A 115,343-nucleotide genomic window follows, 5' to 3' on the forward strand; every position below is an offset into this window, starting at 1 on the left:
TTTCCGTGAAATTTATAAATCGTAATCATTACTATTTATAAAAGGAGTATGAAAATGAAAAAATTTATTGTCTTTATGTTAGCAGCTGTGATGATGCTATTAGCAGCCTGCTCTAATGATGAGCCAACGAAAGAAGCAAATAACCAAATTAAAATTTATACAACAGTATATCCACTCGAATATTTTGCCAAACAAATCGGCGGAGAATTTGTCGATGTTTCATCTATATATCCGCCCGGCGCAAATGAACATACTTTTGAACCTACTCAAAAGGATATGATTGCTTTAGCCGATGCAGATTTATTTTTCTATATCGGTTTAGGGCTCGAAGGATTTGTGGATAATGCAAAAAAATCCCTTGAAAATGAACATGTAAAATTTGTGGCAGTGGCAGAACAAGTCGATGAAGAAAAATTGCACACTTCCACTGGACATTCCCATGAAGAAGCAGGAGAAGAGCAGGAGCATGAACATCATCATGGAGATGTCGACCCTCATCTTTGGCTTTCTCCAATGATTTCAAAAGATTTAGCATTCACAATAAAAAACGAGCTTGTAAAATTGCTGCCTGAACAAGAAGAAACTTTCAATCAAAACTACGAAGAGATAACTAAGCGGCTTGATGAATTAGACCAACAGTTCCAAGAGCTTGCTAACAATGCTTCAAAGAAAACATTCTTTGTATCCCATGCTTCCTTTGGCTATATTGCCGGCCATTATGGACTTACTCAAGTGCCAATTGCCGGGTTGAATTCCCAAAGCGAACCATCTCAAAAAGAGCTTGCAGAAATCGTCGACCTAGCGAAAAAATTTGATATCAAATACATCCTATTTGAACAAAATGTCTCTTCGAAATTAACGAGCGTGATTCAAAAAGAAATCGGCGCTGAATCTTTAATGCTCCACAACTTGAGCGTATTGACAGAGGAAGACATCCAAAATAAAGAAGATTACTTTACTTTAATGGAAAAAAATATTCAAACATTAGAAAAAGCGTTGAATTCATGAAAATAGAAATAAACTGGGACAAAACTAAAGAGGCTGGGACATAAACAAAAAATGAAAGGGGCCGTTGAAAGAGTTTTGATAAAAAATTGAACTAACGAAAAATTGATTGAAGTGACGGGGCAAATTTCTGTCTCGCACGCTTAGTCGCAAAGCGGAGCAAGCTCAAGGAAGTAAATTCAAAGCTTCCCTGCGACGAGCCCTCTCGAGACCACGAGGAGCGAAGGAATGACTCAGAGGAGAGTCTAGCCGTGCCCGCGGAAAGCGTCCCCGGAACGGAAATCAATTTTAATAACGTATCAAAAAAACATCATTTTCTCCTTGGAGAAAATGATGTTTTTTTTAGATTTGTCCCAACCTCTTTCTTACGATAGTAATTCTTTCAGTTTTCTTCGCATTAATTTATTGGAAGCATTTCTCGGCAATGCATCAACGACGTACACATTTTTTGGCACTTTATATTTCGCCAAATGCCCTTTGCAATATTCGAGGATTTCCTCTATTGCCGCATCTTTTTTCAACACTACAAAGGCAACCGGCACTTGTCCCCATGTGTCATCCTCCATTCCGCAAACTCCAGCTTCTTTAATGGCAGGATGGCCCATCAGCACATTTTCCACCTCTGCAGGATAAATATTCTCTCCACCAGAAATAATTAAATCAGAGCGGCGATCCACTACATATAAATAGCCTTCATCATCTAAATAGCCGATATCTCCCGTGTGCAGCCAGCCATCTTCCGTCGAAGGGTTATTTTCAAAACGTCCGATATATCCCGGTGTTACATGTGGGCCGCGGATGCAAATTTCCCCTTCTTCAAAAGGCTCTTTTGCCCCCAAAATTTTAATCTGATTGAAAAATAATGGCTTTCCAGCTGAACCGATTTTGCGGAAGGCATCTTCTGCAGGCAAAGTGGCGGTTTGAGAGGAAGTTTCCGTCATCCCGTACGTTTGCAATACCTTCATTCCCCGTTCTCCTGCCCGCTTTAAATAATCGATTGGAAAAGAGCCCCCTCCTGCAAGCACAAGTTTAAATGCTGGGGATGCCTTCGCTTCCCGTTCTTCAAGCACATGCAAAATTCGTTCAAGCATCACCGCCACAAGGGAAATATGAGTCACTCTGCCGGAAATAATATCTTGTGCAATTAGTTCGCTGTCAAATTTGCGGTAAAGCTTTACTTCATTTCCGTACAACAGCGAACGGACTAAAATGGAAAAGCCGCTAATGTGGAAAAGGGGAACGGCGCAAAGCCAAACATCCTTTTCTGACAGTCCAATATTCAACACGGAAGATAGGGCGTTTGATTGATGGTTCTCCACCGTCTGCCGCACCCCTTTTGGAAATCCCGTTGTACCGCTTGTATACATAATGGAAATGGTCTGCTCTGCTTGCCATTCTTTGCGAATTTCAATGGAATGCCAATCGCTGTTTTCAATTTCTGAAAACAGCCGGAAGTCCACATTTTCAGGAAGTAAAGGCATATCTTGATCATGAACTAAAACCGTTGTTACTTGCGCATCTTCAATTTGATAAGCCAATTCGCTTTTCGTCAATTTCCGGTTTAAAATTACCATCTCACATTGCAAATGCATGCAAGCATACATCACAAAAATAGTATCGGCATCATTCTCCCCTAAAATCGCCACTCTGCTTCCTCTATCTATACCTAAAGCAGCCAGCTGTCCGGCACGCTGTACTGATATTTCTTTTATTTCTTCAAAGGTCCATTGTTTCCCTTCAAAAGTGAGTCCGACTCGATTGGGTGTCAAATACGCCCGTTGTAAAATCCAATTAGGGTACATGAATACGCCTCCATTTCTCCCCTTCATTTTACTAAAATAATGGATTTAATGCCTATAAAAAAAATGAAATAGGCTGCCTTGAAAGCAAAAACTTTCATGACAGCCTATCATAAATAATGCAAACCGTTCTGCATCAAGGGAATCTTGGGAATTGGCCAAAGTTTGGTTTGCGTTTTTCTTTAAACGCATCTCGGCCTTCTTTCGCTTCATCTGTTGTATAGTATAAAAGCGTTGCGTCCCCAGCAAATTGTTGAAGACCAGCAAGACCATCTGAATCTGCATTAAATGCTGCTTTTAAGAAACGTATAGCTGTTGGAGATTTTTCAAGGATTTCTTCACACCATTTTACCGTTTCATCTTCAAGCTGCTCTAAAGGCACCACTTTATTGACTAATCCCATTTCCAAAGCTTCCTGTGCGTTGTATTGGCGGCATAAGTACCAGATTTCACGCGCTTTTTTATGTCCAACGATGCGCGCTAAATAACCGGCGCCATATCCACCATCAAAGGAACCAACTTTTGGACCTGTTTGTCCAAAAATCGCATTGTCTGCAGCAATTGTCAAGTCGCATACTACTTGCAGTACGTTGCCGCCGCCGATGGAGTAACCAGCTACCATTGCAATGACTGGTTTTGGAATGACGCGAATTAAACGTTGCAAATCCAACACGTTTAAGCGAGGGATATTGTCTTCTCCTACATAACCGCCATGGCCGCGCACTTTTTGGTCGCCACCAGAACAGAAAGCTTTATCTCCTTCACCTGTTAAAATAATGACACCGATTTTGGAATCATCGCGGGCGCGGGAGAACGCATCAATCATTTCTTCAACTGTTTTGGGACGAAACGCATTGCGCACTTCTGGACGATTGATTGTAATTTTTGCAATTCCATTGTAATATTCGTACTTAATATCTTCGTAAGTATGTAGAGTTTTCCACTCACGAGCCATTTGAGTAACCTCCCCGATTATTATAAAACTCCCTTAATTATTGTAGCAAATTGTTCTGGATTTTCCACATGAATTGAATGGCCGACATTCGGAACCGTAATATGTTGGGCATTCGGCAATTGAAGCATCATCTCCTCAGCAATGCGAACGAATTTTTCGTCAAGTTCTCCCGTAATCAAAACAACAGGCATATTGAGGCGAATCAACTTGCGCCATAGGGAAGCTTGAGCTCCTGTACCCATTCCTCTCAAACTGTTGGCAAGCCCCATTTCAGTTTGGGAAAGCCTTTCTTCACGGACGGCTTGCTGCACTTCTTTTGGCAGCCTTTTCTGTGAAGCAAAAAGCGGTATATTTTCCCACTTTTCTACAAACCAATGAATGCCCTTTTCTTCAATTTCATCGGCCAACCGTTCATCCGACTGTCTTCTTAGAGCTTGCTCTTCCTCCGTTTGAAGACCTGGTGATGAACTTTCCAATATTAAACGTTTAATCCGTTTTGGAAAGCGGACGGCGTAAGATAATGCCACACGCCCTCCCATAGAATACCCTAATAATGTGAAATCGTGCAAATCCAACTGTTGAAAAATCTCTTCCAAGTCTTTCACTTGTTCAATCATGGAATAGCGGGATGGATCTTTAGGTGATTCGGTTTTCCCGTGTCCTAATAAATCAATGGCCACGATTTTTACTGTATCAGACAGAAGTTCAATAATTCTTTGCCATGTTTTCGTTGAAGCGGTAAAGCCATGCAATAAAACAAGGGTTTCTTGTTTTTGCTCATGCCAAATTTCTACATTTACTTGAACTCCTCGAATCGTTAATGTAGCCATTCTTTCAACTCCAAATGAATTTGCTGCCATAGTCTACGATGAGCTTGAACATTTTCATCCCGGTTCGTTGTGATTTCAATCAGTCTTAATGGTTGTTCACTATTTTCAAATAGCTTTTCTCTTTCATCAAAATGTTTAATGTTGATATAATCCATCTCATACATATTGGCTGCCTCTTGGAAGTGCAATGCCGTTGGTGTTCCGAAAAGATCTTCGTAATATTCTTTCACGGTTGCTTGGGACAAGTAAGAGAAAATGCCTCCGCCGTCATTATTTAATACAATCACTGTCAGTTTGCATGGCTGATAGCGGGTTAATAGAAAAGCATTCAAATCATGCAATGCCGCCAAATCTCCAATCAACAAGTAAGTTTCCCGATTTTCTCTTCCTTTTGAGAAACCAAAAGCTGTTGACATCACCCCATCAATGCCATTTGCCCCACGATTTGCAAAAATTTGAATATCCTTTTTCGTAGGCAATAAAAAAGTATCAATATCTCGGATTGGCATGCTATTGCTTACAAATAAATCGCTTTTTTCAGGCAAATGTTCTAATAAATACTGCACAAATGCCCCTTCATCCTGCTCGCTATAAGTTTGAATATGCTTCATTGCAATTTGTTCTGCCCTTTGCCAAAGGTTCAAGTAGCCTTCATCCATTGCAGAGTGAACTTCCAACTCCTCCAACCATGGTCCAATTGAAGCATGGATGGAATGAGTGGAAACCGATGATGAATCTCTGAACAGTGGATCTTCATCAATGACAACATAGTTTTGAGGCTGCGTTTCTGTCAAGAAAATGGTTAAAAACTTAGATATCGGCTGCGCTCCAAAACGAATAACCGTATCACATGCCGCATACTGTTTAAACACATCACATTTTAAAAGCGCATCATAAGTTGCAATCACATATTCCATGCAATCTTCCGGGATACTAGCCCGCATATTCGATAAACTTTCCACAAGAACAGGCCATTTCAGTTTTCGAATCAATGACCATAAATATTCGTGTTTTGTTCCAAGGGCAAGTTCTCCAATAACCATAAACCCTTTTTTTGTTTCCCGAATGATCGATGATAGCGCATTCATTGCTTCCTTGCTTGGTATGATGGAGCTTGGGAAGCTTGAGATAAACGAGCTTTTTGGCAATTCATCCATAAAATCAATAAGGAGCGGTTCACGGAATGGAACATTGATATGTACCGGGCCAAAAGGATGAGTATTTGCCATACTCACAGCCCGCGCCACGTGCCGTTCGATAAACGGCAATGTTTGATGATATTCATCAGGTATTGGAAATTCAGCAAACCATTTTACATGCTTGCCATATAAATCAAGCTGATTGATCGCTTGAGGGGCACCGACTTCCCGCAATTCATGAGGCCGATCTGCAGTGATGACCACAAGCGGAACGCGGGCATATTTTGCTTCCACAATAGCAGGAAAATAGTTTGCTGCAGCCGTCCCTGATGTGCAGAGCAAAACGGCAGGTTTCCCTTTGGCCTTCGCTAACCCTAACGCAAAAAAAGCCGCTGAGCGTTCATCTACCTGGCGATAAATATTCAATTCTTTCGTTGAGGCAAAAGCATAGGCTAACGGCGTTGACCGTGAACCTGGGCTTATTACGACATCTTCCACCCCATTTTGCACGAGGGAAGCAACGATTTTGTAAACATAGTCCGTTAATATTTTACATTCACTCATTGAATTGTCCTCCTAAAGCCCTTAACATTGGACGAAACTTCACCAATGTTTCTTCATATTCCGTCATCGGATTGGAATCAGCGACAATTCCTCCGCCAGCATAGAGATAGGCTTTATCATCAATCAACGCAGCAGAACGGATGGCCACGACAAATTCTCCATTTCCATCGGCATCCATCCATCCAATAGGCCCTGCATATAAACCACGGTTCATTTTTTCATACTTGCGAATCATTTCAAGTGCCTTATTTCTTGGCACTCCACCAAGTGCCGGCGTTGGATGCAAATATTTAACTAACTGCAATATCGTTGCATCATTGTATAATTTTCCTTCCACCGGCGTATATAAATGTTGGATATCACGTATTTTCAATAATTTTGGCCGTTTTGGAACGCGGTATTCTTCACAAAGTTTCTTAAAAGTTTTTTCAATCATTTCAACAACATATTGATGTTCCTTTAAATTTTTGGAATCATTCAACAATTGTTCCCCTAGTCGTTTATCCTCTTCCGCCGTTTTCCCTCTTTTAATGGATCCAGCTACACACGCAGAATACGCATATTGTTTTTTCACTTTGACTAAGCGCTCTGGGGTTGCGCCAAAAAACAACAAATGATCCCGTTCAAGACCAAATAAAAAACTTTCCGGCTGTTCATTCATAATCTGATAAATCACTTGAGGGGAAGATGGCTGATTTTTAAAAGCAAGTTCCAACGAACGAGCAATGACAACTTTATCCGCCTCTTTTTGGCGAATTAAATTAGTCACCTTCTCAACTGCTTGAAAATAGTTGTCCTTATTTCGTTCATGGATAGAACAAATTTCCGGTTTCTCATATGTCTTCAATTCTTTCACTTGGGCAGCATGAATCAATCGATCCCTTTCATCCCTCAATTCATCAAATAGGGCCGCTGAATTTTGCTGCTCAGTGATCAAATGAATGCTGACATAGGTTTTCTCATGTTTTTTAATTAACTGGAAAGTCGCGACTGTAAAATAACTTTGAGGAAACTCGTCCCATTCTCCCAGTTCCCTATTGTCCGGATCAAAGGTAAAACCCCCAAATAAAATAGGCTGAGATTCCTGTTCCTCCATGACAATATTTCTTGTCAATTCTTTCCACTTCTGTTCGATTTCATCAAATCTCTGATGATTTCCTCTATTTTCAAAAACAATTGCTTGTCCAAGTCCGACAATCGTCAATGTTTTTTCTCGATTTTGCCAAAAAAACCGTTTTCCTTTGTAATCCTTCTCTCCCGCCGCAAAAAAAGCCAACGGAGACAACTGATTCACTTCAATCGTTTCGATATAAAATGATAATTTATTGGATGCCACTTCAACTTCAGTGGTTTTTAACCACTTTTGCTGCATGAACAAAACCTCCGTAAAAAGCGATTTCTGTTTCCATAAAAATAGCAGAATCTTTCTTCCTGCTTCTCTATTCCTTCATATGATTGCCTTTCCGAACAACGCAATATCTATTTTATCATATCATTTTTTTAGTACTAATAATAATACTTTTATCTTTCCTCCGAGAGCTTCTTTCATTCCATGCAAACAAAAAAATGCCAAAGAGAAACTCTTGGCAATGAATGAAGCAACATCGCATAAAAGCTTTATGCAAATTGCTTAACGTAATTTACAAATCCAGCTTCTGAAAACAGTTTTACTTCTTCTTTTGTAAATTCTTTTCTTAAACGGTCAATGATATTTGGAAATTCCGAAGCATTCGATAAATGATGAACGGACAAGGGATCCATCCCATCAAAATCAGATCCAAACCCGACATTTTCTGCCCCTACTAAATGGGATAAATATTTGATATGCTCCACTAATTTTTCAATCGTTGTTGTTTCCTTTTCCTTCTCAATGAGCGGAGGATAGAACACAACATGAATGCGTCCGCCCTTCTCAACGAGCATTTTCACCTGCTCATCCGTTAAATTTCTCGGATGGTCACAGAGAGTTCGAGAATTGCAATGACTGGCAATCACTTTTTTAGCAAGAGGTATTAAATCATAAAATCCTCTTTCATTTAAATGGGCAACATCAATGATAATATCCCGCTCGTTTAATAACTCAATCACTTTTTTTCCAAAAGGTTTAATCCCTTTTGTTGAATCTTCTGATGCACCATAACCCACTTTATTTTCATAATTCCACGTTAATCCGACAATTTTTACGCCTGCATCTAAAATGACTTTTAACTTTTCAATATCATCATCGATGGCATCACATCCTTCTAAACTCAATACAGCACCAATTTGTCCATCTTCCAGTTCATCAATTTGATTCCAATCTTTAATATGAACCATACCCGGCTCGCTTAAAACAAATTTATGGAAAGCCTGAATTTGGCGCAGGACTTCCTTAAACTTTTGCTCTTTTGGAATGCTTGGATGAATAAAAATTGCAAATACCTGGACTTTTACATTCCCGCCTTTTAGCCTTTCATAATTCGAATAAATTCTGGAATCATTGCGGAAATTGGCATTCTCAAATCGAGCTAATTTTGTTAATGCATCACAATGCAAGTCTATTACTTTCATTCATTTCTTCTACTCCCTAAATAGATATTGTCACTATAGTATATATCATTTTAAAAAAAAAGGGTTCTTTGTCAAATGGTGTTGGTGAATAAATTTTAGTGATATTATTTGGTAATATGTATTCGGATAGCTTAGGGGAAATTCGAGGTTCCCCTAAGCTGTTTTTATTTTCGCTAAGTTTTGGGTAATGAATATTCGGTTTCTAAAGTGATAGAAGGATCGATAACCGAAAGAAATGCGTTTAATCACTTTGATTTTGTTATTAATCCCCTCTAAAATGCCGTTGTTATAATCGTATTTCAACGTATTCTCCACGTAATTGATGTATTTGTTGATTGTCTTGATGGCGGTTTTCATATAGCTGGAAACAATATTTTGTTTATTCTCTAATGTTTTCTTTAGGAGCTCAAAGTCTTTGATTTTGATGCAATGTTGCACGTATTGATATAACTCATAGGACGCCTTTAATTCAGAATCTAAATCAATGAGATAGTGGAGAATCTCCACCTCACACATATGCTTTTTAAAGCAACGATGATATGTATAGATCTTATAATCAAGTTTTGTTTGATCTTTCAGAAGGAGCTTCCAGTATTTTTTCAATTTATTGTAATTCTTTTTATCCCGATTCATGACGTTGATGCGCGTTTTGTTTAAAGCTCTGCTAAATAGTTGGAGGATATGGAATTTGTCGAGTATGATTTCCGCTTTAGGGAAAACTTCTTGGAAATATAAGGGCTGTACATATCGATGACAATCGTTTTTACCGCATCTCTCGCCTTCTTGGAATACCGTAAGAAATACTCTTTGAGGACATGTAATCTCCGGTCCTCCACGATATCCACAATCTCCCCCGTTTCAGAGTCGCAGAAAATAAAGGACATCGCTCCAGCTGCGGATTTCACTGATTTAAACTCGTCAAAACACAGGTGCTTAGGAAGATAGTGAACATTCGGCTGATAGTAACTATAAAAGCTGTCAATGACTCTACTGACAGTGGCATGAGAAACATTATGTTTCATCGCAATATCTTTTTCGGATATTTTATCTTTGGCGTTTAAAGCAATCGCTACTTTAGTATTGTTGGAAATACAACAGTTTTTAGCCACGACGCTCGTTTTTAAAGTAAACGTGGAATGACAATGTTTACAGAAATAACGCTGTTTACGCAATTTTAAGTAGGTATGAAAACCTGAAACACTAGGCATTTTAATGAGAGACGTTTTAAAACCGTGTTTAATGATTTGATCATCGAAGACATGGCCACAAGCATAGCACGCTTTTGGTTGATACGTTAACGTCCCATGAAAGACTTTCGCTTTTACTTTTTTGATCGTTTCGGTAGAACAAAAATTTTCATCAAATGTGATATTTTTGTCTTTTATATTGAGTAGGTTTCGTATAGAATGATGGTGAGACATGTGACGCAACTCCTTTGGAAAATGTGTTTTGGCGATTACATTTTACCAGAGTTTTGTCACTGTCTCCTTTTTTTGTTCAAAAAAATTGGTGCTGGTTTTTACTCACCAACACCAAATATTATAGAGCCAAATTTATTCACCAACACCATTTGACAGTAAGCCCGAATTCAAACGACGCATATCAATCGATCGTACCTCCCTGTAAGATAGAGTTATCGATTACAGAGGAGGTGTTTTTGTTTGGCAGTTGAAAAATTAAATATCGTCCCTGTCAATTTGGAATCCGATTCTGATTCAACTTCACCCTCAACGAGTCGTGGTCCTCTCAAACCTGTATGCGTTATTCAAGCAACAAATTTTAAAATCTCCTTTTACCCCGGTGTAAAACCTCACATCATTCAAACGGTCATCAAGGAGTTGAATAGCAGTGATTCATGATTTTACTAAGTGTAAAAATATCTATATCATTTGTGGTCGTACGGATATGAGAAAAGGAATTGATGGTCTTGCCACCTTAATTCAGGATTCTTTCGAACTGGATCCATATAGCAACGCCATTTTCTTATTTTGTGGACGGAAGAAAGACCGGTATAAATGTTTATATTTTGATGGGGATGGCTTCGCCATGTTATACAAACGAATCGATAATGGCAAACTCCAATGGCCCAGAAACGAAAATGAGGTTCGAAATCTGACTCAACAGGAGCTTAGATGGTTACTGGAAGGGCTCTCGATTCAACAACCTAAAGCCATCCAAAAATCGAAAAAAGGTGTCTTCTAAATACCGATTCATGATATAATCAACTCTATATAGAATCAGTACGGAAAAGTGGTGGATGTTGTGAACAATGATTCATACGAAAAGTTAATTCAGTCATTAGAAGAGCAACTAGCTCATGCCAATCAAAAAAATGATGAATTGTTGAAACAAATTGAATTATTGTCACAACAAGTTCGTTATTTAACTAAACGGCTTTATGGCTCAAAATCTGAAAAATCAAAGTATCAAGCTCCAGATGGACAGTGTTCTTTGTTTGATGACGACCCTTTTTTTAATGAACCTGAGCACACAGGAGAAAAAAGCACGGACACTGTGACATACACAGTTGTTCGTAAACGACATAACAAGAAAAAACGAAATGATTCTTTTATGGATGGTTTAGAAATTGAAGAAATTCATCATCATCCAGAAAACTTACAATGCGAGTGTTGTCAATCACTTATGACAGAGATTGGTAGCACTATTGTGCGGGAAGAAGCAAAATTCATACCAGCTACCATGAAGCGTGTTCAGCATATTGAACACGCTTATGAGTGCAGGTCTTGTAAAAAAGATTCGAATAAAGACTCACAAATCAAACGTGGAAAAGCACCGCAACCTGCCATTCTGCGAAGTATCGCAGGACCAACGGTCTTAGCAAAACTCATCTATGATAAATTTATTCTTTATTTACCCTTATATAGGCAGGTAAAGGAATGGCATCGTTATGGTTTACTAACCAATGATAAGAACCTATCCAACTGGGTGATTCGCACGGCAGAAGATTGGCTTCTTCCATTATATAATCGAATGAAAGAAACCCTCATGAAAAAATCAATTCTTCATGTCGATGAAACCTATGCCCAAGTATTGAACCGCTCAGATGGAAAGCCAGCTCAATCTAAAGCTTACAACTGGGTGTTCCGTAGCGTAGGATCTCAAGGTCCAGCAATTGTTCTGTTCCATAGTGCTTTATCCCGAAGTCGGGAAATTTTGACTGACTTTATGAAAGGCTTTAAAGGGACGATTATCTGCGATGGATATTCTGCATACCATGATGTGCCAAATATTCATTTTGCCAACTGCTGGGCTCATGTTCGTCGATACTGGTTAAAAGCCGAAAGTAAAAATGGACGGATTGGTGTCGATTATTGTGATCGACTTTACCGCCTAGAACGGAAATTTAAGAAACTTCGGCCGAGCGAACGGAGAAAAGCTAGACAAAAAGAGTCCAAACCTATCGTTGAGGCATTTTTCAAATGGATTGACGAATCTCCTTTCTATGGGAAGAATGCCCTTGCCAAAGCTGCGGAATATACATTGAAGCACGCCGAAGGTTTAAAAGCTTTTCTGTATGATGGACGCATTGAAATGGACAACAACCCAGCTGAAAATGCGATTCGGCCGAATGTCATTGGACGAAAAAACTGGCTGTTTTCCGTGAGTGAATCGGGAGCCGATGCAAATGCCATCTGTTTAAGCTTGGCTGAAACGGCAAAAGCGAATGGAATTGATTTTTATCAATACTTAGTGAAAGTATTGTCGGAACTCCCAAGTTTACCAATCCATCAACAGCCAGAAATATTAGATCGCTATTTGCCATGGTCGAAAACAATTCGTGAATCATGTGCAATGGCAAAATAGCCCTCAATCCGAAAAAACTTGGGATTGAAGGGCTATTCATCGTGCGTACCAGAGGGTGCGCATTTTTTTATTTATCTCACATATTTCGGGCTTACTATGACCCCTACGGGATTCGAACCCGTGTTACCGCCGTGAAAGGGCGGTGTCTTAACCACTTGACCAAGGGGCCATTATACATAATGGCGGAGAAGGAGGGATTTGAACCCTCGCGCCGGGTTACCCCGACCTACACCCTTAGCAGGGGCGCCTCTTCAGCCTCTTGAGTACTTCTCCGTATGGCTCCGAAGGTAGGATTCGAACCTACGACCAATCGGTTAACAGCCGATTGCTCTACCACTGAGCTACTTCGGAATTTTATGGTGGGCCTAAATGGACTTGAACCATCGACCTCACGCTTATCAGGCGTGCGCTCTAACCAGCTGAGCTATAGGCCCATTCTGGAGCGGGTGATGGGAATCGAACCCACGACATCAGCTTGGAAGGCTGAGGTTTTACCATTAAACTACACCCGCAATTAATGGTGGTTCAGGACGGAATCGAACCGCCGACACAAGGATTTTCAGTCCTTTGCTCTACCGACTGAGCTACTGAACCACTTTATGGCGGTTCCGACGGGACTCGAACCCGCGATCTCCTGCGTGACAGGCAGGCATGTTAACCACTACACTACGGAACCGTTTGGTTGCGGGGGCAGGATTTGAACCTGCGACCTCCGGGTTATGAGCCCGACGAGCTACCAGACTGCTCTACCCCGCGATGATTTTAAATGGTGGAGGAAGAGGGATTCGAACCCCCGCGCGGTTTGACCCGCCTCTCGGTTTTCAAGACCGACCCCTTCAGCCAGACTTGGGTATTCCTCCATATTTCTATTCTTTTAACCTTTGGTGGACCTTGCAGGACTCGAACCTGCGACCGGACGGTTATGAGCCGTCTGCTCTAACCAACTGAGCTAAAGGTCCTTGGGATGGCGGTGGAGGGGATCGAACCCCCGACCTCACGGGTATGAACCGTACGCTCTAGCCAGCTGAGCTACACCGCCAAATCATTTTAAGTTATGGTGGAGCATAGCGGGATCGAACCGCTGACCTCCTGCGTGCAAAGCAGGCGCTCTCCCAGCTGAGCTAATGCCCCGTGTCTCTGGTCGGGAAGACAGGATTCGAACCTGCGACCCCTTGGTCCCAAACCAAGTGCTCTACCAAGCTGAGCTACTTCCCGGTCCTTTTTTTATGGCGCGCCAGGCAGGAGTCGAACCCACAACCTTCTGATCCGTAGTCAGACGCTCTATCCAATTGAGCTACTGGCGCTTTTACATTGTTTGGTGCCGAGGACCGGAGTCGAACCGGTACGGTAGTCACCTACCGCAGGATTTTAAGTCCTGTGCGTCTGCCAATTCCGCCACCCCGGCAGTTGGAGCGGAAGACGGGGTTCGAACCCGCGACCCCCACCTTGGCAAGGTGGTGTTCTACCACTGAACTACTTCCGCATGCCAATTCCGCCACCCCGGCAGTTGGAGCGGAAGACGGGGTTCGAACCCGCGACCCCCACCTTGGCAAGGTGGTGTTCTACCACTGAACTACTTCCGCATGATTAAATATGGTGCGGGTGAAGGGAGTCGAACCCCCACGCCGTAAGGCGCTAGATCCTAAGTCTAGTGCGTCTGCCAGTTCCGCCACACCCGCAAAATAAATGGTGAGCCATGAAGGACTCGAACCTTCGACCCTCTGATTAAAAGTCAGATGCTCTACCACTGAGCTAATGGCTCGTAATGGTGCCGGCGAAAGGAATCGAACCCTCAACCTACTGATTACAAGTCAGTTGCTCTACCAATTGAGCTACGCCGGCATATTTTTTATTAATGGAGGATGACGGGATCGAACCGCCGACCCTCTGCTTGTAAGGCAGATGCTCTCCCAGCTGAGCTAATCCTCCGATTAAGTCTAGCAACGTCCTACTCTCGCAGGGAGAAGACCCCAACTACCATCGGCGCTAAAGAGCTTAACTTCCGTGTTCGGTATGGGAACGGGTGTATCCTCTTTGCCATCATCACTAGACATTTTTTCAAAGACAAGAATTATTCTATCATATAAACTATTTTTTTCAATATATTTTTTATTCAATTTTAATTTTTTTATGACCCCTACGGGATTCGAACCCGTGTTACCGCCGTGAAAGGGCGGTGTCTTAACCACTTGACCAAGGGGCCATTATACATAATGGCGGAGAAGGAGGTGGTCCCAGGAGCTGTTCGACCTTCCTTCACTTCTACTATAAAAAAATAGTAGCACAAACCTTGGCCTAGGTCTGTACTACTAATGTTAGTATGTTTCTAGCCTCTTTCAATCCAATCTTGAAGTTTTTCTTTCAAAGTTTGAAAACCGTTTGCATCATGTTCATTTACGCGTTCCTGCAAAGATATCTTTGGATTCTTTTCTAGTTTCTTTTGCGGTGGGTCTTGCAGCGCACGGGTCGATAAACTGATTTTTTCGTTACGTTCATCTATATCAAGGATCTTTACCTGAACTTCGTCCCCTATTTTAAAATAATCTTCAATATTCCGAACGTAACCATAGGTAATTTCAGAAATGTGTACAAGCCCTTGCGTTTCTTCATCCAATGCCACAAAAGCTCCGTATGGTTGAATCCCGGTCACCTTTCCTGTTACAACGTCACCTACTTTATATTGTTTTATCATGTTTGTTCCTACTTTCTTTCACTGCATATATATCTCATGTTAAATTATAACATAATCAATATAGCCACAACAAAGAATCGCCATAATTTGAAAAAAACTTCCAACCTGAATAAATAACTTGCATACCTGCTTAACGTCCTTCATCTACTCGATAATCCAAAAAAATAGCAAAAAAATAAAAGTGTCTCTTACAACAAAAGACACTTTTTTATATAATACTTTTAGCTTCAAATTTAATAGCAATCAATCGATATGCCATTTCAACACAGTTTTCAAAAGGAATCCAAATTTGAAAGGATTGCTCGTACACTTTTTGAATCACCCGAGCTAGTTCCGTCGGGTCATCGATTTTCTGTAATGCTAAAACGACATCATTGGATTCAAGTTCATAAGCTTCTTCTCCCAGTTGAAAAGGATCCCATTGCATTAAAGCAATTTTTGCTTTTTTGTTCATTAATCCGTTCTCCACGATTTCACCTTACATTATTCTATATTTTCCTTCTTATGATATCATATAATCATTATATTTAAAGATAAAAAATTAAATAGAAAAGAGTGATAATTGTGACAATTTCTTTTGATGAAATATACGAAAGACGAAATACGAACAGTTTAAAATGGGACAAATTTAAAGAACGCTATCGCGCAAAATACGCTGTGGAAGATATCGACAATGTGCTGCCAATGTGGGTGGCAGATATGGACTTTGCCGTTCCTCAAGTGGCAATTGACGCCATTAAAGAACGTTTAAATCATCCAATTTTTGGATACTCCTACATAAGCGATGCGTGCAAAGAAGCTATTCAGAAATGGTTTAAACGCCGCCATAATTGGCATATCAATAAAGAAGCTTTGATTTTCCACAGCGGGGTTGTTCCAGCAATTGCAACTATCCTTGAAACTTTTACTGAACCTGGAGATAAAGTATGTATCTCGACACCTGTATATCCTCCGTTCTTCACTATTCCAAAAGGGCTGAAACTGGAAGTCGTGGAATGCGATTTAGTGGAAAGCGAAGAGCATATTTACGAATATGACTTTGAAAAATTAGAAGAAGCCTTTAAATCAGGAGTAAAAGCGTATGTGCTATGCAGCCCTCATAATCCAGGAGGAGTCGTTTGGTCAAAAGATACACTGGAAAAACTTGTTCAATTGTGCGTTCAATACGATGTGCTGCTCATTTCCGATGAAATCCATGCCGATATTGTCTTTGACGAATACAAGCATATCCCAACAATGACAGTAGAAGGCGCTGACAAAGCAAAAATCATTGCCTGCATCGCCCCAACAAAAACATTCAACTTGGCAGGTCTTCATGCAGCCATGATTGTGGCGGAAAACGTAAAATTGCGCAATGCGTTGCTTCGAAACAAAGCAGCCCATGGTTTAGACGATTGGAATGCCCTTGCCGCTGCGGGAGTTCAAGCGGTGTATGAAAAAGGCGACGAATGGCTTGATGAAATGATTCAATACGTTGCCAAAAACATTCAATACTTAGAACAAGAATTGAATCAATTGGATGGCATCCGGGTTATCCGACCGCAAGCTTCTTACCTCGTTTGGGTTGACTATCGGGGAACAGGGCTTTCTGAAGAAGAAATGATGGACCGTCTCTTAAATAAAGGAAAACTAGCACTGGAGCCTGGAACAAAATATAGCGAAGCAGGACGCGGCTTCCTCCGCATCAACTTGGCCTGTCCATTTGAAACCGTCAAAGATGGCGTTGAACGATTCAAAAAAGCTTTATCTTAATAATGTGTTTAGTATTAAAAACATCATTTTCACATCGGGGTTGCATCCGGAAGCACTCTTGTCGCTCCCGTCTATCATCATCTGGGGTGGAAAGGGTTCATCTTAATAACCGTTGCTGTAACTATTTCCTATGTAATATTTTTAAATTTTTCATTAATAAAATACCACCAAAAAAAGAGTTTGGAAAATTAAGGAGATTTTCTTGTTGTTGCATACCATTGGAATATTTCCTGAATATAGCGCAATTTTAAAAGGCTGTCCGGAAAAACAATTCCGGACAGCCTTTCAAATTACTTCAGTTCTGTATGTTTTTCCTTCTCTTTTTCCCTTTCCATTAAAATCCGCTCTTCCAACTCTTTCGTTTTCATCTCTTGTCTTTTTGAAAGTCTTTTTACGGCAAAAAAGACCGCCAAACACAAGAGAACTAGAAAAATCATTTCCACAATTGCAGGGATATAAGCGGATTTATCCTCCGGGAAATATAAAAAATAGCCATAAAGCAAAAGGTGATTCACCTTTATCACTTCTTTCCATGATATTATTCAAGCACTGTAATTGATAAAATTTTTACGTCTTCCACTGGTTTGTCGCGAAAATCTGTTTCCACATTCGCAATTTTGTCTACAATATCCATGCCTTCTACCACATGGCCAAATACCGTATGCTTATAATCCAACCAAGGCGTGCCGCCAATGCGTGCATATTCTTCAATAATTTCTTTCGGAAAACCTGCCTGCTCCATTTGCGCAACCATTTCTTCTGGCACATATGGCATTTGAACGATGAAAAATTGAGAGCCGTTTGTATTAGGTCCCGCATTAGCCATAGAAAGGGCTCCGCGCAAATTGAACAACTCTGGATGGAATTCATCTTCAAACGGGTGGCCCCAAATGGACTCCCCTCCCATTCCTGTTCCAGTTGGATCGCCGCCTTGAATCATAAAGTCTTTAATCACGCGATGGAAAATAATCCCTTCATAATAACCTGACTTGGCATGGCCCAAAAAGTTTTCCACAGTTTTAGGCGCTTGTTCCGGGAACAATTTGATTTTAATTGAACCCATTGTTGTTTTCATTTCAACTAAAATTTCTCCAGGGTTTAATTCCTTCGTTAATTGTGGGTACATTTCTTTCTTCTCCTTTATAAATAAAATCAAAGCAATGACTCAATTTCGACTTATTCTCGTTTCAGTTTACCACAAAACAATTCTTTTTTCTGCTAATTTCCCTTTATTCCTATAAGAAAATCCATTGAAAAATAGAACATCCAGCAAAAATTATGGTATTCTTTCTTGTAGATAGCCGAGGAGGAATAAATGTGAAACAATTCATAGGCTATGTGATGATTATTTGTTTTTTCCCTCTGATATATCTACTGGCTGAAAAAATTTGGGAAGAAGCGGCACAAGCACAAGCCCATCAACAACAATTGGAAGAAGAAATTCAGCTTCCAGAAATAAAGTCACAGCTTCCTGTAAAAATGTTTGATCGAAACGGAAATCTTTTCGATGAAGACTATGTGGAATGGAGGGAACCCCTCTCCCTCGATGAGATTCCTGAAATCGTGAAGCAAATTTTTATTTTGAGCGAAGACCGGGATTTTTATCAGCATATTGGTTTTGATATGAGCGCCATCATGAGAGCAGTTGTGGCCAATGCCGCAGTAAATTCCATTCAACAAGGCGGCAGCACCATTACCCAGCAGCTTGTTCGGATACTTTATTTATCTGAAGAGAAAACCTATGAACGAAAGCTGATGGAAATTTTTTATGCCCATGAACTGGAAAAACTTTATGAGAAAGATGAAATTTTAGAAATGTATTTAAATGAAATGTATTTTGCCAATCAGGTGTACGGAATTGGAGGGGCAGCTACATATTATTTTAATAAACCTCTGCAGGAATTATCCGTAGCACAAATGGCATTTATTGCAGCCATTCCAAATAATCCATCCCTATACGACCCTTTGAAAAATTTCGAGAATACGAAAGCGCGCCAAGAACGTTTGCTAGATTTACTTGCCAATGAACAAATCATAACAGCCGAGGAAGCCAATACATATAAAAATGAACCAATCAAGTTGAATATTAAACAAAAAACACAAAAATTTCCTGATTACAGCACTTACGTCTTGCATGAACTAAAACAGCTCATTGCAGAAAATGAAGGCTATACTGAAAAGATGGAACAAGCAACGCCGGAAGCCAAAAAACTAGTTCAAAAAGAATTAAATGAAAAAGTGAAAGAATTGCTTCATTCCGGCATCATCATTCACACAGCTTTAGATTCTGAAAAACAGAATCAGATCGAGAATTCAATCGATTCGCTGTTAACGATTCCCAACTTGCAGGCAAGCGCTGTCGTCATTGACAATAGCGCTCGGGAAATTGTCAGCATCTACGGGGGGAAAAACTATAAGAAATATGATTTTCACCGGGCTTATCAAGCGTATAGACAGCCAGGCTCCTCCTTTAAACCGCTGATTGTGTATGCACCCCTTTTTGAAACGACTAACTATACTCCGGCATCTACCGTTAACGGCGGAAAGTTTTGCATCGGCAATTTCTGTCCGCAAAACTATGGAGGGGCTGTGTATGGCAACGTTTCAATCAAAACAGCATTCAAATATAGTTTAAACACTGCTGCTTTGAGGCTATTCACCCAAGTCGGGGTTGACACAGCTTTCGAATATTTAAATCAATTCCATTTTGAATCCATTGTGGAAGCGGATCAAAACGATTCAGCTGCACTAGGTGGGCTCACCTATGGGGTTACTGTTGTAGAAATGGCAGATGCGTATACAAGCTTCATTGACGGAAGCTATATAAGAGCCCATGCCATCCGCAAAGTGACAGACCTTGAGGGAAATGTATTGTATGAATGGCCGACAGAACGGAAACAAATATGGTCTGAACAAACAGTCCAATACATGCGTTCTTTATTAAGCGAAGTTGTAAGAAGCGGAACTGGAAGAGGCCTTTACGCTAATTCATCCTATATCGGCGCCAAAACAGGAACAACAAACGACTATAAAGATTTTTGGCTCGCCGGATTGTCAAACGAATATACCGCAAGCGTCTGGATTGGCTACGATCAGCCGAAATCCATGCAGTCTCTTGAAAGAGCAAAAATTCATTTCAACATTTTTAACCGGATTATAAATGATTAACTTTCTTTTTCAACTCCATTCTCCAAATTAAAAAGAGCTGCCTTTTGCTAAAACATCTAGTTAGCAAAAGGCAAGCTCGCCAAAATTCCATTATAAAGTTTTAAGCATGCAAAAAAGACCGCTGCGAGAAACATTGCCCAAAAAAGTATTTCAAACACAATGAGCCCGACCATGCCTGCTAAAGAAGTATATTGGCTCATCTTATAAACTGTATAAACAAAGGAACAAAAGAGCGACAAAGCAAAAATAATCATCAATAAAAGAAAAGACTGAACTGCCAAAGTGCTGACGAGGCCCCCAAAAAAGAAAATCACATATCCCAATCGAGCCCCTTTCACAGCTTGTCCTTCTGAATCATTGGAAAACAATAGCATCGCAATTTCGTGAACCGTTTCCCCTACTAATTTCAATGCGGAAAACAACATAAAGAAACAAAGAAATATAATGAACAACAGTAGCATTCGGATTTCCATATCAGAAAAGAATTCCAGCATCCCGGCATACAAGCCTATAGAGCGGAACAGTTCAATTAATTTTCCGACTGTAAAAATGCCGAATGATAAGCTGAAAAGAAGAATTGAAAATAATGGTAAATAACTATATAAATATGGATTCTTCATATCACTTGCCTCATTTTTTCTATTTTCCTAACCTATCATAGCAAAATTTCTTCATCTATCAAGATAGAAAAAAGGAGTGCAAATTGCGCACCCCTTAATAGTTTCGATAAGGATTATATGGATATACCGGATAGTATGGATATGGCGGATAATAAGGATATCTTGGTGGATAATAGCTTTGAGGATAAATCACATTCCCTAATAATCCCCCTAAAAATCCGCCAATAAACGGATAACCAAAGTTGAAAAATCCATCCCGATGAGGAGGGCCTGGACGGTGATGATGGTAATGATGTCTCATCATAGTAAACCTCCTTTTCTTTAGTAACATATGTAAGAAAAGGAGGAACTCCTATGAGAATGGCCTAATCGATTTTAAATGTAAAATCGTTAATAAAGGTCGCAAGGGTTCTAACCATTACACCTGTGCCGCCCTTTGGACCTAAATCATGCGGTTTTGATGCATCGGAAGTGCCGGCGATATCCAAATGAATCCAAGGAGTATTTTCAACAAATTCTCCAACGAATCCGCCAGCAAAAATCATATGGCCATCGCTTCCTGGAGAATTGTTTAAATCTGCCAATTGCGACTCTCGGATGCGCTTTTTATCCCTTTCTGTTAAAGGCATGCCCCAAACAAATTCTCCCGTTTTGATGCTCGCTTCCATAAACCGGTCGAAAAATCCTTCGTGGTTCGTTAATGCACCTGTTTTATCGTAGCCTAATGCGGTAATCACCCCGCCAGTCAACGTAGCCACATCAATTAAATAATTTGCCCCATGTTGTTTGGCATATGTCACTGCATCCGCCAATACAAGCCGGCCTTCCGCATCAGCATTTTTAATTTCCACCGTTTTTCCGCTATACATAGTAATCACATCATCTGGCTTAAAGGAATCTCCTGAAATCATGTTATCGGTTGCACCAATTACCGCCACCACATTCTTTTTCGGTTTCGTTTCGCCAATGATTTTCATGGCGCCAAGAACAGCCGCAGCACCGCCCATATCGCCTTTCATGCCAACCATGCCGGTTTTAGATTTAATGGAGTAACCGCCAGTATCGTATGTAACCCCTTTTCCGACTAAACCGATGACGTCTTTCCATTCATCCATTCCTTTATATTTCAACGTAATCATTCTTGGTTCGTTGATAGAGCCTCGGTTGACCGCTAAAACGCCGCCCATTCCTAATTCTTCCAGTTGGGCTTTATTCAAAATTTCCACTTCAAAGCCATATTGGTTGGCTAAATTCACTGCATAATCCGCCAAATCGACCGCTCTTAAAATATTCGGAGGTAAATTCACCAACGTTCTTGCTTCATTCACCGCTTCTGCATAGATGGAACCTAATTTGTAGCTCTCGGCAATGTCCTCCATATCTTCTTCCATCACAAAATGCACTTCTTCCAAATAAACATCCGGAACATTGCAAGTTGTTTTATAATGAGGCACTTGATAAAATCCCATGCCGCTTCCTTCTGCAAATAAAAAAGCAATATCCTTTTCACTGATAGGAGCTGCCGTAAAAGATTCCAACCAAATGGTAAATTTACTTGCTCTCATTTCCCGCAGTTTTTTTCCAACAAGTCCAAAAACATCCCGCAATTCATTTCGCGTCAACGTTTTTGGATCGCCTAATCCGACAAACAATACCCTTTGTAAATGTTCGTTTGTTCCCATATACGGAATTCTCGTCAATTTTTGCCGTTCCGTATCAATATCGCCGGTGCGAATCCATTTTTCAACCTGCTCTCCATAAAAGCCAACGAAATTTTTCCATCCTTTGATGTGGTCGCAGTTTTTTTGAATGCCGACAATTAATAATTCCGTTGAAATTTGTTCAAATGTTTTTTTCTCTTTATGAATAATCATATTCAGACCTCCTAGTTAAAACCCTTTGCAAAACCATCATCATAAGTATACCTCAATTATTGAGAAAAAAAGGGAAAATCTATATTTCCTATTGATTCCCTTTTTATTCCAAAAAATTGATAAGAACTATTTTTCACATAACGGGATATGCTATACTGTTGGAAAAAAAGGAAAGAAAGGGGTTGTACAGTTGGCAATCTTTCAAAATGTCCCATTGATTTTAGCACTATTCTCCATACTATTTGCCCAGTTCATTAAAGTGCCCATCCACTTTTTATTGGAAAAGCAAATCAATTGGTCTCTGCTCACTTCCACCGGAGGCATGCCAAGCTCTCATTCTGCCGCTGTGACAAGCCTTGCCACAGCCGTTGGATTTGAGACAGGTTTTGATTCCCCTATTTTTGCGGTAGCTGCAATGTTTGCGATCATCGTCATGTATGATGCGAGCGGCGTCCGCTATCAAGCAGGCCAACATGCAGCCATACTCAATAAAATCCGCCAAGAATTATCTGCATTCTTTCGTGACATCAAGCATTGGACGGAAAAAAATGAATATGAAAAACATGAAGAATTGAAAACTTTATTAGGGCATAAACCGAATGAAGTCTTATCAGGCGCTCTTACCGGCATCTTAATTTCCGTTATTTTTTATACGTTCATCCAATAAAAAACCCATCCAAAAGTAACAATGCTTTTGGATGGATTTTTTTTAAAACATTCGATATCCATTTTTCCTTAAAATAATCATGACAATGCCGGCGACAATCGTTCCAGCAAATCCGCCAGATAAAATGGCGATATCCACAATTTGAAGAGATAAGATTTTATCCCATAATGCAGGCCATGCATAACTAGGTTTGAAAATATAATCAAAGAAACTCACTTCATCAATGATAAAAATCACAACGATTGGATAAATAACGGTCATTAACCATGTCATGCGAAGCAGCATATTTAATAAGAAACCGATTCCAAAAAACATGACAAAAAATAAAACGATTGAAATGACTAATTGTACGATCGATACTGAGCCACCCATATATGTATACCTCCATTTTCCTTTCATTAGTTTAACCTAATTGGGTTGTCCTTTCAAATGGAAAAATGGAAGCAACCATGTGAAAAGGGGCTGTCCAGAAAGAGTCGACTTTCTGAACAGCCTTACTTCTTATAGGAATATTCTCTTAAAAACTTTCCCTGCGGTGGTCACAAAACGCGCCTCCTCGCCGCAATTTATCTGCGGCAAAAACTCTAGCTACAGCCGCAAGGGGGCGTCTTGATATGACTTTTCAGACGCCCCCTTTGTTTATTATGCCGCCCCTCTTACCGCTTTTCCCTTCACAAATCTCGGGCTGTTCCATAATTTTACCCATGATTTTAAGGCTGTAACGACAATAACGAGACCCAATATCAACATGATGATCGACAATACGCCGTTCAATACGGAATAACCGGAAGCTGCCGGATTCCAGTACACATTTTTGATCATCCATATACCGGCAACATTTACGGTAATATACAGATATACTAATGGGATGATGCACGTCAACACATAAATGCGTTTTGCTGCAATTTTTAAAATGACTGTTGCACCAATGACCAAACCAATGGAAGCCATCAGCTGATTAGATACCCCGAAGAGCGCCCATATTGGACCAATTTCTCCGGTGTACAGTAAATATCCCCACATAAAACATGCAAGGGCGCTGGCAATAATTGTACCCGGCATCCAATCTGTCCGTTTTAACGGCTTAATCACATCTCCCAAGAAATCCTGGATCAAGTAGCGTGCTACACGAGTCCCGGCATCAATGGCAGTCAAGATGAATACCGCCTCAAACATGATGACAAATTGATAGAAATAACTGCTCATTTGACTAAACCACGGAACACCCGTGAAGATTTGCGTCATCCCAACTGCCAGGGATACGGCACCACCCGTTCTTCCTTCCAGGTCAATGCCGATTGCTTGTGATAATTGAGGCAAATTGACCACTTCCATGCCCAATGTGGCAAACACTGCCGGGGCTGCATTGATGGCAAAATAATCGGCCGGATGCAGGGAAGTCGCCGCAATAAGCGCCATGACCCCCACCAAACTTTCCACAAGCATGGCGCCAAATCCTACGACGCGAATATCTTCCCATTTATCCAGCATCTTTGGCGTCGTACCGGAACCGATAAATGCATGGAAACCAGAAATGGCGCCGCAAGCGATGGTAATGGAAACAAACGGCCATACAGGACCGGCAATGATTGGTCCTCCGCCATGTACAAATTCCGTCACCGCAGGAAATTGAATTACAGGGTTAACAAAAAATACGCCGACAATCAGTGCAATAAATACACCGATTTTCATAAAGCTGGATAAATAATCTCTTGGAGCAAGCAGAAACCATACAGGCAATGCCGCCGCGAAGAATGCATAAATCGGCAAGATCAGCGCAAGCGTTTGGCGGTCCAGCGTCAGCCATTGTCCCAACACCGTATCCTGGATATAAGGACCTGCAAAGACACCAATCAACAGCAAAATAAATCCAACGGCGGACGTCACGAGTAAATTTCCTGTTTTCTTATATGCGACTCCGACAAGCATGGCAATCGGAATCGTAATGGCAACCGCAAATGTACCCCACGGGTTTCTTTCCAGAGCTCCGAGAACAACCATCGAAAGCCCGGCCATTGTAATGGTAATAATGAATAACATGGCAAGTCCCGTACAAAATGCGGCCACCGGACCGAGTTCTTCCTTCATCACTTCTGAAAGCGATTTCCCTTTTCGGCGCATGGATGCAAACAATACTACGGCATCATGCACCGCTCCCCCGATCACCGCGCCAATCAAGAGCCAAAGCAGCCCCGGCAAATAGCCGAATTGGGCCGCAAGTACAGGACCAACCAAAGGGCCAGCCGCTGCAATCGCGGCAAAATGATGGCCGAAAGCGACCCATTTATTTGTCGGCACATAGTCTTTTCCGTCATTCAGTTCGTGTGCGGGCGTCGGTCTTTTGTCGTTAATCAGCAATACTTTTTTCGTGAAAAAATAGCCGTAGAACCGATAGCCGATGACAAGTATACAAATGGCCCCGATTACAATCGAAAGTCCGTTCATACATTTCCCCCATCCACTTTTTTCATAATTTAGAAGATTGCTTCAAACAAGAATCAACGGCCACTTCCGTTATTGCAATTTTCTGAAATCTCAGTCCAGAAGCGGAAAATCCCCCTTTCCTTTTCTATAAAATTATTATTTTTAATGTATGTCTGAAACAAAAAAAATATATTTATTTGTTAAAAAACACGCGGTAGGACGTGTATTGGAACCAGTCTCCCGGATTAATCCCGTCGTTTTTAGAGAGCTGGTGGCGGATCAATGAATCGCTGGCCATCTCCTGCAGCATGACGGAAGCTTCTCCGCAAGTTAATAATTCATTTACCGAAAGCCATTTCGCATCGTACAATTCCTTCTCCTGAATCCGTATCGGCTGATTTTCATTGATTGGTCTGCAAGCAAAAATGGCCATATTATCGCTTACTTCTCCCCGGATGACCCCGGTTCTGAAACCGACCATTCCAGTGACGATACAGTGAATTCCAGTTTCCTCCCTTACTTCCCGGAGAGCCGCTTCATCCGCCGTTTCCCCATATTGTACAAATCCGGCGGGAATGGACCATACCCCTTTTAAGCCGCTATATTTCTTTTTTACCACAAGCCATTTTCCATCTGAGTTGACCACAACGGCCCCTGCTCCCAACCAGACTTTACCACGCTCATTCTTCACACATACTCCCCCTCAGTCCTTACTCATCACTATTTTACATTTTTTAAAAGTTTTTGAACATATGGAGAATCAAATACAATCTAATAAAACTGTCATAGCTACATAATCCCTAAATCCTACATAATCAGTCAAACATGGTTGTTTAAACAGGTCTTTGATTTCGTCATCGGTAAAACAGTTCGTGAGGTCTATATCCTGTTTTAATAATTTGACATTGGTTAATGGGTTATGAGGAATCAAATCCTCACGCTCTAAATGATTAAATATCGCTTTATACACACGTAAACGGATATTGATTGTTGTATCAGATAATCCTACCTCATCTTGTGTTGGTATATACTTATGTCCTTCATATTTGACAGCGTCATATTTACAGTAGTTGATATAATCCCTAAAAATTTGCGGCGTTAATTCATCAACTGTTTTTAAATCAGGATAGTTTTTATTGAGCCATTTGATAAAATAACTCCAATCTTTTTTGTAATCCCTCAATGTCCTATCTCGTATCCCCTCGGCCATTTTAGCCGATATAACAATATTTAATGCGTCATCAAAAGTAAGGGAAGGATAATTTTTTTCCTCTGATATTTTAGTGACTCGTTTTTTACGCTTTTTTAAGGACATACAAAAAGACCTCCCTTGATTAGTATTTTTTTACATCACCAATCAAGGCAGGTCTGTTATCTACAATCCATAAATGCTGTTTTTAGGGTTGTGTTTAAACTTTTTCAGGATTGTGTATATGCTTATTTTTTATTGGTATTTATAACCCCGTGCTTTTATTTTTTAATTAGCAAGATTCCGGATTTCCTTGTATTTTCGCCGTTCTAAACGATGAACCACAGCCGCAAGATGCAATGGCGTTCGGATTGTCGATCGTGAAGCCGCCGCCCATCATGGATTGTTTATAATCGATTTTTGTTCCCATCAAAATCGGCGCATCTTCTTTGGAAACCAGAATTTTAATGCCATGCTGCTCATCGGTATAATCGTCTTCATTGATATTCTGATCAAAATTCATGCCGTACGTAAGTCCGCTGCATCCACCGCCGTGAACAGCCACACGCAAGCAGGAGCCTTCCTCTTCGTTATGTTTTGCCATTTCCTTTATGCGATAAGCGGCAGCTTCTGTCAGCTCAATGACTCTCTTTTCTGTAGTCAACCGTATCACCTTCCTTAAACAATATAATAGCAGTGAAAACCTATTTTTGACAACGAAACTGCTCTTTCAACATCCGTCACGGTATTAATATATTTAAACAATACTTTTCGTATACTTGTTCATATGAATCACTAAGTGTATTCAAATGGTAAACTTAAGATTACCCTAAATTGTATGAAGTCATCGGAAATTGAGCAGAATGGAGTTAATAAATATGAACTGGGTCTGTCATAAGTCAAAACGGTGTACTCACCATTCTCATTTAGAGTACACCGTTTTCAATCAAACATGCCTTGTTAAATCAAAATACTTGCTCTACTTCGACAATGCCAGGCACTTCTTCCAACAATGCGCGCTCGATGCCTGCTTTAAGCGTAATCGTGGAGCTTGGGCATGAACCGCAAGCGCCCAATAAACGCAATTTTACTACGCCGTCTTCCACATCGATCAATTCGCAGTCTCCTCCATCGCGAAGTAAGAACGGACGCAATTTATCTAAAACTTCTTTTACTTGTTCAAATTGTTCGGCATTTGTCATATTCCTCGACTCCTTTCATTAAAATCATTATAATGTGAACAAGAGAAAAAATCCATTATAAATCGCTGGGAAAGGGGTTATAAAATGAATAAAGAAATGCCCATAATAGAAGTTTATGGTGCTGATCAAATTTGCGCCAGCTGCGTCAACGCCCCTTCTTCTAAAGATACCTATGAATGGCTGGACGCTGCGATTCGCCGCAAATTCCCAAATCAGCCCTTTCACATCCGCTACATTGATATCGATCAGCCGCTAACGGATCCTCGAGACCAAGAATACGCTGAGCGGATTCAGAACGATGAATTTTTTTATCCCCTTGTCCTCATTAATGATGAAGTCGTCGGGGAAGGATTCATCCAAATCCAGCCCGTTTTTAAAGCATTAGAAAAATTAGGGTTTGTTCCTGCCGAATAACCTGGCTAAAAATCGAGTAGGAGGGAGCGATTAACTCCCGTCCTCTCACACCACCGTACGTACGGTTCCGTATACGGCGGTTCAATTAAGATAATTGACGCAAGTTTTGCGTCACCACGGACACCCTTGCTCTTGGCTAACCTCTACTTCTGTCTTCGGGGTTCGGGACTTACACCCTATAGTTCATGTACATGCCGGGCGCACGATAAAAATTCGCAAGTACCGCCATGATACTTGCGAATTTTTGCAATTAATTTTCATTTTGTCGTTTATACATCCAAAGCAAGCCTGATTTCATAAGGCGGGCAATTCGGCCGGTTACCGTTTTATCAGCAATATAGACAAATCCTTGTTTTTTGCCAAGTGAGCCCATAAAGCCTTTTAATTTAATTTCCGGCATTTTTTCAGGCAGAGGTTGTCCTTTCCAGCGAAGTTTCAACACTTGCGCCACCCGGTCTGCTTGTTCTTCTGCAAGCTGTGCACTGGCAGGCAAATCTGATGATGCACAGTCTCCAATGACAAAGACATGCTCATCATCTACTAATTGGAAATATTGATTGACAAGCGGACGGCCTTTTTTGTCTTTTTCCGCATCCATTTCCCGGACAATTTTTACAGGGCGCACACCAGCTGTCCAAACAATTGCATCCACTTCGATTACTTCATCATGGTTATAAAGCTTCCCAGGTTCTACTTTTGTAATATTGGATTCTGAAATGATTTCAACATTATTGCTTTCAAACCATTCTTTTACATATTTGCTGAGCTTTTCAGGGAAGGCGCGCAAAATGCGTTTGGAACGGTCAAATAATTTAATTTGTAAATCAGCGCGGCTTTCCCTTAATTCGCTTGCAATTTCAATGCCACTTAAGCCGGCGCCTACAATGGCTACCGTTGAACCTGGAGGAAGCCCACACAATGTTTCAAAAGTTTTGCGAGAGTTTGCAATCGTTTGGATGCTTAATGTGTGTTCTTCTGCACCAGGAACACCGTGATAATCATCCTCGCATCCAAGTCCAATCACTAAATCATCATATGAAATCTCACGGCCATCATTAAAATAAATCTTTTTCTCTTTTCGATCGATTTTTGTAACCTCACCATACACTTTTTCCAAACGTTCATGCTCCGGGAAATTCACCCGTACTTTTTTATCTGTTGTTGTTCCTGCTGCCAATGCATAAAATTCCGTTTTCAAGCTATGGAACGGGTTTCGATCCACTAATGTTATAATAGTATCCTCTGGGAATTGATTAGGCAATAAACGCAACAACATACGCATATTCCCATAACCGCCGCCAAGTAATACAAGTCTCTTCATAGTAAACTCCCCTAATTTAGTTTATCCAAAAAGTTCACAATTTCTACACAATCATAAGTATATAATATTGTGAGGACTTTCACAATATTTTTTGTGAATAAATTCACAAAATCAGATTTTATTGACGAATAAGAAAATTCAGAGTAGGATTTCTTTTGAGTGAGGTGAATTGGAGTGAATCCGCTAGTTGAATTTTGCATTTCCAACTTAGCCATGGGAGCGCAAGAAACTTATGACATTCTAGAAAATGACCCAAATATTGATGTACTGGAATATGGATGTTTGAACTTTTGCACGCTATGTTCCGAGAAGTTGTATGCACTCGTAAACGGGGAGGTTGTTGAGGCTGATACACCTGAAGAATTAACGAAAAAAATCTATGCATATATAGAGGAAAATCCTCTTTTTTAATAAATAAGGGCTGCGAAAGGACAGCCCTTATTTTGTTAAATATGAAACTCGCTTAAATCTTCTACATAATAAGTCGGCTGAAGTTCTTTTTCCTTTACTGCCTCTGCTTTCACAACTCCTGTATTAACGTGGACGGTATCACATCCAAAGCGGATGCCGCATAAAATATCCGTATCGTAATTATCGCCAATCATAAGCATCTCTTCTTTTCCATACCCGTATTCTTGCTGAATCATCTCCAGCATCACCGGCGACGGTTTTCCCATAAAAATCGGCTCCACATTGCACACTTGGCTTACAAGCTTTACAAATGAACCGTTTCCTGGATGGAACCCTTCTTCCGTTGGGAATCGGATATCCTCATTCGTTCCAATTAATGCGGCTCCATTTTGAACTGCAAGACAAGCCTTCGTCAATTTTTCATAGGTAATCATCCGGTCAATGCCCATCACAACTACATCCGGCTTTTCTTCCACCATCCCAATATTTTGCTCTTGGAAGGCACGGCGGATGCCGTCTTGTCCAATGACGTAAACTTTCGCTTGTCCAAAACGTTCTTTTACATATTTGGCAGTGACTAAAGCGCTGGAATAAATTTGTTTTTCACTGGCGTCAATCCCAAACTGTTTTAGCGTCTCTCTTATTTGGGAAGGGGTTTTCGATGAATTATTCGTCACGAAAAAAACGTCTAATTTCTTTTCTTGCAATTGATGGATAAACTTAACCGCTGTTGGAATGGCCTCCTTGCCCCGATAGACGGTGCCATCTAAATCAAAACAAAATGCTCGATACTGTTTCATTCATGATCCTCCGGCAAAAATGCAGACACTGGCCCTAATTCATTTTCCAAATACTGTGTGACTTCTGCGGAAAATGTTTTTAAGAATGGCACAGTATTTTTTAACACGTCATATACTTTTTCAATATCCACTTGGATAAATTCACGAACGATATTTTTGCGCAAGCTGATCAATTCTTTAAAAGGCTTTTCTTTTTCGCCGGCGATTACTTTCTCATCGATTAAAATATCAATAATGTCATCATAGCTGCCTGGGTCTCTCATAATGAATCCGTCAATCATCAAGTTGCCGACATCAATGACTGATTCAATGGCATTATGGGCGATGCGTTCCAATGCGAGTTTTGTTATATCGTCTTTTAACCAATCTTCTTTTTGTTCAAAAATGGCTATCATTTCATCTAAATATTTTAATGTGTTTGTAATTTTATTTCGGTCTACGAAATACATGACTAATGCCCCCAATTCTAAAGTTGATTGTTGCCTCGCTTCTATAGTACCATATGATGTAGTATGGGAAGGAGAACAAAAAACAATGGAACGTTTTTTCTTATATGATGAAGTAGAAGATACAAAAACACGATTTGTCAGCTTTACTGGCAAAAGTTTGCGCTATGATTTAGCCATTGTTCAATCCAACAAATTTTATGGAAAAGTGCTCGTTTTGGATATGCAATCTAGCCGCTTTGCCATCATCGGGCCCGACGATTTGGAAGAGCCCGGCTATTTAGAATATGTTTTTAACAAAACAGAAGAAGAAGCGGCAGATTTAAGAGAATATTTAACGGAATTATTATCGTAAAATGAAGCCATCTCCTGCATGGGAGATGGCCTATTTTTATCCTTTATCGCTAGAATGTCCATTCGGAGCTGATACATATCTTTCCTGCGGCATGCGGCCAATTTTCTTTAAAATAAAGTAAGCACAGCCAAAATTGCAATATTCAAATAAATAGTCTTGAACAGTGCTGATTTTATTATCATAAGTAGATTTTTGATTGCGGTCATCGAAAAATCCCTTTAATCTTAATTGGCCATATCCCCAATCTCCGACGATATAATCGTATTTTGCAAGGACATCCGTATATCGGTTTACGAAGGCTTCCCCTTGAAAGCCATCGCGGTAATTCTCAACTAATTCATACATAATCCCATCCACTACGATCATTGAAACACCTCCAACATTACATTTCAGCTTGGAGTTGTCGAGCTTTTGTTGCTTCGTTCACTTGCTCATCTGCATGGTAGCTGCTTCGAACTAAAGGACCTGCTTCACAATGCTTGAAGCCTTTCTCCATGGCAATTTTGCGCAATTTTCCAAACTCTAAAGGAGAATAATATTTCTTTACAGGCAAATGTTTTTTTGTTGGCTGCAAATATTGGCCGATTGTCATAATATCCACATTGTTGGCCCGCAAATCGTCCATTACTTCCAAAATTTCTTCCCATGTTTCGCCAAGGCCAATCATTAAAGAAGATTTTGTAGGGATATCCGGCTGCATTTCTTTCGCTCTGCGCAAAAATTCCAACGAACGGTCATAAGTGGCGCGGGCGCGAACCCGTGGCGTAAGTCTCCTTACTGTTTCAATATTATGGTTTAAAATATCCGGTCTTGCATCCATAAGAATCCGTAAATTTTCCTCCACTCCACCTAAATCGGAGGGAAGCACTTCTATGGATGTTTGCGGAGATTTGCGGCGGATTGCACGGATTGTTTCAGCCATGATGCCCGCTCCGCCATCTTTTAAGTCATCCCGCGCAACCATTGTGATGACCACGTGTTTTAAATTCATGATTTTCACTGAATCTGCCACACGTTCCGGCTCTTCCAAATCCAGTTCTGTAGGAAGCCCCGTCTTCACCGCACAGAATCGGCAGGCACGCGTACAAACAGAGCCCAAAATCATCATCGTTGCCGTTCTTCTTTGGCCCCAGCATTCATGTATATTCGGGCATCGGGCTTCTTCGCAAACGGTATGCAAGTTTTTCTCCCGCATCAATTTTTTTAAATCTCTATATTCTTCATTCGTATTAAATTTTATCTTTAACCATTCGGGTTTTCTCAAAATTTCTTTCTCGCTCATTCGTATCAGCCCCTATCGATTCAGAAAAAAGTTACATCTACTTGTCAATATAACATGATAACGCTTTTGCAACAACTGACAATATCGCAAGTCCGAGAAAAAATTCTTATTATTCATATGGAACCGGCACTTCTACAGAAGGCTGTGCTCCATCTCCACCGTTTGTATAAATATTCGGCACTTGGCTTCTTGTCAGCCCAATAGCTACTGGGATGGTTTGCTCCACCGTTGTCGTTTTGCTGGCAAAAGGAACAATAATTTGAACATTCACTTTAAAATTAATGCTGATTTCTACAAGGGCATTATTAATTCCAAACTCTGTAATCTTAGTGGAAACATCGCTTGTCACATTTCCAATGATGTGGAAGCGAATCGGCACTTTTGGCCCTAAGTTTCCGAGCAAAGGAAGATTTAAGGCTTCAGCAAGGGGAACAAGAAAAACGATGCCATCCCCTTTTTGAATTTCCGACACATCATACTCTATATTATCTAAATCCGGAAGCTGAGATAAATCTCCCTTTTCAGCCATTTCCAGATGTTCCTTCACAAGGGCGGTTGTTTCTGCCCGAACTTGGTTAATAATTTCCGTATTAAATTTCGTCGTCAACATATAATCGGATTCTGTAGGCAAATCTTCAATGATTTCATTAATGTCTAAGACGCTGGAGGTTCTGGCATTCACCGCTTTGCTGACGACGCTCGACGCAATTTTACGGGTTTGCACTTCCGCATAATCTAAGTAAATAGGCATTAATCGAGAATTTAAAAAATATAAAAATAATACCACTGCCACCACGAAACTCATGAGAAATAAAGCAAATCGGTTCGCGCCTTTTCTTCTTTTTTTCGGCGCCCTGACCATCATTCTTTGAGGTTTTCGGTAAAACAAAAAATCTCCTCCTAGCAAATTTTATGACTAGGAGGAGATGACTATTCTAAGCATGAATTCTAGAAATGGCGTTTGCAATATTCAATGAACACATCCCTCAGAAAATATGGCAAATAATATTTCTTTTTGGCATATTTGAAGTTTGGAAAAAAATAGCCAAAGGTAAAGAGATCGAGGGTTACTAATTGATAAGTTTTATTTAAATCGCAGACTTCCCCCCGCACAACCAATTCGCGGTTTTTATTGACGGAAAAATCATAGGTTAAAATCTTTCCAAAAATTAATCCTCTAAATCCCAGCCCCTTCAATTCCAGCTGGGACCACTCTTCGTTTTTTGCTTGCAAATACACTTCTTTCAGCTGGCGACCTGTCAACTCCACTACACATAAATTGATAGGGTGGGGCAAAATCCGATGAATATCATATCGGGTGATATTCCCCTTTTTCAAACCGTCCAAAAAGATGCCAGCATTGAACATCGCACAATCAGCGCCGGTATGTTCCAATATGGCTTTTGCAAAGAGCCTTGAAATCTGGGAATGATGGAACCATTCTTTATTGTAGCTTTTTGTCGTTTGAAAGAGCGTTTCCCCCATTAGCTCTTTGCCTGTTTTGGACAGTTGTTCAAGAAATTCCACTTCCCCCTCGATTTCCGGCAGCAGTGCATTATCAATCACAAATTCTTCTTTGCAGACAATTTCCCGATTTTTATGATCAAACTGAATTTTCAAATGCCCTGTATAAGCTCCGAATTTGCCGCAGCCTGTAAGAAGCACCCCGTTCACCATTTTCCCTTCTTCTAAAAAATGATGGGTGTGGGCGCCAAAAATCACATCCAATTCCGGGCATTCCTGCGCCAATAATTCATCCTCTGTAATGCCCAAATGGGAAAGGCACAGCAAAATATCCACTTCTTTTCTCAATTTTTTCGCAAGGGATAAAATCTCTTTTCTCGGTTCGGTAATATCCCAATGAAGCTCTTTATAAAACAGTTCATAAAAGGCGGTTGCACCAATCACGCCAATTTTTGTGCCATGTTTTGTCCTTAAAATCGTATAAGGCTTTAGCCATTTCGGATTCTCGCCGCTCTCAGCCTTCAAATTGGCAACAACCACTTCAAAATTTGCTTCATCATATAAATGAAAAAGCTCTTCGAAGGCAAGGGTGATGCCTTCATTATTGCCGATGGTCACCACATCGTACCCCGCTTCATTCAACAGCCTCACATTTCCTAAACCGAGCGTTGCTTCCGTATAAATGTTAGAACGGTCCAAATGGTCGCCCAAATCGAATAAAAAACTAGGCTCCCCCTTTTTGGCAAAACTTAGCCGCTCATTTCGAATAAAATATTGCGAACGCAGCCAATATTCGAAATGGCTATGTATGTCATTGGTATGATAAAAATGAATTGTTTCAAGCAAACTGCTCACCATCTCTCAACATTAAACTAGCCCTTCTATTATAGAACGGATCCCGATCAACACCATAACGATTTGCAATACGAGAACAACCGTTTTGGATTTCATCCGTTTGTTTAAAGCCGCTCCCAATTTCGCTCCCATATAAGCCCCCACAATCACCGGAACGGTATAATGCCAAGGAACATTTCCTAAATAGATGTGGCTCATGGAATTAATGATGGATGTTAAAAACACCAAAAACATCGATGTGGCAACGGCAACATGGGGCGGAAAACGGAATAAAAGCACCATGGCCGGAACGATTAAAGAACCGCCTCCAATGCCAAACAACCCTGAAAGCATGCCGACAAAAAAAGTAAAGCATACCGCAAACCAGATTGGATAGCCATATTCAAAAGTCTGGCCTTGGCGGTCGGTAAAACTTCGCTTAATGCCATGTTCAAGGAACCAATGAATCGGCTTTAATCGATCCCGAACAAATAATAATGCGGACAAGACGATTAATAAAATACCGAAATATAAATTAAATGAATCGATATTTAGCCCTTTATTGAGCCAAGCCCCTAAAATTGCACCAGGCGCACTGCCGATAAAAAAAATCCAGCCGCTAAAAAAATCCACTTGCTTTGATTTCATATAGGAAATAGTGGATGAAAGGCCGGTAAAAATCATCATCACAACAGATAGACCGACCACTCGCTGAGGCGTGATGTCAGGGAATAAGCCTAACGTAACCCCAAAATACAGCGTTGCCGGAATTAATATTACTCCTCCCCCTAAACCAACGAGAGAGCCAAGGATTCCAGCACAAAGCGCAATGATTGCAAGAAGCACATTTTCCATTAAAATTCCCCTTCAAAAAGATTTAATTGCTTCGGTGCAAGCCCTTCATATTGAATATTTAATATTTCTTGAAGCATTTTTGCATTCTTGGCGGCATGATGTCCCGAATTATTGTTAAAAAGGACATACACTTCTTCCGCATCCGCTTCTAATTCTTTTAGGTGCCTTGCCAATTCTTCCAACTCTTTTCGATTGTAATCATATAAAAAGCGCACTTCCCGCCAATTAGGAGCCCCGTTATTTCGCCATCCATACACATTTCTCCCATGAAGGCGCACAAGCACTTTTTTATCCGTTGCTTTCGGAACAAAAGGCACCGAACCAACGCCAGCTTGCGGTTCATCACAAACGGTATGAATGAGGCCCTGATCTTTTAAAAATTGAATTGTCGCCTCATCTCTTCCTTGCTGATACCATGTTTGGTTGCGAAATTCCACGGCGATTGGCAACCCTTCCAATTGCTGCTTCACATACAAAATATATATGACGTTTTGAGAAGTACAATCAAACCATGGCGGAAATTGCACTAGCACCATAGCTAATTTATTGAATTTGTTAAAAGCATCGGCACACTTCCGAAAGGCATTAAACATCTCCTGTTTTGTTTCGTATGGAAGCTCATCCCTTTGATGGCCTGTGATTCCTTGGTAGGCTTTCACAATAAATTGAAAAGTGTCCGGTGTTTCTTCCGCCCATTTTTCAATATTCTTCAGCGTTGGAATGGCGTAAAAGGATGTATCTACTTCCACAATTGGAAAATGAGCGCTGTAATCAAAAAGTTTATCCTTCTTCGCAGCATTTTCCCTATATAGCGAAGGATGGTCCCCCCATCCAGTTAGGCCAATTTTGATCATGTTTTCCTCTCCATTTTATCGCATTTTTCTCTATAAAAGTATAAACGATTATACAAAAAAGTTCGATTCCGCAATAGGGGAATCGAACTTTTCGGGGGAAAATCTATATAAACAATAAGGGAAGCAATTTAGCATCATTTAGATGGAGAAATCTTCAGGAATAAACACTTTTAATTGCTTAGGACGCACATAAACAATGTCGTCTTTTTTGATATTTAAAGCTTTATATTGTTCTTTTGGCAATTCCGCCTCTAAATATTCGCCGGTATCTTCCCTTTGCAATTCAATTCTTGCAGTCGGGCCGACGATATGGACGAAGGTGATTTTTGCAGCCACCGTTTCATGATTCACTTGCTCCTTCTCAATTTGGATGTCATGTGGGCGGACGTATCCAACTGCTTCATCATGGGAATCTAAATAATGAGGGGCGTTAATTTCAAATTGCCCTTGCTGCAGCTTGCCATTATGCAAGCGACCTCTAAAGATGTTCACATTTCCCAAGAAATCATATACGAAAGGTGTTCTTGGATTTTCATACACTTCATCCGGCGTGCCGATTTGTTCAATTTTCCCGTTGTTCATTACAATGATGCGGTCTGCCACATCAAGGGCTTCCTCTTGGTCGTGGGTTACAAAAATGCTCGTCACATGAAACTCATTATGCAGCTGTCGAAGCCATCTTCTCAGCTCTTTCCGAACTTTCGCATCCAATGCGCCAAAAGGTTCATCTAAAAGAAGCACTTTTGGCTCCACCGCAAGGGCTCTAGCCAATGCAACACGCTGGCGCTGGCCCCCAGAAAGCTGGGATGGATAGCGGTCTTGGAAATTTTCCAGTTTCACCAGCTTCAATAAATCGTTTACTTTTTTCTCAATTTCTTGTTTCGATGGCCGTGTTTTTCTTGGACGAACTTTCAACCCATAGGCCACATTTTCAAATACCGTCATATGCCGGAATAAAGCATAATGTTGGAACACAAAACCGACTTTTCGCTCTTTTGGGCTGACATTGGTGATATTTTCACCGTCAAATAAAATCGCTCCTTCATCAAGCCCCTCAAGCCCTGCAAGAATGCGGAGAAGCGTCGTTTTGCCAGATCCGGAAGGACCTAAAAGTGCAATCAACTCGCCGGATTTTATATCAACGGAAATATCTTTCAATGCTTGAAATGAACCAAAGGACTTAGATACATTTTGAATTTGAATCCCCATAATAATCCCCCTAAACTTCTTTTGCTTTCCAAGTAATTATGTGTTTTACGATAATGGTAATAATGGCCAATATGGACATTAATGAGGCAACGGCAAAAGCCGCAGTAAATTGATATTCGTTATACAAAATTTCAATATGTAGCGGCATTGTGTTCGTCTGCCCGCGGATATGCCCCGAAACAACAGATACAGCGCCAAATTCGCCGATTGCACGGGTATTGCACAAAATCAAGCCGTACAATAATCCCCATTTAATATTTGGCAGCGTCACATAGAAAAAGGTTTTCCATCCGCCTGCACCCAATGAGATGGACGCTTCTTCTTCCGTAATCCCTTGGGTCTGCATTAAAGGAATTAATTCCCGTGCAACAAAAGGGAAAGTGACGAATAATGTGGCAAGGATAATTCCGGGCAAGGCAAAGACGATTTTTATATCATGTTCAAAGAGCCAATCGCCGAATAAACCTTGTGCGCCAAAAAGCAAAATAAAAATCAACCCTGCAATAACGGGGGAAACGGCAAAGGGCAAGTCGATCAAAGTAATGAAAAGATTTTTTCCCCTAAAGGAAAATTTCGTAATCGCCCAAGCTGCAGCAATCCCAAAAATCGCATTAAGCGGCACTACAATCAGTGCAACGGTAATGGTCAGTTTAATGGCGGCAAGGGCATGCGGGTCTACAATGGACGCCACATACGTATTCCACCCCTTTTCGAAGGCCGTCACAAAAATTGAAATCAGAGGAAGAATTAAAAAAAGGCTAATATAAAGCAATGCAACCGTAATAAGCGACCATTTCACAATCGCCGATTCCTTCAAAGGATAAGGATTCACCGCTTTCTTCACAACAGGCACTGCTCGCTCCACATCCAACGGTTTCGTCATTCAATGGCCCTCCTTCCTAATAATTAAATTTTCGATTTATTCTCCATTGAATAAAATTAATAATCAACAAGGCCACAAAGGAACCGACAAGCATGACAACAGCAATGGCTGTAGCCCCGACGTAATCGTATTGTTCAAGCTTTGTCATTATAATGAGCGGAGTAATTTCCGTTTTCATCGGCATATTCCCTGCAATAAACACAACCGAACCATATTCTCCGAGCGCCCGAGAAAAGGCTAATGAAAATCCGGTAATCATCGCCGGATACAACTCAGGCAAAATGACTTTTACTAAAGTTTGGAATCGATTCGCCCCAAGGCTTGCGGAAGCTTCCTCAACTTCCCTGCTCAAATTTTGCAAGATCGGCTGCACCGTCCGAACAACAAAGGGCAGCCCAATAAAAGTCAGGGCAATCACGATTCCAAGAGGTGTATAGGAAATTTTAAAATCAAAAAATTGCCCAATCCAGCCGTTTGGGGCATAAAGAGTGGTAAGGGCAATCCCTGCTACCGCGGTTGGCAATGCAAAGGGCAAATCCACAAGTCCATCGATTATTTTTTTTCCCGGAAAATCGTAGCGGATTAGCACCCACGCAATAATCGTTCCAAAAAGCACGTTAATAAGCCCTGCAATAAAGGCGCTACCGAAACTCAATTTATATGAAGCTACTGCACGAGGATGCGTAATGATTCCGATAAATTCACTCCAGCTAAGGGAGAGGGTATTCACAACAATCATCGCTAAAGGCAATAGTACAATGATGCTTAAATAAAGCATCGCATAGCCGAGGGTAAGGGAAAATCCAGGAATGATGGTATTCTTTTTCTTTCTTTTTAATGTGAATTCCACTAAAAATCACTCCATTTAATATGAAGATCCAGCATAAAGGAAATAAAATGTTCCTTTATGCTGATGGTCTCAAGCTTTCAATTATTGATAAATTTCATCAAATGTACCGCCATCTGCAAAATGCGTTTTTTGCGCTTCTTGCCAGCCGCCAAACTCTTCTACTGTCACTAACTCTAAATCTTTGAATTGGTCTTTATATTTTTCTAGCACTTTTTCATTGCGTGGACGGTAGAAGTTTTTCGCTGCAATTTCTTGCCCTTCATCGCTGTATAAATATTTCAAGTATGCTTCTGCCACTTCTCGAGTTCCTTTTTTATCAACGATTTTATCTACAATAGCCACTGGAGGCTCTGCTAGTATACTTAAAGAAGGCGTCACGATTTCAAATTCATCTTCGCCAAATTCTTTGAGGGATAGAAACGCTTCATTTTCCCAAGCAATCAACACATCGCCAATGCCACGTTCCACAAATGTTGTTGTAGAACCGCGGGCTCCTGAATCCAACACTTCTACATTGCTATATAAATCTTTCATAAATTGTTTAATTTTTGCTTCATCGCCGTTATATTTTCTGCTTGCGAACGCCCATGCCGCTAAGTAATTCCAACGGGCACCGCCACTTGTTTTTGGGTTTGGCGTAATCACTGAAATACCTTTTTTCGTTAAGTCATCCCAGTCTTTAATATTTTTAGGATTGCCTTTGCGCACTAAGAAAACAATTGTAGAAGTATATGGAGAAGAATTGTATTCAAATTCTTTTTGCCAATCTTCATTTAATAATTGGCGCGTTAATGCAATTTCATCGATGTCATAGGCTAAAGCAAGAGTTACAACGTCCGCCTCAATACCATCGATAACGGATCTCGCTTGTTTGCCAGATCCTCCATGGGATTGCTGGATTGTCACTTCTTGGCCAGTTTTTTCTTTCCAATGAGCTGCGAAAGCTTTGTTGAATTCTTCATATAATTCCCGTGTTGGGTCATAAGAAACATTTAATAATTCTACTGTTTTTTTTGCTTCTGAAGTTTCTGTCGTTTTGTTTTCACCCGCGTTGTTTGATGATTCATTGCTGCTTGACTCTTCTTTTCCGCAAGCTGTCAAAAGCAATAAAAGTGAAATAATTCCAAAAAATAATAGTAGTCTTTTTTTCTTTTTCATTCCCATCTCTCCTTTATTCTTTTAAATAAAATAGAAGGTTGCCCACCATTTCCCCATTCCAAGGGTCCATGCAGGCAACCTTCAGTTTGTCTGATTGGTTACACTTAAAAAGTGTTATTCTTTGTTTCATACAATAATCCAATTTTTCCGATAAGTCAACAAGGTTTTTAAAAAATTTATAAAATCGGATTTTAATATTGATTTATCCAATTAAAATAGTATACTTTAAATAAATAATAAATTAATACGCTGACTAGAAAACTAGAGGCGTTTTAATGTACTAACAATTTTTTATTACATTAAAACGTCCTCTTTTTTCATTTAAGGAGGAATCGCATGTTAACTTATCAAACATGGCAAGATTCATATATCGATTTTGAAGTGGATGAAACTTATAAAGGAGCATTGAATGTTCTAAAGTGGGCTTATAACCATTACGGAGATGAAGTCATTTATGCCTGCAGCTTCGGCATCGAAGGCATCGTGCTAATCGACTTGATTTCAAAAGTGAAGGCTGATGCCAATATCGTCTTTTTAGATACGGAGGTTCATTTTAAAGAAACCTATGAAACCATTGAAAAGGTGAAGAAAAGATATCCATCGTTAAACATCATACTAAAAAAACCAGACATTTCATTGGAAGAACAAGCAAAATTATATGGAGATGAACTCTGGAAAAAAGATCCAAATAAGTGTTGCGAAATCCGGAAAATCATCCCTCTCCGGGAAACTTTGACCGGTGCGAAAGCATGGATTTCCGGATTGCGCCGGGAACAATCGGAAACTAGAAAACATGTGAACTTCCTGAACAAAGATAATAAGTTCCAATCCGTTAAAATCTGTCCGTTGATTCATTGGACTTGGAAAGATGTGTGGCGTTATGTAAGCAAACATCAGTTGGATTACAATCCGCTCCATGACCAAGGCTACCCTAGCATCGGATGCGCCCACTGTACAAAACCGGCTTATACATTGGATGATTTGCGTTCCGGCAGATGGGCAGGTTTCAATAAAACAGAATGTGGATTACATGTTGATTAGGAGGAATGAAAAATGACAACCATTCAACCCCATGGCGGCGTATTGGTGAACGCCTACGACCCTAATGAACCATATGAACATTTGCAAAAAGAAATTCCCCTTGATGGAATTGCCATCAGCGATTTGGAATTAATCGGCGTAGGTGCTTATAGCCCAATAGAAGGCTTCTTATCCGAGGAAGATTATAAAAGCGTAGTAGAAAATATGCGCTTAGCAAACGGCATTGTTTGGAGCATTCCCATTACGCTTCCGGTAACAGAAGAACTGGCTGGCACATTAAAAATTGGCGAAAAAGCCAAGTTAGTTTTTGATGGAGAAGTATATGGAATGATTGAAATTCAAGATATTTATAAACCGGATAAAACCGTTGAAGCCAAAAATGTATATGGAACTGATGATTTAAACCATCCCGGCGTGAAAAAATTGTTTGACCGTCCGAATGTGTATGTCGGCGGGAAAATCACCCTTATAAAAAGAACGAAAAAACAATTTCCCGACCACACTTACGACCCAATTGAAACACGGAAATTATTTGAGAAAAAAGGTTGGAAAACAGTAGTTGGTTTCCAAACAAGAAATCCAGTACACCGCGCCCATGAATACATCCAAAAAGTAGCTCTGGAAATCGTCGACGGGCTTTTCCTCAATCCTTTAGTGGGAGAAACAAAATCCGATGATATTCCAGCCCATATCCGCATGGAAAGCTATGAAGTATTGCTCGATAATTACTATCCGAAAGATCGGGTGCATTTAGGCGTGTTCCTTGCAGCGATGCGCTACGCCGGACCGAGAGAAGCGATTTTCCACGCATTGGTGCGCAAAAACTACGGCTGCACGCACTTCATTGTTGGCCGTGACCATGCCGGTGTCGGAAACTATTACGGCACTTACGACGCCCAAAAGATTTTTGACCAATTCAAACCGGAAGAAATCGGCATCACGCCGCTTAAATTTGAACATAGCTTCTATTGCACAGCTTGCGACGGAATGGCCACAACAAAAACGTGCCCGCACGATGCATCCACTCGCATCATCTTATCCGGTACAAAAGTGCGGGAAATGTTGCACAACGGAGAAATCCCGCCAAGCACATTCAGCCGCAAAGAAGTGGTAGAAGTCTTAATCCGCGGACTTCGGGAAGAAGTTCATTCATAAGGAGTTGTTATAATGAGTTCAAACATCGTATGGCATGATACATCCATCACAAAAGCAGACTACAGAAAGAAAAATGGCCATCACAGTTTCATTCTATGGTTCACAGGACTTTCGGCATCTGGAAAATCTTCCATTGCCAATGCACTGGCAAAAGAACTATTTGAACGGGGCAATCAAGCCTTTGTGCTCGACGGTGACAATATCCGCCACGGTCTGAACAAAGATTTGGGCTTTGACGAACAATCTAGAAAGGAAAACATCCGCCGCATTGGCGAAGTATCCAAACTCTTTGTAGAAAGCGGCCAAATCGTATTGACGGCTTTCATCTCCCCGTATAAAGAAGACCGGGCATTAGTCCGATCCCTTGTGGAAGCAGATGAATTTATCGAAGTGTATGTACAATGTTCCATTGAAGAATGTGAACGCAGAGATCCGAAAGGGTTGTACAAAAAAGCCCGAAATAATGAAATTCCAAACTTTACGGGCATCAGCGCCCCTTATGAAGCGCCGGACAATCCGGAAATTGTCGTGGACAGCGAAAAATATTCCATTGAGGAATGCAAAAATCAATTGATTGAATTTTTACTTGAAAAAGGATATATCAAATAGCTTTCAATCCGCCATAAACCTTCATAGAAACTTCCTTATAATTCGAGTAGGAGGGAGTGATTAACTCCCGTCCTCTCACACCACCGTACGTACGGTTCCGTATACGGCGGTTCAATTAAGATCATTGACGCAAGTTTTTATAACTTCCGTGAATAGCTGTTCTCTTTATGCCAGTGGTCACTCCATCCCCCAAGAGGTCTTCCACGGAATCCACCGCTTCCTTCCTCAAGTGAGGTACTACGTTTTCTGTGTTCATCATGACCCACTGAATGCCAAGGGCGATTCTCTCTTAATTGTTCGGTCCTTCTTAGTTGTTCTAGACCAACTAATACGATGACCTCTGCTGACTTCTGACGGTTCAGCTACTTATCACTAAGTAGGTTATGAAGCGTACTTCACCTATCCGCCAGACCTCCCCGGGTAAGTACATGCACTTTCACACCATCTATCCGCCTCATTTACTCGATATGACCTTCGACAGAAAGAGCTTTGTTTTGTTTTGCAAACTCACTCAATCATACCTAGCCTTGTATGAAGTTCGTGTTCCTCAGACCGGTGTTTTGCCTCCAGCTTCCTTCAGATTCCGCGTCATCACGGACATCCTTACGTTGAGCTAACCTCTACTTCTGTCTTCGGGGTTCGGGACTTACACCCTATCGTTCATGTACATGCCGGGCGCACATATAGAAAGCAGGGCAACGTGCGCCCTGCTTCTTTTTTATTAGGAGAAGGTTTTGGGAATTACAAGCTTAATTGCAATCACAATTATTTTGCTTTCATCTTCCATTCTTCTTCTTGCAGTTGTCTCCATAAAATTTTTCCGCTTGCTGTTGTTGGCAATGTTTTTCTAAACTCTATAATTCTTGGGTACTTATAAGCGGCCATTTGCCCTTTTGACCATTCAATAATTTCCTCTTCCGTTACCTTTCCAACATAGTCATCATTTAAAATGACAAATGCCTTTACCGTTTCACCTCGTTTTGGGTATGGAACGCCGACAACACAAGCTTGCTGAATCGCTGGATGTTTATACAAAATGGACTCCACTTCCGTAGGCCACACTTTAAAGCCAGATGCATTAATCATCCGTTTGACACGGTCCACAATAAAGAAGTATCCTTCCTCATCCACCCGTCCAATATCGCCAGTGCGGAAAAATTTTTTCCCATCTAGTTCAACAAAAGCTTGTTCTGTTTCTTCAGGCTGATTATAGTATCCTTTAAATACTTGAGGACCGTTTACAACAATTTCTCCTACTTCACCTACTCCTAGTTCTTTCAAAGTCACAGGATCTATGATTCGCGCATCTACTTCAAAAGCAGGAACTCCTAAACATTGCAGTTTTGGTCGATCAGGCGGATTAAAGTGCGTATGGGAAATGGTTTCAGATAGCCCATAGCCTTCTACAAACTTTAAGCCAGTAGCCTCAAATAATTTTTCGCCCACCGCTTCCGGCAAAGGAGCGCCTCCCCCAGCAATAACTGAAAGGGAAGATAAATCGTATTCTCTTAATTTGGGATTCGCCAAGAAATCAATCACCATTGTGCTAATATTAATCCAGTGGGTGCATTTATAATCTTGAATAAATTGAACGGCGTGTTCTCGGTTCCATCTTGTTAAAATAACCATTGCAGACCCTGTAAAAATTGGCGCATGCATACTATGCACCATGCCTGTCACATGGAATAAAGGCAAAGTCGTTAAATGAACGGCATCAGATGTAGTATTTAGCCAATAGCTTGCACTTACAACATTGGCTTGAACTGTTTCATTTGTATGGATGCAACCTTTAGGCAAACCGGTAGTGCCTGAAGTGTATGGCAAAACTATTACATCATCGCTTTTCCCTTCATAAGGAAAAGGCGTTATTGTTTCTTCTAAGGGGCTGTCCGAAAAGTCGATTGAATCGACCTTCGGCTCAGCCCTTTTTTCTGTTTTTAGGGTACAAAAAAATCGTCCTTTTTTATAGAATGAAATTGACAATAAACTTAATAAACTAGTTTATTAGAAGTGTATTTGATAGTGAAAAAGTGTTCAATCCAAATGAGCGGAATCTGTTGATTTTATTTTATCGTTTACATCTCAACGAGTGCTTTTATTTTTTTGTGTGTATTTTGATTTACTCGTAATGTTGTAATTTCTCGGTTAGGTATTTTTTCTTGCTGATTAAAAAATTTTTTCCAATTTTTTCTTTCAGTATTCTCCTCAATAGTATTTTTATTAATAATTTTCACTGTACCAATATTCTTTTTATTATTTGAGCATTTTGCACATTTTTCAACCCAAGAGTCATAAGGTTTTCTAAAGCATAAAAAAGGACTTCACCCCTTATTTGTAGAATTTTTGAAGTGACGAAACAACAAAAAATTCAAAAGGAGGAAGTCACTTTGTATATTCTACAAGAAAGCCTATTTTCCTTTGAAGAACTGCAAAAATTCCCAAACCAATTTCAAAAATAAGGAAACAGAGCGAATGGAAAAACTCATTGTTTTCTCCATTCGCTCTGTTTTTATGGACTTTTTAGACAAGCCCCTTTGAGATTTTCTTTTCTAGGAGCAGTTAATTCGCTTGATAAATTGTCAATCTTCAATTCTTCCGGCAAATAATCAGAATAAGTTGCTACAATGATATGTTCCAACGAAGTGCTTCCTTGGAGCGGTTCAATTTGAGGGAACAGCTCTTGCCCAACAATTGCTGTTTTCACTTCGCAATCTTTAATATAATAAGAAAGTTCATTCGTCGTATTCATCGGGTTAATTGGTACAACGATCGCTCTTGCCCGCAATATCGCATAAAAAGCAATGAGATATTGTGGGGAATTTTGCATATATAAAATCACCCTGTCTCCAGGTTGAACGTCCAATTTTTGTTGAAGGTATCCGGCTAAATTATTCACTTGCTGCAAGATTTCTTGATAACTATACTGCGCCCCATAGTAGTAGACTGCTGTTTTATCGGGATATCTTCTTGCCGTCACCACGAGATTATCATATAGAGTTGTTTTAGGCGTCGTTAATGTTTTTGTGAGCCGTTTTGGCCAAAATTTGATATGCACTGTGTTCAAACGCAATACCTCCATTTCAAAATCTCGAATATTCAAAAAAATAATTTTTGTACTATAGCTTTATAGAATGTTCTGCAACAATTTTTTGCCCTTTTAAAATCGGAACAATGGGAATCGTCCCTTGCTGCGCTGCAAAGGCTAATTCATCAATGAACTGATTTTTTTCAAATAATTTCCCGACATAAGAAGAACGGAAAATTTCAAAGGCATCACCAGCATTTCCTTTATAAAATAGAAGGGCTGCCATTGCCGCATCGGTTAATTTCAACTGTCCATCATCATGCTCCAACAAACAGGAAAGAAAATGCCCTGCTCCATAAAAATCTTCTAAACTCAACTTTCCAGAAGTACCGGAACATATCACAAGAATCGTCTCTTCTAATCCCTGTTCCTTCACCTTTTCCGCCACAAAAGGATTATTCAATAAAGACGAAACATAAGTCCTTTTTGCACCAGAGGCTTTTCGAATCGCAACTGTACCATTCGTCGTAGATACAATTAAAGCTTTTCCCTTTACTTTTTCCCGAAGGATGGATGGACTTGGATAAACAAATCCTTCAATGGGTTTTGCTTTACTTTCACCGGAAAGGATATATTGCCCCTCTTCATATGCTTTTGCCGCTTCCAATGCTTCCAAAGAATTCATCACCGGGACAACTTCAGTGGCTCCATTATGCAAAGCGGAAGTGATGGTGGTCGTTGCTAGCAAGACATCCAAAACTACAACAATTTTATTTCCTTCTTTTATTTTTTCCTCATCAATTTCTTCCTTTGTTAAGAGAAGGTGAATTTTTCCCATTATGCCGCCCCTTTGTTTGACAATGTTTCCTATGAATTTAGCTTTTCATTGATATAAACGATAAGAGATTTTACTAATTGACCAAACTTGGCAAAACGTTCATCCCTCGTTTGCCCTTTCTTGTAGCGATAGTAAATTTGCTGGGCAATGACCGCTAATTTAAAATAAGCAAAGAGCATATAAAACTGCATATTGTCCACATCGCGTTTGCTTTTCTTTGCATAGGCTTCGATAAATTCATCCCTTGTCATAAACCCATCCATTACTGTAATAAGGGGTTCCCCAAACATTACTTTCAACAGTTTCGGGTCATCGCCTTGCACCCAATAACTCATGGCAACCCCAAGATCGGCAAGCGGATCGCCTACTGTCGTCATCTCCCAATCAAATAATCCAACCATTTTCGTTAATTCTTCATTAAACATGGCGTTGTTGAATTTATAATCATAATGAATAATCGTTGCTTCATCCCGTAACGGTATATGCTCTGCTAACCATTTCATTACCAATTCTGCTTCTTCAATTTCATCTGTTTTAGACTTCTGAAATCTAGAAATCCAGCCATGGACTTGCCGTTCCATAAAGCCTTCAGGTTTGCTCATCTTCACTAATTCCGTTTGTTTAAAATCGATGGAATGAAGATTGACAAGCTGGTCCACCATAATTTCCGACAACCGTCTGCCTAACTCTTTAGTTGGTTGAATATGGCTCGGAAAAGCTGTGTCTAGAAGGACTCCATGTTTTCTTTCCATTAAGAAGAAGGGGCTTCCAACAATCGACTCATCATTGGAAAACAATATTGGCTTTGGTGCAGCATCAAAAAATGGATGGATGGCAGAAATAATGTTGAATTCCCTTTCCATATCATGGGCCTTTGGTGCAACAGGTCCTAATGGCGGTCTTCTTAAAACAGCCTCCCAATCTCCTATTTTAATTTGATACGTTAAATTGGAATGCCCAGCTGAAAATTGCAGCAATTCTAAAGGGGCATCTGGGAGATGGTCAATATTTTTTCTCAAAAAGGATTCAAGAACTTCTAAATTTAATTCTTCTCCTTTTCGCACAGGAATCGTTTCATTATAAACCCCCGCCATCAAAATCACTCCTTCCGATTTTTTCATCCAGCCATCACATACTAACCGGTTGGTATGTGATGGCTAGTATATAAAAAACAGCAAGAACAAATTTTTTAACGTTCTTCTTTTTCTATACCATGTAAAATGATTTCCGTATAAATTTCTGATACTTCTTTATCTGAAAGCGGACCATCTGGTTTAAACCACTTATAGCTCCAATTCGTCATTCCTAAAATACCTAAGGTGATGATGGATGGATTTAAATCCGAACGAAACTCCCCACTACTTATGCCTTCTTGGACTACCTTTTCAATATTGAAACGAAACTTATCTCTCTTTGGAATGATTTCTGCTAAACTTGCTTCGCTTAAATTATTCATTTCCCTGAAGAAAATTAATGCACTTGATCCATGGGTTTTGATGCTTCGAAGCAACATATAAATAATTTCAAAAAGCTTTGTTCGATTATTTTTGCTTTCGTCGGAAATGATGTCCTCTTGAACCTTCAAAATATGGTCAATATAGTTTTGATGGATTTCCATCAACAATTCTTCTTTGCTAGAGAAATAATAATAAAATGTTCCTTTTGTTACTCCCAACTCATCTACAATATCTTGAATGGAAGTTTCACTATACCCCTTGTTCTCAAATAATCGGATGCTTGCTTCAATAATTTTTTCTTTCACTCTCTAATCCCCGCAATCTTCCAATATTGTTGTCGTAATTATATCATAAAATTTTCATGCAAAATGAGCATCCCAGAAGATTGGAGGACTAGATTCAGCGTCAATCCTTTATTATTTTGCATGCATTCCGCCATCCACGATGATGATTTCACCTGTAATATAATCAGAAGCCTTTGAAGCTAGAAACAGCGCGACACCCTTTAAATCATTTTCTGAGCCAAAGCGATTTAATGGAGTTGCTTCTAAAAAGGCATCTTTTCCTCTCTCAATGATGTCTTTTGACATTTTTGTAGGGAAAAATCCCGGAGCGATGGCGTTGACGTTGATGTTATATTGTCCCCATTTAACCGCCAAATCTTTTGTTAATGTATTGACTGCTCCTTTGCTGGCATTATAAGCAACTGTATCCATCAGCTTCGGATCTGTTCCAATAAACCCTGCAATGGAAGAAATGTTAATAATTTTTCCCGCTCTTTGTTTAATCATTTCCCTGCCTACCGCCTGGCTCATTAAAAAGGTTCCGGTAACATTTACATTCATCACTTTTTGCCATGCTTCCAAAGGCATATCAACGGCTGGCGCTCCCCATGTTGCTCCGCTATTGTTGACTAAAATATCAATCTTCTCAAAATGATTGAGCGTTTGCTCCACCACGTTCTGTACATCTTCTGAATTCGTTACGTCACATTGTAATGCCAACGTTTTCACACCAAGCTGCTCTAATTCATTGGCAACTTCTTGGCAAGCTTCCACTTTTCGCGAACATAAAACGACATTGGCACCCGCTTCAGCAAGGCCTGTTGCAATTTGTTCTCCAAGTCCTCGTCCTCCGCCAGTGACTATGGCTGTTTTTCCAGTGAGATCAAAAAGCTCTTTAACATGCATACTTTTCCCTTCTTTCTTTATTTTCTTTTGAAAAAATAAAACGCTTACATAAAACGATGTTCGATTCTGGAATTCTATTTCATTATTGATATTTTTTTAGTTCCAGTTTTGCAATTTGTCTTTTGTGCACTTCATCTGGCCCATCAGCGATTCTTAACGTGCGAGAATTTGCCCACATCGCAGCGAGCGGAAAATCATCAGAAACCCCTGCTGCCCCTAATGCTTGAATCGCCCGGTCGATGACATTCAATGCAATATTCGGCGCAACCACTTTAATCATGGCAATTTCCGTCTTTGCTTCTTTGTTTCCAACTGTATCCATCATATAGGCAGCTTTTAAAGTCAACAGTCTTGCTTGTTCAATTTCAATTCTTGATGTGGCAATCCAATCGCGAACGACTCCTTGTTCTGCCAATGTTCTTCCAAAAGCCACACGATTTAATACCCGCTTGCACATGATTTCAAGGGCGCGTTCAGCAGCACCAATCAGTCTCATGCAATGATGAATTCTTCCTGGCCCTAGCCTTCCTTGGGCGATGGCAAATCCTTTCCCTTCTCCCCAGATGATGTTCTCTGCTGGCACCCGAACATTTTCAAAGGTAATTTCCCCGTGGCCATGTGGAGCATGGTCATATCCAAACACCGGAAGCATTCGTTCAATTTTGACACCTGGTGTATAAAGGGGAACAAGAATCATGGATTGCTGCTCATAACGGTTGGCATTCGGGGTTGTTTTTCCCATCACTATGGCAATTTTGCATCGAGGATCCCCTGCGCCCGAAGACCACCATTTTCTTCCGTTAATTACATATTCATCTCCATCGCGCACAATGCTCGCTTCAATATTCGTCGCATCCGATGAAGCCACATCCGGTTCTGTCATTGCAAAACATGAGCGTATTTCTCCATTGAGCAATGGAATAAGCCACTCTTTCTTTTGTTGTTCAGAACCATATCTCACTAGCACTTCCATATTTCCCGTATCCGGCGCATTGCAGTTAAACACTTCCGGCGCTATTAGCGAACGGCCCATAATTTCACATAAAGGAGCATATTCTAAATTGGTTAGTCCTGCTCCATATTCGCTGTCTGGCAAAAACAGATTCCAAAGCCCTTGCTCTTTTGCCTTTTCCTTTAATTCTTCGATAATGGGCGGCACGGCACTCCACCTGTTTTCTTGTTGGATTAGCTGTTCTTCATATACTTTTTCGTTTGGATAAATGTACTCTTCCATAAAATGGTTTAATTTTTTGATTAATTCCTCCACTTTTGGAGAAAAGGAAAAATCCATTTTAATCAACTCCTTTCATACTGACCGGTTGGTATGTTACGTTTAATTTTAGTATACAAGTTTTTTAGAATTAATCAATCCGTTTTCTGAAAATTTTTACAGTTATTTTAGTATAGCATTTTGATTGAATTTGGGACAATTCAGTCATTCTCAGTGAAATATTAGCCAACTGAAAATCCTCAGCTATATTGCCTGTGGATATTCACCATGCTCATGAACATATTTGTGTTTATGTATATTAAAAAAATCGAGTGCAGCAAAATGCACTCGATTTTTACAGGTAAAGCGTACGTTTAATAGGTTTATCCAATCGAACCTTCCATTTCAAATTTAATTAAACGGTTCATTTCTACCGCGTATTCCATTGGTAGTTCGCGAGTAAATGGTTCAATGAAGCCCATAACGATCATTTCTGTCGCTTCCTGTTCAGAAATGCCGCGGCTCATCAAGTAGAATAATTGTTCTTCGGATACTTTGGATACTTTCGCTTCGTGCTCAAGGGACACGTTGTCATTCATAATTTCGTTGTATGGAATAGTATCGGAAGCAGATTCATTATCCAAAATCAATGTGTCACATTCAATATTCGCGCGGGCGCCGCTTGCTTTAGGACCGAAGCGGACAATACCGCGGTATGTTACTTTACCGCCTTGTTTTGAAATGGATTTTGACACGATTGTGGATGAAGTATTCGGCGCTAAGTGGATCATTTTCGCACCAGCGTCTTGGTGTTGTCCTTTACCTGCTAAGGCGATGGATAATGTCATGCCGCGAGCGCCTTCACCTTTCAAGATGCAGGCAGGATATTTCATTGTAAGTTTTGAACCGATATTACCGTCAATCCATTCCATTGTTCCGTTTTCTTCAACGATTGTACGTTTTGTTACCAAGTTGTACACGTTGTTGGACCAGTTTTGGATTGTTGTGTAGCGGCAGTAAGCATCTTTTTTCACAATGATTTCTACAACCGCTGAGTGCAGAGAGCTTGTTGAGTAAACTGGCGCCGTACATCCTTCTACATAATGCACGTGTGCCCCTTCATCCACAATAATCAATGTACGTTCGAATTGTCCCATATTTTCAGAGTTGATGCGGAAGTATGCTTGAAGCGGCGTATCCACTTTTACGCCAGGCGGCACATAGATAAATGAGCCCCCAGACCAAACAGCCGTATTCAATGCAGCAAATTTGTTATCAGATGCTGGCACCACTGTTCCCCAATACTTTTTGAACAATTCTTCGTTTTCTTTAAGAGCTGAGTCTGTATCTTTGAAGATAATCCCTTTTTCTTCCAGTTCTTTTTTCATGTTATGGTAAACTACTTCAGATTCGTATTGGGCGGAAACACCAGCTAAATATTTTTGTTCCGCTTCAGGAATACCTAAACGGTCGAACGTTCTTTTAATTTCTTCAGGCACTTCATCCCAAGAGCGTTGTGTTGTTTCAGTTGGTTTTACATAGTAAGTGATTTCATCGAAGTTTAATTCGGATAGGTCGCCACCCCATTGTGGCATTGGTTTTGAGTAGAATATTTCAAGGGCTTTTAATCGAGCCTCGAGCATCCATTCAGGTTCGTTTTTCATTGTTGAAATTTCACGGACGATTTCTTCGGTTAATCCACGTTTTGAACGGAATATCGAAACGTCCTTATCACGGAAACCGTATTTGTAATCACCAATATCAGGCACATTTTTTGCCATGTTTTCTCCTCCGTTCAAAGTTATTTTAACTCTTGTTGTTTAACTCCTTTTTCCATCGCTTTCCAAGCAAGAGTTGCACATTTAATGCGGGCAGGGAATTTAGACACACCTTGCAATGCAGCAAGATCCCCTAATTCATCCAATGTTTCTTCATCGATTTCTTCACCTAGCATCATTTTTGAAAAAATATCAGCTAGTTCAATGGCTTCTTCCACTTTTTTCCCTTTAATGATTTCTGTCATCATCGAAGCAGATGACATGGAAATGGAGCAACCTTCTCCATCAAATTTGGCATCTTCCACAATGCCATCATTGATTTTTAATGTCAGATGGATGCGGTCGCCGCATGTTGGGTTATTCATATCAATTGTCACATTATTTTCATCTAAATATCCTTTGTTGCGTGGCTTTTTATAATGCTCCATGATGACCCGACGATATAGTTGATCTAAATTATTCAATGACATTGTTAAAATACTCCTTCGCTGCGTGCAATCCTTCAATTAGCGCATCGATATCTTCTTTATTGTTATAAAGATAGAAACTTGCCCGTGCTGTTGCAGAAACTTTCAGCCATTTCATCAACGGTTGTGCACAGTGATGTCCTGCGCGAATGGCAATTCCTCTCATATCAAGCACAGTGGCAAGATCGTGAGGATGCACGCCATCTAAATTAAATGTAATTAGACCGCAACGTTTTTCTGGATCTTTTGGACCGTACATACGAAGTCCTTCAATTTTCTCCATTTCAGATAAAGCATATGCCACTAATTCATGTTCATGTTGTCGAATACGCTCCATGCCGATATTTGTCAAATAGTCGATGGCAGCTCCTAATCCAATGGCTCCCGCAATGTTTGGTGTACCACCTTCAAATTTCCAAGGAAGCTCTTTCCATGTGGAATCGTATAAATCAACGAAATCAATCATTTCGCCGCCAAATTCAATCGGTTCTGTTTTTTCTAACAGCTCTTGTTTTCCATAAAGCACACCGATTCCAGTAGGAGCGCACATTTTATGGCCGGAAAAAGCAAGGAAATCGCAATCAATATCTTGTACATCAATCGGCATATGCGGTGCTGCCTGAGCTGCATCCACCACCATCACCGCCCCATTTTCATGGGCGATAGTAGCAACTTCTTTCACTGGATTGATCGTACCTAAAACGTTTGAAGCCATTGTCATGGCCACAATTTTCGTTTTCGGTGTAATCGTTTTTCTCACCGTATCCAATGAAATCGTTCCGTCTTCTTCCAAATCGATATATTTTAATACTGCCTTTTTTTCTTTTGCGAGTTGCTGCCATGGAATCAAGTTTGAATGGTGTTCCATATAAGTGATGACGATTTCATCGCCTTCCTCTACATTTTGTCTTCCATAAGCACTCGCAACTGTATTCAAAGAAGTCGTTGTGCCTCTTGTATAAATGATTTCTTTTGTTGATCTGGCATTAATGAATTTGCGGATTTTTTCCCGGGCCCCTTCATAGGCATCCGTTGCACGATTTCCTAGCGTGTGGACTCCGCGATGCACATTGGAATTATCAAAATCATAATATTTTCGAACGACTTCCAATACTTGTTCAGGTTTTTGGGATGTTGCGGCGCTATCAAGGTAAACGAGCGGATGCCCGTTTACTTCTTGATTCAAAATAAGAAAATCTTTTCGAAATTCATTCATTTACGAACTTTCCCTTCAATTACCTTTGTTAATTGGTTTTTAACTCCTTCAATTGGCAATGAATTGACTACTGGCGCAAGGAAACCGTGGATGATTAAACGCTCTGCTTCTTCTTTCGAAATACCTCGGCTCATCATATAGTAAAGCTGCATTGGATCTACGCGTCCCACAGAAGCCGCGTGTCCTGCCATAACGTCATTTTCATCGATTAATAATATCGGGTTGGCATCTCCGCGAGCTTTGCTTGAAAGCATCAATACGCGGGATTCTTGTTGAGCATTGGATTTGGATGCACCATGTTCAATTTTGCCGATGCCGTTAAAAATGCTTTGAGCCGCATCTTTCATAACACCGTGAGTCAAAATAAAGCCTTCAGAGTTTTTGCCCCAGTGGCGAATTTCAGTTGTAAAGTTTTGCTTTTGATTTCCTGTTCCCACTACAACTGTTTTTGCATCCGCATTGGAGCCGTCGCCAACAAGGTGTGTAATGTTTTCAGAAATAGTATCTGAGTTGTTCATTAAACCTAAAGCCCAGTTGATTTTCGCATCTCGGTATAAATGGGCGCGGCGGTTTACATATGTTGTAAATCCTTTGGCAAGCACGTCTACTGCACCGAACGTTACTTGGGCATTGTCTAGTGCAACTACTTCTTCGATTAAGTTAGCTTGGCCTTTTGCCGCATCTACAGTGGATAAGTAGTTTTCCACATATGTTACAGATGAATTTTTGTCTGCCACAATCAATACATGATTAAATAAGGAAGCTTCTTCATCATCATTTAGGAATACTACTTGTATCGGCTTTTCGATGACAACATTTTGCGGAACATATAAAAATACACCGCCGTTTACTAACGCTGCATGATAAGCCGTTAATTTATGCTCATCCAATTTCACAGCTGTTGTCATAAAATATTGTTGCACTAAATCGCCATGTTCGCGCACAGCTGTTAAGAAGTCAGTGAAAATCACGCCTTGTGCTTTCAATTCATCGGAAAGCTTTAAAATAACAGGCGTATTGTTTCGTTGAATATAAAGATTTTCCTGTTGTTCAACATCAATTAATTCTTTTACTTGTTCAGGCAAATCTTCAATAGCGAAAAGTTCACTTTTCACTGTATGTTTAGGGAAATTAATGAAATCCCATTTGTCGATATTTGTTTTATCTGGTTTCGGCATTGGTAAATCACTAGCTTTTTCAAGGGCAGCCGCACGTAAATCAGCAAACCATTTCGGTTCGTTGTTTGATTCAGAGAACGAGCGGACTTCACTAGCTGATAACGCCAATTTTGTTTCAACCGTCATCTTAAATCGTCCTCCTACATTAAGCTTCTTTTTCAGTTACTGCGTCTGTATCTTCAATACCCAACTCTTTTTTAATCCATTCATAACCTTCTGCTTCTAGTTTTTTCGCTAGCTCAGGTCCGCCGGATTTCACAATGCGGCCTTGCATCATCACGTGAACATAGTCAGGAGTAATGTAGTTCAATAAGCGTTGATAGTGGGTAATCACTAAGCAGCCGAAATCTTCGCCGCGCATTTCATTAACGCCTTTTGATACAACTTTCAATGCGTCGATATCAAGACCTGAGTCAATTTCGTCCAAAATCGCAAATTTTGGTTTAAGCATCATCATTTGAAGGATTTCATTGCGTTTCTTTTCCCCGCCGGAGAAACCTTCATTTAAATAGCGTTGAGCCATTTCAGGGTCCATTTCAAGGAATTCCATTGTTTTATCCAATTCGCGGATAAACTTCATAATTGAAATTTCATTGCCTTCCCCGCGGCGGGCATTGATAGCCGAACGGATGAAGTCCGCATTTGTTACACCAGAAATTTCAGATGGATATTGCATCGCAAGGAAAAGTCCAGCTTTTGCGCGCTCATCCACTTCCATTTCCAAAACATTTTCTCCATCTATTTCAATTGTTCCTTGAGTTACTTCATATTTAGGATGACCCATAATCGCAGAAGCTAAAGTGGATTTCCCTGTTCCGTTTGGCCCCATGATTGCGTGTACTTCATTTGTATTAATTGTTAGGTTTACACCTTTTAATATTTCTTTTCCTTCAATTGCTACGTGAAGATCTTTAATCACTAAAGTTGACATCTATATACCTCCATCTTTGTTATGGTTGGCAATACCATTACTAATTTATTATCATTCTAATCTTAACCTAAATCAAGGTAGCATGCAAAAGTTTTAAACTTTATTTCCCACAAATCAGTAAAATCCTCACCAATATTAGGATTTTCAAGCCTCCATTTAGTTTTTCCATTTAACTTTTTTGTAAAAAGAAGGCATGTTCATTTTCAATAAACGCCATCTAATTGAGAAGTATTATTAATGAATGAATATTAAGAAAACCGTTGATTCATGCCTTTTATTACTCCCTCTTCTTTATTGGAAATGCTATGTTAATGAATATTGTTGATTCTATTAATAAATTAGGTGTAGCCATCTTTATTTTTTCGTTCAGTTACTTCTTGAAAGACAGGTTCACTTGCAGAAAATGACATAAGAGAATTGATAAAAAATTCTTTTAACCGATGTTGTTCTGCTGAATTCAATTTTTTAATCTCTGCTATTAACTCTCTTCATGTCATTTCAAACCCTCCAAACAAATGTTCTTACTACATTATAGAATATCTGTTTGTTTTTATCGAATATCAACAGAGTTATTTAACAAAGCCATTGGAAAAGATATTCTATTTTTAATAATTGTTATTTAAGAAAATCGTTTAAGTTATAAATCTGTCTTTATTACCTCAATCATTTGACAACTTTGAATTTTAAATATCATCGAAACTTTCAATCGTTTACAATTATATAAATTTCTTTTAATATAAAAATTACATATATATCATATACTGACTCATCGTTTTTTTAGATGATTGGAGGGAGTATTCTGGAATTACGTCAATTGCGCTATTTCGTTGAAGTAGCAGAACGGGAGCATATATCCGATGCAGCCGAACACCTTCATGTAGCCCAATCTGCGGTCAGCCGGCAAATAGCTAATTTAGAAGAAGAACTTGGTACCGCGCTTTTTGAACGAGTTGGACGAAATGTAAAATTAACGCCTATAGGCAAAATTTTTTTAGAGCATGCGATCACAGCGCTCAATGCCATCGACTATGCGGTAAAACAAGTGGAAGAATATTTAGATCCGCAAAGAGGGTCCATCAAAATTGGATTCCCTACAAGTTTAGCAAGCTATGTTCTTCCAACTGTCATTTCTGCCTTTAAGAAAGAATATCCTGATGTTTCTTTTCACTTACGCCAAGGTTCTTACCGATATTTAATCGAAGCAGTGAAAAATCGGGAATTAAACCTTGCCTTTTTAGGACCTGTGCCCCGAAAAGATGAAAGCATCAATTCCATGATTTTATTTAATGAAAATATTTGTGCCCTGCTTCCTGCGAACCATCGTCTGGCAAAACGAGATAAAATTCATTTAGATGAACTTCGGAATGACAACTTTGTCCTATTCCCAGAAGGTTACATACTACATAAAGTCGTTGTGGATGCTTGCAAATCAGCTGGCTTTCTTCCAAAAGTGACTTCAGAAGGGGAAGATATGGATGCTTTAAAAGGGATGGTGGCAGCAGGCATTGGTGTCACATTACTTCCAGAAAGTTCCTTCTATGATTCAACACCTCGATTAACGATCAAAATGAAAATTGATAATCCAAATATTACTCGGAATGTAGGAATCATTTATCCTTCCAACCGAGAATTAGCTCCTTCTGAACAAGTATTCATCAAATTCGTCAATTCATTCTTCTCTAGATTAAATCAATTTCAATAATAATGAAAAAACCTCCTAACCGACATTCAATTAGGAGGTTTTTTCATTATTATTCACTTACTGGAACTACAGAGCCACCCCATTCTTGAAGGATGAAATCTTGAATTTCTTTAGAGCGCAAGACTTCTACTAATTTTTTGATTTCTTCGCGGTTTTCATCGCCAGAACGTACAGCAATTATGTTTACATAAGGTGATTCTGAACCTTCAATAGCGATGGAATCTTCAATTGGGTTGATACCAGCATCAATGGCGAAGTTGGAGTTGATGACAACAGCATCTCCTTCTTCATTTTCATAGTAAGTCACCATCATTTCAGGAGCGTCAGTTGCTTCAATTTTTAAGTTTTTCGGATTTTCTACAATATCCTCTAAAGTAGCTTTTGTTTTATCAATGCCATCTTTTAATTTGATTAAACCTTGTGTTTCAAGCAAAGATAAAATGCGGCCATGGTCTGGAATGGAATTGGAAATTAAAATGGTTGCACCATCAGGTAGTTCATCTAAAGATTTATATTTTTTAGAGTAAATGCCGATTGGTTCGATGTGGATTCCACCAGCATTTACAATGTCATAGCCTTCTTCTTCCACTTTTTGTTCAAGGAATGGAATGTGCTGGAAGTAGTTAGCATCCAAATCCCCATTGTTTAAATCTTCGTTTGGTAATACATAGTCTTGATACTCTTCAATTTCTAAATCAATGCCTTCTTTAGCTAAAATTGGTTTTGCTTTTTCAAGGATGACTGCATGAGGTGTATGGGAAGCACCTACTTTTAATGTAACTTTTTCTTTTTGGTCTTCGTTAGTACCTTCATCAGTAGAAGAATTTGAATCTTCTTTTGAGCCGCATGCTGCTAGAGCAAGTACAAGCACTGATAGCAGTAAAAATGACAATAATTTCTTCATATCTATAACTCCTTCTCCTTCTTTATTTTTTATGTGAACGGCTTTCGCCTAATCACCCGACTAACGCTTGTCCGTTTTAGCGGTAATCATATCGCCTATCCACTGAATGATAAAGACAATGACTAAAATTAAAATCGTTGCCATCAGTGTGACATCTTCCCGGCTTCGTTGGAAACCTTCCAAAAAGGCCAAGTTTCCTAAACCGCCGGCGCCGATGATTCCGGCCATCGCCGTATAGCCAACAAGGGCAACAGCCGTAACCGTAATACCTGAAATGAGGGCAGGTTTAGATTCTGGAATTAATACTTTCCAAATGATTGTAAAGGTATTCGCTCCCATGGATCTTGCTGCTTCAATTACACCTTTATCCACTTCTCTAAATGCGATTAATACAAGGCGGGCATAGAATGGAGCCGAACCGATAATCAACGCCGGCAAAGCGGCATTCACCCCGCGAATGGTCCCAAGCAAAAATTTTGTAAACGGAATTAATAAAATAATTAATATGATAAACGGAATCGAACGGAAAATGTTGACAATAGAGCCCGTCAAGAAATGCACCACTTTATTTGCCCATAATTGATGCGGGCTTGTCAAAAACAGCAAAATTCCAATTAATAATCCAAGAACGAAGGTAATAGCTGTAGAGATGATTGTCATGTAAAGAGTGTCATAGGTTGCTTGCCACATAATATCCCATTTGACATTAGGAAAGAAAGTCTCAATCATTTGCAATCACCTCCGTTTGAATGTTCATCGTTTGCAATTTATCTAATGCCTTTTGCACTTTTTCCTGTTCTCCAACAAGCTGAACAATTAAAGTTCCATAAGGGCCGTTCGCTGTTTGGGAAATATTGCCATGGACGATATTCACTTCAATTTGAAATTCTTTTATTAAATAAGAAATAACTGGCTGTTCCGATGTATTTCCTACGAAAGTCAGTTTTACTATTTTTCCCGTTGGATAGTTTTTCAAAATGTGTTCAATCGCTTCTTTAGTTTCTTTAAAATCGGATACTTGCATCACAAAGTTTTTCGTAATTTCCGCTTGAGGATTTCGGAACACTTCAAGAACTGTTCCTTGTTCCACAATACGTCCCGCTTGCATTACTGCTACCCGATGGCAAATTTTTCGAATCACGTGCATTTCATGAGTAATTAACACAATGGTCAAACCAAGACGCTCATTTATGTCTTTTAACAGACTCAAAATGGAGTCCGTTGTTTCAGGGTCCAATGCACTTGTAGCTTCATCGCATAGCAATACTTCAGGATTATTGGCTAATGCTCTCGCAATCCCAACACGCTGTTTCTGGCCGCCGGAAAGCTGGGATGGATAAGCATCTCCACGTCCTTTCAATCCAACAAGCTCAATCAACTCTTGTACCCTTTTTTCTCTTTCAGCTTTTGGCACACCCGCAATCTCTAACGGGAAAGCAATATTTTCCGCAACTGTTCTCGACCACAACAAATTAAAGTGTTGGAAAATCATGCTAATCTTTTGCCGCGCTTTTCGCAATTCTTTTCCTTTAATTGAAGAAATTTCTTGACCATTGACAATAACTGAACCGCTCGATGGTTTTTCTAGTCCATTCAAAAGGCGAATGAGCGTACTTTTTCCGGCACCGCTATATCCGATGATTCCGAAAATTTCACCTTTTTGAACGGATAAACTGACATGATCAACTGCGGTTAATTGTCCACTTTTCGTTTTAAATATTTTTGTGACATCTTTTACTTCAATCATATAAGTACTCCTTTTTTGCAAACCGCAATGATGTAATCGTTCTACATTTGTGAATTTTACAATTTTTATGATTCATATAACATGAAATAAAAAAAACCTCCTACTTTGATAAGTAGAAGGGAAGTTGAACTACCCAAGAAGATACGTAAAACTTCCTCTTATCTTTCAAAGTAATCAATACTTTGCGTGATTTGGCACCTTATCATATTAACTATGATGGTTGCCGGGTTTCATAGGGCACTTCCCTCCACCACTCTTAATAAGAGTTGACTATTTAATTATGAAATCAATGTATCATGGAATCTATTAGATGTCAACTATAAAGTCAACTTTTCATATAAGTTTTGTACGGATTTAAAGGCATAGACTTTTTCGTAAACTTTTCCATTTTTTGTAATAATCAAACAAGGAACACTTTCAATTTGCTGCTCAAAAGCGAATTCTTCCAAATAATTAAGATTTGCTTTTCCCATTGGAATTTGAGGAAGCAATGCTTCAACCACTTCCATCATTTTAGAAGCAACCATACACGTCCCGCAAAATGGTGTATATAAATAAAAAGCTGTTAGTTCATGTGTTTCTGCTTTTTCTTTCCACGTTTCAATTGTCCATTCTTCCATTTCCATCATTTCCTATATTAAATATTCTTTATGAACTGAAAAATTAGCATCTCTCAGTAATTGGGCCAGCACTTTTCGGGGTGCATTCGCCACTTCCATATATGTCCTTGGAACATTTAAATGAATAGCTTCCGAGTAAATCCGTTTCATGAGTTTCCTCAGTTTTTCACCCGATTGATCGGCATCAAAAAAAGTATAAAGCTCACATTCTTCATATGGTTCAAGGAGCTCTAACAGGGCATCTTCGCTAATCGTTCCATTCGTGTAAACAATCTTTACCTCTTCCGCTAAGATGGGGACCAATTTCAGCATATCTGAACGACCTTCTACAATAATACATTTTTCATACGTCATATTGCTCACCCCATGCACGATAATAAAAAGGCTGTTTATTTATTATATTAAGTTTTTAAAAAAACGCCAGTTCTTGCACTGGCGTTTACTCTACCTTATTCGGAAATCAATTCCTCATATTTTTCAGCTGTCAACAATTGTTCAATTTGAGAAACATCTTCCGGCTCCACCACAATCATCCAAGCTTTTTCATATGGCGATTCATTGACAAGTTCAGGGCTGTCTTCCAACTCTGCATTCACTTCTACCACTTTCCCTGAAATCGGCGCATATAATTCCGAAACCGTTTTAACGGATTCCACGCTACCGAATGGCTCGCCCACTCGAATTTCATCGCCTACTTGAGGAAGTTCCACGAACACAATATCGCCAAGTTCAGATTGTGCATAATCTGTGATTCCTACACGTACTTTTCCATCTTCTACTTTTACCCATTCATGTTCTGAAGTATAACGCAAGTCCTTTGGTACTGACATACTTTAACCTCCATAAAATATGTAATCTTTTTAACAGTTTGACATATTTCTCTAGCGAAAACAAGTCACTTCCAAACCTTTTCAAACTCTTCCTCTTTAAATCCAAGAGTCACCTTTTCCCCATTTGTTATAATAGGCCGTTTAATCAACATTCCATCTGAAGCAAGCAATTCCAACTGCTCTTCCTCAGACATCGCATCTAGTTTATCCTTTAAGCCAAGGGATCTATACTTTTGACCGGATGTATTAAAAAATTTTTTCAGCGGAAGTCCGCTTTTCTCCCAATAAGATTTTAATTCTTCTTTTGTAGGAGTTTGTTCTACAATATGAATAGCTTCATATTTTATTCCGTTTTCATCCAACCATTTTTGCGCTTTTTTGCAAGTGGTGCATCGTGGATAATGTATAAATTTCAGCGTCATTTCTTTATCTCCTTATTTTTCATGATTTTTCTATCAACTCTTATTTTTATCATGCATGATTCGAATCATGTGTTCAAGCAGAGTTTTCATGAAATTTTAATACATTCTATTGTAACCATTCAACGATTGAAGGAAACAGTGGGATAATTAGCCGGGTTGTTTGCCGACCAATGGATAAAAAATGTCCGAAAGCTGTTGTGATCGGCTTTCGGACATTTTTTGGCTGATTATACGATATATTTTTCTGCTGCGATGAGGCGATCAGCAGCTTCGCGTTTTTTCAAGATTAGGTTGTATGGATTGTGGCGAGTTAATTTGCGCAATGCAGAAAGCGTGATGCGTGCATTGTCTCCTTCCACAGAAGCGATGATGATTTCTTTTGCTTCTTTTTCAATTTCTGCAAAAGCTTCTTGGCAGAAGATTTGCGTATACAATAATTTTTGTTGTGCTTTTTCAAGGCCATCTCTTTCAATAGCTTTTGCTGTACGCAATACTGTTGATTCCATTGCATATACATAGTTTGCGATGTTTGCAATGTTCACCAACACTTCTTGTTCTTGATCAAGTTTTGTACCGAAGCGTTGTGCAGCTACCCCTGCAGCAAGAATGCCGATTTTCTTCGCATTTTTCACAAGATATCTTTCTTGTGCTAGCGGTTCATCGCCCACTTCTTCAGGCATCAACATAAGCAGCTCTTCTTGTAAGTTTTGTGCAACTTGCAATAAAGGAAGTTCTCCTTTTAACGCTTTTTTCATGAATGTGCCTGGTACAATCAAGCGGTTGATTTCATTTGTACCTTCGAAAATACGGTTGATGCGAGAGTCGCGGTAAATGCGTTCCACTTCATATTCAGACATGAAACCATAACCGCCGTGAAGTTGAACTGCTTCATCCGCAATGTAATCCAAAGTTTCAGAACCAAACACTTTAGCGATGGAGCATTCAATTGCATATTCCGCAACAGCTTTTGCTACTGCTTTGCCATCTTTTGCTTCATCGGCAGATAATTTGCTGAAACGGTCTTCAAATAAGCCTACTGTACGGTAGTTAAGCGATTCAGAAGCATAAAGCTGAGATGCCATTGTAGCAAGTTTTTCTTTTGTTAAGTTGAAGCTTGAAATAGGCGTATTGAACTGCTTGCGCTGATTTGTATATTGGATGGCAAGCTCCAATGCTCGTTTTGAAGCGCCTACTGCACCAATGCCTAATTTATAGCGGCCGATATTTAAAATGTTAAATGCTACAACGTGACCTCTTCCAACTTCGCCTAATACGTTTTCCACTGGAACTGGCACATCTTCTAAAATCAATGTGCGAGTGGATGAAGATTTAATCCCCATTTTCTTTTCTTCCGGACCAACAGAAACGCCTGGGAAAGAGCGCTCAACAATGAATGCTGTAAAATGTTCGCCATCCACTTTCGCATAGACAATGAATACATTGGCAAAACCAGAGTTTGTAATCCATTGTTTTTCGCCGTTTAGAATATAGTGAGTTCCTGCTTCATTTAGTTTTGCAGTTGTTTTGGCACCTAATGCGTCAGATCCTGAACCTGGCTCTGTCAACGCATAAGCGGCAATCCATTCGCCCGTTGCAAGTTTTGGCAAATATTTTTGTTTTTGTTCTTCATTGCCGAAAAGAACGATTGGCAATGAACCGATTCCAACGTGGGCGCCGTGCGTTAAGCTGAAGCCGCCAGCACGGGACATTTTTTCTCCAATTAGAGCTGAAGTAATTTTATCAAGACCTAAGCCGCCGTATTCTTCAGGAATGTCAGCGGAAAGTAGCCCCAGTTCCCCTGCTTTTTTCATTAACTCTACAGAATGTTCAAATTCATGGTTTTCCAATTTATCAAATACTGGCAATACTTCGTTTTCAACGAATTCTTCTGTCGTTTTGGCAATCATGATATGTTCATCTGTAAAATCTTCCGGTGTAAACACTTTTTCTAAATCCACGTCTTCAATTAAGAAGCTTCCACCTTTTACAAAGTCAGTTGTTTGAACCATGTCAATTCCTCCCTATCACGTTTTAAATCTAGCAAACGAATTAATATAAAATTTCAAATACGCCAGCAGCTCCCATACCGCCGCCAATGCACATTGTCACAACGCCATATTTTTTGCCTTGTCTTCTTAATTCATGGATCAGCTTCAATGTTAAGATGGCTCCAGTTGCACCTAGCGGATGTCCTAATGCAATCGCGCCTCCGTTGACATTTACTTTATCCATATCTAAACCTAGATGGCGAATAACTTGAAGGGATTGGGAAGCAAAGGCTTCATTGAGCTCCCATAAGTCGATATCTTCTTGTTTCAAACCTGCCAATTTCAACGCTTTTGGCACGGCTTCAATTGGTCCGATTCCCATCACTTCAGGTGGAACGCCCCCAACAGCAAAGCTTAAAAATTTTGCCATTGGTTTTAATCCTTGTTTTTCAGCTTCTTCCCGGTCCATTACAAGAACTGCTGCAGCGCCGTCGGAAGTTTGGGATGCATTTCCAGCTGTCACTGTGCCATTTACGCTGAAGGCTGGACGCAATTTCGCCAACACTTCCTTCGTTGTTCCTGGACGCACTCCTTCGTCCACTGAGAACGTAAAGCGTTTTTCCTTCAATGTATTATTTTCATCAACATAATGCTGTACGACTTCAATCGGAACAATTTCATCATTGAATTTACCTTCTTGAATCGCCTTATGAGCTAATTCATGGGAACGAACAGCAAACTCATCTTGATCTTCGCGGCTTACTCCATAGCGTTTTGCCACTTCTTCTGCCGTATGCCCCATGCTCATGTAATATTGCGGAGCCTCTTCAGCAAGTTTAGGGTTTGGACGAATCACGTTCCCCATCATTGGCACCATGCTCATAGACTCCACTCCACCGGCTACAATCGCCTTTGAATGGCCAAGCATAATTCGCTCAGCTGCATAAGCAATTGATTGTAGACCAGAAGAACAGAAACGGTTGATAGTAATGGCTGGCGTTGTATCTGGAAGTCCTGCCAATGCCCCGATATTTCTTGCTATGTTCATTCCTTGCTCTGCTTCCGGCATGGCACAACCTAAAATTAAATCATCAATTTCTCCTTCATATCCTGAACGTTTAATTGCTTCTTTTACAACGATTGCACCAAAATCATCAGGGCGCATTTGGGCAAGGGATCCTTTTTTCGCCTTGCCGATCGGCGTTCTTGCCCCTGATACGATTACTGCTTCGCGCATATTAACTCCCCCTTTGTTCGTCTATATTAATTGCGCAACGGTTTTCCAGTTACGAGCATATGTTGCATGCGTTGTTGTGATTTTTGATCAGCCACAAGTTCTAAGAATGCTTGGCGCTCCAGATTTAACAGATATTCTTCCGGCACTTCTGTTCCATATGGCACAAGGCCTCCTGCAATGACATAAGCAAGTTTTTTCGCAATTTTTAAATCATGTTCGGAAATGTAGCCGCTAGTGTACATATTTTGAGCTGCGAGTAGAAGCGTTGCATAACCGGGAGCTCCTACCACTTTGATTTTCTTCTTCACAGGTGGTTTGTAGCCAGATTCATATAATTGAAGTGCCACTTGTTTTGCATCGTAAATCAAGTGGTCAGGATTTACAGAAATGCCATCCTGTTTGCCTAAGAAGTTGTTTTCACGAGCTTCTTCAGCGGAAGTAGAAACTTTCGCCATCGCGATTGTTTCAAACACTTTATTGGCAACCGCTTGTAAATCAATGTCTACCCCATTTGGAAGATTCTCTAAAGTTTTCTCATAGAGTGCTAGATTTCCGCCGCCGCCTGGAATGAGTCCAACGCCTACTTCCACAAGCCCCATATATGTTTCCGTAGAAGCTTGAATGCGGGCTGCAGGCAAGCACACTTCCGCTCCTCCGCCAAGCGTCATGCCAAATGGTGCTGCAACAACCGGTTTTTTCGAGTATTTAATGCGGCGCATCGTTTTTTGGAATGCCCGTACGACATAATCAATTTCAAAAATGTTGTCATCTTGTGCTTCCATTAAAATCATGCCAAGGTTGGCCCCAACGCAGAAGTTTTTGCCTTGGTTGCCGATGACAAGCCCTTTGTATTCAGCTTCCACTACATCGATGGCATAGTTGAGCATTTGAATAATATCAAGTCCAATGGCATTGGATTTTGAATGGAACTCAAGAAGCAAAATGCCGTCGCCGATATCAATTAAGCTCGCGCCAGGGTTAGATTTTAAGACGCCGTGTTTTTTCTTATAGCGCTTTAAATCGATAGCCTTTTCATTAACAGGAATTACTTCATAATCTTCTCCATTAAAGAACGCCAACTGCCCATCGATTTCTTTGTAGAAAGAATCATAGCCTTTCTCCAATAATTTCTTCACGAATGCAGGAATCGTACGCCCTTCTTCTTCCATTCGTTTTACTGATTTTTCTACGCCGATTGCATCCCACATTTCAAAAGGACCTTGACTCCAGCCGAATCCCCATTTCATGGCATTATCAATTTCCACAAGATTGTCAGCGATAACGCCGTTGAGTTCAGCAGAGTAAATCAATGTTGGAGCAAAGATGTTCCATAATAGCTCTCCTGCGCGGTCATTTGCAAATACTAAAGTTTTTAAACGGTTATCCAAGCCTTTTGCTTGTTTTGCAAGTTCTATAGATGGAGCTTTTAATTTCTTTTGAGGCACATATTCCATTGTATTTGGATCAATTTCGTAAATCTCTTTACCTTTTTTCATATAAAAGCCTTGGCCGGATTTTGCTCCAAGGGCGCCTTGCTCCACTAATTTATGGACAACTTCTGGAACTTCGAATATTTTTTGCTCTTCGCCTGTTGTTTGGTCATACACTGTTTTCGCCACATGAATATACGTATCCAAACCTACTACATCTAGAGTGCGGAAAGTAGCGGATTTTGGTCTTCCGATTAATGGCCCAGTTACAGAGTCCACTTCGCCGACAGAATAGCCGCGTTTTAACATTTCATGAAGCGTAATTTGCAATCCATATGTTCCGATGCGGTTTGCCACGAAGTTTGGTGTATCTTTACCAACTACTACGCCTTTGCCAAGAACATCTTCTGCAAAGGTTTTCATATAGGACAATACTTCTGGCAATGTATCCTCCGCAGGAATGATTTCAAGCAATTTCAAATAGCGTGGCGGATTAAAGAAGTGCGTTCCTAAGAAATGCTTTTTAAATTCTTCAGAACGTCCTTCCACCATTTTGTTTACACTGATTCCTGAAGTGTTGGAGCTGACGATTGTACCAGGCTTTCTTACTTTTTCAATTTTTTCAAACAAGTTTCGTTTCACTTCAAGATTTTCAACAACAACTTCAATAATCCAATCCACTTCTTTGAGCTTGTCTAAATCATCTTCCAAATTTCCAACTGTTAAAAGCGCCAAATTTTTTGGAGATGTAAGCGGCGCTGGTTTTTGTTTCAGCAATTTTTGAACAGCGTTGTTGACGATTCGGTTTCTCACCGCTGGATGTTCAAGGGTTAAACCTTTTTCTTCTTCCTCTTTTGTCAGTTCTCTTGGAACAATATCTAACATATATGTTGGTATGCCGATATTTACTAAATGGGCTGCAATGCCGGATCCCATTACCCCTGATCCAATAACTGCTACTTTTTCAATCTTGTACGTCACAACCAATTCCCCCTTTTCTATTTTTGAATGAACAATCATTCATTTTATACTCCTATACCCCTTTGCTCTATATTTAGTTTATTCAGCAGTGAAAAATGATGATTCTTTTTCATGAAAATGAATGACTATTCATTTCGGCTTCAAAAAAAATACATAAAGCAGCAATTCCTGTTTTTAGTGTAGATGATTTTTCAAAATTTCGCAATCCTTTTATTTTAATTTTCGAAAAATTTATTGATATTTTAATAGTTTGACGCCTTCGTTCAGCGCAAATTTCTTTCCGAGTTTCACCAAAATGTGTAAACTACTACATAAGGAGGCGAAAAAAATGAAAGAAATTACGTCTGTTGAACAATTTAATGAAATCATTAGCAAAAACGAGCCTGTCATCGTCAAATTTTATGCGACATGGTGCCCTGACTGCACACGCATGAATATGTTCATCGATCCAATCATCGAAAAATATAACCAATACGAATGGTATGAAATCAACCGGGACAACTTTCCTGAACTTGCTGAAAAATATCAAGTGCTCGGAATTCCAAGTTTATTAATTTACAAAAATGGGGAAAAGCTTGAGCATTTACATAGCGCCAACGCCAAAACTCCGGATGATGTAACGCAATTTCTAGATGCTCAAAACATTTAATAAGTAAAATTTTGGACATAACTTTTTCTCTAAAAGTTATGTCCTTCATTTCATAACCAATTTTTTTCTTTTTTTGTTCCATGAAATATGCCAAGCATCAATGTAACCCCCGCTGCTATTTCCGTTAAGCCAGTCGAGTGAACTTTCGCAATCCAATTTCCAAAGGGCACCGCACCCGTTGTTATGGATGATACAGGCAGTACGAGCGATATAATTAAGCACGGAAGAAATGCGCCGATCAACATTGGATAGTTGAAATGGATTTTCCATTGCTTAATGCAAATGAAAGATAAATAAATCCCCAATAAAAAACGAATGAAAAAAATGTACCAAAAATATCCTTCTATCCGATAGTTGATGCTCTCTTCAATTTGCTGTTTCAAATCAAAGCTGATGATCAATAAAATGAAAAGCCCAATGACCCAAAGAATTTTCCAACCATAAGACCATACTTTATCCACCAGTCATCCTCCCACCAATATCAGCGTTTTCAATCATTATATGAAGTAATTTCTTACATTTTCCAGATTGATAGAACTTTCACTCTTTCGATAAATCTTGAAATACTTTTTCGCCATAGCTAGTTGGCATTCCTTCATTTGTTCATATAAAATTTTTCATTTTCTTAATTTATCGAAAATTGGTAGATTAATAGGAGGGGGTGGAATTTTGCAGAAAAATTTGTTCACGATTTTATTGGGGGGTATATTTTCATTAGCCATTGCCATGGGAATTGGGCGATTTTCCTATACGGTTATTTTGCCTTATATGCAATCAGCTGAAAAATTTTCAAGTTCCACTGCAGGATTTTTGGCAACAAGCAATTATTTTGGCTATTTTGTTGGCGCTGTCCTTGCAGGGAAAATGGATTTGCAAAATAAAAAAACATTATACTTACGAATCTCACTTCTTTTCAGTATTTTGACTACTGCCATGATGGGGCTTTCCAGCAACATTTTCATTTGGTACATCATCCGGTTTATCTCTGGTGTCGCGAGCGCCTTTATTTTCGTCCTCGCATCAAGCATTGTACTGGACGTCTTAGCAAAGGGGGACAAAAGCCATTTATCCGGAATTTTTTATAGCGGTGTTGGAGTCGGCATTGCTTTAAGCGGCATCATTGTTTCTCCATTGCATAAAGCCTTTGAATGGCAGGGAACTTGGATCGGTCTTGCCCTTTTATGTCTGGCACTATTCATTTTTATTCTATTATGGGTCAATGATCAAAAAACAATTGCCAAGACGGAATCCAGCAGTACTTCTCCATCTTTTCAACATCCTCCATCCAGCTGGATTAAGTGGCTCATCATCGCTTATGGATTGGAAGGGCTTGGCTATATCATTACAGGCACCTTTATCGTGGCCATTGCCGATGAATCAAAGTCTTTTTTATATGATTCTGCCACGGTTTGGATTGTTGCTGGACTTGCTGCTATTCCTTCCTGCATCCTTTGGTCTACCTTTGCGAAAAAAGCAGGATATGTTCTTGCACTCATTTGTGCTATGGTTCTCCAAGGAATTGGAGTATTTTTCCCAGTTCTTTCGGAAAATGCTTTATCCCTTTACGCTAGTGCCTTTCTATTTGGGGCAACTTTTATGGGAATCACGACAATTGCCACATCCCTTGGAAGACAAATATTGCCAGTCAACAGCCACCGCATTCTCGGCTTTTTAACTGCCAGCTATGCATTGGGGCAAATGATTGGGCCCAGCATTGCCGGAGTGCTTGCAGCAATCACAAACAGCCATCATTACTCGCTCATGGGCGCTACGTTTGTTATTTTCATTGGAGCCCTTTGCCTTGGAAGCGGGTTGAAATATGAAAAAAGAAATCTAGCATAAAACAAAAAAGAGGCTGTCCAGAAAGTCGAACACTTTCGGAAACAGCCTTACTTCTTCTAGTAATATTCTCTTAAAAACTTTCCCTGCGGTGGTCACAAAACGCGCCTCCTCGTCGCAATTCTGCGGCAAAAACTCTAGCGACAGCCACAAAGGGGGCGTCTTGAAATGACTTTTCAGACGCCCCCTTTCTCTCAGCTTTTTGTCATTTCTCTCAATTTTTTGCTTAATTCATTAATCTCAATAATGGATTGATTGATGGAAGCGATCAATTCATGTTCATTTTCTAAAGTGGATATAATTTCTTCTGTAACGGCGGCATTTTCCTGCGAAATAGCGGAAACGTTTTCGATTTGATTTTGAATAACAAAGAAATTATCTTTGGCCCGTTCAATTTCCGACTTTTCCATGATTAATGCTTCATAGATTTCTGAATAAGTATTTTTGATTTCATCAAAAAAGATAGCAATATCATTTAGGAGCCTTCTTCCCTCTGTTATCGCTGTCTCGCCCTGAGTTGATTTTTCCTGCGCTTCTTTCGATTTGTTGAATAGCTCTTTTGTAACGATTTGAATATTTTTCGTAATTTGTGCGCTTTGTTCTGCCAGTTTTCTTACCTCTTCGGCAACAATGGCAAAGCCTTTGCCATGCTCTCCGGCTCGGGCTGATTCAATGGCCGCATTCAGCGCCAATAAATTTGTCTGGTCAGCAATATCTCGAATACTAACTAAGAGCGCGTTCACTTGCTCCAAGCTCTCTTGCAAATCAGAAACCGTAATTTTCGTATTGCTGATTGTCGTTCCTACCGAATCCATGTAATCTGTTACTTGATTAATTTTATTCCAGCCTTCCTGCACTTTTTGGTTCATATTTTCCGATTTTTTCATTATTTCTTCAGAGACTGAAACAATTTCATCCATTCTTTCAACTGACTGGGTCATCGAATCATTGATGATCATTACGCTATTTGCTTCTCCTTGAATTCCAGAGCCCATTTGTTCCGCTGATTGAACAATATCTTTGCTGGATTTATAAATGCTGTCAATTTCACCGCGAAACTTTGTAAGATGCTCGTCCAATAAATCGGTAGCCGATTCTACGGAAGAGAAAGTTTCTTTTAATTTCTTTACAAGCTCATTTGCTTCAAACTCTTTTTGATAGGCATCTTCAAGCAGCTGTCTGCCCCATCGAGTCAATAAGTATAGCAAAATCACCATAGCATTCATTACAAAAAAGATCACGACAAAATTGTTGTTCGTCCCTATCAATTTTTCAGGATAAAAGAAATAGATGCCAAGATAAGCGATGTCCAAAAATGCGCCTAATGCCAAAATCAACTCTTTTTTGAAATAGAGAGTAACCATTGCAATCGAAAGGATAATGATATAATGTTTCCCTAAAGTAAAACCATCCATTAAAAAGAGTGTAATAATTATAATACTCGGAATTAATGAAATTAATAAACCCTTTACATATTTGTTAATGGGCAGAAAATACATAAGTATTGATACTAGGAAGATTACAACTCCTGCATAAACATATAATTTGCTTCCTTGAAACCCCTTTTCTATGACATGAGGCCCACAAATTAAAAAAACTAAAATCATAGTCAAAACAATATTAATTTTGTGAACTCTATGGGTGTCATAATTAACTTGAATCACATCGTTCCCTCCCCTAAGAATATGTGATTGCAAATTTTCGACAAAAATTTCCTCGGAAATAAATATTCTGAAAATTAAGTATATTACACCATATTAAATCTTATTCAACCTATTGGTGTAAATAGGATTTTTATACTAATTCTACGCCAATGTTCTACAATTATTTGATAAAATTGAATGGGTGATTATTATGAAAAAGTTGATTCAGCTGCAAGGCTTTTCTCAATATGATGATGGAATTCAACCGCCCTACCGGAATTCCGCCTGTGGTCCAACTACAATCTACGTCATATTAAAGTATTTATTTGGACAAGACATCGCCAAGGATGTCAATACCCTTTATAGACTTTTAGGAACTACAAAAATCGGGTTGTTTCGTTGGAAGCTCATAAAAAATTTGCAGCACTATTTAGGGACGGACTATATTGTAAAAAAATGCTCCTTAAAGCAAGCATTGAAACAAATTGATGAAGGCCGGCCCGTTGCAGCAAAATTTGATAAATACTTCACTTTCCACTGGAAAACAAAGCCAACTTTTAAATATCATTGGGTTCCGTTGATTGGGTATGAAATTTTAGATGGGGAGCTTTTTTTAATCGTTCATGATAATGGGGGAATCAACCGAGAAAGCCAAATTCGAAAAGTTCCATATGGAAAAAACTACAAGGTGCTAAGTTTCGTAAAAATTGAGCCGAGGAACAGTGAATGGGGCATTTGAAAAGCCATTTTGAGACGATTCATTTGCACGAGGAGAAGCGTTTAATGTGACCACCGCAGGAGCAAAGATTTTAAAATAATTTTACTATTAGAGGTGAGGCAGTCCTGAAAGTTTTAAACTTTTTGGACTGCCTTTGCCAATCCTATATTTGAAAACATAAAAAATGCCGCTTCGTTTTCTTTCTAAACAGCATTGTATAATTTATGAAAATAAGGAATATGCATGTTTCGCAATTGACGTGAAACCCTTCTTTGCCAACTCATCGAAAGCGGCTGATGAGTATGTCGGTACAATGAATTCTTCTAAAGTAGCATTGATTGCAACATTTCGTTGAATGGAAGCTAATTGATAGGACAATTTTAACATTTCCATATTCTCCGCAATTTTGTTTCGCTGGCTCGGTTTTAATTCATCTAAATGCCGCAGTACTCCATCAACAGAACCATATTTTTGAATGAGCTGCAGCGCTGTTTTTGGTCCGATGCCTTTCACCCCAGGATATCCGTCGCTTGCATCGCCCATGAACGCCTTAACGTCCACAAATTGATGGGGGTCGATGGCATATTCCTCTTTAAACCGTTCCATTGTATACACATCATACTCGGAATATCCTTTTTTCGTAAAAGCAATTTCCGTCGCCGGATTCAACAATTGCAATAAATCTTTATCTCCGCTGATGATCGTGATATTCGCTTCTTCCTTCCATTTCTCGACGATGGAGCCGATGCAATCATCCGCTTCCATTCCCGCTTCTCCAATATTTTTCCAGCCAATCCATTCAGCCACTTCCATTGCCATGTCAAACTGCGGAATTAATTCTTCCGGGGGATTAGTTCGATTGGCTTTATATCCGTCAAACAGCTCATTGCGGAAAGTATGCGTTCCCATATCCCAACAAATGACAAGATGACTCGGCTTCACAATGGATTGGGCAGTCAATACATGCCTTGCAAATCCTTGCACGCCATTTGTAGGTCTTCCATCCGGCAAATATTGATAATGGCCCATCACGCTTGTGGCATAAAAAGAACGGAATAAAAGAGCCATTCCGTCAATCACTAATATATGTGGTTGATGTTTCATTACATCGTTCCTCACTTTCTTCCAAACCATTATAACAAAAGACAGGCATTCTGTAATTGGAATCCCTATCAAAAAAAAAGCACCTTCCCTCTATAATAAGGGGAAAGTGCTTTCTTTAATCTCTCCGCTTCATATCCCGAATGGCTTGAATAGATAAACGAACAAGCAAAATCGCACATAAAAACAATCCGAGATACGCAGCGGTGTTTAAATAAATGGCATAGGCTGTTTCGATAAATTGGGATATAGCAAGAAGGGCTGTGGAAATAAATCCAAAAGTAATGCCCACCATTAATAAAACGAATTTTGAAAACAACTGCGTAACGAATTTAGCATTTGTTTTATCCGAGAAAATGTCATGATGCAAAATGACTTTTCCATCTTCTATTTTCCGTATGAATTGATCAAACCGTCTCGGAATTTTCCGCAAGTTCGGGATTAACAGCGCCAATTCTTCCTGTACTTTTTGCATTGTTTCTACCGGCTCTTGAATCGGTTTTCTGATGGAAGCTTTCAGAAATTGATTCATGAATTCTTTTGCTTCTTCAAAAATATTGATGCTAGAATCAATTAAATTTAATGTGCCATCTAAAGTCACAATCACACGCAATGCAAGACTCACCGGCGAATAAAATTGCAATCCCGATTCCCGAATCACTGTAAAAATTGAATATATGATTTCATCTGTTGGAACTTTATTCACATAAGAAATTTTTAATAAAATTTGTCCAATGGCTTGCTCTAATTCTTGCCGGTCAATTTCATCTTTATTTTTGATTAATAAGGAAATGGCGTCATATAAAATGGCAGGGTCCGACTGCTGAATGCCGATGAAAAATAGTTTGAGCCCCTCCAACTGCTGTCCTGATAACCGGCAAACTGCCCCAAAATCAAGTAGAATGAGCTCTCCTGTTTCCGGATTTACCGCAATATTTCCAGGGTGCGGGTCGGCATGAAATATTCCTGAAACCATAGCTTGTTCTAAATAGGAATCAATGAGTTTTCTTGCCACTTCATGCCTGTCAATATATACCGAAAAATCATATTTGTCTAATTCCGCAATGCTGACACCCTTTACATATTCCATCACTAAAATATTCTCATTGCTATATTCCTCATAAACCTTTGGAATTTTTACACCCAATTTACTTTGCTTCAATATATTTCGGATTTGAATCATATTGCGGGCTTCTATAGAAAAGTCCGTTTCTTCTTTCATGGAATTGGCAAACCCTTGTGCCAACGCTTTAAATCCCAAACTTTCCGCCCATTGAGATTTGGCTGTAATCCAATCAGCAAAATCCAATAATATATTTAAATCTTCGCGCATGATAGTTTTTACTTGGGGCCGCAAAATTTTGACGACCACTTCTTCATGAGTATTTTTTAAGACTGCTCGATGCACTTGACCGATGGAAGCAGCAGCCAGCGGTTTCTCTTCAAAAAAAGAAAACACCTCATCCATCCCTTGAGGATAATTTTCTTTTAACACCCTATGGACTTCCTCTATTGGCATCGGAGACACTTTTTGCTGCAACTTTTTTAATTCCTCAATAAAAACTGGTGAAAATAATTCTTTCCGTGTGGATAAGACTTGTCCAAATTTAATAAAAATACCACCGCTCTCTTCAAGGGTGGCCCTTAAAGCAATGGCGAGATGCCTGTCTGTATCCCGGTTTCTGGCATATTTAACGGTTCTTGTAATTCCATTCGTAACAGCTGCTTTAACAACCGCCCGCAACCGTTTTTGATAACGCCAATAATTGATGGCTTTTCGAAAAATCGATTTTTTCTCTGAATACCGCCCTGAGTTTTCATCCAGCGCAATCGGGTCAAAAAGCTCAAAAAATAAATAAATCAGCATGGAAATCAATAGCATGCTGCCAATCCATAATAAGGTAGCAACACTTACGACGCCACCCTCGTCTCCATAGTGCGGATGTTCCCGTACATACGTATACCAAAAAACGAAGGTAGTGAATGAGACACTGATAATGACAGACAGTACTCTTCGAAATAAATTTACGTTGGAACCAATAAGCCTTCCGCTAATAAAAAAGATAATAATTGAAACAAACAGTATTTGAAGCAATGCATTGATTGTACTCATCCACTTCACCACTTCCAAATTAAATATCCATTCATCTTATTATAGCTATCCAGCAGTCGAAGTCATTCCTACCATTTCTCGTTTCAATTTGAAAAAGAATCTCAATATTGTTCAAAACAGGATTCGCAAATAGGTGAATCCTGTAGGGAAACATCGTCTATAAAGAAAATTGATTGGTGACAATCTCTTCCCCATTTGCCGAATACACTTCAACTTGTGGAGAATGTTTATGTAAACGAACTCCATGAATTTTTCCGCCTTTATAAATATCGCCGCCGCCATCAATGCCGATTTTTTTGCGGCAAGGGGAAACCCAAACTTTGCTTGAACCATCTTCATTTAAAAAAATGGTAGGTGTATGGCCAAAGACGATAATTTCCTCCGCTTTGTGAGGCACTTTTGTAAATTCTTCGCGAATCCAAAGAAAATCATCAGCACCTGTTTCTAAAAAATCTTCCACTTCTGCATTGATTCCTGCATGTACAAACACATAAGGCTTCCAGTAATAATACAAACGGAGATTTTTTAAAAATTCCAATTCATCCGCAAAATTGGTTTTAATGATGTCAACTATTTCTTCAGCACTTAAATCATCTAAAGAAGGCTGTTGAGGCAGTGCAGAAAGAAAACTTTGGATGGTGCTTAATCCGCCGACTTTAGGAGCAAAATAAAAATCAGTCATCACTTTTGGTTTTTTTAGCCAGTTCAAAAATAATTGTTCATGATTTCCGCTTAACGTAATCACCTTATGCGCTTCCGAAAGTTCCATCACTTTCCGCAAAACTTGCAAACTCTCATTTCCGCGGTCTATGTAGTCACCTAAAAAAACGAGAAGTTCTTCCTCTGGGTTCCAATAATCCAATATTTTGTTCAGCAAATGATAACTTCCATGTATATCTCCAATGGCAAATACTTTATCCATTTGTACACCTCTAATCCATACATAGAGAAGGATTATTTCTCCACTTCCATTTTATTCAATTATACTACAGAACAGTGTGAAAATTTCATGCATTTTTACACCCCCCACCTTTATTCTCTAAAATATTCCATCCTGTATAGATTGAATAAGAGATTTTCATACTAATATTTAATGTATTTCCTGCTATTTCATCATGATTAAAGGAGATGCTTATAAAATACATCGGATGTTATCCTCATCCTCAGCGCTTGCAGTGTTCCTTCCGAAACAAACTTAGTACGCCTGATAATTAAAAAGAAGAGAAAACCATTCAGCAGCTCGTTGTGGATAACGAAAATATAAAAATGACGGCATGAAATATGAACAAATCAAATTCAACAGTCACGATTACTTTTGACATTTTAAATAAACGAGAAGATTCCATAAAATCAAAGCCGAACAATTATCTGTCGATGATCGGATGATAGATGAAAGCATCTATCAATTAGAACAAGAGATTTTGCCTCACAAAGCGGCAAATGCAAAATTAATGATTCAACAAAAAGAGGGCGTAGATTTTCCTGAATTTAAAAATGATATTGAAATGAGACTGTATATTTCATCTTTAAAAGATTCGTCTTATGTTGAACAACATCTAGTGAATATCATTTATTAAGTAACTTTATAAGATTGTCGCCCATTATCCGTGTATAATAGATGTGATATTTGAAATAGTTTTTAAAGGAGTTCGACTCATGATTATTATTCTCACAACATTGAATGCCAAATACATTCATACAAACTTGGCTATCCGTTATTTAAAGGCCTATGCCAGACCGGAGTTTGATCCGGCAATTGTCGAGTTTACAATAAAAGAGCCGACGTTGAATATCGTGACAGAACTTTATCAGCGAAAACCGGATGTAGTAGGTTTTAGCTGCTATATTTGGAACATCGAAGAAACGATTAAAGTCATTCAAATGCTGAAAGCCGTGAGTCCTAAAACGAAAATTGTTTTAGGCGGCCCTGAAGTTTCTTACGATGTCCCTTATTGGCTTCGCCGATTAGAAGGGCTTGTGGATTTCATCATTATGGGGGAAGGAGAATATTCCTTTAAACAATTGCTTAAATTTTTACATGAAGAAATCCCATTGGAAGAAGTGCCAGGCATTGCATACTTGAAGGACGGCAAGATGAACATCCATCCACAACCGAAAAAAATCGACTTGCGGGAAATGCCGAGCCCTTTCCGTTTTGAGGAAGACCGGGATTCCATTTCAAACCGGATCCAATATATTGAAACGAGCCGCGGATGCCCATTCAGCTGCCAATTTTGCTTATCATCTATTGAAGTGGGTGTTCGTTATTTTGACAGAGAAAAAATTAAAGACGACATTCGTTATTTAATGGCCAATGGTGCAAAAACCATCAAGTTCGTTGACCGCACGTTTAACATCAGCCGCCGCTATGCAATGGATATGTTCCAATTTTTGATTGATGAACATGTACCCGGCGTGGTGTTCCAGTTTGAGATTACGGCAGACATCATGCGTCCGGAAGTCATTCAATTTTTAAATGAAAATGCACCAGGTGGACTCTTCCGTTTTGAAATCGGCGTTCAATCCACAAATGATTTAACAAATGAACTAGTCAAACGGAAACAAAACTTCGAAAAATTAAAAAGAACGGTCACAATGGTGAAAGAAGGAGGAAAAATAGACCAGCATTTGGATTTGATCGCCGGGCTTCCGGAAGAAGATTACGCAAGCTTCCGCAAAACGTTCAACGATGTGTTCGAGATGCGCCCGGAAGAGCTGCAACTTGGTTTCCTGAAATTGTTGAGAGGTACCGGTTTACGAATCGAAGCGGAAAAGTTCGGGTATACATACGTGGATATTGCACCTTATGAAATCTTATCGAATAACGTGTTGAGCTTCGATGATATCATCCGCATTAAGCAGGCGGAAGATGTGCTTGAAAAATATTGGAACACCCATCGGATGGACGACACGGTTGAATATTTGGTGACGGAAGTTTTTGAAACGCCATTCGATTTCTTCCAAAACTTCGGTGCGTTCTGGGAAGAAAAAGGCTGGTCCAGAATCGGGCATCAACTGGAGGACTTGTTTACAAGATTGGATGAATTTTTGCGGACTTTGCCTAATGTAAACTTGGGAATTGTCCATAGTTTAATGAAACTCGATTTCTTATCAAAACAGCAATTCCATCCTCGAAAACTATGGTGGGAAGAACGGATTCAAAAGGAAGAATTGAAAGCGATCAACAAACGGTTGAGCGAAAAGCCGGAAATCGCCGGAGAAGAATTTGCCCAAATGCAAGTGAATGAGAAGGAACTAGTAAAACACTCCCTCATCGTCCCTTTCAACATCGACTACGAGGAATACAAAAAAGGAAACATTGTGGAAAAGGACACGTATTTATTCGTCTTCTTTAGACAAGGAAATTCCCCATACTTGGCAACCTTTCCAAAAAGCGTGATAAAAGAATAAATATTTTGCAGCACAAACAACCAATAAAGTTTGTGCTGCTTTTTATTTAGAGAGCATTTCCCCCATGGCCTCTTTACTTAATGAAAGCTAAAATAATAAACCAAAGGACTGGCACAAAGAGAGCCGGCAACATATTTAATGATTTATTGTCTTTGATGCCTAAAATCGACAAACCTGAACTTAAAATTAATATACCTCCCACAATCGAAACTTCCGTCATAAGCTCATTTGTTAAAAACGGCTCAATATATTTGGCGCATAAAAAAATCGAACCTTGCCAGCAAAACAATACAACCGCCGCAAACGCAATGCCGATTCCGTAAGTAGCCGCGAGCGCCATCGAAGTTACTAAATCGAGAGTAGCATTAGTAAATAAATATGTATGATTATGATGCAATGCGCTTTCCACAGGTCCTAAAATTGATAAAGTGCCTATACAAAACAGCAAGATTGCTGTAGACAAACCTTTGCTTAAATCCGTTTTTGAAAAACGATCAACAACCTTTTTAAACCTTCCATCAAAATCAATAATCGTTCCAATTAATCCACCGATGGATAAACTGGCGATAAATAATACCGGGTATTTACTGTTGGGCATATTTTGGACCACCGCATTAATGCCCAAAGCTGTTGCAGCAAAACCCATTGCCGTAAACAATGCGGACTGGTATTCCTCTTTGATTCCCTTTTTCAATACGCTTCCCACAATACTTCCAACCAGAATACAAATGGTATTGACGATTGTACCGATCATCTTTTTACACTCCTATCAACATCCGAAAACTTCTATCAAACCATTCTTCAAATATACAAATTTTGTCATAATAAAAAATTTTAACATACCTATAGATCAAAATCATATTTTATTTTTATTCCAAAAGAATTACCCAAAAGGCATTCAATAGTCTCACTCTCCCCCTCGAATATACTGAATTCAACCAAAAATCTAAAAATATGGTTTACGGAAAAAATAAATTGTGTTAACTTATATATTAAATTAGTTGACACAAAAGATAAGAAGGTGATAAGTTGAACCATTTTTGGGTCGTCGGAACAGACACAGATGTCGGAAAAACCTTTATTACAACATTAATGATGCGTTATTTGCAAAGAACAGGATATAAAGTCGTTCCTTATAAGCCGGTTCAGACGGGTGAGGTCAAAATTGGGGATAAAACCTACTATTACGATACAACTACTTACTTAAATTATAGTTTGCAACCATTGTCACCTGAATCGATCAATTCTTATTCTTTCCCTGTCCCCGCCTCTCCCCATTACGCAGCAGAACTTGAGGGAGAATGGATCAGTGGAGCAACGATACTCAATAAAATCAATCAATTGATGAAAGAATATGATGCTGTTATTTGCGAAGGTGCCGGAGGGCTTTATGTGCCTCTGCAGCCCCATACTACTTTGACCCTGCTGGACATCATACAGCGCTCGAAACTGCCGGTCGTATTAGTAACACACCCAAAACTCGGCACGATCAATCACACATTATTATCCCTCGGAGCTCTAAACTCAAGAGGAATTGAAGTGCTTGGAATCGTCATCAACCGATTCGGACATAGTCCAATCGAAGAAAATAATATTCAAACTTTGCAACGTTTTATTCCTGATAAACCCTTTGTCGTTGTTGAAGAAAATAGAACAATTGATAGTTTTGATGAAGAAATGATTTTTGAAAGGCTGATTAAGCGTGATTTACTCAGAACTTCAGAATCTTGATCTAAAACATATTTGGCATCCTTGCTCCCAAATGAAAGACTATGAAACTTTCCCTCCTATCGTCATAGAGCGCGGCGAAGGAGTGTGGCTATACGATAAGCAAGGAAACCGTTATTTGGATGCGGTTTCTTCCTGGTGGGTCAACTTGTTTGGACATGCCAATCCGCGCATCAGCAAGGCAATCGCTGATCAGGCAAAAAAATTGGAACATGTCATTTTTGCAAACTTTACCCATGAGCCGGCCATTCATGTAGCAAAAAAGCTTGTGGATAAAACACCCGATGGATTGGAAAAAGTATTTTTCGCCGATAACGGTTCATCCGCCATCGAAGTCGCGCTAAAAATGAGTTTCCAATATAGAGCCCAAACAGGACAACCGAATAAACAACGATTCTTGACTTTTACCAATGCCTATCACGGAGAAACTCTTGGAGCATTATCCGTCGGAGCAGTCGACTTGTACAACAAAGTATTTGCACCCCTTCTTTTGAATGCAGTTCGTGCAGAAGGACCGAATTGTTACCGCTGTCCTTTTAAAGAAGATCCAAGTACTTGTGATGCTCCCTGTGCACTGTTTGTTGAAGAACAATTCGAAAAACATGCGGACACCCTTTCCGCCGCCATCATCGAACCGTTGATTCAAATTGCAGGAGGCATGAATATGTATCCTCCAATTTTCCTGAAAAAATTGAGATCCTTATGCGACAAGTATGATGTGCATCTCATTGCAGACGAAATCGCAGTCGGCTTCGGAAGAACAGGTACATTGTTTGCATGTGAACAGGCGGATATTACTCCGGACTTCCTCTGTTTATCAAAAGGCATTACTGGAGGTTACTTGCCCCTTTCAGCAGTGTTGACGACGAACAAAATTTATTACGCCTTTTATGACGATTACGGCACGATGAAAGCTTTCCTGCATTCCCATAGCTACTCCGGGAATCCGCTTGCATTGCGCGCCGCCCAGGAAGTGCTTTCCATCTTTGAAGAAGAGCAAGTGTTAGAGAAAATATCTGTCAAAGCGAATCTATTAAACAAACTAGCCCACGAAGCCTTCGATTCGCTTCCATACGTCGGTGAATACCGGCAAACCGGATTTGTCGGAGCAATTGAACTGGTTGCCGATAAAAATTCGAAAACGCCTTTCCCCAGCGAAGAGCGAATCGGCTATCAAATATATAAAAGAGCATTAAAGAAGGGGATTTTGCTCAGACCCCTTGGCAATATCCTATATTTCATGCCGCCATATGTCATTTCCGAAGAAGAAATAGAATGGATGGTTGAAACGGCAAAACAAGAAATCGTGGAATTTTTCAAAGAGAAGAGGGTGGGAATTCGATGAGAAATTCGAAAGTTTTTTCACTTGTATTAGTGTCAATTTTTGCTGCACTGACAGCGATCGGGGCTTTTATCAAAATACCGCTGCCGGTTGTGCCCTTTACATTGCAAATTGTCATCGTCTATTTGGCCGGGTCCATTTTGGGCAGCAAAAGAGCCTTGCAGAGCCAATTGGTTTATATCCTCGTAGGTTTGGCAGGACTTCCGGTCTTTACGCAAGGTGGAGGCTTTACCTATGTATTGCAGCCCACTTTCGGATATTTGGTCGGTTTTGCTGTGGGCGCTTTTGTGATTGGCTACATTATCGAACGTGGAGGGGAAGAGCCTTCCCGCCTGCGGTTCGTCGTTGCGAATTTGGCCGGCACTTTCGTCATTTACGCCATTGGTGCACCATACGTTTACTTCGCTTTGAATTTCTGGCTTGATATGCCGACAAGCGCATCGAAAGTATTCATGATGGCCTTTGCCAGCACGGTGGGGGTTGACATTGTATTGGCTATATTGACGGGACTTTTTGCAAAAAGAATTTACTTTATTTTGAACAAAAAAATGATGAATGTATTGGAGGTAACGAAATGAAATGGCAAACTTTGGCCCAGGAAGTCATTGACGGAAAAGAACTTTCAAATGAAGAAGCGATGTCGATTTTAAACGCGGACGATGATGAACTTCTTCCATTATTGCATGGAGCTTTTACTATTCGTAAACATTATTTTGGTAAGAAAGTAAAGCTAAACATGATTATGAATGCAAAAAGCGGGTATTGCCCAGAAGACTGCGGCTACTGTGCCCAATCTTCAAAATCAACTGCTCCTATTGAAAAATATCCTTTTATTACAAAAGAAGAAATTTTAGAGGGTGCTAGAATTGCTTTCGAAAATAAAATTGGCACGTATTGCATTGTTGCAAGTGGCCGCGGTCCAACGCGGAAAGATGTCAATGTCGTAAGCGAAGCAGTGAAAGAAATCAAGGAAAAATACGGCTTAAAAGTATGTGCTTGTTTAGGGATATTAAAAGAAGAACAAGCAGAACAGTTAAAAGAAGCAGGAGTGGACCGTTACAACCACAATATCAATACAAGCGAACGACATCATGAATTCATTACAACAACCCATACGTATCAAGATCGCGTGAATACAATTGAAATCGTGAAAAAGCACGGTCTTTCACCATGCTCAGGTGCCATTATTGGCATGAAAGAAACGAAACAAGACGTGATTGATATTGCCCGTGCTTTGCGGGAACTAGATGCCGACTCGATTCCAGTAAACTTTTTGCATGCTATTGAAGGAACGAAACTGGAAGGTACAAACGAATTAAATCCACGTTATTGCTTAAAAGTCCTTGCCTTGTTCCGCTACATGAATCCAACGAAAGAAATTCGAATTTCCGGAGGACGCGAAGTGAATCTCCGCTCTTTGCAGCCGCTCGGATTATATGCGGCAAACAGCATTTTCGTCGGCGACTATTTGACAACGGAAGGGCAAGAAACAAATCAAGACTATAAAATGCTGGAAGACTTGGGATTTGAAATCGAGTTCACTGAAAAACAGCAAGAGCTTTTGAATATATAAACTCAGAATCATCTCCCTCCTATTACACCCCTTCTTTCATGGTCGGAGATTTTTATATACAGTGAAAGAAAAACGCTTTTCAGCGGTCAAGAATTCAGGTGGATGCTTGACCGCTTTTTTTATTGCTTCTAAAGCCGGCACAACCCTTTTATAGCGGTAATTAATAAGCCCCCTCAAATTATAAAACAACTTGAAGTTGCAATCTTCATCATGTGCATTTCTTCTATTTTACTTACAGTTACTTTTTTAAAATTAAAACATATAATACAAGAGATAATTGGAGCAGGGGGAGCGGAAGATGAACAATGAATTTTACCCTATTTTTCGACCGAATCCAGAAAATCAGACGCCACCAAACAAAACTGGCAATAATTCATTCGAAATCAGACGTATAAAATTATCTTTATTTGGAAATATTATACAAATCGTAGGAGCAATAATCTCAACTTATGCACAAATCATGGCACTTGAAGATCTTCAATCCCACCAACCATCCAATGACCCATACGATGAAAGAATCAAGAAACTTGAAAGTCAAATTCAATATTTGACAAAGGAAATTGAAAAACAGAAAGATAAAAAGTCTTATTAATGAAAAAAGCTTGCAAAATAAGTCCAGTCGACTTTCGCAAGCTGATCATTTCCATCATAAAAGATTCCGATATTTATACTTCTCAACTCCAGATACTTCCCCTGAATCAAGGCTCTCAACTTTATTTAATCACAATGAGTTTCTTTTCTGCCGGAACAATTTCTTTTTCTTTTAATGGCTGCGCCTGTTTGCCAAAAGGCATTTGAGCTATGAGCTTCCAACTTTTTGGTACATTCCATTCAGGTCTAATATTCACTTCCATATGTTGAAGGGATGCAGCATAGCCTACCGATTCCAAACCTGTCCAAATTATATATTGCAGCATGCCTTGGTTTTGTTGAGACCATTCCTCAAATGCATCATGGAGATGAGGCATTTTTTCCTGGAACCCTTCAATCACTTCCCTGTCTTGGAAAAATAGAATCGTCCCATGCCCGTTGCGGAACCAATTAATTCTTTGTTCTGTACGGGAAAAATCCCCCTTGTTTTTCTCGCGGGCTATTTTTTCTGCATCGTTCCAAAGTTCTTTATGATGTTCTCCAAATAAAATGACCACACGTGTTTCTTGCCCGTTGAATGCAGTTGGTGCATGATTTAATGCCGACTCTGCAATTTCAATTACTTTTTCATCCGGCACTACAGCTACATCTTCCAATGCATGAATGGACCGTCGATTTTTTACTGCTTCAAAAAATTCCATAAAAGTTACCTCCTGCTCCCTTTTGCCCATATTGAACCGGGGCGTGTTTGTCGAACTTTTATATTTATTATTATATAATAATCAATGAATAGAAATAATTGAGAAGGTGATTTCATCATGTCAATTTATGATTTTCTTGTAAAAAAACCAAATGGCGAAATTTTATCGATGTTAACATATCAAAATAAAACAATTTTAATTGTCAATACCGCAAACCACTGCCGCTTTACCTATCAATTTGAAGATTTGCAAAGACTCTATGAAAAGTTTAAAGACCAAGGTTTTGTTATTTTAGGTTTCCCAAGCAATCAATTTGCAGAGCAAAACCCTGAAGACGGAACGGAAACAGAAAAAATGTGCAAAATGAACTTCGGTGTAACATTCCCGATTTTTGAAGTAATTGATGTGAATGGAGAAGATGCACATCCGCTTTTCCAATACTTGAAGGAACAAGCAAATTGCCGGGAATTTGGCATCGACTTTGAAGAAAAAATGCTGAAATCCAAAATTCAGGAAATCCATCCACATTTTCTGGATGGCAAAAACATTCGTTGGAATTTTACCAAATTCTTGGTAGATGCAGATGGACAAGTACTGAAACGCTTTGAACCTACTGATTCCATCATCGATTTGGAAAATGCGGTGGAAGAAGCGTTAAAAACGGCTTCAAATATCCAATAGATGAAAAATAAGCGAACAAAGAAAGCTATTAGGTTTTCTTGTTCGCTTTTTTATTTAGTTAGGCATTTAATCGGGCTTTCATTTTCTTGATATCCGCCAATTCGATTCACGTATCAGCCGCTTTTAAGAAGATATCCGCCATACTCTCAGACTTATCCGCCAACCCTAAGAAACGCACAATCAGCAATTCAAAAAAATGAACCGCCAGAAAGACGAAATCTTTCCAGGCGGCTGCAAAAACTCCTCTTAACAATTCACCAGATGATTATGATATCTTCCAATAGGCACAATGGATGGGGAATGGGAAACCGGATCTTCAATGACCGTGCAGTCGAGTCCAAAAATGTCTTTGATCAATCGGCTGTTGATCACTTCTGACGGAGTCCCTTCCGCCACCAGCTTCCCTTGCTGAAAGGCAAAAATATGATCCGCATAACGGGCTGACAAATTAATATCATGGAGCACCAATACGATCGTTGTGCCCCGTTTTCGATTCAATTCTGTCAACATATCGAGTATTTCCACTTGATACGTAATATCCAAATAAGTTGTCGGCTCATCCAAAAACAGTATATCCGTCTGTTGAGCAAGGGCCATTGCAATCCATACCCGCTGTCTTTGGCCACCGGAAAGCTCATCGATATATCGATCCGCCAACTCTGTGATGTTCATGATTTCCATCGCTTCGCTGACCGCTTCATCATCTTTTTTCGTCCATCCTTTTAAAAACGAATGGTGCGGGAATCTTCCCCGACCGACCAAGTCAACAACGGTAATTCCCTCCGGAACAATGGGTGATTGCGGCAAATATCCTAACACACGAGCCAATTGTTTCGTTGGAATTTGATGAATCGGTTTCCCATCCAGCATCACTTGGCCGCCAGTCGGTTTGATTAATCTTGCCATCGTCTTTAACAATGTCGATTTGCCGCATCCATTCCCGCCGATGATTACGCTGATTTTATTGCTGGGAATGGAAATGGTCACATCTTGCAAAACGGTCTTTTTATCGTAACCTGCATAAAGATTTTCCGCTGTCAGCACGTGTGTAGGAAACATTACAAACCACCCTTTCGATTCAAACGGACTAATAAATAAAGCAGATAAGGTGCTCCAAGCACTCCTGTAATCACCCCTGCAGGATATCTCGCTTCAAAGGCATGTTGACCGATTAAATCCCCAGCCAACACCAGAATGACGCCGACGAGCCCTGCCGGAACAATATTGGAATAGCCGGAACCCATGATGCGATTGGCGATAGGCCCCGATAGAAAGGCAACGAATGCGATCGGCCCTGTAGTGGCTGTAGCTATCGCAATCATCATCACAGAACTGATAATCAACACAATTCTGGTTAAATTTACGTTCACACCAAGAGATGTGGCGGTTTGATCTCCCAGCTCCAACATTTCCAATCGCCTTCCGTAAAACATTAAAATCGGACTAAAAATACTTACGGTAATAATCATTGGATAAAGAGTTTCCATTTTTAATCCGTTTAAACTGCCGCTCAGCCAGCGTAATGCTGTCGGCAAATCGTGCTGACTTCCAATCAGCAACAGATAGGAGATGACGGAATTGAGCATCGCCTGTATTCCAATACCAATCAGAATCAATCGTCCAATGGAAAAAGAATTTCCCTTAGCCAGTACATAAATGACTAAAACCGTATACAAACCGCCAATTACCGCAGCAATTGAAGTCATTGTCAGACTTGCATGAAGGATGACGATGCAAAAAACTGCTGCAGCGCTTGCCCCTGTTGTAATGCCAATGACATTCGGATTGGCCAATGGATTCCTGAGCATCGTTTGGAACACATAGCCCCCCGCTCCAAAGGCGAAACCTGCAAACAGTCCAGCCACCATCCGAGGCAACCGAATCGTTCCAACCGCAAAGGATGCGCCCTTCACTTCTTCGCCGAGAAGCACCCGTATGACATCTTTTACAGGATAAATGGTATTGCCGAGCATAAGCATCAAACAACACAGGGCAAATGAAATCAAACAAAGCAATGATGTCATAAGCACAAAGCGGCGAAATCTTCTTGATCGGGCTGTACGAATTAACTGCAATGTTTCGTTCATCATATTTCACGAACTTTCGCTTTCATTGTAATGAATATTAAAATCGGGGCTCCGATAAAGGCTGTCACAACGCCAACCTCCAATTCCCCAGGACTTCCCAATATCCTGCCGCATACATCGGAAAATGTTAAGATGATGGCTCCTGTAAGGGCAGACATGGGGATAACATATCGCATATCAGGTCCGATGATCAATCGAATGACATGTGTTGCGAGCAGACCGACAAATCCAATCGGCCCTGCGAGAGCTGTTGCAGCACCACACAATAATACTCCGCCAAATGCGGCAAGGAGCCGAATGAACCCAATCCGTACACCTAAACTTGTCGCAACCTCATCCCCCAATAGCAACGCATTCAACGCAGGAGCAGTAACGAGGGCAATGATTAGTCCAGCCAACAAAAATGGAAGAAAAATCGCAATGGAATCCCAAGTGCCGGAACCGACGCTGCCCACTTGCCAAAAGCGGAACTGATCCATGACATTGTTGCGTGGAATCATAATGGCCGATACAAGCGAAGACAGTATGGCGCTTGTCGCGGCCCCAGCCAATACGAGCTTCAATGGTGTTGCACCACCGCTTCCCATTGAACCGACCGAATAGACGAATATCGCAGTGATCATCGCTCCAACAATGGCAAACCAAATATATTGGCTTGCAGAGGTGATATGGAAAAATGCAATTCCACTCACGACAAAAAGGGCTGCTCCCGTATTCACTCCCAAAATGCTCGGATCCGCAATCGGATTACGGGTAACCGATTGCATTAAAGCTCCCGATACTCCCAGAGCGACCCCGCACATGATGCCGAAAATGGTGCGAACAACCCTTTGCCTTACAACATTCGCTTCATGGGAATCCACATTCGAATGGAATAATCCATCCATTATATCCGTCCATCCGATAATGCGGGAGCCGAAAAGCAAGGAAGCAATGATGCAAACACCAAGCAATATGATCAAAACAATAAACAAGGTAACAATTTTTTTCGGGATGAGGATTTGACGTTTTTCTTTCAAAACGGATTCTTTCATCATATCAATTTAGCTTTTTAGCCGCTTCCGCCAATAAACTTAGGTATTCATCAATGGTGTACGCAATGGAAAGAGGATTCGGATTGCCGGCTGCCGCCAATGGTGTATTATCCCCGATGACTACAACCGCACCTTTTTGAATCGCAGGCACTTTTCCTAAAATCGGATCATTTTGAAGAGCTTTTAATGTGTTTTCATCTCCGTATGTTACGATGATATCCAAATCATTCAGCGCGTCTGCATTTTCCGCACTCATTTCAATATAGAAACTGTCCTGATCGCCAAATAATTCTTTTAGACCTTCCGGATATTGCATACCCAACTCCTCAAGGAATTCCCCGCGAGGATCTTGGGTTGTATAGATGTAGAATTTTGATAAGTCCGCTGCACTGATGGAAGCGAAAGCAGCTTTTTTGCCTTTGATTTCAGGATATTGGCCTACTTTTTCTTGGATCAAGTTTTCAGTGTCTTTGATTAATTGCTTACCTTCTTCCTCCATGCCCATTCCTTTGGCGTTATATAAAATTTGATCTCTCCAAGAAATCACCCATGGAGTTTCCGGATAAGCGACAACCGGAGCAATTTGGCTTAAAAGATCATATTCTTCTTGTGTAATACCGGAATAAGCTGCAAGGATTACATCCGGTTCAGCATCTGCAATGGCTTCGAAATCAAGACCATCTGTATCTTGGAAAATATTTGGACTTTCAACGCCAAGTTCTTTTAATTTTTCTTTTGTCCAAGGAAGCATACCGCTGTCATCTTGAACTCCGTAGTTAGCAGCTGAGAAACCTACTGGGACAACCCCTAAAGCAAGAGCAACATCATGGTTCGCCCAAGAAATCGTTACAACACGTTCTGGCTTTTCTTCAATTACCGTTTCACCAAAAGCATGTTTAATGACGATTGGATATTCAGTACTTGATTCACTATTTTCTGTGCTAGATTTTGATTCTTCTGATTTGTTGTCATCGGATTGTTCTGAACAACCGACAAGGACTAATAATAAAATCAATGCAAAGGATAAAACGGATAAATATCGCTTAAAATTCATTGTCTTACACCTCTTAGTTTGTTATTGATAATAATTCTCATTCGCAATATAAAATATATATTTAATATAATTGTTTGTCAATCTCTTGTTTAATCTTCTATAATAAAAAATTTATTTCGTTTTCCTTTAGATAAAAACCATCATTAAATTATACTACAAATAAAAAACACCATGCTGAAACATGGTGCCTAAAAGTATGTATTAACAAGTCCATCAAATATGGCCAATATCCAATACAATCACTGGTTGCTCATCTTTTAAATAGAAAACGTCAAAAACTAGCTTATTTTGGAAAAAAGCTAATTTTACTGATTGTTTATTATGTTGACTTTGTTCAAAATATTTCTTTTCCAATAATGGAAAATCCTTTAGTAATACATAATCAATATCTAAGATACGGCACAAGTTGATTAACTCAATTAATGTTTTCAATTCAATTCCTTTGTGTTGATATTCCTCATTCAGAGAAATTTCATTAACTAAGATAAATTTTAAATAATATTCATCCAACTCATTATGGAAATGTCCGGAAAAAGTATAAATCATACGATATTCTTCTTCAGAAAAACCACTTGCTACAGATAATAATTCAGGAGGTTTAAGAAAATAACAGTTATATATTTTAAAATAAAGATATCCGATTGTTTGTGCTCCTTCATTCATTGAAATGATACTTGCCCATCCGTTGATGATTGGAAATTGGGGATTCGTTTCCATCGAAGTATCAATTCGAATAAAACTATTTTTATATTTTTCAAATCCGATATTTGTCTGCTCCCCCCATAAATACGGGTTGATGAAGGAACTGTCCTTCTGATTTTGATCTTTTTGTTTCTTCTCAAAATTGTTAAAATCCTCATCCCAAAATCCCATACAACCAACCCCTCCGCATATTATACTAACACAATATCACGAACAAAAGTTCTTGTAAAGTTAAATTTTATACAATTCTCAATTTTCTGATTTTTAAACATTCAGGGTTACTTAAATTAATTTGTTCGAATTTCCCAAATAATAAAAATATTAATAATTTCAAACCAAAAGTAAAAATTTCATATTTTTCTACTTTTCCAATTTGCATAGATTCCTTTTATAAAAGTTGATACAATGGGGCATATTCACCAAAGAAGGAGCATGATATATGAAGAAATCCAGTTCATTTTCTACCTATGCGGTTATTGGTACGATGCTGTTTGGGATGTTTTTTGGAGCGGGGAATTTAATTTTTCCAATCCAAATGGGGCAGCTTGCCGGTACAAATTTTTGGCCAGCTTTAATTGGATTCCTAATTACCGCCATTGGACTTCCATTCTTAGGAATTGTCGCATTTGGCCTATCCGGCAGCAATAGTTTGAGGGAACTTGCTGGACGAATTTCTCCAATTTTTGGCGTTACTTTTGCTATTGCCCTCTATTTAACAATCGGCCCATTCTTTGCCATTCCAAGAACCGCAACCGTGCCTTTTGTTGTTGGATTTGAACCATATATCCATCCTGGATACAGCACTTTATATTTAGGCATTTTCAGTTTTGTGTTTTTTGCTATTGTCTATTATTTTTCATTAAATCCAGCAAAAATTGTGGACTATATAGGAAAATATTTAACTCCTGCCTTTTTATTATTCCTTTTCGTTTTAATCGTGATTGCCATTATCAAGCCGATGGGCACATTCCAGGAACCAACAGGTGATTACAGCAATCTTGCGTTTATTACCGGATTTAAAGAAGGCTATAATACAATGGATCTTCTCGCATCATTGGCATTTGGAATTGTTGTTATTAATGCGATTAAAGGTCGGGGAATCACGAATAAAACAGAAATTGCCAAATCGACTCTGAAAGCTGGCGTTTTTGCCATGGCGCTAATGGCTCTTATTTATGGACTTATTACATATATGGGTGCTTCCAGCGTTTCCGCCATCGGAACATTCGAAAATGGAGGCCAAATCTTTGCAGCTGTTGCGCAGCACTATTTTGGTGACTATGGAGCCATCCTACTTGCCATTATTATTGTTCTTGCTTGTTTAAAGACAAGCATTGGGCTCATTACATCATGCAGTGAATTTTTTAATCAAGTGTTTCCGAAAATCAGCTACAAATGGTTCGTATTGATTTTGTGTCTCGTATCATTTACGATTGCGAACTTTGGTTTGAACAACATTATTCAATTTGCCATACCTGTTTTAATGCTTTTGTATCCTTTAGCTATTGTGCTTATTCTATTAACTTTATTTGCTCCTTTATATGGTAGCAAGAGAAGTGTCTATGCTTCCGCCATGATTTTCACATTCTTTGTAAGCTTCTTTGACGGTTACAGCACGCTTGTTGCAAGCCTGCCAGGTGCAAGTGTATCCATATTTGATTCCATCAAAACTTTCTATTCCAATTATTTGCCTCTTTACGACCTCGGCCTCGGATGGATGCTTCCAGCCGTGATTGGAATGGTTATCGGGCTCATTTGGCCTAAAAAATGAGGCTGGGACATAAACAAAAAATTAAAGGGGCAGTTGAAAGAGTTTTGATAAAAAATTGATATAACTAAAAATTGATTGGAGTGACGGGGCGACTCCTGCGGGAACAGCCCGTGTCTCGAGACACCGCAGGAGCGAAGTAATGAGCTCCGAGGAGGCTCGAGCCGGGCCCGCGGAAAGCGTCCCCGGAACGGAAATCAATTTTAATAACATATCAAAAAAACATCATTTTCTCCTTGGAGAAAATGATGTTTTTTTAGATTTGTCCCAGCCTCATTTTTTCTAATAAAATCCAAATTTCAAATTGAAATATAGTCGAGTATAATTCTTTGTTACAATAATTAACCTTTACAGTTTATTTCAGCATTCTAATTATAGGACAATTCATTGGAAAAAAACTTAAAAGAAATGACTAAAAACAAAAATCAAAAAGCTACTCCATTTCCCGATTTCCACCTGCAAAACGGGAGATGGAGTAGCTATATATTTGACAATCCCCTTCACCCAATTACATATTCAATAATTTAAAATTTCTATATAATGGCATTTGACACATTTTCGCATAAACGGTGTCTCAAAAAATTTCGCTGGCAATTTTTTGAATAGGGGCAATTTGCTGTTCCATTTTAAGAATTTTCTCCTTCAGTTCGGTAATTTCCTTTTGTAACTCTTAAACATTATCGATAGAGAGATGAGCCATTTTCGACAAACTCCTTCGCTTTTTGCTTCATCCCTTCTTCTCTCACCGTTTTTTGCAGCTCATGTGAAATTTTCATCGAGCAAAACTTCGGCCCGCACATTGAACAAAAATGCGCAACTTTCGCCCCTTCCGCCGGCAATGTTTCATCATGATATTCCCGAGCTCGATCTGGATCAAGCGAAAGGTTGAACTGATCGTTCCAACGAAACTCAAAGCGCGCTTTTGATAACGCGTCATCCCGCCGTTGAGCTCCCGGGTGTCCTTTAGCTAAATCGGCCGCGTGTGCTGCGATTTTATAAGCGATCACTCCTTCGCGCACATCATCTTTATTCGGCAGTCCTAAATGCTCTTTCGGCGTCACGTAACAAAGCATCGCCGTTCCGTATGCGCCAATGATCGCCGCTCCAATCGCGGATGTAATGTGGTCATATCCCGGCGCGATATCGGTCGTAAGCGGTCCTAATGTGTAAAACGGCGCACCTTTACAAATTTCGATTTGCTTATCGACATTTTCTTTAATTTTATGCATCGGCACATGCCCTGGCCCTTCGATCATCACTTGCACATCATGCTTCCAAGCGATTTCCGTTAATTCTCCAAGCGTCTCCAATTCAGCAAACTGTGCTTCGTCATTCGCATCGGCAATCGAGCCTGGACGCAGCCCGTCTCCAAGCGATACTGCAATATCATACGTTTTCAAAATCTCGCATATTTCTTCAAAATGCGTGTATAAGAAGTTTTCTTCATGGTGGGCTAAACACCATTGCGCCATAATCGAGCCGCCGCGTGAAACAATGCCAGTCGTTCGGTTTACCGTCATCGGTATGTAACGAAGCAGCACCCCCGCGTGAATCGTAAAATAGTCCACCCCTTGTTCCGCTTGTTCGATGAGCGTATCACGGTAAATTTCCCACGTTAAGTCTTCAACGACGCCGTTCACTTTTTCAAGCGCTTGATAAATCGGAACCGTCCCGACAGGCACAGGGGAATTGCGAATAATATATTCTCGTGTCGCATGAATGTGTTTTCCCGTCGATAAGTCCATAATCGTGTCTGCTCCCCAGCGCACCGCCCAAAGCATTTTTTCGACTTCTTCTTCAATGGATGATGTGACTGCGGAATTACCAATATTCGCGTTAATTTTTACATGAAAACGACTCCCAATAATCATCGGTTCACTTTCCGGATGGTTAATATTCGAAGGAATAATCGCTCTGCCTTCGGCAACTTCTTGACGCACGATTTCCGGATCTATATTTTCGCGAATCGCAACAAATTCCATCTCCGGCGTAATAATCCCTCGTTTTGCGTAATGCATTTGTGTTACAGTTTTTCCTTTTTTTGCGCGCAGTGGTTTTCTCTCGAAAGGCAGAGTCATTTCTGATTGCTTCTCATTACGGAATCCGTTATCTTCCGGTTTCACTGGACGCCCCTCGTATTCTTCAACGTCGCCCCTTTCTAAAATCCAGCGTTTTCTTAGCGGCGGCAATCCTTTTTGAATGTCCGGCTGAAAATCAGGATCGGTGTAAGGACCGCTTGTGTCATAAACACGAACAGGTTCATTTTCGATGATTCCTGTTTCTGTCTTTGTTGGACTTAACGTAATTCCTCTCATCGGTACACGAATATCCGGTCTTGAACCTTCGACATACACTTTTTTACTCGCAGGAAATTGCATGAAAGATTTGATGTTTTGCATGTAACGCCTCTCCCTTAAAATAATGATTTAGGATCTGAAGTTACACCAAAACGCGGGGCGGAGATAGGAGAATATATGCGGAAATAAAAATCGGGTTCTCTAAGAGAACCCGATGGAACGCAAATAGCGAAACGTACGCAACAAACACATACACTCCCGCTATCTACTTCCCTACGCTGGTATAACCCAGATCAGGTTCAAAGGGTCAAAGAACTTAAGCGCGTTCTTTTCTCAGTCCAAGCTATTGGACTCCCCTAGTAGATAAGCGACAAACTTATTTAATTTTTCTTAATATTAACATACTTATGATGCAATGTAAATACGCTTCCTTATACGGTAAACCGGTTTAACATTGTTTGCATATTTTCTGCCATTTTGCTTAACGATGATGCCGATGAAGCAATTTCCTCCATCATCTTGTTTGGTCAATCACCAATTCCCCTACAAGATTCATTAAATATTCCAACCTCTCTACATCCACTCGAACCGTCGAAGAAATTTTCTTTTTTTGCTGGTTGGCCTTTTCTTTTTTATTAAATTTAGTTTCCTCTGTTTCACGCGGTTCTTTTTGGCTTGTCGATTCATCAAATATAGCTGTTTTTGAAATTTCTTTTAAGCTGCTTTGCTCAATCTCAGAAAGCTGGCTAATACATTCCAGCAGTTCTTCCTTCGTTCTCATAGTTAAAACTATGAAACACATATTTCCTTGAAAGATATCTTCATTTTCCATTACTTCAACACTTGGGAAAGTAGCAATGATTTCCCCTATTTCACTGATGGCATTTTGTATCAATAATGCCCTTACACTTTTCATTAAGGAATCTTTACATATCTGAATCTTAATTTCATAAGCGTTATGTCCAAGGATTAAACCATTGCGCAAAACATCTTTTTGATATTCATCTAATTCATACTCTTCCGTCAGTTGCACCTGCTCTAGTTTTGAATGATGTATCGCTTGATTTGTATGTAATGCCCCCAACTGTTTGATGAAAGGCTGTATATCCATATCATCCAAAGTTCCGTCAATGATTGATTCTTTCATGCGTCGAATTAAATCGATACAGTCGAATATAATGTTGATGATCGCAGGAGTGACTTGAATCTTCTTTTGCCGGATTTGATCAAAGATGTTTTCCAAATGATGGGTGCACTCTTTCATTTTTTCAAATCCCATGGATGCGGAAGAACCCTTTAATGTGTGAGCAGCTCTAAAAATATTTTCAATCGTCTTCACATTGTTTGGATCTTTTTCTAAATGAAGTATTTCTGCATCTAAAATTTGCAGCTGTTTGTCAACTTCATCTAAAAAAACACCTAAATAGTTCGATACATCAAATTCAGCCATAATTGCACCTTCTAACTAACATGATGGTTGTCATATAAAACTTTTTCCAGATTTAACACTCCGATGACTTGTTCCTTATGTTTTGCATAATAGATGACGATGTCTTCTTCTATTGTTTGATTATTCGAAACAGGCTCCACATGCTCTTCATCAAATTTTGTTACCATGTTGATTTTATCTACGAGCAGCCCAATATTTTCGTTTTTCCCTTGTACAATAACGATTCGGTTTTTCTTGTTTTTTTCAGGGGTAGGCAATTGAAAACGTTTATGTAAATTTACAATCGGAATGATATTTCCTCTTAGATTTATCACTCCCTCAATATATGGGTTGATGCCTGGTATGCTCGTAATGGACGGAACCCGCAAAATTTCAACGACCTCTTCAATAAAAAACGCGTATAATTGTTCGTTCAGTGAAAAAACGACAAACTGATTCCCATCAACTTGATCAAAACCTTTCATTTCAGTGCATCCTTTCTGGAGAAAATACATTATTATTTTGGGCCTATTTATTACTTTTGAGAATCAGAATTTATTCCTATCACCCTTATAATATGTATAGTAATAATTAACCAAAATACAATAAATATATATTCTAAAGACCTATAAAGAATTAACTAAAAAGAGGTTTTAGACTTTATATCAGATTCAGGACATAGTATCCATCATGAAAAAGAAAAAGAACAACTGGTTGTGACAATAACATAATTTGCATAAATATTGATGATACTTACTTTAAAGGGAGAAATTTCTTTTCTGTAATTAGTAATGTATTCCTGGTTTATAGGAAAGGAGGACTTGTTATGAGGAGAATGAGTATTTATCCAGTTCCTATTTCTTTGCGATCGAACATCCAGCAGAACATTGTGATTTGCTTCTGATTCATGTTAAGATAGAAAATATATCATCAAAAAATTGGAATATTACTATTATTTGAGGTAACATAGGTTGTGATTGAAAGGAGGAAAGAACAGTGTTTGATCAAATTGGTATTGGCATTCTTGAAGCATTAACGGTTTTCGCAGTTTTATTTATTGTACTTATTTTACCGATTGGAGATTACTTACTGAGAAAAAAATAATGGTTGATTCCTCAAAGAAGGGAGCCATTGCACTACTCCCTTCTTTTTCATCAACATTTTTCATAACCTTCTGACAAGTAAAGGGCGAATGGAATTTGCATTTTCCTGCCGCTCTTTTTTTACGTATAAAAATGTTTTTATAATACATTAATCTTTTAGTTGTAGCCAGTAACTTGAGAAAACACCACAAATTATTGTTTTGTGGTGTTTTGACATCTCTCTATTGTAATATTCGTCAACAAATTGACACATTCTAAGGTTGAAGAGATTGGAAATTCTTAAGAAAATAAATAGTGATAGGTGTTATTTAAATAACTAGTAATAAAATCATAGTTTATATAGATCATTGATATTACTATTATCAGCTATTATAGTTTATTTTTACTATAGAGGAGATGGTAATATGAAAAATTCTAAGTTAGTTATAGAAATGGAATTGCCAATTCAGGTCTATGATATTGATGCGATGGGAATCGTCAGTAACCTTGTTTATGTGAGATGGTTCGAAGATTTACGAATGGAATTTTTAAATGTAACTTATTCGCTAAAAGAAATGATTAAAATGAATATAATTCCCATCTTAATTCACACGGAAATCGATTACCGACTTCCCCTCACCATTTACGATAAACCGATAGGACGCTGTTGGCTCATTGATTCGGGTAATTCAAGCTGGGAAATGGCTTTTGAAATTTTCAACGAAGACAAAGTGTATTGCGAAGGAAAACAAAAAGGGTGTTTCTATGATTTACAAAAGAAAAAAATAACACGTATCCCGGAACAATTGTGTGCTGCAATCAATAGTATGCTTGCATAATAATAGTTAATTCTGGGGCGCATCCAAGAATAATGTGAGCTTCCCAGATATGCCCCAGCATACTTGATTTAATAAATGGAATAGATTGTTTTCACCACACCATCAATCACCTGAATTTTTGATTGTTTTTGATTTTCCGTCAAGAAAGCATACCATTTTCCCCTTTTTGCTTTTTAAGACTTTCGCAAAAGTTTGAAAATCATTTTTGCCAAAGGTCGAATCCTCTGTGCCATAAATATAAATATTTCCATTTAATGTTTTATTTTTGATTTCTCCATCAATATAAAAATATGTATGAAAACGATAATCACTTCCTAAAACATCGAGGGCTGCTGATGCCGTCAGCAGCTTCAGCGTGGAAGCAGGTTTAATCGGAGTATCTCCATTTTTTTGATAAATAATTTCTCCATTATCAACGGATCTTACGGATACACTGACATTGGAGCTTCCAAGTTTTTGCTGTATCGTTGAATCTAAGGAAGCCGCATATGTATGCGAGAACGCAAAACAACAACTAAATGAAATAAAAAACAAGAAAAGCAAAATATTTCTGAATTTTCATTTCGTACTCCTGTCAAAAAAATTACAATATTTCTGAAATATTATCATCCAATTGCCATTATAACATCCATAAATGGTAAATTCTATATAATTTTGAGTAATATAATAGGTTTTGTTTATAAACAAAAATAGGCGATCTAGAAAGGAATGCTCTCTAAATCGCCTATCTTCATGCAACAGGTTCAGTTTTTCTCTAAAGCCACTATCAATGAAAATTATTTAACAATGGAAACAGTCTAAAAAATATTAATCTATTTTAAACTTCTCCACCAGTTGATCTAATTGTTCAGACATTTCATTGAGTTGGACAATGGATGCTTGAACTTCTTCCACCATCGCCAATTGGCTTTCCATAATTTCCGCAAATTCATCTATTTCATCTGATGTTTGGTTGGCAATGGATTGAACTTCATCAATGACTTGAACCACTTCATTGCCGTGCTCCGATAGTTGAGTAATCTCCTTATTGATTTCTGAAATTTGCTCTGACACGACTTGGATGGAATCATTAATATCATTGAATGTTTGACCTGTTTCAACAATGACTGTTGTGCCTTTTTCCACTTCCTCATTGCTAAATTCCATCGTTTTCATGGCATCGAACGTTTTATTTTGAATTTCTTTAATGAGCTCAGAAATCCGCTTGGCTGCTGCAGCAGACTGCTCGGCCAGTTTTCGCACTTCTTCGGAAACGATGGCAAAGCCTTTTCCATGTTCACCTGCCCTTGCTGCTTCAATCGCCGCATTTAAAGCAAGTAAATTCGTTTTATCCGCTATTTCTGTAATAACTACAACAATTTCATCAATCTCTTTCGACTTCGAACCTAATTCACTTATTACTTTAGAAGATTCTTTCTGCACATTTTTTATTTGTTCCATTTGTTGAATTGCTTTACGCACTTTCTCTTTTCCATTATCGGAAACGTGATTTGCATTTCTCGAGGATGCAGAAACTTCCAGTAAAGTGGATGAAATTTTTTTGAGTTGTTCAGACATATGTCGAATCGATTTCACCGCATCTGATACGATGGATTGTTGGCGGTCTGCCCCATCAGAAATTACCCGTACAGATTCCGTTACAGATTCCGCTGAACTTGCCGTTTGCTCTGCCGTGCTGGATAATTCTTCGGATGAAACCGCTAATTGATGCGAACTGTTTTTTATTGTTGAAATCATGGACTTGATTTCTTTTACCATTTCATTGAATGCATGAGTTAGTAGCCCTACTTCATCTTTCCGGTTCGACTTTAACTGTACCGTAAAGTCCCCTTCCCGTACTTTTGCCATTTCTTTTGCTAAATTTCTTAATGGGTTAATCAAAATTTTTGTAGCAAAGTAAATAATAAAGACAACGACAATGAGGGAAACAATTGTAAACAAAATAATTGTTCGTTTTCGGGAATCCAACATATTCTTAATATATTCTGCATCAAAGTCAGCGCCGAGAATTCCAATGAACTCCCCTTTGTCATTCTTCAACGGTACATAGGCGCTCACTGCAACCCCATATTCATCAACCGTAAATTCACCGACTTGAAGTTCTTGGGTTTCAAAAGCTAAAGCCATGGCTTCATAATAATTTTTTTCCACTTCTCCAAAGGCGGATGCCTCCTCATCATCCAACGGCGCACCATCAACCACATAATAATATTCATACTCGCCGTCTGAATTTTTTCTTTGATTCATCGTAAATAAATATAAAAGCCCATTCATTTCTTTTATTTCATTTAATTTTTCACGCAATTCATAATAATAATCCGTTTCTTCATTTTCAAGGAGAAGTTGTTCATATTTTTCCATATCGAGATATTCCACGGATTTTTCTGCAATGTTTTTTGCCTGCGTGCCGATTGTCGTAACAACCAATTTCTTGAATGAAAAGTAAATGTTACAACTGATTATCACCGTGCAAATGATAAATAAAATTGAGAATAAAATGATAATTTTTGTCTGAATGCTTTTCATTTTTTCCTCCTTTAGCAACAATTCATTGGTTACTTTATTCTAAATCACCTTTCTATATTACTATTGTTAATTTCCAACAATTAATATTGAATAATTAAATTATACTAAATTTTTATATATTTTAGAAGATAAGGAATTATAATACATCTACAAAAGTACTATAAGAATCTAAAATAAAACCTTATCAAAAGTTATCTAGTACTTTTAAAATCTTAATTTTGGAGTTTTTAAAGTAAAGAGTAACATATAAAGTCGCTACGCAGCAAAGATAAAAATGATGCATCTGAAATGGAGGAAACTTGAATTGAGAGGTTTTTTGATGAGGTTGGGACAAATCTAAAAAAACATCATTTTCTCCAAAGAGAAAATGATGTTTTTTTGATATGTTATTAAAATTGATTTCCGTTCCGGGGACGCTTTCCGCGGGCCCAGCTAGACTCTCCTCTGAGTCATTCCTTCGCTCCTCGTTGTCTCGAGAGGGCTTGTCGCAGGAAAGCTTTGAATTTACTTCCTTGAGCTTGCTCCGCTTTGCGACTAAGCGTGCGCGACAGGAACTCGCCCCGTCACTTCAATCAATTTTTAGTTATTTCAATTTTTTATCAAAACTCTTTCAACTGCCCCTTTCATTTTTTGTTTATGTCCCAGCCTCATCTTTTTCCCCTTTATTGGGCTGACTTCAATCTTGTAAAAAAATGAATAATATACAAGACAGCTGTACTAATAAACATCCATAGACTTATAACGCCAATCCCCATACCTAGCCATCCTCCAATTAAAAAAATGGAGATGAAAAATACAGGAATAGCGAACACCTTTTTTGAAATCATTGTTTAGAAAGATGTTTGAAATGAAGCGTAATGGGGTGATGTTTGGAAAGCGCGATGAAAGCAAAACAGTTTCTATCTTTTATAAAAGGTTTAAATATTGTATTTACAATAATACTCTTCCTAACAATCTTAGGTACCGTGTTTCTACTTATATTAATAGGCGGAGCTATTTTGACATCAGAACAATTTGTCTTGAATCTCATGAGAAAAGGGGATATCAGCGCTTCTCTAGATTTGAATGGGCTAAAAATCATCTTCGGAGAACCAGATATGAATTTATTTCATTATGATAAATCATTGGTAATTCTTTTTCTTTTCACTTTCCTTTTTTATGATTCAATCGTTTTGGCAATTATTTTTCTTGTAACAAGATTTTTAAAATCTATTTTAGATGGTGATATTTTTACATTAACAAACAGTCGAAGAATTGAATGGATCGGCTACTGTATTATCTTTCTGAGCGTTACCTTTAAAAGCAACGGGGCATTTTTTTATATTGTATGAATGAAATATTCAATTTCGCGGCTTTCATTCAAAACACGGAATTAGTTCAATCAGTTTCCATACAATTTTTCGGCATTCATTGGGGTATGCTGTTATGCGGATTAATCATTTGGAACATTGGGCATATTTTTCGATACGGCTCATTTTTACAACAAGAATTTGATGCAACGGTTTAGGATGTGAAAACATGATTATTGTAAGATTAGATTGGGTACTTGCAGATCGGAAAATGCAATTAAACGAATTACATTGTAAATTTATCCAATTTAAAAACTGGAAAAGTAAAGGCCATTCGCCTCTCCACATTAAACGCCATTTGCAAAGCATTAAATTGCTAACCCGGCGATATTTTGGAATATGTGGAGGATGAGGAAGAGTTGGAAGAGAAGTAAATTCTAATGGAAAATACAACCAAACAGTTTAGCTTGTCTCTAGGCCGTTTGGTTTTCATTTTTAATCGGTAACAGGGAACTTTTTCCGTTATTTACAATTTCAACAACCCGGAGTACACTCTTTTTAAACTCCCTTAATCCTCTTCCCATCTCCTACATATTAAATTTCATCAATAGATTACATCAAAAAAAACTATTTATATAAAATTTTTTTAGCTTTCTATATTTAACTAATTATCTCCCTATCCAAATCAAAAGAGAAATCCCACTGAATGTTATGTCATATCAAACTATCAAACTTTAATAGTTGAAAATAATTTTTAAAAAAATAGATATTTTCAAATCTTCCAGAGAATTAAAAAAGTATTTATTTTAACAAAAAAGTTTGATATTATGATTATCGAGCATGCAAATTTCAGAAAAATGGCACGTCCATATTTTTTCTGAAAATTTTTAAAATGATTAATGGAGGGGAAAAAATGAAAAAGAAGTTTTGGCTCTTATTAGCAGCACTATTCACACTTACTTTAGTGCTAAGTGCCTGCAGCGGCAGCAAAGAAGAAAACAAAAACGAAGGTGAAGGAAAAGAAACTTCTCGTTCAAAAGAACTTAATTTAGTCATCACTTCTGAGCCGCCTTCCTTACATCCAGGACTTGCGACAGATTCTACTTCTTCCGCAATTCTAAATAACGTATTTGAAGGCTTAACAACTCGTCAAGGTGACGAAATTGTGAATGCAGCAGCAGAAGACATTTCCATCAGCGATGACCAAATAACTTACACAATCAAATTACGCGATGCAAAATGGTCAAACGGAGATCCTGTAACAGCATATGACTTTGAATATGCTTGGAAGTGGGTATTAAATCCTGAAAACGCTTCCGAATATGCTTCTATGCTTTACCCAATCAAAAACGCAGAAGCTTACAACAAAGGTAAAGCGAAAGTTGAAGATGTTGGTATTAAAGTAGAAGACGATAAAACTTTAGTTGTTACATTGGAACAACCAACACCTTATTTCTTAGAAATGTTAGCATTTAAAACATACTTCCCAGTTAATAAAAATGTAGCTGAGAAAAATCCAAAATGGTACACAGAAGCTGGAGAAGATTATGTAACAAACGGTCCATTCTTGCTTGATTCTTGGAATCATAACAAAGATATCACATTGAAGAAAAACCCAGATTACTGGGATGCTGCAAATGTAGCACTTGAAAAAGTAAATATTACAATGGTTGAATCTGAACAAACAGCAGCAACTATGTTTGATAATGGGGAAATTGACTTCTTAGGTTCTCCATTCCAAACAGTAGCTTTAGATGCAATTGACCAATACAAATCAGAAGGTATTTTAAAAATCAAAGACTATGCAGCCATCTATGTATACAAATTTAATACAACAGATGAAATTCTTAAAAACAAAAATATCCGTCGTGCATTAGCACTTGCAATTGACCGTCAATCATTGATTGACAACATTACAAAAGGTGAACAAAAACCTGCATTAGGTATGGTTCCTGTAGCGATTAAAGGCTTTGAAGAAGATCGCGGCTACTTCAAAGACAATGATGTAGAAGAAGCGAAAAAAGCTCTTGAACAAGGTATGAAAGAGCTAGGAATCAGCAAACCTGAAGATATCAATATCACAATTTCATTTAACACGAGTGAAGCTCACGCAGCAATCGCTCAGTTCATTCAAGAAAATTGGCGTAAAAACTTAGGCATCAATGCAACGCTTGACAACTCTGAATGGCAAGTTTACTTAGACAAATTGTCAAATTTAGATTACCAAGTTGGACGTTTAGGTTGGATTGCAGACTACAACGATGCTTATACATTCCTAGAACAATATGATTCTGCTCAAAACGGTAACAACGATACAGGTTGGGAAAACCCAGAATATACAAGACTATTAAGAGAATCTAACAAAGAAACTGATCCAGAAAAACGTTTAGAATTATTAAAACAAGCAGAAGCGATTATTATTGAAGAAATGCCGGTTGCACCAATTTACTACTACACTAACCTAAGTGTTGCTAAAGACTATGTGAAAAACATGGAGACAGATATTTTAGGTAATATTTACTTAAAATATGTAGATGTTGAATAATAAATTGGTGTAATTAAATTCTAGGTTCATAGTTGTAAAGGCTGCTGAAATCGATTGTATTGATTCATAGCAGCCTTTCACTATTTTTTAGGACTATACAGAATTTTTAGATAAAGGAGGGAGCGCTTTGCTGAAGTACATTCTCAAAAGAATTGTTCTTATGTTCATTGCGTTATTAATTATCATCACGGCAACCTTTTTCTTAATGAAGGCTGCACCTGGTAATCCTTTTGCAAGTGAAAAGGATTTTCCACCTGAAATTGAAGCAAATTTAAGAGCGAAATATGGATTAGATAATCCTTGGTATATTCAATATAAGGATTATTTACTCAATACGTTGACGTTTGACTTTGGCGAGTCCATGAAATATAAAAACCGCTCCACGAACGATATTATTGCCGATGGGTTCCCGGTTTCGTTATCTCTTGGACTTGAAGCCATGTTTTTAGCGGTTGGAATCGGTGTATTACTTGGCATTATTGCGGCCCTTTACCATAACCGCGTGATTGATTATTTTGCAACGACCATCGCGGTTTTGGGCATTTCAATCCCCTCATTCGTTATGGCCGGATTAATGCAATACTTCATCTCTTTAAAATTGGGCCTATTCCCTGTTGCCGGGTGGAACGGCTTTAAATACTCAGTTCTGCCAGCGTTGGCAATCGCTTTGACACATGCGGGGTATATCGCAAAATTGGTCCGTTCCAGCATGTTGGAACAAAACAACAGTGAATATGTGAAATTAGCCCGTGCCAAAGGGCTTGGCAAATGGACAATCACTTTTAAGCATACTTTGCGTAATGCATTAATGCCGGTTATTACTTATTTAGGGCCTTTAACAGCCGGTGTTGTAACAGGAAGTTTTGTTATAGAGCAAATTTTTGCCATTCCTGGATTAGGTAGACATTTCGTTCAAAGTATCACAAACCGTGATTATACAGTCATTATGGGAACAACCGTATTCTATGCAATTATTTTAATGCTCGCTGTATTAATCGTAGACATCTTATATACTATCATTGACCCGCGCATTAAATTGAAAGGAGGAGCAAAGAAATAATGGTAAAACAGCATGAAACGACCAACAATTTAACTCCTGAAATGTTTACAGTAGTCGGAACGCGGTTGGAAGAAGGCGATAAATTGGCAAAAAAGCCTGTATCGTTCTGGAAAGAAGTATTCCTCCGCTTTAACCAAAATAAATTGGCGGTTACAGGTGTTATCATTTTATTCCTCATTACACTGTTTGCGATATTTGTTCCTGAACTGTCGCAATACAGTTATCGCGATCAATTAGGTGTTTATAATGCAGCTCCTTCAAAGGAACATTGGTTTGGAACAGATGATTTAGGGCGGGATATTTTTGTTCGTGTATGGTTTGGTGCCCGCATTTCATTATTTATCGGTATCACAGCTGCCATTATTGATTTAATCATTGGCGTTTTATGGGGAAGCATTTCTGGACTTATTGGCGGACGTGTAGATGATATTATGATGCGGATTGTCGATATTTTATCTGCTATTCCTTATCTTTTAGTGGTAATCATTTTATTGGTAGTAATGGAACAAGGTCTTTTACCGATGATTATCGCTTTATCGATTACCGGTTGGATCAACATGGCACGGATTGTCCGCGGTGAAGTGTTATCCATTAAAAACCGTGAATTCGTACTAGCATCGAGAACTCTTGGCGCAAGAAATTGGCATTTAATTATCCGCCACATTATCCCAAATGCTTTAGGTGCAATTCTTGTAACGATGACATTAACAATTCCAAGCGCCATCTTCACAGAATCGTTCTTAAGCTTTTTAGGTTTAGGAGTAAACCAACCAATTGCCAGCTGGGGAACAATGGCATCAGAAGGTATGGGCGGTTTACGTGTAGCCCCTTGGCGTTTATTCTTCCCTGCTTTCTTAATTTCTTTAACGATCTTTGCTTTTAATGCCGTTGGTGATGGTTTGCGCGATGCACTTGATCCAAAATTACGCAAATAGAAAGGGGTGGAAGCATGAATAAACCATTACTCGAAGTAAAGAATTTAAAAATCAACTTCAAAACATACGCAGGGCTTGTTCAAGCAGTACGTGGCGTTGATTTTACATTATATGAAGGGGAAACTTTGGCAATTGTTGGCGAATCCGGTTCGGGTAAAAGTGTGACAACCAATGCCATTATGAAATTGATTCCGCAGCCACCAGGAATATATGCGGATGGTCAAATCTTATTCGAAGGAAAAGATTTAATTCCCCTTTCCGATAAAGAAATGTCCAAAATTCGTGGCAATGAGATTGCGATGATTTTCCAAGATCCAATGACTGCTTTAAACCCAACTATCCGTGTTGGAAAACAAATTATGGAAGTAATTTTAAAACATAAAAAAGTTTCAAAGCAAGAAGCAAAAGAAAGAGCAATTGAATTGCTTCGCCAAGTCGGCATTCCAATGCCAGAAAAACGGTTCAGCCAATATCCACATGAATTTAGCGGCGGTATGAGACAGCGTGTTGTTATCGCCATTGCGCTTGCGGCTGATCCGAAATTATTGATTGCCGATGAACCGACAACAGCCCTTGACGTGACGATTCAAGCGCAAATATTGGAATTATTAAAGGAACTTCAAAAAAAACATAAAACATCTATTATTTTTATTACCCATGATTTAGGGGTTGTAGCAAATGTCGCCGATCGGGTGGCGGTTATGTATGCAGGACAAATTGTGGAATACGGAACGGTCAACGATATTTTCTACAATCCAAAACATCCATACACTTGGGGACTTCTTGGCTCCATGCCTGATCTAAATAACAAAAGTGATGAAAGATTGTATGCGATTCCAGGTTCTCCACCTGATTTGACTAATCCGCCAAAAGGTGATGCCTTTGCACCTCGGAACAAATATGCATTGGCCATCGATTTTGAAAAAGAACCTCCAATGTTTAAAGTATCCGATACACATTATGCTAAAACATGGCTATTGCATGAATATGCACCGAAAATCAACATTCCTGAGCCAATCGTAAGAAGAATGGAAAGATATAAGAAGGAGGCTGGATTAGGTGAATAAAGAGAATAAAATTTTGGAAGTAAAAAACTTAACTCAATATTTCGGCTCTCCTTCCAATCCAATAAAAGCTGTTGACGGCATTAGTTTTCATATTTTTGAAGGTGAAACATTAGGCCTCGTTGGTGAATCTGGCTGCGGGAAATCCACTACAGGCCGCTCCATTATCGGACTCTATAACATTACTGGCGGCGAAGTGATTTTCAAAGGAAAAAATGTTCATCAAATCAAATCAAAAAAAGAACAAAAGCAATTAAAACGGGAAATACAAATGATTTTCCAAGACCCATATGCTTCACTGAACCCGCGGATGACAGCTGGTGAAATCATCAGCGAAGGATTTGATATCCACGGCCTATATAAAAACAAAGCAGAACGTCAAGAAAAGATTATTTCTTTATTGGAAGCAGTTGGCTTAAATCGTGAACATATGACACGATATCCACATGAATTTTCCGGTGGCCAAAGACAACGAATCGGAATTGCTAGAGCGTTAAGTTTAGATCCAAGCTTCATTATCGCCGATGAGCCGATTTCCGCTCTCGACGTTTCCATTCAAGCGCAAGTAGTCAATTTGCTAAAAGATCTGCAAAAGGAACGAAATTTGACTTATTTATTTATTGCCCATGATTTATCGATGGTCAAATATATCAGCGATCGAATTGCGGTTATGTATCGGGGAAAAATTATGGAATTGGGCGATGCAGACGAAATTTACAACAACCCAATTCATCCATATACAAAATCTTTATTATCCGCTGTTCCTCTTCCAGATCCGATTTTGGAAAGAAAACGGAAACGAATTCCTTATGTCCATGAAGAAACACCGGATACAGCTAAAATGCATGAGCCATTGCCAAATCATTTTGTTTACGGTACGGATGAACAAGTCAATAAATGGGTAAAACAAGCAAAGCTGTAGGGCTTAGAGGAAAAAAGGCTTAAGGGGACCTAAATCCCCTTAGGCCTTTTTTGTTTTTTGGGGAGTACTTGACGGAAAGAAGAGGCTATGAAAATCTTTTATTTATTTTCCGCTCTAAGAGGCTTGGCATTCGGCATCCGACTGATTAAATAAGAAGGAATATTAGTAAAAATGTTGAAAGTAATATAAAATGTCGTTTATTTCAAGCTAATAAAGGGAGAGTCATATGAGGAATAAAATCATTATGTTGATTTCTGTACTATTGTTAATGACTCTTGTCGGCTGTAAAAATCTTGATGAAAACAAAAAGTTAGAGGAAAGCCCTACTTTTACATTACCCGTGACTTTTCATGACGGGACAAAGGGTGAGTATGTATTGATTGGGAAAGAAGGTAAGGTGGGAATTTTGGTTGGATCGGGTAACGAAGGTGAAGCAGTCGCAACAAGGTTTATTGCAAATCAACCGAATAAATATATGTGGCATTTTTGGGGAGAGGAAGATAAAATCAGCGGTGATTTTAAAGTAGTTGGCATTGATAAAGACGGAAAAGAACATCCCGTGCTGCTATCTGGCAATAATACAGTTTGGCAATACTCTAATGTTTCCATTAGCCCGAATAACGGCGCAGATTCTCATATTCCATCATCTATGATGTTCCCTACAAGTGGATTATGGAAATTAAAAATATATTTTAATGATCAATTATTTGAGGAACTCGTTATAAACGTTGAAGAAAGTTGATCTTCAACTAATTGATAAAGAGGCAGAGTTAACCGTTCGAAGATTAACTTTGCCTGTTGTTTTAACATAAATGGAATAATCCCCTAGGTGATTCTTCTGCACCAATAAAACAAGCCTCTCGCGAAATGAGAGGCTTTTCATTTTTAGTGAGACATAATCACTAACAGGATAATGAATAAAATCGCAAAGAGGTAAAGTAATGGATGAACCTCTTTACCCTTACCTTTCAGTAACTTAAATAATGGGTAAGAAATAAACCCGAATGCAATACCATCTGAGATACTAGACGTTAATGGCATGATTAAAATAACTAAAAATGCTGGAAATGCTTCTTCTACTTTATCCCATTCGATATGGCGAACAACACCAATCATTAAACTACCTACAATAATTAAGGCAGGAGAAGTAATAGCAGGTACACTTGCTAATGTAGCTGCTAATGGCGAGAAGAATAAGGTAATGACAAATAGCCCTGCAACTACTAACGACGTTAATCCAGTACGTCCACCTACTGCTACACCAGAAGAAGATTCGATATAGGCTGTTGATGGACTTGTACCAAACATTGAACCGATGATCGTTGTCATCGAATCACCAAGGAAAGCTTGACGTGCTCGTGGCAATTTATCATCTTTTAAAATACCCGCTTGTTTCGCAACGCCAATCATCGTACCTGTCGTGTCAAACAATGTAACTAAAATGAATGAAAATACTGTCCCATATAAACCATATTTAATGACATCGCCAAAAGCTTCAATTGGATTCCATACTAAAATCCCTTCTGGTAATGATGGCATTGAAATAACACCATTGAATGTTACATTGCCAGTTAATGCTGCAAGGATTGCTGTCACAATCATACCCCAGAAAATTGCACCGAATACACGGTACATCATGAAGATAGCCGTAACAAGAACCCCTACAATTGTTAACCAAACCATAGGGCTTGATAAATCTCCTAATCGGATTAATGTCGCTTCGTCATCTGTCACGACGCCTGCTGATCGCATGCCAATGAAAGCGATGAATAAACCGATACCAGCAGTAATAGCTAATTTTAAATTATTCGGTATGGCTTTCACGAGCATTTGTCGTAAAGGCGTTAAGCTAATAATAAAGAAAATAATACCCGCTACAAATACAGCAGAAAATGCTGTCATATAGTCAATTTCGCCTTTAGACGCTTGGACAACCGAGAATGTAAAGAATGCATTTAACCCCATGCCCGGAGCCATTGCAATTGGATAATTGGCAAATAGCGCCAACCATAATGTACCAAATACTGCCGCAATAATTGTCGCTGTGAATACTTGTTCACTAGGTACACCCGAAATCGCTAGAATCGAAGGGTTAACGATGACAATATATACCATTGTTAAGTAAGTGGTTAATCCTGCAAAAATTTCAGTTTTTACAGTTGTCTTATTTTCTTGTAGTCGAAACAAAAAGTTCAGCCCCCTAAATACGAACATTTAAAACAACAGAATTAATAATATTCGGTCTTTAGCTTAAATGCAAGTGTTTTTTACGGGAATTTTCTCTGTGTATCAAAATTTTAAAAATAGAGAAAATTAAGAATAAAGAATTCTTTCCTCTTACAAAAAGACTTAGTGGCAACAACTATTTTCTCCTTATAATGATGAAATATTAGTCGGTTTGAAGCTTCTGGTGTTAAATGGGGGATTTCATTAATACGGAACATTTTTTCGAGTTAGAGGTTAATATGTTCTTCTTTTACAAGGCACTTAGAAAAAAACTTTAATTAAAATTAGATTATCTCTCAAAAAATCTTCTATTAATAAGTCCTTAAACATACAAAAAGACCGTCAAAATGACGATCTCATAGTATTATTTAGAACGGACGCTAGATAACACCAACCATCACGAAGCGTATGGATATATGTAATATCAGCTACCCATTTTTCGTTGATTGTTGTTGTAGTGAAATCTTGATTTAATACATTTACCGAAAAAATTGAATTAAAAGAAGGAATAAAAAATTGGTGCTGGTTTATCGCCAACACCCATTTTCTTCTTTCTATTTATTTATTACTAAAATCTATCTCATAATACCTTTGAGAAGTCTAAAATTTTTTTGATTGATTTCATAAGATTTTTCCCATTGTTCATGTAACTTGCTTTTATAGTATATCCATCCATACTTTAATAGCTGTACCGATAATGAGAATCGCTAGAATCCACTTCAAAGTAGAAGGGTTCATTTTTTTACCAACCTTCACTCCTAAAGGTGAAGCAATCATACTTGCGACAATCATAATAATGGCTGGCAAGTAATCTACTTGCCCTGTTGATAGTTTCCCTACTGCACTTCCTATCGATGAAATAAACGTAACAGCTAAACTTGTTGCAATGGTCATGCGAGTTGGTATTTTTAATACGACAAGCATTATCGGTACAAGGAGGAAACCACCGGCTGCTCCAACAATCCCTGAACCAATTCCCACTATGAGAGATAAAATCGTTGCAAGTAGTTTATTGAAAGTGACTTGTTCTAACGGGATATCATCAATTTGCTTCTTTGGAATAAACATCATAATTCCGGCGATTAACGCCAAGATTCCGTATACAATGTTAACACCTTGTTCCGAAAAATAGGATGAACCAAAACTTCCGATGATACTTCCTATTAAAATTCCACTTCCCATATAGAAAATAAGGGATTTATTTAAATAGTTACCTTTTCGATATGCCCAAACACCAGCAAGAGAAGCAAAGAATACTTGTACAGCACTTATCCCAGATACCTCATGAGCTGTAAATGCGGTAAAGCCTAATAAAGAAGGGATATACAAAAGCATTGGATATTTAATAATCGATCCACCAATTCCAACCATCCCTGAGATAAATGACCCAACAAATCCTATTGCAAATATGGTTAGAATCCAAGCAATGTCCATGTTGATACCTTCTTTCCAGAAGAGGTGACACCCTCTCCCGAATGTCACCTCTCCTTTTTATCGATTCGTTATCCCTTTTTAATAATGAATTTGATTACATCCGCTTCAATCGATTGATCTAATATTTCATGTCCACTTGATTTAGCCCAAGCAGGAAAGTCAGATAGTGCGCCTTTGTCTGTCACATGCACTTCTAACACTTGACCTGTCGCTAACGTATCCATTGCTTTTTTTGCCCGTACAATCGGGAGTGGACAAGATAATCCTTTTGCATCTAACACTTGATTGACTTCCATTTCAAACGCTCCTTTTTAATTCTCATTAAAAAGGGGGAGTTTATCATTCTCCCCACCTGTTTCATACTTAACGTACCGCACAACGGTTTGGACCGATTTCCATTTCCATTTGTTCTTCTTCGTCTGGTGTCAATTTCCCCATATTTACTTGACGAATTTCTTGGTATGCATTTGGTTGTGGTGGCAAGTTTTCTGTTACTGTCTTACGGAATTCTTCTTCACTTTCAATATTTAAACCATGGTTTTCCGCAAATAGATCCCCTAAACGTTTTGCAACTGTTCCATCTTCATTCAACTCATCAATAATCATGAAGTGTGCAGGCAATACAATTAAATCTTCCGCTAACTCACGATAACGGCGATAAAGCGTTTCGCGAAGATCTCCTACCCAATCCTCAGCACGTCCTGCTAAGTCAGGTCGACCGATGGAATCAATGAATAAAATATCTCCTGTTAATAAATACTTGTTATCTACGATGAAGGAAGTTGAACCAATTGTATGACCTGGTGAATACAGAGCGCCTACTTCAATTTCGGAATTCCCAACCTTCACTGTTAAACCATCTTCCAATGGATTATATTCATAAACCACCTCATCTGCATCTTTTGGTGGTAAATAATATTTCGCCCCTGTTTCCTTTGCAATATGGCGTCCTCCGGAGATGTGGTCCGCATGTAAGTGTGTATCAAATACGTGGGTAATTTCCACATTTTTCTCTTTCGCAAACTTGATGAACACATCTTTAAAACGAACTGCGTCAATAATGGCAGCTTCACCATCAGAAATGACCATATAAGATAAGCAGCCTTTCCCTAGACGAACAAATTGATACAGTTCACCTCCATTAGTCAAATCACCTACTTTAATTGGCTCGAGGTAAGAGCTCCAAGCTTTCATACCCCCCTCAAGGTAGTACACATCGTATCCTGCATCTGAAAGCATTTCCGCAACCATGACAGAAGAGCCCTCTTTCGCACAAACAACTAAAATATCTTGATCGGACGGTAATTTTGGAAGAATTTCTTCCACACCTTCTAATAATTCAAAGTAAGGCACATTTAAATATTCAAATCGGTGTCCTTCAATTTTCCAATCTTCAAAATCTTCTCTGTTTCGTACATCTAAAATAAATAATGGTTGATTTTCGATTACTTTACGAGCTACTTGTGCTGATGTCATTTTTTGAACTGCCATTCCACTTACCCCCTGCAGGTATATTCTTGTGATATGAAGTGGAAGGGTAATCCCTTCCACTAAAGAATGGAATAAAACAAATGATTAAAACGTTAATGTTGGTGCAGCATCTTTTGCAAACT

Annotated in this window: 111 protein-coding genes, 22 tRNA genes, 1 rRNA gene, 6 pseudogenes and 2 riboswitches (1 of these 142 only partly in view); of the genes and pseudogenes, 35 read left to right on the forward strand and 105 right to left on the reverse strand. The window is 39.2% G+C overall.

The features are described 5' to 3' along the window. Positions 1-54: 54 nt before the first annotated feature. Positions 55-1,008, forward strand: coding sequence for a metal ABC transporter solute-binding protein, Zn/Mn family (locus DKZ56_RS12405; protein ID WP_208650283.1), 954 nt, complete (start codon positions 55-57; stop codon positions 1,006-1,008). Positions 1,009-1,370: 362 nt separating this feature from the next. Here the strand turns inward: DKZ56_RS12405 and DKZ56_RS12410 are convergent, their stop codons facing one another. The 7 genes and pseudogenes from DKZ56_RS12410 to DKZ56_RS15595 form a co-directional block, all read right to left on the reverse strand. Next, the gene (locus tag DKZ56_RS12410) at positions 1,371-2,807 is read right to left on the reverse strand and encodes an o-succinylbenzoate--CoA ligase (protein ID WP_208650284.1); all 1,437 of its coding nucleotides are present in this window, start codon (positions 2,805-2,807) and stop codon (positions 1,371-1,373) included. Positions 2,808-2,940: 133 nt separating this feature from the next. Further along, entirely contained in the window at positions 2,941-3,759 is an 819-nt protein-coding gene (gene menB, locus DKZ56_RS12415) for a 1,4-dihydroxy-2-naphthoyl-CoA synthase (protein ID WP_208650285.1), read from the reverse strand. A 20-nt stretch (positions 3,760-3,779) separates the two neighbouring features. Next, positions 3,780-4,589, reverse strand: coding sequence for a 2-succinyl-6-hydroxy-2,4-cyclohexadiene-1-carboxylate synthase (gene menH / locus DKZ56_RS12420; protein WP_208650286.1), 810 nt, complete (start codon positions 4,587-4,589; stop codon positions 3,780-3,782). Beyond that, positions 4,577-6,292 (reverse strand): 2-succinyl-5-enolpyruvyl-6-hydroxy-3-cyclohexene-1-carboxylic-acid synthase, encoded by a 1,716-nt coding sequence (gene menD / locus DKZ56_RS12425; protein WP_208650287.1) that lies wholly within the window; start codon positions 6,290-6,292, stop codon positions 4,577-4,579. The genes menH and menD overlap by 13 nt, the downstream gene beginning before the upstream one ends. Next, positions 6,285-7,664 carry an isochorismate synthase gene (locus DKZ56_RS12430; protein WP_208650288.1) on the reverse strand — a complete coding sequence of 460 codons (1,380 nt, stop codon included), beginning with the start codon at positions 7,662-7,664 and terminating at the stop codon, positions 6,285-6,287. Before DKZ56_RS12430 ends, menD begins: the two co-directional genes overlap by 8 nt. Positions 7,665-7,909: 245 nt before the next feature. Next, positions 7,910-8,842: a dipeptidase gene (locus tag DKZ56_RS12435; RefSeq protein ID WP_208650289.1), complete on the reverse strand. Its 933-nt coding sequence runs from the start codon at positions 8,840-8,842 to the stop codon at positions 7,910-7,912. Positions 8,843-8,995: 153 nt separating this feature from the next. After that, positions 8,996-10,263: pseudogene (locus DKZ56_RS15595) on the reverse strand (ISL3 family transposase). 240 nt (positions 10,264-10,503) lie between these two features. Between DKZ56_RS15595 and DKZ56_RS12445 the strand changes: the two are divergent. The 3 genes from DKZ56_RS12445 to tnpC are packed head-to-tail and all read left to right on the forward strand — an operon-like array spanning position 10,504 to position 12,667. After that, positions 10,504-10,701 carry a hypothetical protein gene (locus tag DKZ56_RS12445; protein ID WP_096550383.1) on the forward strand — a complete coding sequence of 66 codons (198 nt, stop codon included), beginning with the start codon at positions 10,504-10,506 and terminating at the stop codon, positions 10,699-10,701. Further along, complete coding sequence (gene tnpB / locus DKZ56_RS12450) at positions 10,691-11,044, forward strand: IS66 family insertion sequence element accessory protein TnpB (protein WP_222837117.1); 354 nt, start codon at positions 10,691-10,693, stop codon at positions 11,042-11,044. The genes DKZ56_RS12445 and tnpB overlap by 11 nt, the downstream gene beginning before the upstream one ends. A 48-nt stretch (positions 11,045-11,092) precedes the next feature. Beyond that, positions 11,093-12,667, forward strand: a complete 1,575-nt coding sequence (tnpC, locus tag DKZ56_RS12455; RefSeq protein WP_208650290.1) for an IS66 family transposase — start codon at positions 11,093-11,095, stop codon at positions 12,665-12,667. A 97-nt stretch (positions 12,668-12,764) separates the two neighbouring features. Here tnpC and DKZ56_RS12460 read toward each other — a convergent pair. The 25 genes from DKZ56_RS12460 to DKZ56_RS12580 form a co-directional block, all read right to left on the reverse strand. Then, positions 12,765-12,836 (reverse strand) — tRNA-Glu (locus tag DKZ56_RS12460). Between the two features lie 11 nt (positions 12,837-12,847). Beyond that, positions 12,848-12,940: transfer RNA gene (locus tag DKZ56_RS12465), tRNA-Ser, on the reverse strand. 3 nt (positions 12,941-12,943) lie between these two features. Next, a tRNA-Asn gene (locus DKZ56_RS12470) sits at positions 12,944-13,018 on the reverse strand. Positions 13,019-13,024: 6 nt separating this feature from the next. Next, a tRNA-Ile gene (locus tag DKZ56_RS12475) sits at positions 13,025-13,101 on the reverse strand. A 4-nt stretch (positions 13,102-13,105) separates the two neighbouring features. After that, a tRNA-Gly gene (locus DKZ56_RS12480) sits at positions 13,106-13,179 on the reverse strand. 6 nt (positions 13,180-13,185) lie between these two features. Then, a tRNA-Phe gene (locus DKZ56_RS12485) sits at positions 13,186-13,261 on the reverse strand. 6 nt (positions 13,262-13,267) lie between these two features. Beyond that, positions 13,268-13,343, reverse strand: a tRNA-Asp gene (locus tag DKZ56_RS12490). 3 nt (positions 13,344-13,346) lie between these two features. Beyond that, a tRNA-Met gene (locus DKZ56_RS12495) sits at positions 13,347-13,423 on the reverse strand. 11 nt (positions 13,424-13,434) lie between these two features. Beyond that, positions 13,435-13,527, reverse strand: a tRNA-Ser gene (locus DKZ56_RS12500). 22 nt (positions 13,528-13,549) lie between these two features. Continuing rightward, a tRNA-Ile gene (locus tag DKZ56_RS12505) sits at positions 13,550-13,626 on the reverse strand. A 6-nt stretch (positions 13,627-13,632) separates the two neighbouring features. Beyond that, positions 13,633-13,706: transfer RNA gene (locus DKZ56_RS12510), tRNA-Met, on the reverse strand. Between the two features lie 16 nt (positions 13,707-13,722). Then, positions 13,723-13,798, reverse strand: a tRNA-Ala gene (locus DKZ56_RS12515). A gap of 7 nt (positions 13,799-13,805) precedes the next feature. Beyond that, positions 13,806-13,882, reverse strand: a tRNA-Pro gene (locus DKZ56_RS12520). A gap of 12 nt (positions 13,883-13,894) precedes the next feature. Beyond that, a tRNA-Arg gene (locus DKZ56_RS12525) sits at positions 13,895-13,971 on the reverse strand. 12 nt (positions 13,972-13,983) lie between these two features. Further along, positions 13,984-14,072, reverse strand: a tRNA-Leu gene (locus DKZ56_RS12530). Positions 14,073-14,075: 3 nt separating this feature from the next. Continuing rightward, positions 14,076-14,150: transfer RNA gene (locus DKZ56_RS12535), tRNA-Gly, on the reverse strand. Between the two features lie 25 nt (positions 14,151-14,175). Continuing rightward, positions 14,176-14,250, reverse strand: a tRNA-Gly gene (locus tag DKZ56_RS12540). Positions 14,251-14,261: 11 nt separating this feature from the next. Next, positions 14,262-14,346: transfer RNA gene (locus tag DKZ56_RS12545), tRNA-Leu, on the reverse strand. Between the two features lie 8 nt (positions 14,347-14,354). After that, positions 14,355-14,429: transfer RNA gene (locus DKZ56_RS12550), tRNA-Lys, on the reverse strand. 4 nt (positions 14,430-14,433) lie between these two features. Continuing rightward, positions 14,434-14,509, reverse strand: a tRNA-Thr gene (locus DKZ56_RS12555). A gap of 14 nt (positions 14,510-14,523) precedes the next feature. Then, positions 14,524-14,596 (reverse strand) — tRNA-Val (locus DKZ56_RS12560). 6 nt (positions 14,597-14,602) lie between these two features. Next, a 5S ribosomal RNA gene (gene rrf / locus DKZ56_RS12565) occupies positions 14,603-14,718 on the reverse strand. Between the two features lie 80 nt (positions 14,719-14,798). Then, positions 14,799-14,870, reverse strand: a tRNA-Glu gene (locus tag DKZ56_RS12570). Positions 14,871-14,993: 123 nt separating this feature from the next. Continuing rightward, a complete protein-coding gene (yugI, locus tag DKZ56_RS12575) occupies positions 14,994-15,359 on the reverse strand; it encodes a S1 domain-containing post-transcriptional regulator GSP13 (RefSeq protein ID WP_208650291.1) in 366 nt (121 codons plus the stop codon). Positions 15,360-15,567: 208 nt separating this feature from the next. Beyond that, positions 15,568-15,813 carry a DUF1871 family protein gene (locus DKZ56_RS12580; protein ID WP_245989460.1) on the reverse strand — a complete coding sequence of 82 codons (246 nt, stop codon included), beginning with the start codon at positions 15,811-15,813 and terminating at the stop codon, positions 15,568-15,570. A gap of 110 nt (positions 15,814-15,923) precedes the next feature. Between DKZ56_RS12580 and DKZ56_RS12585 the strand changes: the two genes are divergently transcribed. Then, entirely contained in the window at positions 15,924-17,111 is a 1,188-nt protein-coding gene (locus tag DKZ56_RS12585; protein WP_208650293.1) for a MalY/PatB family protein, read from the forward strand. 290 nt (positions 17,112-17,401) lie between these two features. Here the strand turns inward: DKZ56_RS12585 and DKZ56_RS12590 are convergent, their stop codons facing one another. Next, positions 17,402-17,626: a hypothetical protein gene (locus DKZ56_RS12590; protein ID WP_208650294.1), complete on the reverse strand. Its 225-nt coding sequence runs from the start codon at positions 17,624-17,626 to the stop codon at positions 17,402-17,404. Between the two features lie 23 nt (positions 17,627-17,649). Then, positions 17,650-18,237, reverse strand: coding sequence for a peptidylprolyl isomerase (locus DKZ56_RS12595; RefSeq protein ID WP_208650295.1), 588 nt, complete (start codon positions 18,235-18,237; stop codon positions 17,650-17,652). 191 nt (positions 18,238-18,428) lie between these two features. Here DKZ56_RS12595 and DKZ56_RS12600 point away from each other — a divergent pair, with 191 nt between their 5' ends. Further along, positions 18,429-20,279, forward strand: a complete 1,851-nt coding sequence (locus tag DKZ56_RS12600) for a transglycosylase domain-containing protein (protein WP_208650296.1) — start codon at positions 18,429-18,431, stop codon at positions 20,277-20,279. Between the two features lie 56 nt (positions 20,280-20,335). Here the strand turns inward: DKZ56_RS12600 and DKZ56_RS12605 are convergent, their stop codons facing one another. The 3 genes from DKZ56_RS12605 to DKZ56_RS12615 form a co-directional block, all read right to left on the reverse strand. After that, positions 20,336-20,899, reverse strand: coding sequence for a DUF5366 family protein (locus DKZ56_RS12605; RefSeq protein WP_208650297.1), 564 nt, complete (start codon positions 20,897-20,899; stop codon positions 20,336-20,338). 94 nt (positions 20,900-20,993) lie between these two features. Continuing rightward, a complete protein-coding gene (locus tag DKZ56_RS12610) occupies positions 20,994-21,200 on the reverse strand; it encodes a hypothetical protein (RefSeq protein WP_208652256.1) in 207 nt (68 codons plus the stop codon). A 64-nt stretch (positions 21,201-21,264) separates the two neighbouring features. Further along, on the reverse strand, positions 21,265-22,773 hold the full coding sequence (locus DKZ56_RS12615; RefSeq protein WP_208650298.1) for a leucyl aminopeptidase: 1,509 nt from the start codon (positions 22,771-22,773) through the stop codon (positions 21,265-21,267). A 190-nt stretch (positions 22,774-22,963) separates the two neighbouring features. On the opposite strand from DKZ56_RS12615, the gene DKZ56_RS12620 reads away from it, so the two are divergent. Continuing rightward, positions 22,964-23,440 carry a divergent PAP2 family protein gene (locus DKZ56_RS12620; protein WP_208650299.1) on the forward strand — a complete coding sequence of 159 codons (477 nt, stop codon included), beginning with the start codon at positions 22,964-22,966 and terminating at the stop codon, positions 23,438-23,440. A gap of 42 nt (positions 23,441-23,482) precedes the next feature. Here DKZ56_RS12620 and DKZ56_RS12625 read toward each other — a convergent pair whose 3' ends face one another. From DKZ56_RS12625 to DKZ56_RS12650, 6 genes are all read right to left on the reverse strand, one after another. Continuing rightward, positions 23,483-23,812 carry a YuiB family protein gene (locus DKZ56_RS12625; RefSeq protein WP_208650300.1) on the reverse strand — a complete coding sequence of 110 codons (330 nt, stop codon included), beginning with the start codon at positions 23,810-23,812 and terminating at the stop codon, positions 23,483-23,485. 270 nt (positions 23,813-24,082) lie between these two features. Next, the gene (locus tag DKZ56_RS12630; RefSeq protein ID WP_208650301.1) at positions 24,083-25,885 is read right to left on the reverse strand and encodes a carbon starvation CstA family protein; all 1,803 of its coding nucleotides are present in this window, start codon (positions 25,883-25,885) and stop codon (positions 24,083-24,085) included. 172 nt (positions 25,886-26,057) lie between these two features. Further along, complete coding sequence (locus DKZ56_RS12635; RefSeq protein WP_208650302.1) at positions 26,058-26,555, reverse strand: NUDIX domain-containing protein; 498 nt, start codon at positions 26,553-26,555, stop codon at positions 26,058-26,060. Between the two features lie 69 nt (positions 26,556-26,624). Continuing rightward, a complete protein-coding gene (locus tag DKZ56_RS12640; RefSeq protein WP_208650303.1) occupies positions 26,625-27,179 on the reverse strand; it encodes a tyrosine-type recombinase/integrase in 555 nt (184 codons plus the stop codon). A 166-nt stretch (positions 27,180-27,345) separates the two neighbouring features. Beyond that, positions 27,346-27,717 (reverse strand): HesB/IscA family protein, encoded by a 372-nt coding sequence (locus DKZ56_RS12645; RefSeq protein WP_208650304.1) that lies wholly within the window; start codon positions 27,715-27,717, stop codon positions 27,346-27,348. Between the two features lie 301 nt (positions 27,718-28,018). Then, positions 28,019-28,255, reverse strand: a complete 237-nt coding sequence (locus tag DKZ56_RS12650) for a NifU family protein (RefSeq protein WP_141602719.1) — start codon at positions 28,253-28,255, stop codon at positions 28,019-28,021. 84 nt (positions 28,256-28,339) lie between these two features. On the opposite strand from DKZ56_RS12650, the gene DKZ56_RS12655 reads away from it, so the two are divergent. Then, complete coding sequence (locus DKZ56_RS12655) at positions 28,340-28,669, forward strand: YuzD family protein (protein ID WP_208650305.1); 330 nt, start codon at positions 28,340-28,342, stop codon at positions 28,667-28,669. A 250-nt stretch (positions 28,670-28,919) separates the two neighbouring features. Here DKZ56_RS12655 and DKZ56_RS12660 read toward each other — a convergent pair whose 3' ends face one another. Then, complete coding sequence (locus DKZ56_RS12660) at positions 28,920-29,990, reverse strand: NAD(P)/FAD-dependent oxidoreductase (protein WP_208650306.1); 1,071 nt, start codon at positions 29,988-29,990, stop codon at positions 28,920-28,922. Positions 29,991-30,164: 174 nt separating this feature from the next. On the opposite strand from DKZ56_RS12660, the gene DKZ56_RS12665 reads away from it, so the two are divergent. Then, positions 30,165-30,401, forward strand: a complete 237-nt coding sequence (locus DKZ56_RS12665) for a YuzB family protein (protein ID WP_208650307.1) — start codon at positions 30,165-30,167, stop codon at positions 30,399-30,401. 35 nt (positions 30,402-30,436) lie between these two features. Here the strand turns inward: DKZ56_RS12665 and DKZ56_RS12670 are convergent, their stop codons facing one another. Together DKZ56_RS12670 and DKZ56_RS12675 are read right to left on the reverse strand one after the other, a co-directional pair. Next, positions 30,437-31,201 (reverse strand): TIGR01457 family HAD-type hydrolase, encoded by a 765-nt coding sequence (locus DKZ56_RS12670; RefSeq protein WP_208650308.1) that lies wholly within the window; start codon positions 31,199-31,201, stop codon positions 30,437-30,439. After that, positions 31,198-31,650, reverse strand: coding sequence for a DUF86 domain-containing protein (locus DKZ56_RS12675; protein ID WP_208650309.1), 453 nt, complete (start codon positions 31,648-31,650; stop codon positions 31,198-31,200). The genes DKZ56_RS12670 and DKZ56_RS12675 overlap by 4 nt, the downstream gene beginning before the upstream one ends. Positions 31,651-31,735: 85 nt before the next feature. Between DKZ56_RS12675 and DKZ56_RS12680 the strand changes: the two genes are divergently transcribed. Next, entirely contained in the window at positions 31,736-32,002 is a 267-nt protein-coding gene (locus DKZ56_RS12680) for a DUF3055 domain-containing protein (RefSeq protein ID WP_208650310.1), read from the forward strand. Between the two features lie 36 nt (positions 32,003-32,038). Here DKZ56_RS12680 and DKZ56_RS12685 read toward each other — a convergent pair whose 3' ends face one another. The 10 genes from DKZ56_RS12685 to DKZ56_RS12730 form a co-directional block, all read right to left on the reverse strand. Next, on the reverse strand, positions 32,039-32,368 hold the full coding sequence (locus DKZ56_RS12685; RefSeq protein ID WP_208650311.1) for a YutD family protein: 330 nt from the start codon (positions 32,366-32,368) through the stop codon (positions 32,039-32,041). A gap of 16 nt (positions 32,369-32,384) precedes the next feature. Next, positions 32,385-33,284 carry a lipoyl synthase gene (lipA, locus tag DKZ56_RS12690; RefSeq protein WP_208650312.1) on the reverse strand — a complete coding sequence of 300 codons (900 nt, stop codon included), beginning with the start codon at positions 33,282-33,284 and terminating at the stop codon, positions 32,385-32,387. A 109-nt stretch (positions 33,285-33,393) separates the two neighbouring features. Then, complete coding sequence (gene yunB / locus DKZ56_RS12695; RefSeq protein ID WP_245989461.1) at positions 33,394-34,173, reverse strand: sporulation protein YunB; 780 nt, start codon at positions 34,171-34,173, stop codon at positions 33,394-33,396. A 59-nt stretch (positions 34,174-34,232) separates the two neighbouring features. After that, positions 34,233-35,594, reverse strand: a complete 1,362-nt coding sequence (locus DKZ56_RS12700; protein ID WP_208650313.1) for a bifunctional metallophosphatase/5'-nucleotidase — start codon at positions 35,592-35,594, stop codon at positions 34,233-34,235. Between the two features lie 21 nt (positions 35,595-35,615). After that, positions 35,616-36,437 carry a sulfite exporter TauE/SafE family protein gene (locus DKZ56_RS12705; protein WP_208650314.1) on the reverse strand — a complete coding sequence of 274 codons (822 nt, stop codon included), beginning with the start codon at positions 36,435-36,437 and terminating at the stop codon, positions 35,616-35,618. After that, complete coding sequence (locus tag DKZ56_RS12710; protein WP_208650315.1) at positions 36,437-37,291, reverse strand: DUF72 domain-containing protein; 855 nt, start codon at positions 37,289-37,291, stop codon at positions 36,437-36,439. Before DKZ56_RS12710 ends, DKZ56_RS12705 begins: the two co-directional genes overlap by 1 nt. Positions 37,292-37,429: 138 nt before the next feature. Beyond that, positions 37,430-38,500, reverse strand: a complete 1,071-nt coding sequence (locus DKZ56_RS12715; RefSeq protein ID WP_208650316.1) for a sulfate/molybdate ABC transporter ATP-binding protein — start codon at positions 38,498-38,500, stop codon at positions 37,430-37,432. Positions 38,501-38,510: 10 nt separating this feature from the next. Next, positions 38,511-39,383 carry a sulfate ABC transporter permease subunit CysW gene (gene cysW, locus DKZ56_RS12720; RefSeq protein ID WP_208650317.1) on the reverse strand — a complete coding sequence of 291 codons (873 nt, stop codon included), beginning with the start codon at positions 39,381-39,383 and terminating at the stop codon, positions 38,511-38,513. A 16-nt stretch (positions 39,384-39,399) separates the two neighbouring features. Further along, complete coding sequence (cysT, locus tag DKZ56_RS12725; RefSeq protein ID WP_208650318.1) at positions 39,400-40,233, reverse strand: sulfate ABC transporter permease subunit CysT; 834 nt, start codon at positions 40,231-40,233, stop codon at positions 39,400-39,402. A gap of 81 nt (positions 40,234-40,314) precedes the next feature. Next, entirely contained in the window at positions 40,315-41,391 is a 1,077-nt protein-coding gene (locus DKZ56_RS12730; protein WP_208650319.1) for a sulfate ABC transporter substrate-binding protein, read from the reverse strand. Positions 41,392-41,727: 336 nt separating this feature from the next. Here DKZ56_RS12730 and DKZ56_RS12735 point away from each other — a divergent pair, with 336 nt between their 5' ends. Genes DKZ56_RS12735 through cysC form a run of 3 tightly spaced genes read left to right on the forward strand, consistent with a single transcriptional unit; the run spans position 41,728 to position 44,196 of the window. Beyond that, positions 41,728-42,432 carry a phosphoadenylyl-sulfate reductase gene (locus DKZ56_RS12735; RefSeq protein ID WP_208650320.1) on the forward strand — a complete coding sequence of 235 codons (705 nt, stop codon included), beginning with the start codon at positions 41,728-41,730 and terminating at the stop codon, positions 42,430-42,432. Between the two features lie 12 nt (positions 42,433-42,444). Next, on the forward strand, positions 42,445-43,587 hold the full coding sequence (sat, locus tag DKZ56_RS12740) for a sulfate adenylyltransferase (protein ID WP_208650321.1): 1,143 nt from the start codon (positions 42,445-42,447) through the stop codon (positions 43,585-43,587). 12 nt (positions 43,588-43,599) lie between these two features. Continuing rightward, positions 43,600-44,196 carry an adenylyl-sulfate kinase gene (cysC, locus tag DKZ56_RS12745; RefSeq protein ID WP_208650322.1) on the forward strand — a complete coding sequence of 199 codons (597 nt, stop codon included), beginning with the start codon at positions 43,600-43,602 and terminating at the stop codon, positions 44,194-44,196. Between the two features lie 121 nt (positions 44,197-44,317). On the opposite strand, the gene DKZ56_RS15770 is transcribed toward cysC, so the two are convergent. The 14 genes and pseudogenes from DKZ56_RS15770 to DKZ56_RS12815 form a co-directional block, all read right to left on the reverse strand. After that, positions 44,318-44,452 carry a hypothetical protein gene (locus DKZ56_RS15770; RefSeq protein WP_281275659.1) on the reverse strand — a complete coding sequence of 45 codons (135 nt, stop codon included), beginning with the start codon at positions 44,450-44,452 and terminating at the stop codon, positions 44,318-44,320. A gap of 509 nt (positions 44,453-44,961) precedes the next feature. Beyond that, a pseudogene (locus DKZ56_RS12755) lies at positions 44,962-46,059 on the reverse strand (AMP-binding protein); the annotation flags it as partial. A 682-nt stretch (positions 46,060-46,741) separates the two neighbouring features. Continuing rightward, positions 46,742-47,260, reverse strand: a pseudogene (locus DKZ56_RS12760) (AMP-binding protein); the annotation flags it as partial. Between the two features lie 52 nt (positions 47,261-47,312). After that, positions 47,313-48,059, reverse strand: a complete 747-nt coding sequence (locus DKZ56_RS12765; protein ID WP_208650325.1) for a 2-phosphosulfolactate phosphatase — start codon at positions 48,057-48,059, stop codon at positions 47,313-47,315. A 29-nt stretch (positions 48,060-48,088) separates the two neighbouring features. Next, complete coding sequence (locus DKZ56_RS12770) at positions 48,089-49,153, reverse strand: phosphotransferase family protein (RefSeq protein ID WP_208650326.1); 1,065 nt, start codon at positions 49,151-49,153, stop codon at positions 48,089-48,091. Between the two features lie 95 nt (positions 49,154-49,248). Continuing rightward, positions 49,249-49,821, reverse strand: coding sequence for a TetR/AcrR family transcriptional regulator (locus tag DKZ56_RS12775; RefSeq protein WP_208650327.1), 573 nt, complete (start codon positions 49,819-49,821; stop codon positions 49,249-49,251). Positions 49,822-49,932: 111 nt separating this feature from the next. Further along, positions 49,933-50,706 (reverse strand): SDR family oxidoreductase, encoded by a 774-nt coding sequence (locus tag DKZ56_RS12780; RefSeq protein WP_208650328.1) that lies wholly within the window; start codon positions 50,704-50,706, stop codon positions 49,933-49,935. A gap of 82 nt (positions 50,707-50,788) precedes the next feature. Next, positions 50,789-51,997: an acyl-CoA dehydrogenase gene (locus tag DKZ56_RS12785; protein ID WP_208650329.1), complete on the reverse strand. Its 1,209-nt coding sequence runs from the start codon at positions 51,995-51,997 to the stop codon at positions 50,789-50,791. Positions 51,998-52,299: 302 nt separating this feature from the next. Next, entirely contained in the window at positions 52,300-53,697 is a 1,398-nt protein-coding gene (gene sufB, locus DKZ56_RS12790) for a Fe-S cluster assembly protein SufB (RefSeq protein ID WP_208650330.1), read from the reverse strand. Between the two features lie 20 nt (positions 53,698-53,717). After that, on the reverse strand, positions 53,718-54,164 hold the full coding sequence (sufU, locus tag DKZ56_RS12795) for a Fe-S cluster assembly sulfur transfer protein SufU (protein WP_208650331.1): 447 nt from the start codon (positions 54,162-54,164) through the stop codon (positions 53,718-53,720). Next, complete coding sequence (locus DKZ56_RS12800; RefSeq protein WP_208650332.1) at positions 54,151-55,377, reverse strand: cysteine desulfurase; 1,227 nt, start codon at positions 55,375-55,377, stop codon at positions 54,151-54,153. Before DKZ56_RS12800 ends, sufU begins: the two co-directional genes overlap by 14 nt. Further along, positions 55,374-56,681 (reverse strand): Fe-S cluster assembly protein SufD, encoded by a 1,308-nt coding sequence (gene sufD, locus DKZ56_RS12805; protein ID WP_208650333.1) that lies wholly within the window; start codon positions 56,679-56,681, stop codon positions 55,374-55,376. Before sufD ends, DKZ56_RS12800 begins: the two co-directional genes overlap by 4 nt. Positions 56,682-56,700: 19 nt before the next feature. Then, on the reverse strand, positions 56,701-57,486 hold the full coding sequence (gene sufC / locus DKZ56_RS12810) for a Fe-S cluster assembly ATPase SufC (protein ID WP_208650334.1): 786 nt from the start codon (positions 57,484-57,486) through the stop codon (positions 56,701-56,703). A gap of 341 nt (positions 57,487-57,827) precedes the next feature. Further along, a pseudogene (locus DKZ56_RS12815) lies at positions 57,828-57,965 on the reverse strand (IS1595 family transposase); the annotation flags it as partial. A gap of 320 nt (positions 57,966-58,285) precedes the next feature. On the opposite strand from DKZ56_RS12815, the gene gltC reads away from it, so the two are divergent. After that, positions 58,286-59,188, forward strand: coding sequence for a glutamate biosynthesis transcriptional regulator GltC (gene gltC / locus DKZ56_RS12820; protein ID WP_208652258.1), 903 nt, complete (start codon positions 58,286-58,288; stop codon positions 59,186-59,188). A gap of 49 nt (positions 59,189-59,237) precedes the next feature. Here gltC and DKZ56_RS12825 read toward each other — a convergent pair whose 3' ends face one another. From DKZ56_RS12825 to DKZ56_RS12870, 10 genes are all read right to left on the reverse strand, one after another. Beyond that, positions 59,238-60,092, reverse strand: a complete 855-nt coding sequence (locus tag DKZ56_RS12825) for a MetQ/NlpA family ABC transporter substrate-binding protein (RefSeq protein WP_208650335.1) — start codon at positions 60,090-60,092, stop codon at positions 59,238-59,240. A gap of 60 nt (positions 60,093-60,152) precedes the next feature. Next, complete coding sequence (locus tag DKZ56_RS12830) at positions 60,153-60,821, reverse strand: methionine ABC transporter permease (protein ID WP_208650336.1); 669 nt, start codon at positions 60,819-60,821, stop codon at positions 60,153-60,155. Continuing rightward, positions 60,814-61,839 (reverse strand): methionine ABC transporter ATP-binding protein, encoded by a 1,026-nt coding sequence (locus DKZ56_RS12835; RefSeq protein WP_208650337.1) that lies wholly within the window; start codon positions 61,837-61,839, stop codon positions 60,814-60,816. The genes DKZ56_RS12830 and DKZ56_RS12835 overlap by 8 nt, the downstream gene beginning before the upstream one ends. A 155-nt stretch (positions 61,840-61,994) precedes the next feature. Continuing rightward, positions 61,995-62,105, reverse strand: a riboswitch (SAM riboswitch). 51 nt (positions 62,106-62,156) lie between these two features. Further along, on the reverse strand, positions 62,157-62,459 hold the full coding sequence (locus DKZ56_RS12840; protein WP_208650338.1) for a thioredoxin family protein: 303 nt from the start codon (positions 62,457-62,459) through the stop codon (positions 62,157-62,159). Between the two features lie 12 nt (positions 62,460-62,471). After that, complete coding sequence (locus tag DKZ56_RS12845; protein WP_208650339.1) at positions 62,472-62,813, reverse strand: toprim domain-containing protein; 342 nt, start codon at positions 62,811-62,813, stop codon at positions 62,472-62,474. Positions 62,814-62,908: 95 nt separating this feature from the next. Beyond that, positions 62,909-63,289, reverse strand: a complete 381-nt coding sequence (gcvH, locus tag DKZ56_RS12850; protein ID WP_208650340.1) for a glycine cleavage system protein GcvH — start codon at positions 63,287-63,289, stop codon at positions 62,909-62,911. A 65-nt stretch (positions 63,290-63,354) separates the two neighbouring features. Continuing rightward, complete coding sequence (locus DKZ56_RS12855) at positions 63,355-63,711, reverse strand: arsenate reductase family protein (RefSeq protein ID WP_208650341.1); 357 nt, start codon at positions 63,709-63,711, stop codon at positions 63,355-63,357. A gap of 227 nt (positions 63,712-63,938) precedes the next feature. Beyond that, positions 63,939-65,720, reverse strand: coding sequence for an acyl-CoA dehydrogenase FadE (locus DKZ56_RS12860; RefSeq protein ID WP_208650342.1), 1,782 nt, complete (start codon positions 65,718-65,720; stop codon positions 63,939-63,941). A 40-nt stretch (positions 65,721-65,760) separates the two neighbouring features. Continuing rightward, positions 65,761-66,936: an acetyl-CoA C-acetyltransferase gene (locus DKZ56_RS12865; RefSeq protein WP_208650343.1), complete on the reverse strand. Its 1,176-nt coding sequence runs from the start codon at positions 66,934-66,936 to the stop codon at positions 65,761-65,763. A 26-nt stretch (positions 66,937-66,962) separates the two neighbouring features. After that, positions 66,963-69,386, reverse strand: a complete 2,424-nt coding sequence (locus tag DKZ56_RS12870; protein WP_484421933.1) for a 3-hydroxyacyl-CoA dehydrogenase/enoyl-CoA hydratase family protein — start codon at positions 69,384-69,386, stop codon at positions 66,963-66,965. A 289-nt stretch (positions 69,387-69,675) separates the two neighbouring features. On the opposite strand from DKZ56_RS12870, the gene DKZ56_RS12875 reads away from it, so the two are divergent. Further along, entirely contained in the window at positions 69,676-69,996 is a 321-nt protein-coding gene (locus tag DKZ56_RS12875; RefSeq protein WP_208650345.1) for a thioredoxin family protein, read from the forward strand. A 50-nt stretch (positions 69,997-70,046) separates the two neighbouring features. On the opposite strand, the gene DKZ56_RS12880 is transcribed toward DKZ56_RS12875, so the two are convergent. Beyond that, entirely contained in the window at positions 70,047-70,457 is a 411-nt protein-coding gene (locus DKZ56_RS12880; RefSeq protein ID WP_208650346.1) for a hypothetical protein, read from the reverse strand. Positions 70,458-70,665: 208 nt separating this feature from the next. Here DKZ56_RS12880 and DKZ56_RS12885 point away from each other — a divergent pair, with 208 nt between their 5' ends. Continuing rightward, positions 70,666-71,838, forward strand: a complete 1,173-nt coding sequence (locus DKZ56_RS12885) for a YbfB/YjiJ family MFS transporter (RefSeq protein ID WP_208650347.1) — start codon at positions 70,666-70,668, stop codon at positions 71,836-71,838. 191 nt (positions 71,839-72,029) lie between these two features. On the opposite strand, the gene DKZ56_RS12890 is transcribed toward DKZ56_RS12885, so the two are convergent. Continuing rightward, a complete protein-coding gene (locus tag DKZ56_RS12890; protein WP_208650348.1) occupies positions 72,030-73,499 on the reverse strand; it encodes a methyl-accepting chemotaxis protein in 1,470 nt (489 codons plus the stop codon). Positions 73,500-73,689: 190 nt separating this feature from the next. Here DKZ56_RS12890 and DKZ56_RS12895 point away from each other — a divergent pair, with 190 nt between their 5' ends. Next, complete coding sequence (locus tag DKZ56_RS12895) at positions 73,690-74,217, forward strand: C39 family peptidase (protein WP_208650349.1); 528 nt, start codon at positions 73,690-73,692, stop codon at positions 74,215-74,217. 201 nt (positions 74,218-74,418) lie between these two features. Here the strand turns inward: DKZ56_RS12895 and DKZ56_RS12900 are convergent, their stop codons facing one another. The 3 genes from DKZ56_RS12900 to DKZ56_RS12910 form a co-directional block, all read right to left on the reverse strand. After that, entirely contained in the window at positions 74,419-75,300 is an 882-nt protein-coding gene (locus DKZ56_RS12900; protein ID WP_208650350.1) for a 5'-3' exonuclease, read from the reverse strand. A 115-nt stretch (positions 75,301-75,415) separates the two neighbouring features. Beyond that, entirely contained in the window at positions 75,416-77,410 is a 1,995-nt protein-coding gene (locus DKZ56_RS12905; protein ID WP_208650351.1) for an ABC1 kinase family protein, read from the reverse strand. A 157-nt stretch (positions 77,411-77,567) separates the two neighbouring features. Continuing rightward, positions 77,568-78,332 (reverse strand): metallophosphoesterase, encoded by a 765-nt coding sequence (locus DKZ56_RS12910; protein WP_208650352.1) that lies wholly within the window; start codon positions 78,330-78,332, stop codon positions 77,568-77,570. A 460-nt stretch (positions 78,333-78,792) separates the two neighbouring features. On the opposite strand from DKZ56_RS12910, the gene DKZ56_RS12915 reads away from it, so the two are divergent. Then, on the forward strand, positions 78,793-78,987 hold the full coding sequence (locus tag DKZ56_RS12915) for a hypothetical protein (RefSeq protein ID WP_208650353.1): 195 nt from the start codon (positions 78,793-78,795) through the stop codon (positions 78,985-78,987). Between the two features lie 79 nt (positions 78,988-79,066). Further along, a complete protein-coding gene (locus DKZ56_RS12920) occupies positions 79,067-80,821 on the forward strand; it encodes a B12-binding domain-containing radical SAM protein (RefSeq protein ID WP_208650354.1) in 1,755 nt (584 codons plus the stop codon). Positions 80,822-80,894: 73 nt separating this feature from the next. Here the strand turns inward: DKZ56_RS12920 and DKZ56_RS12925 are convergent, their stop codons facing one another. Then, a complete protein-coding gene (locus DKZ56_RS12925) occupies positions 80,895-81,575 on the reverse strand; it encodes a DUF554 domain-containing protein (protein WP_208650355.1) in 681 nt (226 codons plus the stop codon). Between the two features lie 275 nt (positions 81,576-81,850). On the opposite strand from DKZ56_RS12925, the gene bioD reads away from it, so the two are divergent. The 5 genes from bioD (at position 81,851) to DKZ56_RS12950 (ending at position 86,056) form a co-directional block, all read left to right on the forward strand. Further along, positions 81,851-82,552: a dethiobiotin synthase gene (gene bioD / locus DKZ56_RS12930; protein WP_208650356.1), complete on the forward strand. Its 702-nt coding sequence runs from the start codon at positions 81,851-81,853 to the stop codon at positions 82,550-82,552. After that, positions 82,524-83,894, forward strand: a complete 1,371-nt coding sequence (gene bioA, locus DKZ56_RS12935; protein WP_208650357.1) for an adenosylmethionine--8-amino-7-oxononanoate transaminase — start codon at positions 82,524-82,526, stop codon at positions 83,892-83,894. The genes bioD and bioA overlap by 29 nt, the downstream gene beginning before the upstream one ends. Continuing rightward, entirely contained in the window at positions 83,891-84,469 is a 579-nt protein-coding gene (locus DKZ56_RS12940) for a biotin transporter BioY (RefSeq protein ID WP_208650358.1), read from the forward strand. Before bioA ends, DKZ56_RS12940 begins: the two co-directional genes overlap by 4 nt. Beyond that, a complete protein-coding gene (bioB, locus tag DKZ56_RS12945; protein ID WP_208650359.1) occupies positions 84,466-85,464 on the forward strand; it encodes a biotin synthase BioB in 999 nt (332 codons plus the stop codon). Before DKZ56_RS12940 ends, bioB begins: the two co-directional genes overlap by 4 nt. A gap of 298 nt (positions 85,465-85,762) precedes the next feature. Then, entirely contained in the window at positions 85,763-86,056 is a 294-nt protein-coding gene (locus tag DKZ56_RS12950; RefSeq protein ID WP_208650360.1) for a hypothetical protein, read from the forward strand. Positions 86,057-86,177: 121 nt separating this feature from the next. Here DKZ56_RS12950 and DKZ56_RS12955 read toward each other — a convergent pair whose 3' ends face one another. Beyond that, positions 86,178-86,756 (reverse strand): nitroreductase family protein, encoded by a 579-nt coding sequence (locus DKZ56_RS12955; protein WP_208650361.1) that lies wholly within the window; start codon positions 86,754-86,756, stop codon positions 86,178-86,180. Between the two features lie 117 nt (positions 86,757-86,873). On the opposite strand from DKZ56_RS12955, the gene DKZ56_RS12960 reads away from it, so the two are divergent. After that, complete coding sequence (locus DKZ56_RS12960; protein ID WP_208650362.1) at positions 86,874-87,437, forward strand: glutathione peroxidase; 564 nt, start codon at positions 86,874-86,876, stop codon at positions 87,435-87,437. 246 nt (positions 87,438-87,683) lie between these two features. Here the strand turns inward: DKZ56_RS12960 and DKZ56_RS12965 are convergent, their stop codons facing one another. The 5 genes from DKZ56_RS12965 to DKZ56_RS12985 form a co-directional block, all read right to left on the reverse strand. Continuing rightward, complete coding sequence (locus DKZ56_RS12965; RefSeq protein ID WP_208650363.1) at positions 87,684-88,496, reverse strand: ABC transporter ATP-binding protein; 813 nt, start codon at positions 88,494-88,496, stop codon at positions 87,684-87,686. Continuing rightward, the gene (locus tag DKZ56_RS12970) at positions 88,496-89,527 is read right to left on the reverse strand and encodes a FecCD family ABC transporter permease (protein ID WP_208650364.1); all 1,032 of its coding nucleotides are present in this window, start codon (positions 89,525-89,527) and stop codon (positions 88,496-88,498) included. Before DKZ56_RS12970 ends, DKZ56_RS12965 begins: the two co-directional genes overlap by 1 nt. After that, positions 89,524-90,561: a FecCD family ABC transporter permease gene (locus DKZ56_RS12975; protein ID WP_208650365.1), complete on the reverse strand. Its 1,038-nt coding sequence runs from the start codon at positions 90,559-90,561 to the stop codon at positions 89,524-89,526. The genes DKZ56_RS12970 and DKZ56_RS12975 overlap by 4 nt, the downstream gene beginning before the upstream one ends. Position 90,562: 1 nt before the next feature. Then, positions 90,563-91,612: an iron-siderophore ABC transporter substrate-binding protein gene (locus DKZ56_RS12980; protein ID WP_208650366.1), complete on the reverse strand. Its 1,050-nt coding sequence runs from the start codon at positions 91,610-91,612 to the stop codon at positions 90,563-90,565. A 213-nt stretch (positions 91,613-91,825) separates the two neighbouring features. Then, positions 91,826-92,485 (reverse strand): hypothetical protein, encoded by a 660-nt coding sequence (locus DKZ56_RS12985; protein WP_208650367.1) that lies wholly within the window; start codon positions 92,483-92,485, stop codon positions 91,826-91,828. Between the two features lie 268 nt (positions 92,486-92,753). Between DKZ56_RS12985 and brnQ the strand changes: the two genes are divergently transcribed. Next, entirely contained in the window at positions 92,754-94,085 is a 1,332-nt protein-coding gene (brnQ, locus tag DKZ56_RS12990; protein ID WP_208650368.1) for a branched-chain amino acid transport system II carrier protein, read from the forward strand. Between the two features lie 674 nt (positions 94,086-94,759). Here the strand turns inward: brnQ and thiC are convergent. The 4 genes from thiC to DKZ56_RS13005 form a co-directional block, all read right to left on the reverse strand. Continuing rightward, complete coding sequence (gene thiC, locus DKZ56_RS12995; protein ID WP_208650369.1) at positions 94,760-96,481, reverse strand: phosphomethylpyrimidine synthase ThiC; 1,722 nt, start codon at positions 96,479-96,481, stop codon at positions 94,760-94,762. Between the two features lie 151 nt (positions 96,482-96,632). Beyond that, a riboswitch (TPP riboswitch) is annotated at positions 96,633-96,747 on the reverse strand. A gap of 37 nt (positions 96,748-96,784) precedes the next feature. Then, positions 96,785-96,910, reverse strand: coding sequence for a hypothetical protein (locus DKZ56_RS15775; protein WP_281275660.1), 126 nt, complete (start codon positions 96,908-96,910; stop codon positions 96,785-96,787). Next, entirely contained in the window at positions 96,894-97,829 is a 936-nt protein-coding gene (locus DKZ56_RS13000; RefSeq protein WP_208650370.1) for an Hpt domain-containing protein, read from the reverse strand. Before DKZ56_RS13000 ends, DKZ56_RS15775 begins: the two co-directional genes overlap by 17 nt. A gap of 11 nt (positions 97,830-97,840) precedes the next feature. Next, positions 97,841-98,293, reverse strand: a complete 453-nt coding sequence (locus DKZ56_RS13005) for a chemotaxis protein CheW (protein WP_208650371.1) — start codon at positions 98,291-98,293, stop codon at positions 97,841-97,843. A gap of 1,022 nt (positions 98,294-99,315) precedes the next feature. On the opposite strand from DKZ56_RS13005, the gene DKZ56_RS13010 reads away from it, so the two are divergent. Beyond that, positions 99,316-99,729, forward strand: coding sequence for an acyl-CoA thioesterase (locus tag DKZ56_RS13010; protein WP_208650372.1), 414 nt, complete (start codon positions 99,316-99,318; stop codon positions 99,727-99,729). A 102-nt stretch (positions 99,730-99,831) separates the two neighbouring features. Here the strand turns inward: DKZ56_RS13010 and DKZ56_RS13015 are convergent, their stop codons facing one another. The 3 genes from DKZ56_RS13015 to DKZ56_RS15840 all read right to left on the reverse strand — a co-directional run bounded on the left by DKZ56_RS13015 (position 99,832) and on the right by DKZ56_RS15840 (position 103,082). After that, positions 99,832-100,263 (reverse strand): D-alanyl-D-alanine carboxypeptidase, encoded by a 432-nt coding sequence (locus tag DKZ56_RS13015; RefSeq protein ID WP_208650373.1) that lies wholly within the window; start codon positions 100,261-100,263, stop codon positions 99,832-99,834. A 273-nt stretch (positions 100,264-100,536) separates the two neighbouring features. Next, positions 100,537-102,255, reverse strand: coding sequence for a methyl-accepting chemotaxis protein (locus DKZ56_RS13020; protein WP_208650374.1), 1,719 nt, complete (start codon positions 102,253-102,255; stop codon positions 100,537-100,539). Positions 102,256-102,917: 662 nt separating this feature from the next. Beyond that, positions 102,918-103,082, reverse strand: coding sequence for a YesK family protein (locus DKZ56_RS15840; RefSeq protein WP_208650375.1), 165 nt, complete (start codon positions 103,080-103,082; stop codon positions 102,918-102,920). A 42-nt stretch (positions 103,083-103,124) separates the two neighbouring features. Here DKZ56_RS15840 and DKZ56_RS13030 point away from each other — a divergent pair, with 42 nt between their 5' ends. From DKZ56_RS13030 to DKZ56_RS13065, 8 genes and pseudogenes are all read left to right on the forward strand, one after another. Next, positions 103,125-103,586 (forward strand): DUF2975 domain-containing protein, encoded by a 462-nt coding sequence (locus DKZ56_RS13030; protein WP_208650376.1) that lies wholly within the window; start codon positions 103,125-103,127, stop codon positions 103,584-103,586. Between the two features lie 187 nt (positions 103,587-103,773). Beyond that, positions 103,774-103,924 (forward strand): annotated as a pseudogene (locus DKZ56_RS13035) (helix-turn-helix domain-containing protein). Positions 103,925-104,457: 533 nt separating this feature from the next. Beyond that, on the forward strand, positions 104,458-106,089 hold the full coding sequence (locus DKZ56_RS13040; protein WP_208650377.1) for a peptide ABC transporter substrate-binding protein: 1,632 nt from the start codon (positions 104,458-104,460) through the stop codon (positions 106,087-106,089). 127 nt (positions 106,090-106,216) lie between these two features. Then, the gene (locus DKZ56_RS13045) at positions 106,217-107,149 is read left to right on the forward strand and encodes an ABC transporter permease (RefSeq protein WP_096551801.1); all 933 of its coding nucleotides are present in this window, start codon (positions 106,217-106,219) and stop codon (positions 107,147-107,149) included. A 41-nt stretch (positions 107,150-107,190) separates the two neighbouring features. Further along, complete coding sequence (locus tag DKZ56_RS13050) at positions 107,191-108,084, forward strand: ABC transporter permease (protein WP_208652259.1); 894 nt, start codon at positions 107,191-107,193, stop codon at positions 108,082-108,084. Between the two features lie 14 nt (positions 108,085-108,098). Continuing rightward, entirely contained in the window at positions 108,099-109,151 is a 1,053-nt protein-coding gene (locus DKZ56_RS13055) for an ABC transporter ATP-binding protein (RefSeq protein WP_208650378.1), read from the forward strand. Continuing rightward, the gene (locus DKZ56_RS13060; protein ID WP_096551806.1) at positions 109,144-110,070 is read left to right on the forward strand and encodes an ABC transporter ATP-binding protein; all 927 of its coding nucleotides are present in this window, start codon (positions 109,144-109,146) and stop codon (positions 110,068-110,070) included. Before DKZ56_RS13055 ends, DKZ56_RS13060 begins: the two co-directional genes overlap by 8 nt. Before the next feature lie 226 nt (positions 110,071-110,296). Then, positions 110,297-110,812: a DUF4871 domain-containing protein gene (locus tag DKZ56_RS13065; RefSeq protein WP_208650379.1), complete on the forward strand. Its 516-nt coding sequence runs from the start codon at positions 110,297-110,299 to the stop codon at positions 110,810-110,812. A 143-nt stretch (positions 110,813-110,955) separates the two neighbouring features. Here DKZ56_RS13065 and DKZ56_RS13070 read toward each other — a convergent pair whose 3' ends face one another. The 6 genes and pseudogenes from DKZ56_RS13070 to DKZ56_RS13095 all read right to left on the reverse strand — a co-directional run. Further along, entirely contained in the window at positions 110,956-112,257 is a 1,302-nt protein-coding gene (locus tag DKZ56_RS13070; RefSeq protein ID WP_208650380.1) for an NCS2 family permease, read from the reverse strand. A gap of 405 nt (positions 112,258-112,662) precedes the next feature. After that, positions 112,663-112,779 (reverse strand): annotated as a pseudogene (locus DKZ56_RS13075) (IS3-like element ISBce13 family transposase); the annotation flags it as partial. A gap of 174 nt (positions 112,780-112,953) precedes the next feature. Further along, entirely contained in the window at positions 112,954-113,730 is a 777-nt protein-coding gene (locus DKZ56_RS13080; protein WP_208650381.1) for a sulfite exporter TauE/SafE family protein, read from the reverse strand. A gap of 68 nt (positions 113,731-113,798) precedes the next feature. Continuing rightward, the gene (locus tag DKZ56_RS13085) at positions 113,799-114,026 is read right to left on the reverse strand and encodes a sulfurtransferase TusA family protein (RefSeq protein ID WP_016839193.1); all 228 of its coding nucleotides are present in this window, start codon (positions 114,024-114,026) and stop codon (positions 113,799-113,801) included. 67 nt (positions 114,027-114,093) lie between these two features. Beyond that, positions 114,094-115,221, reverse strand: a complete 1,128-nt coding sequence (locus DKZ56_RS13090) for an MBL fold metallo-hydrolase (protein WP_208650382.1) — start codon at positions 115,219-115,221, stop codon at positions 114,094-114,096. A gap of 84 nt (positions 115,222-115,305) precedes the next feature. Further along, a protein-coding gene (locus DKZ56_RS13095; RefSeq protein WP_016839191.1) for a DsrE/DsrF/DrsH-like family protein crosses the window boundary here: on the reverse strand, positions 115,306-115,343 show its 3' portion. 358 nt of this gene lie beyond the right edge of the window; the window shows 38 of its 396 coding nt (coding positions 359-396); its start codon lies off the right edge, out of view; its stop codon occupies positions 115,306-115,308.

Origin of the sequence: Ureibacillus thermophilus (assembly GCF_004331915.1) — a bacterium.
GTDB classification, from domain to species: Bacteria; Bacillota; Bacilli; order Bacillales_A; family Planococcaceae; genus Ureibacillus; species Ureibacillus thermophilus.

Bases quoted from the DNA above. Each gene is read 5' to 3' on its own strand.
- yugI (WP_208650291.1), bottom strand. From the start codon at position 15,359: ATGATAAAACAATATAAAGTAGGTGACGTTGTAACAGGAAAGGTGACC.
- DKZ56_RS12715 (WP_208650316.1), bottom strand. From the start codon at position 38,500: ATGGGGATTCAAATTCAAAATGTATCTAAGTCCTTTGGTTCATTTCAA.
- DKZ56_RS13020 (WP_208650374.1), bottom strand. From the start codon at position 102,255: ATGAAAAGCATTCAGACAAAAATTATCATTTTATTCTCAATTTTATTT.
- DKZ56_RS12940 (WP_208650358.1), top strand. From the start codon at position 83,891: ATGAGAAATTCGAAAGTTTTTTCACTTGTATTAGTGTCAATTTTTGCT.
- DKZ56_RS12675 (WP_208650309.1), bottom strand. From the start codon at position 31,650: ATGTATTTCGTAGACCGAAATAAAATTACAAACACATTAAAATATTTA.
- DKZ56_RS12905 (WP_208650351.1), bottom strand. From the start codon at position 77,410: ATGAGTACAATCAATGCATTGCTTCAAATACTGTTTGTTTCAATTATT.
- DKZ56_RS13090 (WP_208650382.1), bottom strand. From the start codon at position 115,221: ATGGCAGTTCAAAAAATGACATCAGCACAAGTAGCTCGTAAAGTAATC.
- DKZ56_RS12640 (WP_208650303.1), bottom strand. From the start codon at position 27,179: ATGTCCTTAAAAAAGCGTAAAAAACGAGTCACTAAAATATCAGAGGAA.
- DKZ56_RS13010 (WP_208650372.1), top strand. From the start codon at position 99,316: ATGAAAAATTCTAAGTTAGTTATAGAAATGGAATTGCCAATTCAGGTC.
- DKZ56_RS12680 (WP_208650310.1), top strand. From the start codon at position 31,736: ATGGAACGTTTTTTCTTATATGATGAAGTAGAAGATACAAAAACACGA.
- DKZ56_RS12435 (WP_208650289.1), bottom strand. From the start codon at position 8,842: ATGAAAGTAATAGACTTGCATTGTGATGCATTAACAAAATTAGCTCGA.
- DKZ56_RS12800 (WP_208650332.1), bottom strand. From the start codon at position 55,377: ATGAATGAATTTCGAAAAGATTTTCTTATTTTGAATCAAGAAGTAAAC.
- menH (WP_208650286.1), bottom strand. From the start codon at position 4,589: ATGGCTACATTAACGATTCGAGGAGTTCAAGTAAATGTAGAAATTTGG.
- DKZ56_RS13085 (WP_016839193.1), bottom strand. From the start codon at position 114,026: ATGGAAGTCAATCAAGTGTTAGATGCAAAAGGATTATCTTGTCCACTC.
- thiC (WP_208650369.1), bottom strand. From the start codon at position 96,481: ATGCAAAACATCAAATCTTTCATGCAATTTCCTGCGAGTAAAAAAGTG.
- DKZ56_RS13005 (WP_208650371.1), bottom strand. From the start codon at position 98,293: ATGAAAGGTTTTGATCAAGTTGATGGGAATCAGTTTGTCGTTTTTTCA.
- DKZ56_RS13050 (WP_208652259.1), top strand. From the start codon at position 107,191: ATGTTTACAGTAGTCGGAACGCGGTTGGAAGAAGGCGATAAATTGGCA.
- DKZ56_RS12410 (WP_208650284.1), bottom strand. From the start codon at position 2,807: ATGTACCCTAATTGGATTTTACAACGGGCGTATTTGACACCCAATCGA.
- DKZ56_RS15840 (WP_208650375.1), bottom strand. From the start codon at position 103,082: ATGATTTCAAAAAAGGTGTTCGCTATTCCTGTATTTTTCATCTCCATT.
- DKZ56_RS12625 (WP_208650300.1), bottom strand. From the start codon at position 23,812: ATGGGTGGCTCAGTATCGATCGTACAATTAGTCATTTCAATCGTTTTA.
- DKZ56_RS12710 (WP_208650315.1), bottom strand. From the start codon at position 37,291: ATGATCAAAATTGGCCTAACTGGATGGGGGGACCATCCTTCGCTATAT.
- DKZ56_RS12660 (WP_208650306.1), bottom strand. From the start codon at position 29,990: ATGAAGAGACTTGTATTACTTGGCGGCGGTTATGGGAATATGCGTATG.
- DKZ56_RS12860 (WP_208650342.1), bottom strand. From the start codon at position 65,720: ATGGTTCAAACAACTGACTTTGTAAAAGGTGGAAGCTTCTTAATTGAA.
- DKZ56_RS12915 (WP_208650353.1), top strand. From the start codon at position 78,793: ATGATAGATGAAAGCATCTATCAATTAGAACAAGAGATTTTGCCTCAC.
- brnQ (WP_208650368.1), top strand. From the start codon at position 92,754: ATGAAGAAATCCAGTTCATTTTCTACCTATGCGGTTATTGGTACGATG.
- DKZ56_RS12670 (WP_208650308.1), bottom strand. From the start codon at position 31,201: ATGAAACAGTATCGAGCATTTTGTTTTGATTTAGATGGCACCGTCTAT.
- cysC (WP_208650322.1), top strand. From the start codon at position 43,600: ATGAGTTCAAACATCGTATGGCATGATACATCCATCACAAAAGCAGAC.
- DKZ56_RS12610 (WP_208652256.1), bottom strand. From the start codon at position 21,200: ATGAGACATCATTACCATCATCACCGTCCAGGCCCTCCTCATCGGGAT.
- DKZ56_RS12955 (WP_208650361.1), bottom strand. From the start codon at position 86,756: ATGGAATTTTTTGAAGCAGTAAAAAATCGACGGTCCATTCATGCATTG.
- DKZ56_RS13040 (WP_208650377.1), top strand. From the start codon at position 104,458: ATGAAAAAGAAGTTTTGGCTCTTATTAGCAGCACTATTCACACTTACT.
- DKZ56_RS12430 (WP_208650288.1), bottom strand. From the start codon at position 7,664: ATGCAGCAAAAGTGGTTAAAAACCACTGAAGTTGAAGTGGCATCCAAT.
- DKZ56_RS12580 (WP_245989460.1), bottom strand. From the start codon at position 15,813: ATGAACAAAAAAGCAAAAATTGCTTTAATGCAATGGGATCCTTTTCAA.
- DKZ56_RS12705 (WP_208650314.1), bottom strand. From the start codon at position 36,437: ATGGAAAATGTGCTTCTTGCAATCATTGCGCTTTGTGCTGGAATCCTT.
- DKZ56_RS13065 (WP_208650379.1), top strand. From the start codon at position 110,297: ATGAGGAATAAAATCATTATGTTGATTTCTGTACTATTGTTAATGACT.
- DKZ56_RS12975 (WP_208650365.1), bottom strand. From the start codon at position 90,561: ATGATGAAAGAATCCGTTTTGAAAGAAAAACGTCAAATCCTCATCCCG.
- DKZ56_RS12405 (WP_208650283.1), top strand. From the start codon at position 55: ATGAAAAAATTTATTGTCTTTATGTTAGCAGCTGTGATGATGCTATTA.
- DKZ56_RS12685 (WP_208650311.1), bottom strand. From the start codon at position 32,368: ATGATCGTAGTGGATGGGATTATGTATGAATTAGTTGAGAATTACCGC.
- DKZ56_RS12895 (WP_208650349.1), top strand. From the start codon at position 73,690: ATGAAAAAGTTGATTCAGCTGCAAGGCTTTTCTCAATATGATGATGGA.
- DKZ56_RS12785 (WP_208650329.1), bottom strand. From the start codon at position 51,997: ATGGATTTTTCCTTTTCTCCAAAAGTGGAGGAATTAATCAAAAAATTA.
- DKZ56_RS13000 (WP_208650370.1), bottom strand. From the start codon at position 97,829: ATGGCTGAATTTGATGTATCGAACTATTTAGGTGTTTTTTTAGATGAA.
- DKZ56_RS12595 (WP_208650295.1), bottom strand. From the start codon at position 18,237: ATGTACCCACAATTAACGAAGGAATTAAACCCTGGAGAAATTTTAGTT.
- menD (WP_208650287.1), bottom strand. From the start codon at position 6,292: ATGAGTGAATGTAAAATATTAACGGACTATGTTTACAAAATCGTTGCT.
- DKZ56_RS12870 (WP_484421933.1), bottom strand. From the start codon at position 69,386: ATGATTGTTCATTCAAAAATAGAAAAGGGGGAATTGGTTGTGACGTAC.
- DKZ56_RS12630 (WP_208650301.1), bottom strand. From the start codon at position 25,885: ATGAACGGACTTTCGATTGTAATCGGGGCCATTTGTATACTTGTCATC.
- DKZ56_RS12900 (WP_208650350.1), bottom strand. From the start codon at position 75,300: ATGAAACATCAACCACATATATTAGTGATTGACGGAATGGCTCTTTTA.
- DKZ56_RS12605 (WP_208650297.1), bottom strand. From the start codon at position 20,899: ATGAAGAATCCATATTTATATAGTTATTTACCATTATTTTCAATTCTT.
- DKZ56_RS12855 (WP_208650341.1), bottom strand. From the start codon at position 63,711: ATGACGCTGAAATTTATACATTATCCACGATGCACCACTTGCAAAAAA.
- sufD (WP_208650333.1), bottom strand. From the start codon at position 56,681: ATGACGGTTGAAACAAAATTGGCGTTATCAGCTAGTGAAGTCCGCTCG.
- DKZ56_RS12765 (WP_208650325.1), bottom strand. From the start codon at position 48,059: ATGGGAAAAATTCACCTTCTCTTAACAAAGGAAGAAATTGATGAGGAA.
- DKZ56_RS12920 (WP_208650354.1), top strand. From the start codon at position 79,067: ATGATTATTATTCTCACAACATTGAATGCCAAATACATTCATACAAAC.
- DKZ56_RS12830 (WP_208650336.1), bottom strand. From the start codon at position 60,821: ATGATTGAGACTTTCTTTCCTAATGTCAAATGGGATATTATGTGGCAA.
- DKZ56_RS12960 (WP_208650362.1), top strand. From the start codon at position 86,874: ATGTCAATTTATGATTTTCTTGTAAAAAAACCAAATGGCGAAATTTTA.
- sufC (WP_208650334.1), bottom strand. From the start codon at position 57,486: ATGTCAACTTTAGTGATTAAAGATCTTCACGTAGCAATTGAAGGAAAA.
- DKZ56_RS13055 (WP_208650378.1), top strand. From the start codon at position 108,099: ATGAATAAACCATTACTCGAAGTAAAGAATTTAAAAATCAACTTCAAA.
- sufB (WP_208650330.1), bottom strand. From the start codon at position 53,697: ATGGCAAAAAATGTGCCTGATATTGGTGATTACAAATACGGTTTCCGT.
- DKZ56_RS12735 (WP_208650320.1), top strand. From the start codon at position 41,728: ATGTTAACTTATCAAACATGGCAAGATTCATATATCGATTTTGAAGTG.
- DKZ56_RS13080 (WP_208650381.1), bottom strand. From the start codon at position 113,730: ATGGACATTGCTTGGATTCTAACCATATTTGCAATAGGATTTGTTGGG.
- DKZ56_RS12655 (WP_208650305.1), top strand. From the start codon at position 28,340: ATGAATAAAGAAATGCCCATAATAGAAGTTTATGGTGCTGATCAAATT.
- DKZ56_RS12615 (WP_208650298.1), bottom strand. From the start codon at position 22,773: ATGATTATTCATAAAGAGAAAAAAACATTTGAACAAATTTCAACGGAA.
- DKZ56_RS12865 (WP_208650343.1), bottom strand. From the start codon at position 66,936: ATGCGCGAAGCAGTAATCGTATCAGGGGCAAGAACGCCGATCGGCAAG.
- DKZ56_RS12910 (WP_208650352.1), bottom strand. From the start codon at position 78,332: ATGGATAAAGTATTTGCCATTGGAGATATACATGGAAGTTATCATTTG.
- DKZ56_RS12950 (WP_208650360.1), top strand. From the start codon at position 85,763: ATGAACAATGAATTTTACCCTATTTTTCGACCGAATCCAGAAAATCAG.
- DKZ56_RS12985 (WP_208650367.1), bottom strand. From the start codon at position 92,485: ATGGGATTTTGGGATGAGGATTTTAACAATTTTGAGAAGAAACAAAAA.
- DKZ56_RS12835 (WP_208650337.1), bottom strand. From the start codon at position 61,839: ATGATTGAAGTAAAAGATGTCACAAAAATATTTAAAACGAAAAGTGGA.
- lipA (WP_208650312.1), bottom strand. From the start codon at position 33,284: ATGAGCGAGAAAGAAATTTTGAGAAAACCCGAATGGTTAAAGATAAAA.
- DKZ56_RS12970 (WP_208650364.1), bottom strand. From the start codon at position 89,527: ATGATGAACGAAACATTGCAGTTAATTCGTACAGCCCGATCAAGAAGA.
- DKZ56_RS12730 (WP_208650319.1), bottom strand. From the start codon at position 41,391: ATGAAAAAGAAAAAAAGACTACTATTATTTTTTGGAATTATTTCACTT.
- DKZ56_RS12845 (WP_208650339.1), bottom strand. From the start codon at position 62,813: ATGACGTATGAAAAATGTATTATTGTAGAAGGTCGTTCAGATATGCTG.
- menB (WP_208650285.1), bottom strand. From the start codon at position 3,759: ATGGCTCGTGAGTGGAAAACTCTACATACTTACGAAGATATTAAGTAC.
- DKZ56_RS12925 (WP_208650355.1), bottom strand. From the start codon at position 81,575: ATGATCGGTACAATCGTCAATACCATTTGTATTCTGGTTGGAAGTATT.
- DKZ56_RS12780 (WP_208650328.1), bottom strand. From the start codon at position 50,706: ATGCATGTTAAAGAGCTTTTTGATCTCACTGGAAAAACAGCCATAGTC.
- sufU (WP_208650331.1), bottom strand. From the start codon at position 54,164: ATGTCATTGAATAATTTAGATCAACTATATCGTCGGGTCATCATGGAG.
- sat (WP_208650321.1), top strand. From the start codon at position 42,445: ATGACAACCATTCAACCCCATGGCGGCGTATTGGTGAACGCCTACGAC.
- DKZ56_RS12770 (WP_208650326.1), bottom strand. From the start codon at position 49,153: ATGGCGGGGGTTTATAATGAAACGATTCCTGTGCGAAAAGGAGAAGAA.
- cysW (WP_208650317.1), bottom strand. From the start codon at position 39,383: ATGACGAAACCGTTGGATGTGGAGCGAGCAGTGCCTGTTGTGAAGAAA.
- DKZ56_RS12980 (WP_208650366.1), bottom strand. From the start codon at position 91,612: ATGAATTTTAAGCGATATTTATCCGTTTTATCCTTTGCATTGATTTTA.
- bioB (WP_208650359.1), top strand. From the start codon at position 84,466: ATGAAATGGCAAACTTTGGCCCAGGAAGTCATTGACGGAAAAGAACTT.
- DKZ56_RS12875 (WP_208650345.1), top strand. From the start codon at position 69,676: ATGAAAGAAATTACGTCTGTTGAACAATTTAATGAAATCATTAGCAAA.
- DKZ56_RS15770 (WP_281275659.1), bottom strand. From the start codon at position 44,452: ATGAACACAGAAAACGTAGTACCTCACTTGAGGAAGGAAGCGGTGGAT.
- DKZ56_RS12840 (WP_208650338.1), bottom strand. From the start codon at position 62,459: ATGGAAGAATGGACAATTGAAACGTGGAAAGAAAAAGCAGAAACACAT.
- DKZ56_RS12825 (WP_208650335.1), bottom strand. From the start codon at position 60,092: ATGAAGAAATTATTGTCATTTTTACTGCTATCAGTGCTTGTACTTGCT.
- DKZ56_RS12650 (WP_141602719.1), bottom strand. From the start codon at position 28,255: ATGACAAATGCCGAACAATTTGAACAAGTAAAAGAAGTTTTAGATAAA.
- gcvH (WP_208650340.1), bottom strand. From the start codon at position 63,289: ATGTCAGTACCAAAGGACTTGCGTTATACTTCAGAACATGAATGGGTA.
- DKZ56_RS12965 (WP_208650363.1), bottom strand. From the start codon at position 88,496: ATGTTTCCTACACACGTGCTGACAGCGGAAAATCTTTATGCAGGTTAC.